Source organism: Desulfosoma profundi, from assembly GCF_055387865.1.
The window spans coordinates 3,217,215-3,332,557 of the sequence record NZ_AP042420.1 but is presented as its reverse complement, the minus strand read 5'-3'; the positions used below and the strand labels follow the sequence as shown (position 1 = coordinate 3,332,557).

Genomic DNA, 115,343 nt, shown 5'->3' with positions numbered 1-115,343 from the left:
AGGGCAAAAATGACGCCGACATTCCGACCTTCGTGATCCACAATGGGGGCGCCGCACCAAGCCACGGGCTTGAGCGCGCCCGCTGATGTCAAAAGGGCCACTTCGTTGGTGTATTCCACAGGTCCGTTTTTCTCCAGAACAAGGGATACCAGGTCCGGGAGCGGCTCATGAGACGGTTGGCGGATCAGATGCAGGAGTTCTCTCGCCTGTTTTCCCAGCGCATCTTTTTCTTCCACTCCGCACAACACGCAGGCGGCCCCGTTGAGAAGAACCACCTTTCCCGTCATGTCCGTGGCGATCACCGCTTCGGCAATGCTTTTGAGCGTCACGGCAAGACGTTCCTTTTCCTCCCTGTAGAGCGCTTGAGCCTGTCGGAGCTCCTTCATCAAGCGGCCGGCCTGAGCCAGGGCGGCGGAAAGCTTGTCGGTGAGGTCACGCGATTTTTCCACGAGCCGGATTTGGCGCACCGCGGACGACACGACGCGGCCGAGCTTTTCATAGACGGAAACCGGGCGAGCCGCCTGAGGTTCCTCCAAGAGCAGTGTTTCCTCATGGAGGATGATTTCCCCCACCACCCGATCTTCCACAAGGATAGGCACAGCAATGTAGGGCGGATGGTACTGCACACGACGGTCCATCACCGCCCCGCCAGCGGTGAAACTGTAGCGCTTTCGAAAACTGCCCATGATCTGGCGCACTTCCGAAGGCATGCCCGCGAAAACATCTTGGCCTTTTTTTTCTTCTTTTGACAACACGAAAGACCGCCCCGCATCTCCTCCTTTCCACCCACACCCGTAAACTGTGGCTCCAGCATCGTCCCATACGTAAATGACCCCATGGTCCGCGCCGAGAAAATCCGACACGCGCCCGGCCGTCTTCTCCAGCACAGTCGGGAGATCTTGAAGGCCCGGCAACACGGACTCGAGGGCATCCAAAGCCTCGACCTCCCGTTGGCTTTGGTGTGCCTTTTCCATGCGTAAACCGTGCGAAGCCATGCGGGACAGATGCTGATTGGCTCTTTGCAGGGCACTGAAATAAAAAGACAGCTCATCCTGCTCAAAATCCAGCAGGGCGGTGCGGGCACTGTAACGTTTGGCAATCCGGCTCTTGACGTGATCGCAGTCCAATGGGCTCAAACGAAAGTATTCCAAGAGCGCCGGATCTGGACTCCGGTACAGTTCCACGGCCACCGCGTCCGCCATCAATTCATGGGCCACATGATCAGAGAGATTGACCAAGACACTGAGGTCTCGGATCTCCGGGTCTGGAATGTCCATGAGCGAGAGGACATCGGGGCTGTGGTGGTGCCACCATAGCGGAAAAGTGAGAATCGGAGGCAGTTCCCATTTTTCTGCGAGCCATCGCCCAACCGTCGGATGATCGACTCCCATGATCTCCTGTTCCGCCGCCGCCATGGTTAAAGACCGTTCCCGAGCCACCTTTTCTACCGTTGAATATGTGTCGGCCGCGCATTCGAGGAAAAGCAGCTTGCCCACGTCGTGCAACAATCCGAGGACAAAGGCTTCCGACGATCGGTTCGGCATGACCTTTTCGGCGAACAACTCACAACACACCGCGCAGGCAAGAGAATGCTCCCACAAGGCCTGCTGGTCTTTTCGCGCCCGACGCCGCAGTTCCTTGATCAGTGATTCGGAAACGGTCACACTGAGGAAAATGCATCGGAGTTGTTCGGTTCCTAGCAGAGTCACGGCACGTCGCAATGTGGACACTGTTTTGCGAAGCCCGTAGTAACTGGAATTGACGACACGGAGGAGCTTCATGGCCAAACCTTGGTCAGTCTCCAAAAGCTTGACCACCCGCTCCACGTCCGGTCTCGCCTGAGTCAAGGCGTTGAGAATGTTGGTGGCGACGGCAGGGGCCGACGGCAGACATTCCAGCGTCCGCACGACTTGACGGACCTCGTCCTTGAGCGACCCGTTGGCATGCGCCATGGTGATGTCTTTATCGGTCATCGCAAAGCCTGTCTTGTCTAGGAATGATTTGCTATCGTAGCCATTATTGTGTCTCTTGTCCTTATTCGGCACTTGAGGCTTTTAAGACAAGAAAAAAATCACCCCACTAGGGTGACATTCTGATGATACGTGGATAAAGAAAATCCACAACGCTTTCTCCTGGATCAAACGGACTCAGGGGAAGTGTGGGGCAGAAATTGCCAGATGCGGAACGCCTTTGTGGAGCAATGGCACCGGATGCTGTGCTCCAATAATTCTTAAGCTGTGGGAAAATTACCCCCTAAGGCATCGGCGGGGCTTTCATGCTATCGAGAAGGCAATGCCGCCGATCCGGCAAAGCTTGGGATTTTTTGACGCTCCGGGCCGGCCTTGGCGCCGTCTCAACTTTGGCATGGGAAGGGAAGTGGGTACTGGCCTGTTTTTTGACAGTATTCGGTCGGACACATAAAGCCCAAAAAAGTCTTGGTGTTGGTGTTCGCCGCTTTGGCATCTCCTTGATTTGGGGAGTCAATGAAAGTGATGAAAAGCTTGCGACTGCCTCGATTGAAAAAAAAGCCGACCCCTTCCGAGGTTTCGCCGTGGCTGTCGCCGTGGCTCATCCTTGGATCCGCAGGACTCCTCGCGGTGATTCTGACCGTCGTCGCGTTTAGAAACGTGCAACGAGAACAGCGACTCATGGAAATGTCTCTATCCACCCAGGCGCACACGCTCATGGAGTCCCTCGAAGCCGGAAGCCGAACCGGGATGATGGGTCGCATGGGATGGGGACGCGGCCATCTGCAAATGCTCGTGGAACAAACGGCACAGGAACCTCACATCCTTTACATCCGTCTTGTGGATTCGTCAGGACGCGTCCTGGTTTCCAGCCATTCGGAAGAAGTCGGAGAAAAAATCCCTCCCAACCCTTCCGCAGAAACGGACGGACAGTCCTTTTCGGATTTTCAAGGGAAAAGGGCTTTTGAGGTCGTTCGAGCTTACGAGCCCTGGGCTCACTGTATAAGAACTTCTTCCGCCCCATGCGGAGAAGGCCGCCTCAACCGTGGCTCAGGAATGGGCCAGTGGAGCCATTGGCAAAATCCCTTCCCAGATGCGGGTCCTTTGCGGCTTGTGGTAGGTTTGGATGCTTCCCCCCTCCAAGAGGCTATACGACAAGACATCATCCATCATGCGTTCCTTTTGGCCATCCTTTTCTGCCTCGGCGCCACAGGTCTCATCGCCCTATTCTGGGCTCACGGCTACCACCTCGCCCGAAAGTCTCTGCGCAGCATGCAGGTGATGACAGACGCGATCTTTTCACGCATGCCCGTCGGCCTGATTGCAACGGACGCCCAGGGTGTCATCCTCAGAACCAATCCGGCTGCCGCACGACTTCTGGGCCCTGAGATCAGAGCCGGCGGCACGCTGGACGCCTTCCCCGCTTTGGAAGCCCTGCGAAAGCGATTGGAAAAGGGCGAAAATCCCATCGAAGACAACATGATTCACAACGCCGGGCCGAGTCAATCAAGGCCGCTTCTGATCCATGCCACCGTTGTCAAGGACGCGGACTCATCGCCCTCCGGCTTCGCCTTCTTGCTGTCGGACATGACCGCTGTCCGAACCCTGGAAGAAAAATTGCGCCGTCACGAACGCCTGGCGGCCTTGGGCAAACTCGCCTCTGGAGTGGCCCACGAAATCCGCAATCCCCTCAGCTCCATCAAAGGGTTTGCGGCCATCCTCGCTCGAAAAGTGGCCCACGATTCCACGGCTCAAGACGTCGCCCGAACCATGACCCACGAGGTCGATCGTCTGAACCGCGTCATCTCTGAACTCCTGGAATTCGCCCGACCCGCCGAATTGGACCTTAGGCCCGTGCGATTACAGGAAGTTATCGAACACACTGTAAAACTCGTGGAACGGGAGGCGCACCACGCGGGCGTTCGTCTTACCACGGAAATCGTCCCACCGGATTTGGAAGCCGTTGTGGACGCCGACCGGTTCGCCCAGGTTCTGTTGAACCTTTACTTGAATGCGATTCAGGCCATGGTGGAGGGCGGAGGACGCCTCACCGTGCGCGCTTTCATGGAGCGTGGGGTCCTTCGAGTGGACGTGGAGGATACCGGTACCGGCATTCCCGAGGACGCTTTGGGTCACATCTTTGACCCGTACTTTACCACCAAGCCCAATGGGGTAGGTCTGGGATTGGCCATTGTCCACAAGATTGTGGAGGCTCATGGGGGAGATATCCTTGTGGACAAGGCAGGAGCCGACGGCGCACGCTTCGTCATCCGGATTCCTCAAGACGTCCTGTGCGCCGATGGAGTGCATCTTTCGATCCAGGACCATCGATCCCAGGGGGAAAACCCGCACGACAGCCCAGAAAGGACGAAGACCCGCCTTCAGTGACCTGTGTGCGCTTGCCGAGAACCTCTTAGGGGTCAAAAACCGTTGAGACTTTTGGGTGCTAGGAATGGCAATGAAACCTCAGGTGTCCGCTCATGTGCTCATTGTCGATGACGACCCGGCTCATCGCCTGATGCTCACCACGCTGCTCGGCGAATGGGGATACCGGGTCCATGAGGCTGACGGGGGACTTTCGGCGGTCCATAAAGTGCAAGAGCAGCCGTTCGATGCCGTGATTATGGATGTGCGCATGCCGGATATGGACGGCATCGAGGCGACCCGCCATATTCACCGATACAATCCCGCTCTGCCGGTCATCATTTTGACAGCATTCTCGTCGGTTCCATCGGCCGTAGAAGCTCTGAAAGCCGGGGCGTACGACTACTTGACCAAGCCCTTGGATTTTGATGCGTTGCGCCTGGCCCTCAATCGTGCGCTGGAACACACCCAGCTGCGCACTGAAAACCAAGAGCTCCGTGAACAACTTGCTCGATTCCGTCTGCCGGAAATCATCGGAAAAAGCCCCGCCATGGAACGTCTTGTGGAACTGTTGGCCTTGGTGGCGCCCAGTGAAGCCACGGTGCTCATCACCGGGGAGAGCGGCACGGGGAAGGGTTTGGTGGCCCGGGCCATCCACGCCAACAGCCGACGCAGTCATGGACCCCTGGTTGAAGTCAACTGCGCTGCTCTTCCCGAAAACCTTGTGGAAACGGAACTGTTCGGGCACGACAAAGGGGCCTTTACCGGTGCGGAAAGAGCCCGCCGCGGTCGTTTCGCTCAAGCTGACGGCGGAACGATTTTCCTTGACGAGGTGGGGGAGTTGTCGTTGCCCATGCAGGCGAAACTGCTGAGAGTTCTTCAGGACGGTCAAATCCAGCGGGTCGGCAGCGACCAGCCCATTACGGTCGACGTGAGGATCATCGCCGCGACGAACAGGGACCTGGAAGGCATGGTCCGGGAAGGAACCTTTCGGGAAGACCTCTTTTACCGGCTCAACGTCGTCACCGTGGAAATGCCCCCCCTTCGCCAGCGTAAGGAGGACATCCCCGTCCTTGTGGACCATTTCCTGCGCAGTTTTTCTTCCAAGAACAAGAAAACCGTTCGGGGAATTACGCCCCGGGCCATGGACCTGATGCTCAGGTACGATTGGCCGGGGAATGTCAGGGAACTGGAAAACGTCATGGAGCGGGCCGTCATCCTGCTGCGAGGCGACTACGTCACCGAGGCTGAGCTGCCCCTGCATCTGCAACGGTTTGCCCCCCCCGAAGCTTCACGTCAGGAGGACGAGGCCGCCCTCGAAAACGGCGAACCGGGGTCGGCCATGACGCTGGCGGAAATGGAACGGCGACTTATCGAGAAAGTCTTGGAAGAAACAGGAGGAAACAAGAGCGAAGCGGCGCGCCGTCTGGGGATTACCCGCCGCACACTGAAGCTTAAGCTGAAAAAATACGCCGAAGAAACCCCTCCAGGGACCCGATAACTGAGCTCTTGCTTTCTCCATAGAAAATACGTTATGCGTAATTTGAATCTGTGCGTGCTTGCGGCCGATGCCGCCGCCTTGGATTGGACCTTATGATTTTCAGAAACATGCGGAACAAGGAGCCAGCCCCATGGTCACCCTCTCCACGCGAAGCCGTTACGGAACGCGACTTTTGATGTCTCTTGCCCGCTCTTCCACCCAAGGTCCGGTGCAAATTGCAGAGATCGCCAAAGATCAGGGGATCTCGGTCAAGTACCTGGAACAAATCGCTTTGACCTTAAAAAAGGCAGGCATCATTGAAACCGTACGCGGTCGCGGGGGTGGTCATCGGTTGGCGAAGAGTCCCCAAGAAATTACTCTTGATGAAATTATCGGCGTCCTGGAAGGAGGCCGGCAATTTGTCCGGTGCGTCTCGCAACCGGAATTGTGTTCCCGAGCACCCCGATGTGCTCCCCGACTGGTGTGGCAGGAATTGTCCCAAACCTTGTATGAGAAGCTTAGCCGTTGGACCCTGGAGGATCTTCTTCGCCTAGAGGACATGCTCGCAGGGCAGAGTCATCGTGGGCCGAGGGAGGATGAAACGACTTTGTGCTGCCCGGCTTTAGCGCCCACATTCTTTTCATGAGACGACGAACAGCTCCCCTCTCCAGAGAGGTCTAAATAGTTTCTTGCCGGGAAAGGGACGGTCCGGGGCTTATCATCGCCCGGCACCGTCTTTCGTGTTCCCGGCCTCTCGTGTCTGGTGTTTCTTCGAAGCCCTCGGCGCGCACACTAGCTTTCACTTAGTATCCGCTCAAGAACTCGTCGAGGACATCCACACTTTTTCTCTCCACCACGATGTCAAAGATTTTGTCCTTAACATTCCTGGGAAGCAGCTCAATGCTCTTGGTGGTCGCCGAATCAAATTTTGCCGTGGGAAAAACCTTAAGTATCTTATCCCGCTGGGCCGCATTGGCGTAGACGCGAATGACCTTCATGCCGGCCAGCATTTCTTCGCACATGTGGGCCAAGCCGGCTTCTTTGAGCTTTTCGTAACGTTCTTCATTGACCCAAATGTTGATGGGGAACTTTTCCTCGGCCATAACCTCACCTCCTGTCAGCCCGCCAAAGGCGGAATCGTGAAAACGGGCGTCCTCTTTGCCAGATATTCATCGGTGACGAACGGAGACCCGAAACCGTATTTCTCGGCGCATTCCATGACCAGATCGAACACTTCCGGCCGGAAAATCAGCCGAGGAGGCTTGACCCCATCTTCGACAATGCTGCGAATCAACGTCCCGCTGAATTTTTGCCACTCTTTTTTGTGATTGCACAGCCCTTCACTGGTGATTTCTCCACAGTGCGGACAGTATAGCCAGTTCATGGAATAGACCGGGGTGATGTTGAGCTCGTCTTGCACGGTCGCCAGCAAATGATGCGCGTCATACGGTCCGTAGTATGTTCCAACTCCGGCATGGTCCCGGCCGTACATGTGGTGTGTGAGCCCAAGATTGGTGCGCAAGGCCGCGTGGAAAACAGCTTCTTTGGGTCCGGCATAGCGCATATCCCAGAAAGTCAAGGAAGTCATGTGGTTATGATCCCCAAAATAGCCCGATTTGCGCAACTCGTCCTGCGTCAGGATGATCGCCTCGTCGATGTAGTCCCCTTTGCGTTTCTCCCCGATAATGGCGTTTACTAGGACGCCCACTAATGGTTTTTCAATGGGAAGTTCCGCATAGGTTTGCAACCATGCCCCCTTCATCAACCATTCATGGCCGGTGTGGGGCACGTTGCGGGTCTGATGGGCGACGATCCGCTGCCAGCCCTTTTCTCTGAAACGTTTGCGCATTTCCAGAGGGGGGATGAAGTAGGGATCAAAGGGCGGATTGATCTTGGGCGGGGTGACCAGGGTGATCTGTCCGCCCAGAAATTTATCTTTGTAGGCGTAGGTTCGGGCACATCCGGGATGCTTGGCCTCGGATGTCCCGAAGATGGATTTGCACATGGCCTCCTTGTCGTAAGAGTAGATCTCGCTGATTTCGAAAATGGCCATGGGGTTGCCATGATAGGTCAGACAAATGGTATCCCCTTCTTTGATGCCGTAGTCGGATAGTTCTTGATCGGATAGGTCAAACAAGATGGGAATGCTCCAGATGGTCCCATCCTTAAGGCGCATGCTCTTGACCACGGAATCCAGATCTTCCCTGCCCATAAAGCCGGTCAAAGGGCAGAAAAACCCGTAAGCGATGCCGATGATTTCGTTGGCAATCTGACTCCGGACCGGCACCTGTTTGAGTCCCCGCACCTTGGCGGGGGCGTCTTTGGGGTCCAGAATCCGTTCCACGATTTCTTTGCCGCCATGCCCGATTTCAGCCATGATCCACCTCTCCTGTCTCGCCGTCGTGTCTCTCGTGCCTTGCGTGGAGCAGGCAGGTCCTCCAGCCCAGTGACGAACCCGGTCTCCCACCCCCTCTCACAGAGAATTTACCGTCGCCGTCGCAGCGATCGGACCGCCTCAGCCTTCTTCTCGGCCCTTCCGCACGTGTGGCCGCAGGATGTCGCCTCTCGGTTTGAACGAAAAGGCCGCGGTCATGGGCTCAGGTCTCAGGATGAGGGCACCGTCACCGTATAAGACACTCGACAAAGAGCGCGAACATGGGCATAGGTAAAGAGGCATGGGGGAGTCACCAGGAGGTGCCCTCACACCTCCTGATTCCCGAGTTAAGGGCATTTTAGTTCTTTTTTTCTCAAATGGTCAACGGCCAAGAGCGGTTTTTCTCCACCGGCTCCCCGGGGAGGCCATGGGGAGTATGTCAACGCACAAAGGGAGGGTGACCATGTTCTTGAGAAAAGCGGAGATTTTCGAAGGAGTCAATCCTGAACTGTTGAATCGGATTCACGACATGGCCGAAGAAGACCACGTTCCGGAAGGGCATGTGTTTTTCCGAGCCGGGGATCCGGCCGCATTTCTTTACGTTCTGAAGGAAGGGCAAGTCGCCCTCACGACAGGGGGTGCCGCTCCCATCACCTTTCCCATCGGCGAACCAGGGGCCGTTTTCGGCTGGTCCGCTCTGGTGGAGCCCCGCACCTACACGGCCACCTGCGAAAGCACCATGCCGAGCTCGGTCCTCAAACTCGACGGCGGTGAACTCCTCAAGCTCTTTGAGGAAAACCCCAAGGATGGCTTGCTCGTGGTTCGGCGTTTGGCCCGCGTCATGGCCTCGCGCTTAAAAGTCAGCTACGAGCGGTTTGGACGGTGATTCAATCGCAGGCATTCACGGTGCAGCTGCCGCCCGAGTCCGTCGGGAACAAAAGATCCTGAGGGTCAGAGCCCCTCAAGGAAACATTCAGGGCGCTCAGGAGATAGCCTGGAACTTCAGGTCCAGCGACGATCCGCCCCTGATGGACAACGAGGGGAACATGGGATAATCCCCTTTCCATGCAGAATGCATTGTTGGCACGAACCACGGTCAGGGTGGACATGACGCACCGAAACTTGTCCGGCCACGAGGCACAGGTGCGGCAATGATTCTGAACCAATTTCCATACAGAACCCAGGCTCCAGGCCTCGGGACATAAACGAACCCGATCTCGGGACGCCATCTTTTCGAGCATTTCCAAAATACTGTGGCAGTATCTGCAGTTGGGTTCAAAAAAGAGGTACAAGTTTTGGTCGTCCCCGCTCACGGTGGTAAAAGGCGTATCACTGCACGTACAGACGGCCCGTGCAAGAGGGACGATGGCGAGAGCCGCGCATAAGGTCACGGCCGCCACACCCCACGCGGCTCTCTTGGCGACGGGAACAATTTCAGGACGGGCAAGGATCACCCATAGGACAAACATGAACGTGTACCCTAGGCATGCGGGGCAATAAAGGTTCAGGAGCACTTGGGTCAACACCAGGAAGCCTTCAACGGCCATGCCCACGACGACGAGAACACCTAAAGGGACTCGGCCGTAGCGGAAGGCCCATAGTAGCAGGGCTCCATACACAGCCCCGGCCCACCATAGGGCGCCTTCTTGAAGGGCCTGACAGCTAAAGGAACGACACAACAGGTTTCCTGTCCAGACCGCATTGACCACAGCATAAACGAGTAAGGCAATCCCTAGGGCGTAGAGCACGATGTGCCTTTTGCGCATCATTTCCGTCACTCCCACTCGACAATGCGAAGGTGTCAGCGGATGAAATCTTGTCATTGCACCCCGTTTATGTCAATGATGCGCTCGTTGACAGCGGGGGTACACAAAAATCATCGGGTTTGAAACCCGAGGAGATGAACCCTTTAGAAAGTCTCAGAAAAGGGAGGCCCTTATGAGCGTGACCGTCACGTGGTACAGCCATGCGTGTATTCTCATAGAAACCCGCGGGACGCATCTTTTGATCGACCCGTTCTTGACGGGAAATCCTCTGGCTCCCATAAGTCCCGACCATGTTCCCGCCGACTACATCTTCGTGTCCCACGGGCACGGGGATCACTTGGGAGACACCGTGGCCATCGCCACACGCACGGGAGCCACGGTAATTTCCAATTTTGAGATCTCCACCTGGCTTTCCAAGCAGGGGCTGACAAAGCTTCATCCTCATCACATCGGCGGTGGATCCAACCACCCATGGGGGCGCGTGAAATTGACCATCGCCCACCATGGATCGGCTCTCCCTGACGGGTCCTACGGCGGCAACCCGTGCGGATTTCTTTTCACGGTGGACGGCCTTAAGATCTACCATGCCTGTGATACCGGGCTCTTCTACGACATGGCTCTTATCGGCCAAGAGGGGATTGATCTGGCCGTTTTGCCCATCGGAGATAACTTCACCATGGGTCCGGAGGATGCCCTACGAGCCGTCAAACTGATCAAGCCGGCCAAGGTGCTGCCCATTCACTACGACACCTTTGACATCATCCATCAAGATCCGGCTGCGTGGAAAGAGCTGGTGGAAAAGGAAACCTCGACGCACGTTGTGCTTCTTAAGCCGGGAGAAAGCCTCGTGTTGTGATGGGCATCGCAATATGTTTGACAGGAGCGCGTTTCTATGCGAAGCTCGTCGCACATCCTGGCAGACCAAGACCGCCACGGAACCATTCTCGGCATGCCCTATCCACCCAAGCCCGCCATGCATGGTTCTTCGCGTTCGAGCCGGCCGTTGCCGCGTTTTCCGGGATGCGATGAAGCGTCACCGAGGGTCGGTGATGGGTCGGTCCTTCGTTCTCGTGGTTGGAATCGGCCGGCCCCTCCATTTCATGAAACCACGCGCAAAGGACACAACATGAATCTTTACGTCGGGAATCTCGCCTACAGCGTCACGGAAGACGATTTGCGGGCCGCCTTCGCCAAGTACGGTGAGGTGAGCAGCGTCAACATCATCGTTGATCGTCAGACGGGACAATCCAAGGGGTTCGGCTTTGTGGAAATGCCACTGAACGCCGACGCCGATAAGGCCATCAAGGGCCTGAACGGTGCAGACCTCAAGGGCCGCACTCTCAAAGTCAACCAGGCCAAGCCTCGGCCCAGCCGCCCTTCTCGCGGTCCACGTTATTCGTAGGCGACACGTTCCTCAGTAGCCACGAAACGCCTCGGTGCCTTGCGCCGAGGCGTTTTTGTCTCATCAAGGCGCGTTTTCTCGAAACCACCGCTCCAGACGCCCCATGGCTTCATCCAATTCGGCCTCAGGACCCCCGAATGAAAGCCGCACATGTCCCTCTCCTCCAGGGCCGAAGGCACCGCCCGGAATGGTAATGACCCGCGCTTCGTAGAGGAGTCGAAGGGCCACGTTCATGGAGTCCCCAAGGTGCGGCGGGAATTTCACCATGATGTAATAAGCTCCTTGGGGCTTAATGTAGGACACCCCGAACGCCATGGAATCCAAATGCCCGCACACCCGATCCCGCCTGCTCTGCAAGATCTCGCGAAATTCCGCGACACAACCTTGCGGCCCCTCCAACGCGGCTAAAGCCGCCACTTGCGACGGTGTCGGCGCACAAATGGCGGCGGCATCGTGAACCTTCATCACATGGTCCAAAATTTCCTGATGGGCCACGACGGCACCGACCCGCCATCCGGTCATGGCGTATTTTTTGGAAAAACTAAAAACCCCGATGAGTTGCCGCCTCAGATCGGGGATGGACAGCAGGCTGAAAAAAGGCCTTCCGTCGTAGGTCAAAAAGTCATAAGTCTCATCACAGATGATGAAAAAACCATGGGTCAAAGCCAATTCGGCCGCAACCCGAAGATCTTCCTCCGAGAAAACCGCACCTGTGGGATTGTGGGGATGACAGATGATGAGCGCTTTCGTCCGTGAGGTTACGGCTCGACGAAGAGCGTCCACATCCAACTGCCAATCCTCAATCCTCAAAGGAAAAAAGACCGGACGGCCCTCGGCGAGCAGGACCTGTTCGATGTGAGACGCGTAGTTGGGCGACGGGAGGAGAACCTCGTCATCGCGGTCCACCAGGGTGAGCACCGCAGCGCATAAACCTTCCATAGCGCCAACGGTAATACAGATTTCCGTTTCGGGATCGACACAAACCCCACGTTCTCTTCGCAGCATGTCCGCGAAGGCTCGCCGCAATTCGCGCAAGCCAGGTCCCAGGCTGTACTTTCCCGTCCAGGAGTCTTCTCGCAGGTGCCGACAGACCGCGTCAACAATGTGCTCCGGTGTAGCAAACGAAGGGATCCCCTGGCCTAAGGAGATGCAGCCGGGAACGTTCTGGGCCAAGAGGGGCATCTCTTTGATGGCCGAAACGGCGATTCCGCGAACCCTTCGGCTGATCCCTTCTTCCCGGTACCTTTTGCCTGCAGCTTTCAGAGCGGATCGTTCCAACGCCACCGTCATCCCCTCCTCGCTTCTTCTCCCCACGGAAAGATTTTTCCTGGGTTCAGGACAAAATTGGGATCGAAGACTCGCTTGATGGCCATCTGGAGCCGGATGCTTTCCGGTTCCAGCTCCATAGGGAGGTACCGTTGTTTGGCGACACCCACGCCATGTTCCCCGGAGATCGTCCCGCCACGGTGGACCACCTCGGCGAGCAAAGCCCGCACACCTTCCTCCACGCGTTCGGCACGAGATCCTTCACAGGCAGTGATGTTCAAATGAATATTGCCATCTCCCGCATGTCCGAAACAGTAGATCTTCAAGTCGAACCGTTTTTCCATTTCAGGAATGCATTGGACAAATCCCGCGATTTCACCTAGGGGCACGACCACGTCTTCGGGGATATACACGGCGGCACTGTGTTCGATGCGCAACGACACTTCCCGCCGCACCGACCACATTCGCTCCCTTTTGGCGGCATCCGGCGCCATGAGCACTTCCCAGGCCCCATGTTCCAGGCACGCGTGCCCCATTCGCTCGATTTCTTGGGAAATCACATGGGGATGCCCATCGGCCTCGACAAGCAGAAAAGACCCGGCTCCCTGAGCTTCCTGAAACGGCAATAGATCGCCCACCAGCTCCAGACACCGACGGTCCAGAAACTCCAAAGCCGACGGCACCAGACCCGCCGTGAGGATCCCGGAAACAGCGCTCATCGCGCGAGACATGTCGGGAAAGAGTGCCACCAGGGTTGTCAGCGCCGGGGGATGCGGGATCAGCTTCAAAATCAATTGGGTGATGACCCCCAATGTACCTTCGCTCCCCACGATCAACCGGGTGAGATCATAGCCGACGACGCCTTTGCGCGTCCTGACCCCTGTGCGAATCAACGCCCCTGTGGGAAGCACTACATGCATCCCGAGGACGTAGTCTCGGGTGACCCCATATTTCACGCAAGAAGGGCCGCCCGCATTAGTCGCCGCATTTCCACCAATGCTGCATGTTTCAATGCTCGCCGGATCAGGAGGGTAATACAGGCCGTGGGCTTTGGCGGCACGCTTGAGTTCGGCGGTTATTACGCCGGGTTCCACCACGGCGATGAGATTCACCGGATCAATGGTCAGAATGCGGTTCATCGCGGAGAGGTCGAGAACCACGCCGCCGTGAACAGGACTTGCCCCCCCGGCCAATCCCGTTCCCTGCCCCCGAGGCGTGACCGGAAAGCGAAATCGGTTGGCGCACTCCATGAGGCGCACGACCTGCTCTTCGTGACGCGCCCTCACCACCGCTGACGGGAACCCTCGGGTGTGTGAGGCATCTTCCGCGCATTCATTCAATTTGTCCGGATGCGTGGAGACGACCTCGTCCCCGAGCACCTCTCGAAGCACAGCAATGACTTCTGGCGTCAGTCTCTGATCGGAAAAATTTCTTTCTCGCCCCACAGCTTTTTTCTCTACCGTGTTTTTTAGAAACGAATTGATCGACGTGGCAAAAAGCAGTCTGCGGAAATCTCTTTGAAGAGCGCTCGAGCCCTCTTGGGTAAAAACCGTAGGGGCACGGCATGCCGTGCCCCTACTTCCGCCCGAAAACGGCCGGGGTGAGGCGTCGGCCTCTCAAGGCCCCACCCGCCGGCCCATATTCGGAAAAGATCTAGAGCTGATATTTCTCCCTAAGTTCTTGCCACTTGGGAGATTTCATCAATTTTTGCAAACCCTCATTGAGCATGTTTAAGAATTCGGGTTCACCCTTGCGCACGCCATAAGCGAAAGTTTCTTCCGGCATGCCGAAGGTGCCCAAGATCTTCAAAGGCTTTTCTCGAACCACTTCATGGGCCGGCGCATCGTCCATGGCCGCCGCGATAATTCTTCCGTTCAGCACATCCTCGGCAGCCAACGGCCCCGAATCATAGTAGACCAACTCAAAGTTTTTCCCCTTGTCGATGAGGTTCTCCTTCATCCACTTGGCTTCCGAGGTGCCCCGTTGCACTCCCACTTTGTGCCCACCGCCTAGGACCTGATCCAGGGTCAGGTTCGCATCCTTCTTGACCACGAGAACCTGTTTGATTTCCCAGTACGGAATGGTGAAGTCGATCTGTTTCTTGCGTTCTTCGGTGACGCTCAGCCCCGAAGCGATCACGTCAATCTTCCGTGCCGTCAGACTGGGAATGATGGCATCCCAGTCGATCGCTTTGTGTTGCACTTGGAACCCCATGGTTTGGGCAATCCAGTCGAGCGCTTCCACATCGAAACCGGCGGGTTTGCCGTCCTTATCGATGTACGCAAAAGGTGGAAAGTTGGCATCGATGCCATTGATGTACACTTTGTCGGCAGCCAGAACTCCATGACTCATGACGCCCACGACCAAAGCCACGCCAATCAACAGCCCGCACCATAAACCTCGTCGCATGCCCTCTCCTCCTTGTCTTTTCGTTCTAGATGAAAAGTTTGCCCAACGCTGCACCCCATACCTCGAAAGTCAGCGCCCTGACAAGATCATCCAAAGGCTTTCATGGCAGGTCCCCATCCTCCTCGGCACCGGCCTCCCACCATTCATGGCAGGCTTCCTCGATAGCTTCCCTCACCACGGGAGCCACCTCATGGCGGATTGACCAAGCCATGGACACCCACTCTTCCATAATCCTATGGGCCTCCGCTTCCTCACCTTCGTCGTCCAGTTGACTCACCATGTCCATCAACGCGGCCAGAGATTCCCCCACGGGACGGTGCCCTTCACTGGAAGCCAGAACAAACCCGTTGCGCACATATTCCCATCCCAGAAGCCCGCGGTCGGGCTCCCATGTCCATCGGATGCGCTTCTTTCGAGCCATGATTCTTCCTTTCGCGGCAGCCCTGCAAAAATCTTGTCATCAGCGCTCCCTCGCTGCGCCGTTGCCGTTGCCCTCCTCCAAGGTCAAGATACTCTTGGCCCGTGCCAGGGATTCTTCCACCGCATCCACAACGTCCGGATCGTCGCTGTTGAGCAGATCGCCTAAAACTTCCGGCGCTCTTTCCGGCATGACGGTGGCCACGGCCTCGATGGCGGCGAAAAGAAGGTCCTCGTCGATTTCTTCAAGGCGCAACAACCTCTCCAGCACAGGCGCGGCCTCGGGCAGTCCCCACGCCCCTGCGGCACACACGGCCTGGAAAAAAATCTCGGGGTCCTCCGATTCCAAGGATTCCAGAATTTCTTTCTCGAATCCGTCAACCCAACGCATGGCGAAGACGGCGGTAAGTTTCCAGCCGTCATCCCCGGAGGCATAGGCACTGGCCACGGCCTGTCGATGCCACTCCTGGGGCGCCCTCACCGATCCCTCCAGCACACTGCGCCGGACGTCGGTGGGTGTGCGCGGATCATGATAAAGTTCGTAGAATCTTTTTTGTATCTTCTGGAAAACTCTCTCCGAGAGAGGATCTTCCTCGGAATCGTCAAAGCCTTCCACGTCCGCATATTCCAAGGCCGACCCAAGGGCCACAGCCGCCATACTCCGAACCCCCGGATCCTCATCGTGATCGGAGGCCACATTGAGCAGCACGGAGGCAACGGCATCGTTCATCACAGAGATGTCGGACAAAAGTTCGGCCGCCATTTCGCGATCCGCCGCCGACGCTTTGGTGTCTTGCACCAATGCCAACAACCTCTCCGCGGTTCCTTCGGGCCATTCCCAAGACGGCAGATCGTACAATTGTTCCAGGTCCATCCTCGGTTTTCTCCTCTGGATATGAGTTACGGAGTCGCGTCGCCCCCCAGCGCTGAAATCACGCCGAACAGAGTGGACGCCATCATGAGTCCTACCACAAAACCCGCCGCACCGCGTTGAAAAAATGTCGCCTGCCCCAGTTCTTTTTTCCTTAAAGTCTTCCATGGACCTTTCCGAAACTTAAGATGAGCTTTTTTCGGCACTTCCCAGGACCTGCCCGGGACCAAAGGGAGACAGAAGTTTGGGCTCGGTCCAAGCACGCGGCTGCTGCTGATCCCTCGGCTGCATTTCGGCGCCTCATCGATGCCGGCGCCGCCAACGTCCTGCAGGCAAGGGAAGGCAGGCCCATTCTTTGGAAAACTCCTGGGAGCAGCGATCGAAACACGTGTGAATCATCAGACGGAGGAGTGACACAGATGCATCTCAGCCTGAAAGCGAAGCTCATCGTCCTGGCCGTCGGTCTCGTCGCCCTGCCCTTGGTGACAAACACTGCGGTCAACACCTTCCTGTCTCTCAAACAATCCAAGGACATCGGCCATTACCTGAACACGGTGCTCGAGGAAGACGCCGCACGTTATCTTACAGCGCTTCTCGAGGCGGACCATGGCGTGGTCAGCGGGGTTGTGTCCAAAGTGGAAGATGATGCCCGGCGTCTCGCGGCGTCCCCGAATCTTCGCCACTATGTGGCCATTCAAAGGGGAACCCAGGCGGAGCTGCGTTCGGCGGTGGAAGCACAGGCCATGGGTCAGCTCAAGCAAATCACATCGGTCTTTGATTCAGAACGCCAAGCCGTTTCAAGACAGCTCAAAAACGACATCAAACTGGCCGAAGCTTTGGTGCAGCGTTACGGAAAGCCGGACCTTTCCGACTCAACTTACCGATGGAACGCTGTGAATCAGTTCACCAAAGAAACCCAGACCGTCGATCTCCCGCTCATGCGTCTGGGGTCCCAGCTCCTGTATCCGGTAACCGACTTCGACACTCGAGCTTTCGTCGTGGATGAGCTCACGGAACTCACGGGGAGCACCTGCACGATCTTCCAAAAAATGAACGACTCCGGCGATATGCTCCGCGTGGCAACGACCGTGAAGAATCCCCAAGGTCAACGCGCCGTGGGCACTTTCATTCCCGCCGTGAACCCGGACGGCACGCCGAATCCCGTCGTGACCACTGTTTCCCTGGGAACAACCTATACAGGTCGGGCATTTGTGGTCGATGAGTGGTATCAAACCATCTACAAACCGCTCAGGAACCCTTTTGAAGATGTCATTGGAATGCTCTATGTCGGCCTGCCGGAAAAGAGCATAGGAACGATCCGAGATCTAGTGAGAGAAGCCCGGTTGGGCAAAACAGGCTTTGTTTTTATCGCAGACGAGGAAGGATGTCTCGTCCTGTATGCAGACCGAAGCGTGGAAGGACAGGACGCGGGGGCTGTTTTCGGCATCCCTTCTTGGCGGGACTACCTTAAAGACGCACTGAGCAAGAAAGAAACCTTCGTCTCTTTCAGAACGGCAGACGGCCGTGATCGTTTTCTTTCCCTCGTCCACTATCCCGATTGGAAATGGGTCCTCGTGGGGCTAGGGTCGTGGGACGAATTCACCGGGGATGCCGCCGAAAAGGCCTTCAGAGATTTTGCAGAAGAACTCAAAGCCCTCTGGCACGTCGGCGTCACACAAACATCTCACGGGGCCAAAGCTCTGTATGCCCAAATCCGTTACCTGGACCCTTCCGGCATGGAACGGCTCAAAGTGGTTGACGGAGTGTTCCGGGAGGATTTGGGGGCTCGAGCGGATGTCGACTGGTTTCAGCAAGCTCTCAAGACGGAAACGTTCTACAACACGGGTGTTGAAATCGCTAAAAATACTCAAAAACCGGAACTCCGCGTCGCAGTGCCCGTACGCACTGAAGGCCGCGTGGAAGGTGTCGTCGTAGTGAACCTGGACTGGTCCGTCGTGTGGGATCTGCTTAAGTCAAGGAAGCGCGGGGAAACGGGCTACGCATCCGTCATTGATCCCCGGGGGATGCTCGTTTCCCATCCCAAGTATTCGTTGGCCGACGGGGTTCGGGTCACCGAAGACAAATACGGGGACCTAGCTAGGCTGATCAAAGCCGGGCTGAGCGGCGCTTCCGGAACCGGAAAATACACTTTTGAAGGGGCCGCGAAATTTATGGCCTACAAGCCCCTTCCCATAGGATCCAAAACCTATTTGGTCGTCACCACTATGGCCGAGGACGAACTCATGACCATGGCGCATCAGGTCGCCGAAAGGCTTGATCAAGGTCGATCCCGTGCGATGAAGTGGGCCATGAGCGTTGCGGTGATTATGGTCCTCCTGGGCATCGGGGTCGCCGCCCTCTTTGGCCGCCGGATTGCCAACCCCATTGTTCGGGCTGTCCTGGGTCTGAGTGAGGGTGCCGACCAGGTGGCTGCCGCGTCGTCGCAAGTGGCAGGATCCAGTCAGCAGCTGGCAGAGGGCGCATCCGAGCAGGCGGCGTCTCTCGAGGAAACGTCATCCGCTCTGGAAGAGATGGCCTCCATGACCCGTCAGAACGCCGATAATGCTTCCCAAGCCGATGCCTTGGTCAAGAACTCGGGAAGTGATCTCAGAAAGGCCCAGGAAGCCATGGCAAGTCTTGAAAAAGCCATGGCGGAAATCGAAGCCGCCAGCGGAGAAACACAAAAGATCATCAAGACCATCGACGAGATCGCTTTTCAAACCAACCTGTTGGCCCTGAACGCGGCCGTGGAAGCGGCCCGGGCAGGCGAAGCCGGCGCGGGATTTGCCGTCGTGGCCGATGAAGTCCGCAGTCTCGCCATGAGGGCTGCCGAGGCGGCGCGCAACACTTCAAAAATCATCGATGAAACAGTGCAGAAGGTGCAAACCGGGCACGCAGCAGCGAGCCTCGTTTCCCGGTCCTTTGCAAAGGTGACTGAATCGGCGGTCAAAATCGGCGAACTCGTCGCGGAAATCGCCGCCGCCAGCGGAGAACAAGCTGAAGGGATCGATCAGGTCAACCGGGCGGTGGCCGAAATGGACAAGGTCGTTCAGCGAAACGCGGCCAATGCGGAAGAATCGGCATCGGCCAGTGAGGAACTGAGCGCTCAGGCGGCTTTGGTCCGCGAATATGTTCAACAACTGGCTCAGGTCGTCGGGATCGTGACCGACGCCGTGCGTGCCAAAACCCAGGAACTCGACCTTCAAGAATCCCAAGGCCCCTCGGAGGATTTTCAACTGGAAAAGAAAGGTCTTGGACCCGAGGCCGAGGCGCCGAAGACCTTACGCCCTCAAAAGCCCGTGGCCACAGAGGCCGCCAAAGTCAAGGCAGCAGCCCGTTCGCACCCCCCCCGCGGAATCGTTTCGCTGAACACACGGCGCATCAAACCCCTGATGGAGTGGAAGTCTGATTATTCTGTGGGAGACTTTGACATCGATCAGCAGCATCAAAAGCTCTTCAAGATGGTCAACCAACTCAACGAAGCCATGCAAGTGGGCCAGGGTCGCACCGTCTTGGAGCGGTTGCTCACCGACCTGTTGATCTACACTGAAAAACATTTCGAAGCGGAAGAAAGGCTGATGGAGAGGGCCGAATACCCAGAACTGGCAACCCATAGGGAAATCCATGTGAAATTGACCGACAAGGTCAGAGATATCGTTCAGCGGTTCCAGGGCGGCGAGACGAACCTGACCTTGGAAGTCATGCACTTTTTAGAAAACTGGCTGAGACAACATATTCTCGGAATGGATAAAAAATACGCCCCCTATTTGCACAAGAACAAAGAAGCAGTATTTTAAACGAGGTACTGTAATCTGAGAAGACCCCCCAAAACGTGATGCAGTGAAAGGCGTTGAGCACCCCTTTGGCAGGCGGCAGTCCAGAGATGGTCCGGGGAAGAATTGAGAAATGGGTCGTCTTTTGGGCGTGTATATGGCTGAGTGTTCTGGCTGTGGCTTGTGAGCGCAACCCCGTTCGGGTGGGGTTTGCCGGAACGCTCACTGGGCCGTACTCCGACCTGGGCATCCACGGCCGGAACGGCTGCCGTTTGGCCGTCGAGGACATCAACGCGGCTGGAGGTCTCCGAGGTCGACCCGTGGAGTTGATCGTCCGTAACGATGCGGGTACGCCGGACGGTGCTCGGCAGGCCTATCGGGAGCTGACGGCCAAGGGTGTGCTCGCCGTCATTGGTCACATGACAAGCGCTTTATCCTTGTCCACTCTTCCCTTGACCGAAGAAACAGGCGTCCCCCTGATTTCTCCGACAACGTCCACTCCGCTCTTGCGCGGCCGAAAAGATCTTTTTTTCAGGGTCCAGTCGGCCAGCGATGTGACTGCCCGCGCTTTGGCCCGCTGGCTCACAGGCAGACCGTCGATCCGAACCGTTTGCACGGTCCGCGACGTGAATAACGATGCCTACTCCAATCCTTGGGAAGCCGCTTTTGTGGAGGAATTTGAACGTCTCTCAGGTCATATCCTCTCTCGACTCGAATATCGTGAGCTCAATGCGGCCGATCTGGAATCCCTCACTGAGAGAATGACAGCCCTGCAGCCGGATGCCATCCTCTTCATCAGTTCCGCACGGGACGCGGCGCTCTTGGTGCGGTCTTTGGAAAACGCCGGGATCAAGAGTCTTCTGCTCAGCACCGCATGGGCACAAACGGAAGCCTTTCTCAACGATGTGGGTCCTCTCTCCGAAAGGCTTATCTTTGCGGCGGATAACGCGCCAACGGACATCACCACAACTCTACGGGAGTTTACGTGGCGGTACCGCAAACGTTTTGGTATCGCCCCCTCTTTCGCGGCCGTGCGGGCATACGAGGCGGTTCATTTCCTCGCGACCGCCTTCAATGAAGCTGAAGGCAAGAGGGAACGATTTGTCGAACGCCTTATGCAGCCGCGAATCGTTGACGGCTTGTACGGTAAGATCCGCATCGACGCTTTCGGGGACGCTTCGGGAGAGACTTACGTCGTTGGTGTCCGGAATGGTCGGTTCGTCGTGCTGGAGTGGATGTCCGGAGATCCGCTGTGAAGGAAAAGCCCCTTCTCCGAGACCTGGTGCAGCGATATTTCCGCACGCGGCTGATCGTCCCCTTAGGGGCACTCTCTGTTTTGGCCTTAATCGCGGTCACCGCGCTGCAACTTCAAAAGCTTTACAAAGATCACGCTTTCTTTGTCAAAACCATCGATCGTTATACCTCTGTGCTCTTCTCCGGTGCTCACAGCACCTTGCGCCAGATTGCCTTTTCGGCGGAAGAGTCCGGAGAAACCGTTCGGAATTTTGCCATATCCTCCCCCTTGGCTTTTCATCGGGTTTTTGTTTTTGAAGCTCCAGAAAATAAGCCATCAGACTTTCGGAAAGCCTTTACCCTGCCGCCGTCTGTGGACATCCCTCTGTCGCTTTTTCCCGATCCCCAAGAATGGCCGGCCCTTTCCAACCCCTATTTTAGCAGCCAGCTGAAAAACCTGACCGTGGCTGTCATGGTGCGCGCCCATCGTTTCTTTGCCTTTGGGGAACTGAACCTGGACTGCTTGGAACACCTGATTCGGGAATTTTCCCAAAGCGCTCCGGAAAACCTCGTGCTCGTCTTGGACCGTTTTGGGAATGTGATTTACCATCCCGATCCGAGTCTTATGCGATCCCAAGAAAACCTCGGTCACGAACCTTTAGTCAAACGCGCGCTCATCCATTGGCAGCCCCGTCGACTAATTGCTCAGTATGAAAACCAATACATGTTCGCTTATTGCTGGAGAGTTGCCCTGTGGGACTGGGTCATTATCGTCGGCACGCCGGTCGTCCAAACCTTGCTGCCCCCTCTATTGTGGGCCTTAGCAGGCGTCGTCGGTCTGTGGTCTGCCGTTTTTGCCCTATTGATCGCTTTCAAGAGGCACCTCGACCGCATCATCGTCCATCCCATCGTCCACATGAAATCCCTATTGGATGCCTTCGCGAGTCATCGAAACCTTCGCGTGCTGGAACAGGCCGCCGATACGGCCCCTTTTTTGGAACTTGACCTCTTTGCCCGTGAGCTCCACCACAGCTCGCAAGCCGTTATGGAACGAGAATCGGCCCTGGTCGCCCAAGGGCGCGAAATCCACCGCATCTTAGAATCCATCGAAGACGCTGTGATCGTCACCGATTCCGTCGGCCGGATCACGCGAATCAACGCCAAAGCGGAAGAACTCACAGGCTGGACGCGAACCCAGGCTTCCGGCCGTCCATCAAAACAGGTGGTCATGATCACTGATCCCAAATCCGGAAAACAACTGGAAGACCTCGTCCAAAAAGTGGTCGCCACCGGATCTGCCCACAAAACACCGGCCCACGGTGTGCTCCATGCAGCCGACGGCTCTCTGGTGATCGTAAGCTCCAGGGCGGCCCCCGTGCGGAATGACACCGGCGCCATTCAAGGCGTGGTCATGATTTTGAGTGATGCCACGGCGGAGTATGAGGCGAAAACGCTTATGGAGGAAAGCGAAAGAAAATACAGAGAAATTATGGAAAGCATGGAAGAAGCCTACATGGAACTGGATCCCACGGGCCGCGTCACCTTTTGCAACCCTGCCCTCTTGAAAATCTTGGGATGTTCCTGGGAAGAACTTCAAGATCGGACCTATCCAGATTTTACGGACGCCCCCACCGCGGAAAAGATGCGGGCTTTTTTTTCTGAAATTTTCGCCTCCGGAAGTTCTTTGGGGCTTCAGGACTTCGTCATCCACGACGCCCAGGGACGTCGCAAGACCGTGGAAATTTCCGCCGGGGTCCGGCGGGCGGAAGATGGGAGAAAGATCGGTTTCCGCGTGTTGGCCCGCGACATTACGGAAAAAGCGCAAGCCCAGGAACGAAGCCGCACTCTGGAAAAAATGCTCATGCACACGCAAAAAATGGAATCCCTCGGAACGCTGGCCAGCGGGATCGCTCATGAATTCAATAACCTGCTTCAAGCCATGTCGGGTTACCTGGAAATGGCCCTGAAACACACGGATCCTCAAGACCGACGCAGCCGGTGGTTGACCCGGGTTCAAGAGGCAGCCTTTAAAGCTCGAGATCTTATCCGAAGGCTCCTTTCGTTTGCTCGACAAACAGAGCCCATCCTGGAGCCGGTGGATTTCAACGCGATCGTGGAAGAGACTCTGGAATTGCTGAAAAAGAGCATCCCTCGGATGATCGAAATCCAAAAAGATTTGGGTCCCCATCTGCCGGTTCTCGTCGCGGACCGCCTCCAAATGGAACAGGTTGTGATCAACCTCACGGCCAACGCCCGAGATGCCATCGGCTCGGACAACGACGGCGTCATCCGGGTACGAACGGGCACATACAGTGACGACTACGGGCGGGCTTGGATTCGCTTGGAAGTCTCCGACACAGGGGCGGGCATCCCTAAAGAAATCCAGGAACGCATCTTCGATCCGTTCTTTACGACCAAAGAACCGGGAAAAGGCACGGGGTTGGGCCTTTCCACCGTCTACGGAATTGTGACGGCGCACGGAGGGCGCATCACGTGTGAGAGCCGATTGAATCACGGGACGACGTTTTTCGTGGACTTTCCCGTGCGACCTTGGGTAACCAAGGATGCTGCCCATGAAGCTGAGGGGGAAACGCCAGAGGAAACGGAAAAGTCAACGGGCGCGACGCTTCTTGTGGTGGATGACGAGGAGGCGCTTCTGGAATTAATTCATAACGCCTTGGAATCGGAAGGTTATACGGTCAAGACGGCTCGCTCGGGAGAAGACGCCTTGACGTGGCTCAGCGAGAACCATGGCCGGGTCGACGCTGTCGTTCTTGACCTGAGCATGCCTGGCATGGGGGGCCGTCAGTGCCTCCATATCTTAAGCCAGCAGTTCCCGCATATCCCGGTGATTGTCGCCAGCGGAGACGCGGCTCACGAAATCGTTCGGGAACCGGCAAAATTCCGGGTTCGGGGCGCCATCGTAAAACCCTATCGGCTGAAGTCTCTCTTGAAAATTCTGCATGATGTCCTTAAATCGCCGGCGCCCGCCGTCGGTGCGGAAAGGGATGGAGCATAAAATCTGCCAGAGTGAGGAGCACCATGGCCTCGCAGACGGGCACAATCCGAGGAATGGCCGAAACATCGTGACGCCCTTCAATCCGCACTGTGGTCTCACGACCGTCGCGCGTCACGGTTTTCTGGGGCACCGCCACCGACGGAATGGGTTTGACGGCAACTCTGACCACAAGATCCATTCCGGTGGATATCCCTCCCAAGATCCCACCGGCGTTGTTGGAGGCGTAGCCGTCCACGGTGAGAGGGTCGTTGTGGAGGCTGCCCAACATGGAGGCGGCTTGGAATCCCGCGCCGATTTCCACGCCTTTCACGGCACCGATGGACATCAGCGCCGCCGCCAACCGAGCATCCAGCTTGTCAAAGACGGGTTCCCCCAAGCCGGCGGGGCATCCCGTGGCCATGACGAGGACGATCCCGCCGACCGAGTCTCCGGCGGCTTTCACCTCCATGAGGTGTTCCACCATCGCTTGTGCCGCGTGACGATTGGGGCAAAAGACAGGGTTTCTCAGGGCTTCATCCCAATCCGTGGGCTCACAGCGCACCGATCCCAAAGCCACGGTCCCTGCGCGCACCTGAATCCCTTCCGAGGCGAGAAACTTTCTGGCGACGGCGCCGGCGGCGACTCGAGCCACCGTTTCACGACCGGAACTGCGCCCGCCGCCTCGCCAGTCCCTGACCCCGTATTTTTGTTCATAGGTGCGATCCGCATGTCCAGGCCGGTAAAGATCCTTTAGGGCTTCGTAATCTCGACTCCGTACATCCCTGTTTTCGATCATGAGGCTGATGGGAGTTCCCGTGGTGAGGCCTTCAAAAACCCCCGAAAGGATGCGGACCGTGTCGGGTTCTTTCCGAGCCGTCGTAATCTTTTTCCCGGGCCGACGGCGTTCCAAATCCTTTTGGATGTCGTCTTCGCACAGCGGGATGCCCGGTGGACACCCATCGATGACCGCACCCAAAGCAGGTCCATGGGATTCACCCCATGTCATGACCCGAAAGAGCCGTCCGAAGCTGTTGCCCGGCATGTCTTTCTCCTTTTTCTTCATCACCCTCTCGAGAAGTCGGCAAATCCGAGGTCTCATTCAGCCGCCGGCTTCCCCAATGCGGGAAATTTAGGGATGACCACAAGGGCTTCCCCGATCCTCTCACGCCTTGCGGGAGCGCTCGCTCCCGCCACAGCGCTTGACTCCACAGCTCAGGGCGTTATTTTTCAATAGCATGGCTCTGCAGGATAGAGAAAACACCGCCCCGTGAGAAGGAGAAATTGGGAAAGAGGCTGAGATCTATGAGTGAACACCATCCGGACATGCGGGAAAGCCTTGAAAGCCACCTCGAAGAGGAGCTGCTCGAACCCCCCATGTTCAAGGTTCTTTTGCACAATGACGATTACACCACCATGGAGTTTGTGGTGGAGATTTTGGAGAAAGTCTTCCACAAAACCACCGCGGAGGCGACGGAAATCATGCTCCACGTGCACAGAAACGGGGTGGGGGTCTGCGGGGTCTATCCCGAGGAAATTGCAGAGACCAAAGTGGAAATGGTACACCATTTGGCCAGAAAAAACGGGTTTCCTCTAAAATGCACTATGGAGCAGGCTTAAGGTAAGGAGCCCCCATGATCAGTCGGGAATTGGAAATGGCTTTTTCGGCGGCGGTGAAGGAAGCCAAAATTCGCCGTCACGAATTTTTCACTCTGGAACATATCCTCTATGCCATTCTGCAGGATGCCGGAGGGGCCGAGATCCTTTATCATTGCGGAGCGGACCTGGACCGATTGAAGCAGCAATTGGAAGACTTCTTTGATCAGCGTTTGGAAAGGTTGCCCAAATCGGTCGAGAGGGATCCCATTCAAACCTTGGCGGTCCAGAGGGTCCTCCAGAGAGCCGTCATGCACGCGCAAGGGGCCGAGAAACGGCACGTGGATGTGGGTGATATTCTGGCCGCCATGTTCCATGAAGAGAGTTCACATGCCGTGTACTTTTTGAAATCTCATGGCGTGACCCGGCTGGACGTTTTGGAATACATTTCCCACAGAATTTCCAAGGTCGCGGGCGTCGTAGAGGATCAATCGGAAAGGCCCGGCGCAGGCTTGGCCCCCCGTCCTCAGAGACAGTCGGCAAAGCCGTCGGCTTTGGAACGTTTTACGACCAACCTCACGGAGAAGGCAGCCCAAGGACTCATCGATCCGCTCATCGGACGAGAATCTGAAATTATGCGCACGCTCCAAATCCTCGGACGACGGACCAAGAACAACCCCATCCTCGTCGGGGATCCCGGTGTCGGGAAGACAGCTATTGCCGAGGGTTTGGCCTTGAAGATCCACCGCAAGGAGGTGCCCGAAAGTTTTCAAAAATCCGAGATTTATGCCCTGGATATGGGAGCACTGTTGGCAGGAACCAAGTTTCGCGGTGATTTTGAAGCCCGGTTGAAAGCCGTCATCAATGAGCTGAAGAGCAAGCCCGGGGCCATTCTGTTTATCGACGAAATCCACACGGTGGTGGGTGCCGGAGCGACCAGCGGCGGCTCCATGGACGCCTCCAACATCCTGAAGCCTGTTTTGGCCTCCGGGATTATCCGCTGCATCGGGTCCACAACCTACGAAGAATACAAGAATCACTTCGAAAAAGATCGGGCCCTCAGCCGCCGTTTCCAAAAGATTGAAATCCACGAACCCAGTGTGGACGAGACTTACCAGATCCTTCAAGGGCTCAGGAAGTCTTATGAGAAACATCACGGGGTGCGGTTTACCGCGCAAGCTTTGAAGGCCGCCGCTGAACTCTCGGCGCGACACATCAACGACAGGTATCTTCCGGACAAAGCCATCGACGTCATTGACGAGGCGGGCGCAAGCCTGCGGCTTAAAGCCGACCACAGGACCCGGCGCGTTGTGCACGTCAAGGACATCGAGGAGGTTGTGGCCAAGATGGCCAAGATTCCGCCCCGATCCGTCTCGGCGTCCGATCAGGTGCGGTTGCACAGCCTGGAAGAGGAACTCAAACGAAAGGTTTTCGGCCAGGACGAAGCCATCAAGGCGCTCGCCACCGCGATTAAGAGATCTCGAGCGGGGTTGCGTGTGCCTGATCGGCCTATCGGCTCTTTTCTTCTCATCGGGCCGACCGGTGTGGGCAAGACGGAGGTGGCCAAACAGCTGGCCGCCATCCTGGGAATTCATTTCCTGCGCTTCGATATGAGTGAATACATGGAAAAACATGCCGTCGCCCGCCTCATCGGCGCCCCTCCAGGCTACATCGGATTTGACCAGGGGGGACTCCTTACGGACGCCATCCGCAAACATCCACACTGCGTTCTGCTCATGGACGAAATCGAAAAGGCGCACCCGGATCTTTTCAGTATTCTTTTGCAAGTGATGGATTATGCGACTTTGACCGACAATAACGGCAAGAAGGCCGATTTTCGCAATGTGGTGCTTCTGATGACATCCAATGCCGGCGCCCGCGAAATGAGCAGCAGCTCCATTGGATTCGGGACGAGCAAAGACAAGGACGATCGTTCGGCCAAAGGGATGAAGGCTGTTGAACAATTATTCAGCCCGGAGTTTCGAAACCGTTTGGACGGCATTATTCCCTTTGCCGGCTTGGATCTTTCCATCATGGAAAAGATCGTGGACAAGTTCATGGAAGAGCTCAGGGGCCAGCTGGCGGAAAAGAAAATCACCATCGAACTGTCTCCCGAAGCTCGTCGCTGGCTGGCCGAAAAGGGTTATGACCCAACTTTCGGGGCTCGACCCTTGGCCAGGGTGCTGCAAGCGGAAATTAAGGACCCCTTGGCCGAAGAAATCCTTTTCGGTCGACTCCAAAAGGGCGGCCGTGTCATCGTCAGACACCGCGATGAAGGCGCCCAAGGGGCCGATGTGATGGTCACCGAATCCATGGTCTTTGAGTTTCCCGGAAATTGAACACGGGCACGGTGGAATGGTCGTCTTGAAGAGGTCATGGCCATTTTCAGTCTCAACAAAGACCTGGTGTTCCCCCCACCGGACCTCGCCGAACCTGACGGATTGTTGGCCATCGGAGGGGACTTGAGCCCGCGAAGGCTGCTTCTCGCCTATCGTCAGGGCATTTTCCCTTGGTATGCCCCGGGAACCCCCATTTTGTGGTGGTCTCCGGACCCTCGGCTCGTGTTGTTCCCCGATGAACTCAGAATCTCCCACAGTCTGCGCCGTGTCCTCAAGAAAGCCCGCTTTCGAGTGACGTTCGATGCCGCCTTCCGTGCCGTCATCGAGGCCTGTGCGCTGGTGCGGATCCGTCAAGGGGAGGAAACATGGCTGGTACCGGAGATGATTGAAGCCTACCACCGACTGCACCGAATGGGAGCGGCCCACAGTGTGGAAACCTGGCTGGATGGTCAGCTGGTGGGTGGCCTATATGGTGTGGCGGTGGGTCGCGTGTTTTTCGGAGAATCCATGTTCAGCATCGTCTCGGATGCTTCCAAGGTGGCTCTGGTCCATCTCGTGGAACGTCTCAAGGGTTCCGGGTACGATTTCATCGACTGCCAAGTCACCACGAAGCATCTGCTGCGCATGGGCGCCCGAGAAATCCCCCGAACTGAATTCCTTGAGAGATTGCAATCGGCCACCCGAGAACCGACACCCGTCTTCTGGCGCGACTCCCCAACATCCTAAACCGTTGAAGGGTGCCGTCTCCAAGATTTCCCTTGAATCACAACAAGTTTGTGCTAAAAGCGATGCGGCTTGAGGCGGCATTCCGCACGAAGGAGGATCCATCGCGATGGCCTTGGTGGTGCAAAAATATGGTGGAACATCCGTAGCCAACGTGGAGCGCATCCGCTCGGTGGCCCGACGGGTGGTGGAACGCAGAAGGTCGGGAGATGATCTGGTGGTGGTCCTGTCGGCCAGAGCGGGCGATACGGATCGCTTGATCGCCTTGGCACATGAAATGAGCCCCACACCTGATCCCCGGGAATTGGATGTGCTGTTGGCCACGGGAGAACAGGTGACCATTGCCCTTTTCAGCATGGCCGTCAAGGACATGGGCCTTGAGGCCGTCTCTATGACGGGCTACCAAGCCGGCATCATTACCGACCACCAGCACGGGCACGCTCGCATCAGCTGGATTGAGACGCTTCCAGTGGTGGAAAAACTCCGCGAAGGGAAGATTGTCGTGGTCGCCGGTTTTCAAGGCTATGACGATGAAGGCAACATCACCACACTGGGACGCGGCGGGTCGGATACGACGGCCGTCGCCTTGGCAGCAGCACTCAAAGCGGATGCGTGCGAAATCTACACTGATGTGGAAGGCGTCTACACCACCGACCCCAACGTCTACGCGAAGGCGCGCAAACTCCGGCGCATCAGTTACGAAGAAATGCTGGAAATGGCCAGCATGGGCGCTAAGGTTCTGCACATCCGATCAGTGGAATTCGGCATGAAATACAACGTGCCCATATGGGTCCGATCGTCCTTTACCGACGATCCCGGAACGCTTGTCACCCAGGAGGATGCGGATATGGAAAAGGTCGTGGTCTCAGGGATCACGTACAGCAAGAAGGAAGCTCGTGTGACTGTGACCGACGTGCCCGATGTGCCGGGCATGGCGTTCAAGCTGTTTCATCCCATCGGGGAGGCCGGTATCAATGTGGACATGATCATTCAGGGAAGCAGCGCCGTCCCTGGCCGGGCCAACATTTCCTTTACAGTCCCCAAGGCGGACTATGAGAGAACCCTGGCCTTGGCGGAAAAAATCTCCAAAGAAATCGGAGCGGGCCACGTCCACGGCAATCCCAATATCGCCAAAGTGTCTGTCATCGGGGTAGGGATGCGGAGTCATACAGGGGTGGCCAGCGTGATGTTTAACGCCCTGGCCAAGGAAAATATCAATATCCATATGATCAGCACGTCCGAAATCAAAATTTCGTGCGTTATCGACGAAAAATACACCGAATTGGCCGTGCGCGTCTTGCACGATGCCTTTGAGCTGCACAAGGATCCCAACAACGGCATCAAAGTAGGCGAAGAACGGTAACGGGCACAGAACGCTCATGGCGGCTCGCGGCCTTCTATTGGTTTTTACAGGAGACGGTAAGGGAAAAACCACGGCCGCGTTGGGCATGGCCCTGCGCGCCGCGGGCCACCACATGCGGGTGCTTGTCCTCCAATTCATCAAAGGAGCGTGGCATACCGGTGAACACAACGCGGCGCGGGCGTTGCCCAACATCGAATGGCTGACTCTCGGCAAAGGATTCACGTGGCGTCATGAGACCGCCGACGAAGACCGCGCCCTCGCCTCCTATGGTTGGGCCAAGGCCATGGAAGCCCTCACCTCGGACCGCTACGACCTCATCATTCTTGATGAACTCAATGTGGCCCTCTCCCACGGCCTACTGCCTCTCGCCACCGTGCTGGAAGGCCTGAGGCAAAAATCCCCTCGGTGCCACGTGGTGGTGACCGGTCGAAACGCACCGGCCGATCTGTGTGCCATGGCCGATTGCGTCACGGAGATGGTTCCGGTGAAACATCATTTCCGCGATCAAGGCATCAAGGCCCAAAAGGGCGTGGAATTTTAGGAAATCCATCCCAGAAGGACGCCGGGGCATAGACCATGAACACGCTTCTAAACAGCCCAGACGTCCCCCGATGCCGGGACGGAAACCTCTAAATCCCGACATTGGCCCACTACCTGTTGGATCTGCCGCCATTTTGTGCGGCGCACGTCCCTCTGAATGTGCACCAAAGCAAGCCGACGGATGGACGCCGCTCTCGCCCAGCGGATGCACCCCTCCACGGTGCCATGCCCGGGAACCGCATCGGAACCATCGAGCACAAAGGCTTCGTGAATCGCCACATCACAACCATCAGCCAGTTGTTCCGTCTCCGTCGTCGGGCGTCCGTCACCGCTGTAGAAAACGCACCATGAGCCGCCGTCGACGCGAACACTCAAGTTCTTTCGGCCATGCTCGGTCTGCGCCGCCCTCCATGTCGTCCCGTGCACATGCACCTCAGAGCCCGTCTCCAGGACCATGTCCTCAATGGGAAAAGTGAGTTTGTGGACAAAACCCGGGTAGGCGAGATCCATGGCCCGAAAGATGGTGTTCACACCACCGGTCTGAGTGACGATGGTGAGGGGCTTGCGTCTCTTCATTTCCCAAAAGCGCAGCAGCAATAAGGGAACGCCGAAGAAATGATCTCCATGAAAGTGCGACACCCACAGGACATCCAACGCCTCCGGATCAGCGCACACTTGAAAATACCGGTGGGTTGAGGAAAATCCGCAATCCAAGAGGATCTGTAGGGGCATCTGCTCATGATCCGGCCGTGCCGTCACAATGAGCAGGCTTGTGTTAGGCTGGGTTTCGTCGCACGCTTCTCCCACACCGAGAAAATGAATCGAAACTCCAGTCTGCTTGATCCCTTTTTCCATGAACCGCCACCTCCCTTCTTGACCAACCTTTCCCATGCTCTGTATGATGCGCCGGTGTTTTGAGGTCAACCGAAAAGCTCCCGCAGAGAGGACGAATATTATGGGCGCCACATTGACGGCAAGCGACCTGAGAAAAGGTCTCAAGTTGGAAATCGACGGAGAACCCTATCTCATTGTAGATTTTGAATTTTCAAAACCAGGAAAAGGTCAGGCTCTCTATCGATGCCGCTTGCGCAACATGATCACGGGCATCCAATTCGACCGCACCTATCGTTCGGGCGACAAGTTCATGGCGGCCGATTTGGAAGAGCAAGAAATGGAGTTCCTTTACAAAGAAGGCAACCGCTACCATTTCATGAACACTACCACTTATGAGCAGGTGGAATTGACGGAAGAAGCCGTCGGAGAAGCCAAGAACTTTCTCACCGAAAACCTCCATGTGGACATGCTTTTCTTTAAAGGATCTCCCATTGGCATCTCTTTGCCTAACTTTGTGGAACTCAAGGTGATCAAGTCGGACCCGGGAGTCAAGGGTGATACGGCCTCGGGAGCGACCAAGCCCGCCACCTTGCAAACCGGTTATGAGATCCAGGTTCCGCTTTTCATTGAGGAAGGAGATGTCCTCAAGCTCGATACCCGGACAGGAACTTACGTGGAAAGAGTGAAGACGTCCACCTGATGAATCCTCACGACGCTCTTGCGCTCAAACGCGGCCGACTGGAAATGCGGAGCCGCATCCTGCACGGGATGCGGCTCTTCTTTGTGGAACAGGGTTTTTTGGAAGTGCAGACCCCTGTCCGGACCCCGGCCCCTGCCCCGGAATTTCACATTGACGCCGTGCGTTCTGAAGATTGGTATCTTCAAACAAGTCCGGAGCTTTATATGAAGCGGCTCCTTGCTGCGGGTTACGAAAAGATTTTTCAAATCTGTCCTGTTTTCCGAAAAGGAGAGCGAGGACGCCGCCACCAGCCGGAGTTCACCCTTCTCGAATGGTACCGACGAGGAGCGGACAGCCATGCGCTCAAAAAAGACTGCACGGAGCTTCTCCTTTTCCTTTGTCGGTTCGTGGACCGATTCCCCCGATTCCCCTATGGGGGCCGCACGCTATCCGTTCTTCCGCCGTGGGATGACCGGAGCGTTCGCGACGTCTTCCGGCAGTGGGCCGGATGGGATCCTGTAAAGCATTACGACGAACAGCGGTTTTCAGAAGACCTGGTGGACAAAATTGAACCTCACTTGGGTTTCCCTCAGCCGGCTTTTCTTTCCAACTACCCACCCCAAGAAGCGGCCTTGGCACGGCTTCGAAAGCACGAGGACGTGTGGGTGGCCGAGCGCTTTGAGCTCTACTGGGCAGGTCTGGAGCTGGCCAACGGCTTTTCCGAACTGACCTCCCGCTCCGAGCAGGAAGCGCGTTTCCGGGAAACCCTCGCCAGGCGTCGAGCTGACGGCCGGGATGTGTATCCTTGGCCTCAACGCTTTTTGGAAAGCTTGGACCACCTTGATGAGGCGGCAGGCATCGCCCTCGGGGTCGACCGCCTAGTCATGCTCCTCACAGATGCCTCCTCCATCGACGAGGTGACCGCCTTCGAGCCCGAGCATGAACCGTGACCATCAGTCTCCAGTCAGATTCAAACCTCGGAAAGCCATAGCCGCGAAGGTCACGAAGGAACCTTGCGAATCCACCACGGCGTGATCGTGATGGAGCACCCATCCCTCGGCCCGGCCCTGCAAAACGCGGCTGAACACATAAAGCGGCGGAACCCCGCAGATCTTTCGCGCATTCCCATCGCGGACAATGGTGGTCATGAACAATTCAGGATCCGGCTTTTCCAAGGCGGCCAGCACCCTTCGGTCCGCTTCCAGGTGCTCTTGAATGGTCAGCCGACTGGGGTGAAAGTCATCACCGTATCGGGGACCGATGTGGGCCAGGTCCACACTGGCGAGAAAACCGACGGATTTTCCTGACTTTTCCACGGCCTCTCTCAAAGCGTCGCAGAACTGGTCGATCACAGGCTTTTGTGATTCCCAGTGTTCCACATCGAAAGAACACAACACAGGCACAAGTCGAGCCGTGGGCTGCACGTGGGCCAGGAAGACCGCCTGGAATTCTATGGTGTGCTCTCGGCTGTGAGCCAGTTCCCCGGCGAGAACGTCCTGAGGAGCCCGCCGAACAATCTCTTCCGCCAGCTCCCGGTCGCACGCCATGAGTCCTAAAGGAGTTTCAAAATCTTTGAGGGTGACAGAAAAAAAATTTTCAATGGGCTCGTGGCCGGTTCCCAAAACGACCCATACCTCAGGAGGCTCCATCCGGCGCAAGGTGTTGTAAGCAGCTCCGAAGGTCGCCGCACCCGCCCGAATATCAATGTGAGGTGCCACAAGGCCGACCAAACCAGGACAAGGAGTGCCCCGACCCGCGACATCCTTGGATGGGGGCAGGGCGCCCCTGCCCTGCCCCTCCGCAGCTTCCTCGGCTTTCTCATGCGGCGGGGAAGGTCCCATGGCGAGCACGGCATCCAGGAACGAGCGGAGTTCCTCAGGAGCAATCGGATAACTCTTTCCTCCATGGCGCATCCGTCTTACGGGACTCTCCCGGAATCTCCGAGTTTCCGCGTTGACATGCTCCGCGTAACGTTCATTATCGAGAAACAGATTTTCGTCCAGGACGTGGATCACCTCCTGGATCCTCTCGCTGTAGATGAGCTGGCCTGTGCGGCGCAGAAAAAACGCCTGAATGTCCCTCACGGAATGTCGGCCGTCCAAGAGTGCCAAAAAAGCGGCGAACTCCGTTTGCAGCAACACCGGTTTGTCGGTGTACCCCAAACGATCCCTTAGCAAGAGGTATGATTTCCCCTCATGTTCCACAGGTATGGCTTCTAAACCAGGTCGTAGTTTTGGATAGTCCATCAGCTCGGCCTCGACGTTGACGGTTCTCAGCAAATGTGATACGTGACAACGTCCATAGCTCCCAGAATCCGGTCATCTCTCGCGCTCGAAGGACAATGCCCCTATGCGGCACGCACAGAAGACATGGACGGCCTTTTTTCTTCTCATGCTCATGAACTCCCGCACCACCATCGGTTTGCGGTCCGGACCGTCCCTGCCGGGCGTTTCCCCGGAATTGCCCAAGTCTCCAGCGTACGCGGCCTATCTGTTAGCCCAATACCACCTTCGGGTCAACGAGCCCGAACAAGCCATTAAGGCTTACCATCAAGCTTTGGAATACGACCCCAACGATCCCACGATTCTCACGGATCTGGCGGTCCTTTACGTCCGCCAGGGCAAGGTCCATGAAGCCTTGAGGCTCGCGGAAAAAGCAGCTGAGGTTGCTCCTGCCTATGAGAACGCTTTTATCCTCCTGGGACGCCTCTATGCCGGCACGGGCAATAACGAAAAAGCCATCCAAGCCTACCAACGCGTGATTTCCCTTAATCCCTCGAACCACGATGCGTACCTCCTTTTGGGAACCTTGTACGCCCAAGAGAATCGATTTCGAGAGGCCCTGGAAGCTCTGGAACACCTGAAGACCCTGCTTCCCGACAATCCCCTGGCGTATTACTACAAGGCGCGCGTCTTTTTGGATATGAAGTTTTACGATCAAGCGGAAGCCGCTTATCAAGAAGCGCTTCAGATCAATCCGTTTTTCGACAGAGCCTTGTTGGACCTGGCCTACATTTATGAAGTCACGGAAAGGTTTCAGGAAGCCGAATCCGTTTACCAGCGGTTGTTGACCATGAACCCCGGGCATAGTCAAGCGCGCAATCGACTGAGCAACCTCTATATCCGTCAGAAGCAGTACGACAAAGCCCTTGACCAGCTGCGGATCTTGTCTCAGCAAGACGCCCAAGACCTGGAAAGCCGTCTCAAGATCGGCATCATTCACCTTCAGCAACGAAAGTACCAGGAGGCCATTTCCGATTTTCAGTCCCTCTTGAAAGATCGGCCGCAATACGATCAGGCTCTCTACTATCTCGCCACCTCCTACGAAGAGAAAGGCGAACGGGCGGATTTAGAACAGGCCGTCGTCAACTTTCGACTCATTCCGGAAAACAGCCCTTTGTGGGAGCCGGCCCAAATCCGTCTGGGCCTTCTCTTTTCTAAGCTCAATGATCATAAGTCGGGCATTCAGTGCTTGGAAAAGGCCATCAAAACCAGACCTCAGGTCATCGATTTCTACCTGTATCTCGCCTATCTCCATGAAGAGACCAAAAATTTTGCAAAAGCTTTGGAAGTCTTGAATGCCGGCATCACCGCGACCGGGGAAAACACGGCCCTGTTGTTTCGCAAAGGGATCGTGCTGGACCGAATGGACAGAAAAAACGAAGCCCTTGAGGTCATGAAAAAGATCCTCACGATGGACAAAGACCATGCCGGCGCTCTCAATTACGTGGGCTACACCTATGCGGATCAAGGAATCCACCTCGACGAAGCCTTGGAACTCATCGAGCGCGCCTTGGAAAAGGAACCCCAAGACGGCTACATCATGGATAGCTTGGCATGGGTTTACTACCGCATGGGCAATTTCATGAAAGCCCTCCAAGTCATCCGAAAGGCCCTGGAGCTTGTCCCGGACGACCCCATCATTTTGGAACACTACGGGGACATCTTGCAGGCTTTAGGACGGTTCAAAGAAGCTAGGGAAGCCTATGAAAAGGCTGTGGAGAAGGGGCATGAAAAGCCGGCCTCGATCCGTGAAAAGATCCAGCGCATTCAATGAAAGAGACTGCCCGGTTTCACGCCGTCATTATTCTTTTTCTTGTCGTCTTCGGAGTTGTGGGGTGCGCCCCTCGACGCTTTCCACCTTACGCCCCTGAAAAGCCAAGAGCTCCCTGGGATGCCGAAAAATGGCGCCTCGATATGCTGGCCCGGCTCCATCGTTGGGATAAGGTCCACATCGTTTACCAAGCCAAGTCGACGGATTCATTGGATCGGGTCTGGCGCGCCAGAGTGCTTGTCACGGCGTTGTTGCCTGATCGAGTGCGCGTCGAAATCCTGAATTCATGGGGGCAGATCCAGGGGCTGTTTCTTCTTAAGGGCACATCCGCAAGCCTGTGGCTCGTGTCGGAAAAAACCTTGTACACATCCACCCGCAGTGAGGCGCTCCTTGAAAAGCTCGTGGGTATCGGTGTGCCCGGGACCGAACTGGCACACGTCCTCCTGGGAACACCTCCCCAGTATATGCTTGAAGGATCTGTCCCCCGAAGACTTCAGGACGGGACGGTGGTCTGGGGTGGACCGGAGGAACAGCGGGAAACCTTCCGGCGCTATGGTCTTTGTCCTGATGAGGAACGCCTTTGCCGGATGGAGCTGAAGCTGTCGCAGACCCCTCTGACCATCCTCTTTCAGTACCAGGCGCTGGGTGATGACCGCGATATCCCGACGTCCGTCGTTTTTCAGAGCCCGACCGGGTCCTTAGAACTTTCCAGAACGCTCGTGATGCAGCCGGCCACTCTGCCTTCCGAAACATTCGATCTCCCGGTCCTCGGTGACGCCGTTCGAGTCGTGGAAATGCGATGAGCTCAAATCCGGCCGATCGTTCCTATGGAGCGGTTTTGGCCACACCCTGAGCGGTGCTCAAGAGCAGGAGGATCCCATGGAGCCTCGGGCACGGTTTTTTGTTGATCGTATGCTCGGAAAAGTGGCAAAATGGTTACGAATCCTCGGCTATGACGCGGTTTACGGATCCATCGAGACAGCGTCCCAGATCGAAACTTTGTGTGGCGAGGGTCGCATCATCGTCACAGGAAACACGCGGTGGCGCCATCTTCCGGGCGTCTTTTTGTGTGAATCCACTAGGTTTGAGGACCAGTGTCGCAAGCTGGCGGCAGCGGGGCTTATTCGGCGAGAACAGTTCAACCCGTTCAGCCGATGTCTTCAATGCAACCAGCTCCTGGAGGATGTGCCCAGAGAGGAGGTGTTCGGCCTGGTGCCTGAGTATGTTTATGCCACGGCCCTGTCGTTCAGTCGATGTCCGACGTGTGGAGGCGTGTACTGGCCGGGATCTCACTTGGACAAAATGACAGAGCGCTTTAGGCGGATCACAGGATGGAATCTTGAGGATATGAGCGAAAGGAGGCAAGAATGAGTGGAGTGATCCAAAGTATCATCTCCATGCTGACAAAACTGGGCTATTGGGCTTTGGAATATGCCACCATCATTTACTTATGGAAAATGAAGGTCTTGAAAACTCAACTGAAGCGGTTTTCCGTCAGCAAGTCCCAGAAGAGCTTGGCGAAAGCCTACAGTGGACTCGGCTCCGCGGTGTACGGCCTGCTGAAGGAGGGGCAGGAGTCCGTGAAATCCGACCCGGCGGTCCTGACCCAGATGCGCCTCGTGGAAGAGGCCGAAGCGAAGATGAAACGAATCGACGAAGAGATCCGAGAGATCTGCGAGGCGTTTGAAGCCAAGAAGAGGGCCGTTCAAGAAACTTATGCGGCCAAAAGGAGCGCGGTCGGAGCCGAGGAAGCATCGGAAGAAATTTAGCCACCCGTGTGGGGAACGGACGTTCCAATCATCCGGGCATGTCCAAAGAATCGCCGACAATGTGGGCCACAATGGGCGCACTTTCGGACAAGCGCAGCCTCGAGCCCTCCCCACGGGCGCTTGTCCGACAGTGAATTGTCCCACACAATCTCTCGATAGGCCGTTCCACCAAGCTTCTGTCTACTTTCACCCTCGCATCGACGATCATCATCGCCTTGGATGCATCGAAAAGTTCCGCGTCGATGTCCGTGGATGGGCACCGCCTTTATCCCCCGCATTCCTCCGGATCCCCTTGAATCTTTGCTAGAGCATGGGGTAACGCCGGCAGGAGAACCTCCAGGTTTTCCAGAGAGCCTTTGAGGCTTCCCGGAAGATTGACAATGAGACTCCCGCCCCGAATGCCCACCAGCGCACGAGAAAGCATGGCATGGGGTGTTTTTTTGAGGCTTTCTAGCCGCATGGCTTCGGCCATTCCAGGCACCAGCCGATCACAAACGGCTGCGGTCGCCTCTGGCGTCACGTCCCGGGGGGAAACCCCAGTCCCGCCGGTCGTGACCACCAAAGCCGCCTTTCGTCGATCCACCGCCTCCGCCAGAGCCTCCTGGATGGCGGGTGTTTCATCGGGGACTATGGTCCGCCACACACCGACGTATCCTTCCGCCTGGAGCCTTTCCCAGAGCTGAGCTCCGGCGGTATCCTCGCGCTCTCCTCGACTTCCTTTGTCGCTCACGGTGATGATGGCCACCGTTTTTTGAATCACCGAAAGCCTCCTCATCATTTTCAGGTCGGTCCGCGCTCCAATTGGCGCCGGGCAGCCTGCACGATGACGCTGGGCACCGACTTACTTTTGGCAAGGAGTTTCAAATCCTGAGGGATGAGGGTCGAAACCAATTTCAGCGCAATACCCACAGGGGTCTTGGGATTTTTCACCAAAGCAAGCCGCACGGAATAAAGCTTCGCCCATTCTCGATTTTCAGCGATCTTGCGTAAGGCGTCGTCGCTGATGTTTCTGGAATTGGCAAACCCCACCACTTCAGACGAGGTGATCTTCGGATTGTCCAACACGGCTATCTGGACCACGCGGTTGGGATCCTGCATCAGGAGTGTGCGGGCTTCCTTGCCGCCGGTGAGCGCCAACTTAACGCGCTCCGTCACGTTCATCTGCTGGATCTTTATCGCTAGGGGCACGCGGTCGCCGTTTTGGATTTCCTTTGTGTCCTTTTTATGTTCTCCCGTCACGGGCCCTCCTCGTCCGATTCCTGAAGAGAAGCTCTCCGACCCGATCCCCAATGTCACTATGGCTCTATGGTCATCAAAATCCAGAGGCAGCTTTTTATACCCGGATTTCGGCGGAAAAGGAAAGGTCACCCCGCGTCCGTCGAAAACAGAAAAGCGGAATCTCCGCAAGGAGTTCCGCTTTCCAGGGCGTATGCTCTTTGTCCCCTCTTCCCCCATGATCAAAACTGTCTGGGGCAATGTCACCAACGAACGCGCCTTTGACCTTCCTACGCTTTCTCGGCCTTGGCAGCTTCGATGATTTTTTCTTGAAGTTGCGCCGGCACTTCTTCGTAATGCGAGAATTTCATGGTGAACATACCCCGCCCAGCGGTCATGGATCGCAGGTCAGGAGCATATTTCAACACTTCGGCAAGAGGCACCTGGGCTCGAACGATCTGTTTGGTGCCTTGGCTGTCCATGCCCAGGACTTTGCCCCGACGGGAGTTGAGGTCGCCGATGACGTCTCCCAAGCAGTCGTCCGGGATGATCACCTCCAAGTGAACAATAGGTTCCAGCAGGGTCGGTTTGGCCTCCGCCACGGCTTTCTTGAAAGCCATGGAACCGGCGATCTTGAAAGCCATTTCCGAAGAATCCACTGCGTGGTAAGACCCGTCAACCAAGTCCACTTTGAAGTCGATCACCGGATAGCCGGCCACGACGCCTTCCTGCGCCGCTTCCACGATACCCTTTTCCACGGCGGGAATATACTGCCTGGGGATCACGCCCCCCACGATCTTGTCCACAAACTGGAACCCTTCCCCTCTCGGCAGCGGCTCCATTTCGATCCAGCAATCGCCGTACTGGCCTCGCCCACCCGTTTGCTTCTTGTATTTGCCTTGAACCCTAGCCTTCCCCTTGATGGTCTCCTTGTATGGGACTTTAGGAAGCCGAAGGTTCACTTCGACGCCGAATTTGCGCTTGAGCTTGTCGATCGTAGCCTCGATGTGGATTTCCCCCATGCCCGAAAGGATCATCTCTTTGGTTTCGTCGTTGCGCTCCAGTTTCAGCGCCAAATCCTCTTCCATGAGGCGGGCGAGGGAGCTGAAAATCTTCTCTTCATCACCTTTGCTCTTGGGCTCAATGGCCAGGGAATACACTGCAGCGGGCAGGTCCGGAAATTGGAACATAATGGGATTCTTTTCGTCGCAGAGCGTGTCGCCGGTAGTGGTTTCTTTGAGTTTGGCAACGGCCACAATGTCGCCAGGTCCGGCCTCTTGAATGCTCTCCTGACCCTTGCCTTTGATCCGGAGCAATTGTCCATACCGTTCTTTGGACTTCTTGGTGCTGTTGAAGACGGTGGCATCAGGTTTCATCGTCCCGGAAAAGATGCGCACTACGGACAGGCGGCCCGCATAGGGGTCACTGATGGTCTTAATGACCAGGCCGGAAAAGGGAGCCGCCGGATCGGGCTCACGACTCACAGTGTTTTCCCCGTCCGCAGAGAACCCTTTCTTGGGACCGCGGTCCAAAGGCGACGGGAAACAATCCACAATAATGTCCAGCACCTGGGCAGTTCCCACGTTGGCCGTACCGGAACCACAGGCGATGGGAATCAAGCGCCCGGCGATCACCGCGCCGCGCAGCCCCCCGACGATCTCTTCCTGCGTGAGCTCCTGACCTTCGAGATATTTTTCCAACAGAGCGTCGTTGGCTTCGCACACATTTTCCACAAGCATTTCTTTGTACTGAGCGGCCAGCTCGAGGGCGTCTGCTGGCGCGTCTTTCACATCATATTTCCCGGTTTCGCCATGAGCGTAAATGAAAGCTTTGCCGGTCAGTACATCCACAACGCCCTGAAAGTGCTCGGCACTGCCGATAGGCACGGTGAGGGGCACGCACCGGGTCCCGAGCTGCTGCCGGATGTTGTCCACCGTCTTGGCGAAATCCGCACGCTCCCGGTCCATCTTGCTCACAAAGATCATCCGGGGCAGAGCCAATTCCTCGGCAAATTCCCAGACTTTTTCGGTCTGCACTTTGACCCCGTCAATAGCATCGACCACCACCAGAGCCGCATCCGCCCCCTGCAGGGAACTTTTTGTTTCTGCGATGAAGTTGAAATCGCCCGGAGTATCGATCACCGTGCAGGAATGCTTCCTCCACGGGAAGGTGTTGAAGGCCGTGCTGATGGTGATCTTCCGGCTGACTTCCTCAGGCTCAAAATCCATCACGGACGTGCTTTCGTCCACCTTGCCCAAACGTGTGGTTACCCCGGCAGTAAACAACATGGCCTCTGCCAAAGAGGTTTTTCCCGCGCCTCCGTGGGAAATGATGGCGAATGTGCGGACCTTGGCTACCGATTCACTCATGAGCTGTTCCTTTCTGCGCTTGCGCCCCGTAGCTGATGGGGCGATCCTTCGATCATCCCCGAAAATCGAAAAAACGGCGATTTTTTCCCGAATCCAAAACCTTATGATGGTTGTGCAGCTATCGGTCAGTCTCGCCGCGGACTTTACGAGGAAAAGCACAAGTGACGTTCTTAGATGAAGGGGACGAGAAAAGTCAAGAACAATCCCAGGTTGGCTGGGAAGCCGGCCATTGTGCGAAGTGACCTAAAGAAAATGCTTTCTCTCCGGCTTTTTTTTTGATTGTTTATATTTTTTCAACGTCGAGTCATGTGGCAGATCATAGCAGGAGTCGCCCCATGGATGACCACGGGTCATCGACACTGGATCTCGTGTTGAACACCCTTGAAGGACCCGCCGTGAGCGCCCTTGAGGATTTTTTGGCATATCTTGCCGGTCAGCGGGCCCTGAGTCCGGCCACCGTGAAAGGCTATGGAGCCGACTTGGCGCAGTGGTTTCTCTTTCTTAAGGATGTCTTAGACCGGCCCTACCTGTCCATGGAAGATCTCTCGGAAGCACACCTGCGTCGCTTCATTTTCCACCGGCATCCGCGCCTGGCCAAGAGCAGTCAAGCGAGAGCCCTCGCCACCTACCGTTCCTTTTTCCGTTTCCTTACGGAAAGGTACGGACTCGAAGCCAATCCGGCCCGATCCTTGGGGTCCCCCAAGGTCGGCGTCAGTTTGCCCGCTTTTTTGGACGTGGACGATATGCTCGCTTTTCTCAGCGACCTGGAAGCAAAAGCCCGGAAGCCATCCGCCCCATGGACGTCGGCCCGAGATTGGGCGCTGTTTGAAACCCTCTATTCCACCGGGCTGCGCGTCGGGGAACTGGTGCACCTCAATCATAACCATATCGACATGGACGAAGGGATGGTGCGCACTGTGGGCAAAGGATCCAAGGAACGCATTGTTCCCATCGGATCCAAGGCCATAGAGGCCATCCGCTGTTACCTCAACGCCTTCCGGGAACAGTGGCACGGGCCCTGCGACCGGGAAGCCTTGTTTCTCAACGCCCGGGGAGGACGACTGACGGATCGGTCCGTGCGACGTCTGCTTGCGGCAAGACTTCGGGATGCGGGACAATGGCGCCCCCTCAGCCCCCACGGGCTGCGGCACAGCTTTGCGACGCATCTTCTCAGCTCTGGAGCGGACCTCAGGAGCATTCAGGAAATGTTGGGCCACGCAGGTCTTTCCACAACACAACGCTACACGAAAGTGGATCTGGATCGGCTGATGAGCGTCTACGATGCCGCCCATCCCCGAAGCCGCAAGAATTCCCCCTAATTCTCGGCGCACGAAAGGACACCCATGCCGACGCCTCGAACCCCAAAGACGCGATCCGCCGCTATTCATGCGACCACCGTGTTGGCCATTCATCGAGATCGAAAGGTGGTCATGGCCGGAGACGGCCAAGTGACGTTCGGCGACACGGTCATGAAGCAACATGCCCGCAAAGTGCGCAAGATGTACCACGACAGTATCCTCGCGGGCTTCGCCGGGGCCACCGCCGATGCGTTCACCCTTTTCGAAAGGCTGGAGACAAAACTGGAGCAATACAACGGCAATCTGAAACGGGCCGCTGTAGAATTGGCCAAGGACTGGCGCATGGATCGGGCCCTGCGGCGATTAGAGGCACTCCTCATCGCCGCCGATCGCACCCAATGCCTCATCCTCAGTGGAACCGGAGATGTCATCGAACCGGACGATGGGCTGGCCGCTGTGGGCTCGGGAGGACCCTATGCTCTGGCGGCGGCCCGGGCCCTTTTGGTCCATACAGATCTCCCTCTTCGCACCGTCGCCGAAGAAGCTATGAAGATCGCCGCCGAGCTATGTATTTACACCAATGAGGCTTTCACCATAGAGGAGTTGTAACGCCATGCAGCAGCCCTTGACCCCTGCGGAGATCGTGCGCGAATTGGACAAATTCATCATCGGGCAAAAAGATGCCAAACGCATGGTGGCCATCGCCCTGCGCAACCGGTGGCGGCGCCAACAGGTGCCGGAACATTTGCGCGACGAAATCGCCCCGAAAAACATCATCATGATCGGACCGACGGGCGTGGGAAAAACGGAAATCGCCCGACGGCTGGCCCGATTGGCTCAATCGCCGTTCCTTAAGGTGGAAGCCAGTAAATTCACCGAGGTGGGCTATGTGGGACGGGATGTGGAATCCATGATCCGGGACTTGACCGATCTTGCGGTCAACATGGTTCGATCGGAAGAGATGGAAGCGGTGCGGGTCAAGGCGGAAGAACTGGCGGAGGAAAAGCTCCTGGATATCCTCCTGCCGCCTTCCCGCCGGACTGCCCAGGCGCCGAGTCGTCCCCAGGAGGCGACCGATCTGAAAGCGGCTCAGGAAGAAACCCAAAAAGCCGATGCCACCCGGGAAAAACTTCGGAAACTCCTGCGCCAAGGCGCCCTGGACGACCGGTACGTAGAGCTGGAGGTGGAAGACCGGTCGATGCCTGTTTTCGATCTTTTTGCCAGTGCCGGAATGGAGGAAATGGATTACAACTTTCGGGAAATGCTCAGCTCCATGCTCCCCCGACGCACCAAGCGCCGCAAGGTCAAGATCCCCGAAGCCCGGGAAATCCTGGTCGAGGAAGAAGCCCAGCGCCTCATCGACATGGACAAGGTCATCCGGCAAGCCATCGAGCGGGTTGAGCATTGCGGGATCATTTTCATCGACGAAATCGATAAAATCGCCGGCAGAGAAGGCACCCACGGGCCGGACGTCTCCCGAGAAGGTGTCCAGCGGGACCTTTTGCCCATTGTGGAAGGCTCCACCGTGACCACCAAGTACGGCAGCATGGTGCGCACGGACCACATCCTGTTCATCGCCAGCGGAGCGTTCCACATCGCCAAACCCTCAGACCTCATTCCGGAACTTCAAGGGCGTTTTCCCATTCGCGTGGAACTGCAATCCCTCAGCAAGGAAGATTTCGTAAGAATTCTCAAAGAACCCGAAAACGCCCTGATCACCCAATACATCGCCCTTTTGGCAACGGAAGACGTGACCTTGGTTTTCGATGATGCGGCCATTGAAGAAATTGCCGAAATTGCCTACCAGGTGAACGCCCGCACGGAGAACATCGGGGCACGAAGACTGCACACGATCATGGAAAAGCTGCTTTCGGATATTTCCTTTAACGCTCCGGACCTTAAAGGCCAGACCCTTCGCATCACTCAAGACTACGTCAGGCAGACCTTGGAAGACATTGTCAAAGATGAAGACCTGAGCCGTTACATTTTGTGAAGCCGTTTTCAACAAGGAGGAATGCCATCGTGATGCGCGATACCGCCGCCCTGCTCATAGAGGCCCTGCCGTACATCCGGCAATTTTCGGGGAAAACCGTCGTCATCAAGTACGGCGGGCATGCCATGAAGGACGAAGCTTTAAAAGAGAGTTTCGCCCAGGACGTGGTGCTCATGAAATACATTGGCATTCACCCGGTGGTGGTCCATGGCGGAGGTCCACAAATCGGCCGCATGCTCGACCGTGTGGGAAAAAAGTCCGACTTTCGGGAAGGCATGCGTGTCACCGACGAGGAAACCATGGACGTCGTCGAGATGGTGCTGGCAGGCAAGGTCAACAAGGAAATCGTGGCCCTGATCAATCGGCATGGGGGACGCGCCATCGGGTTGAGCGGCAAAGATGGGATGCTCATTGAAGCCCGCAAGATGCATCTGTTCAAGTATCAAGGTGACGATCAGCCGCCCGAAATCATTGACATCGGTTTGGTGGGGGAAGTGGAACGCATCAACGTGGAAATCCTGGAAGTCCTGGAAAAAAGCCAGGTGATTCCCGTGATCGCCCCCGTGGGCGTGGGGAAATCCGGGGAGACGTACAACATCAACGCCGATCTGGTGGCCGGAAAGGTGGCGGCGGCGCTGAGTGCCGAAAAACTGGTCCTGATGACCGATGTTCAAGGCGTCCTCAACAGCGCAGGCGAATTGATCTCGAGCCTCACCGTGGCCGAAGCGGCGGAACTCATCCAAGAGGATGTCCTCAAAGGGGGGATGATTCCCAAGGTGCAGTGCGCCATGGACGCCGTCCAGGGCGGGGTGAAAAAAGTCGCTATCCTGGACGGACGAATTCCCCACGCGGTACTTCTGGAACTGTTCACCGACTCGGGGATCGGAACGGAAATTGTGCCCTCCAGACCTTTCCGGAGAACTAAAGAAAGGAAGCGATCATGACTCAGGCTGTGATGGAATTGTGCGACCGGGTCGTCTGCAGCACCTATATGCGATATCCCGTTGTGCTGGAAAAAGGACGTGGCAGCCGGCTCTGGGATGCGGACGGAAAGGAATACATTGATTTTGTGGCCGGCATCGCCGTGTGTAACCTGGGTCATTGCCACCCCGAGGTTACAGAAGTCATTTGTCATCAGGCCCAGAAGCTGGTCCACGTCTCCAATCTTTTTTACACCCGACCACAAGTGGAACTGGCCGCCGCGTTACGGCGCCTTTCCTTTGCCGACAGGGTCTTTTTTGCCAATAGCGGCGCCGAAGCCAACGAGGCCGCCATCAAGCTCGCCCGGAAATACAGTCGGGATAAATACGGACCTGGTCGTTTCCATGTCATCACCATGGAAGACTCCTTCCATGGCCGCACCTTGGCCACATTGTCGGCAACCGCTCAGGAAAAAGTTCATAAGGGTTTTGAACCTCTCGTCGAAGGATTTCACTTCGTGCCGTACAACGATGTGGAAGCCGTCCGGAAGGCTATGACGGAGCAGGTGTGCGCCGTTTTGGTCGAGCCTATCCAAGGGGAGGGGGGCGTGCGGCTGGGCGACAAGAACTACTTCCGAGCGTTGCGGCGTCTGTGCACGGAACGGGATGTGCTGCTCATCTTCGATGAAGTCCAGGTCGGCATGGGCCGCACCGGCACCCTTTTCGCCTATGAACAACTCGGGGTTGCCCCTGACGTCCTGACTCTGGCCAAAGCTTTGGGCAACGGGCTTCCCATCGGCGCGATGCTGGCCACGGAAAATGCCTCGAGGGCCTTCACGCCGGGAAGCCACGCCAGCACCTTCGGCGGGACCCCCCTCGTCACGGCTGCCGCCGGCAAGGTTCTCGAGCTCATCGCCCGGGAAGACTTTCTGGCTGATGTGCGGGACAAGGGGCGATATTTCATGGAAAGACTTCAAATGATCCACACACGCCATCCGAAAAAGGTCCGGGAGGTGCGCGGCCGAGGACTCATTCTGGGCATGGAACTGGCAGGCCCGGGGAAACCCGTCGTGGATCGATGTCTGGAACGGGGATTCCTAATTAACTGCACCCACGACACGGTGTTGCGGTTCGTACCGCCGTTGATCATCGAAAAAGACGAAATCGACCAACTCATGGCCGCCTTGGATGCGATCCTGCAGGAGTGGACTCCATGAAGAGAGACTTTCTCAGCCTATGGGATGTGACTCGGGAGGAAATCTTGCTCCTTATCGATGAGGCTCTGCGTTTGAAACACGACTGGGCCAAAGGTGTCTTAAAACCGGTGTTGCACCAAAAAACCCTCGGGCTTCTTTTTAACAAGCCTTCCACCCGGACTCGGGTTTCCTTCGAAGGGGCCATGCATCGATTGGGAGGGAATTGCACGTTCCTGAGTGTTCAGGACACCCAGCTGTCCCGAGCAGAACCCCTTTCGGACACAGCCCGGGTTCTTTCCCGCTACATCGATGCTCTGGTGGTCCGCACCTATGACCACAACGATGTGGTCACTCTGGCCCGGTATGCGTCCATTCCCGTCATTAACGGTTTGACGGATCTGTGTCATCCCTGCCAGGTCTTGAGCGACCTCATGACGGTTGTGGAAAAGAAAGAACGCCTCGAAGGCCAAGTGGTAGCCTGGATTGGGGACGGCAACAATATGGCCCATTCCTGGATCAACGCCTCGGGGCGATTAGGCTTTCGGCTGCACATTTCCTGCCCCGAAGGCTATTGGCCGTCGGCTCAGGTGCTCGAACGGGCCCGTCGCGAAGGAATCGCCGATATCGGGCTCTATGAGGACCCCGTCGAGGCCGTCAAGGAAGCCACGGTCATTAACACGGACGTGTGGGCGAGCATGGGTCACGAACACGAAGCAGAGAAGCGACGGCTCGTGTTCCAGCCGTTTCAGGTCAACGCCGCACTGTTGGCACGAGCCCCGAAGGAGGCCATCGTCCTCCATTGCCTGCCGGCGCATCGAGGTGAAGAAATTACAGAAGATGTCCTGGAAGGCCCTCAATCCGTGGTGTTCGACCAGGCAGAAAATCGTCTCCATGCCCAAGCGGCGCTGCTCCTTTGGCTCTTGGCCTCGTAGTATCTCTTGTCAAAACGCGGGCTCTTCCGTTATGAAGGACGTCTCGCGACCATTTCCGTGCACAACGATTCCTGAGGGTCTGTGCGCAACTGAGCCGATTTCGACAAGGAGTAACCAGTAATCATGGGCACAAGTAAAGTGGTTTTGGCCTATTCCGGAGGATTGGACACCTCGATCATCCTCAAGTGGCTCATCGAAACCTACAACTGTGAGGTGGTGGCCTTTGCCGCCGATTTGGGCCAAGGTGACGATCTCAAGGCTATCGAGCAAAAAGCGCTGGCTACGGGAGCCGTCAAGGCCCGGGTGGAAGATCTTCGCGAGGAGTTTGTTCGCGATTTTGTTTTCCCGGCTTTTCGAGCAAACGTCATCTACGAGGGCCAGTACCTTTTGGGCACCGCCATAGCCCGGCCGCTCATCGCCAGAAGACAGGTGGAAATCGCCCAAGAAGAAGGCGCCGATGCGGTCAGCCACGGCGCCACCGGAAAAGGCAACGACCAGGTCCGATTTGAACTCACGTACACCGCCCTTGCCCCGCACCTCAAGGTCATCGCCCCCTGGCGTGAGTGGAACCTGAAGTCCCGTCAAGCGCTCCTGGAGTTTGCTCGGAAGCATCATATACCCGTTCCGGTGACCCCGGAAAAACCTTACAGCTGCGACGCCAACCTCCTGCACATCAGTTACGAAGGCGGCATCTTGGAGGATCCTTGGAAAGAACCCGATCCGTCCATGTTTACCCTTACGGTCGATCCCCGGCATGCGCCCGACGAGCCGGAAGTGGTGGAACTGGACTTTGTTCGGGGGGATCCCGTGGCCATCAACGGCGAGGCGATGACCCCGGCCGTGCTTCTAGATACCTTGAACCGCATCGGAGGCCGCCATGGTGTGGGCCGGGCGGATGTCGTGGAGAGCCGGTTTGTGGGGATGAAATCTCGGGGGGTGTACGAAACGCCCGGCGGCACCATCCTCAGAATCGCCCACCGGGCGATGGAATCCATCACCATGGACAGGGAAGTGATGTTCCTGCGGGACTCCCTGATCCCCCAATATGCCAAGCTCATTTACAACGGCTTTTGGTTTGCGCCGGAACGGTTTGCCTTGCAGAGCCTCATCGACACCTCCCAGGAAAACGTGTCAGGAACCGTTCGGGTCAGACTCTACAAAGGCAGCTGTACGGTGATTGGCAGGAAATCCGACCGATCCCTGTATGATCCTCAATTGGCCACTTTTGAAGAAGAAGACGTGTATCGTCAGAGTGACGCCACAGGTTTCATCCGTCTGCAGGGACTGCGCCTGAGGGTCCAGAACTTGGTCAAAAAACGCGCATAAGGACACACACATGTCGGAAAAGATGTGGCAGGGCCGATTCGAACAGCCCACGGATACCCTGGTGGAAGAGTACACCGGATCCATCCATTTCGACCGGCGCCTGTATCGATACGATATCCAAGGGAGTATCGCCCACTGCCGCATGTTGGCCGAATGCGGCATCATCCCCCATGAAGAAGCCTCGCAGATCGTCCAAGGACTGGGGGAAATCCTGCGCGAAATCGAACGCGGCGAGCTATCTTTGGATGCCACGCAGGAAGATATCCACATGGCCGTCGAACAACGGCTTATGCAGAAAATCGGCGACGTGGGCGGAAAGCTCCATACCGCCCGCAGCCGTAACGATCAGATCGCTTTGGACACCAGGCTCTACATGAGGGATGTGCTCCTGGAATGTCGCCGGCTTCTCCTGGAAGCCGTGAGTTTGTTAAGTCACCTCGCTGAAGAACATCTCCATGTGATCATGCCGGGCTACACCCACATGCAGCATGCCCAACCTGTCCTGCTCGCCCATCATCTCATGGCCTACGCTGAAATGTTCCTTAGGGACGAAGAACGCATGGCGCAATGCTATGAGCGCACCAATGTGCTTCCACTGGGCAGTGCCGCTTTGGCTGGGACCACCTTTCCCATTGACATGGAAATCACGGCACGAGCGTTGGGGTTTCCCAAAATCACCCGCAACAGCATGGATGCGGTGAGCGATCGGGACTATTTGGTGGAGTTTTGCGCCGCTTCGGCCATTCTCATGATGCACGTGAGCCGCCTGGCGGAAGAGCTGGTTCTCTGGGCGACGACGGAATTCGGCTTTGTCGAGATCGGGGATGCCTTCTGCACAGGTTCGAGCATCATGCCCCAGAAAAAAAACCCCGATGTCCCGGAACTCATGCGCGGCAAAACAGCCCGAGTCTATGGGAACCTCATGACCCTGCTCACCCTTGTTAAAGGTCTGCCCCTCACCTACAATCGCGATCTGCAGGAAGACAAGGAACCCGTTTTTGATACGGCGGACACGGTGCGACAAACCCTGACCGTACTGAACAAGATGCTTCCCGAAATACGTTTCCGGGAAGATCGAATGCGGGCCGGCGCCGCCCAAGGATATGCGCTGGCAACAGAAGTGGCGGACTACTTGGTGCGTAAAGGCGTGCCTTTTCGAAAAGCCCATCACACGGTCGGTCAACTGGTTCATTACTGCGAGAAGCTGGGTAAAGAGCTCACCGACTTCACCGTAGACGAACTGAAGAAATTTCATAAAGCTTTGGACGCCGATCTTTTCCCGGCCCTGACTCTGGAAACTGCTGTGGAGAGGCGCACCTCCAAGGGAGGAACGAGCCCGCAGAGAGTGCGGGAGGCGATCGCGGCGGTGCGTGCCGAAACCCAAGGTCGGCTCGAGCGTGTGGACGCCGATACCCCGCGGCTTTCTTGACCGCGGCATCCCTGGGGCTCGATGGCGTCTCCGGCGAAGATCATAAAGGAATCCACCATGCGCGCGTGCCCTTTCAAGCTCGGGAAGTCAGGAAAAATCTGGCTTTTTCGCACTCCACTGATGCTCGCTCTGATGCTGACGGCGGGATCCTGTGGGAAAAAGGCTCCCCCCAGCCCCATGGGACTGGAGAAGCCCCCCCAAGTTTCAGCCATCCGCGCGGAAGTCGTAGACGGCTATGTGCAGCTCACCTGGCCCATCCCCGAGATTTTCCATGAAAAGAAGAAACGGGGAAATCTCCTGTTCGTCGTCCAGCGGGAGCAGACGGATTTGAAGAAAGCCGAGTGCAGCGATTGTCCCCCGGAAGCCGTGCACACCCTGGACCGCATTGACCCGGCAGCCCAAGGCCCGTGGATTACCGGGAAAGACACAATCCAATGGACGGACCGTTCCACCATACCCGGCGGAGTTTATCGCTACTGGATCGGGATCATGGATGGGCGAGAACGGATGATCTCCCTGTCGGCACCAGTCCGGGTCCATCTCGCCCCGCCCCCAAAACCTCTCAAAAAGGTGGAAACCTTGGCCGAACCCCGTGGGCTCCTTATCCGATGGGATGCCCCCCTTTCGGCAGCCAAAACACCGGACCTCCAAATGTCCTTCCTGATCGAAAGGCGCCAGAAAGGCCTCGACTGGGAACCTCTGAACCCTCAATTTTTCCAAGGGAACAGTTACCTGGACACCTCCGTCCAACCGCAATACCACTACCAGTATCGAGTCCGCCCGGTTCGACGGGTGTTGGACGCTGACATTTCTGGGCCTTGGACGGAAAGCTCGTTTACCAAGGCTCCCGAAAAGGTCCCGCCTCCCCCGCCGAGCACTGTGTGGGCCGTCCCATCAGGAGATAAAATGGAGGTCCACTGGACGGAATGCTCCCAGCCTGTGGCCGGCTATCATGTTTACCGCCGAGACGGGAAGACCATCGTGCGTCTGACCGCAGATCCCCTCAAGAGACCCCCGTACATGGACACCAAGGTGGAACCCAATAAAGTCTATGGTTATGCGGTGTCCTCAGTCAGTCCTGATGCTCCGCATAAGGAGGGGCTCCTATCCAAGTGGGTGGAAGTGCGCCATATTCGGTTCAAATAAGACACTCACTCCGGGCTGTACGAGGAGAGCTCATGCACCATTTTCAGTATCACGACGGGAAACTGTATGGAGAAGAGGTCCCAGTGGAGACCATTGCCCGAGAAGTGGGCACACCGGTGTATATCTATAGCCGGGCCACCTTGACCCATCACTTTACCGTCTTCGATGGGGCCTTTGCCCATATTCCCCATCTCACCTGTTACTCGGTGAAGGCCAATTCCAACGTGGCCATCCTTGCCTTATTCGGAAGCCTCGGCGGCGGCGTGGACATTGTCAGCGGAGGCGAACTTTTTCGGGCGCGGCGGGCGGGCATACCGCCGGAAAAAGTCGTTTATTCCGGCGTGGGGAAAACCCGCGAAGAAATCGACTACGCCCTCGCCGAAGACATCCTCATGTTCAACATCGAGTCGCGTCAGGAACTGGAAGCCATCAGCCAGAGGGCGCAGGCTTTAGGGCGTACCGCCAGGATCGCGCTTCGGGTCAATCCCGACGTGGACCCTCAAACCCATCCCTACATCACCACAGGGATGGAAAAGAACAAGTTCGGTATTCGTGTGGACGAAGCCGTGGAAAGTTATCGGCACGCCATGACCCTGCCGCACATCCAGGTGGTCGGCATCGACTGCCACATCGGCAGCCAACTCACGGATACAAAGCCCTTTGTGGACGCCCTGAAAAGGCTCCGCGCCCTCATGGAACGCCTCCACAACATGGGGATCTCAATTCAATATCTGGATTTGGGAGGCGGCCTGGGTATCACCTACGCGGATGAAGAACCTCCACACCCTACGGAGTACGCCGAGGCGATCCTCAAGGAAATGAACGGCCTTCCCTGCACACTCATCTTTGAGCCCGGGCGGGTCATTGTGGGTAATGCCGGCATCTTGGTCACCCGGGTCTTGTACACCAAGACGACCCCAACCAAACACTTCGTGATTGTGGACGCCGGAATGAACGACCTCATCCGCCCAAGCCTGTATGGGGCGTATCATCACATTCAGCCTGTGACCCCCAGGGAACAGGAAACGGAAACCGTGGACGTGGTCGGCCCCATCTGCGAAAGCGGGGATTTTCTTGCCCGCGATCGGGTTCTGCCCCGGGCCGTCCCGGGGGATTTGCTGGCGGTGATGAGCGCTGGAGCCTATGGGTTCAGCATGGCTTCCAATTATAATTCCCGGCCCCGGCCTGCCGAAGTGCTTGTGGATGGTGGGACCTATCATGTCATTCGGCGCCGCGAGACGTGGGACGATCTCGTGCGATTGGAAAACATTCCCCAGATCTGAGGCTCCTCGCATGAAACCCATTCCGTTTTTTAAGATGACCGGCTCTGGAAACGACTTCATCCTCATCGACAACCGCCGGGGTACGGTTCCTCCCGAACAATGCCAGGCGCTCGTCAAGGCCGCCTGCCGCAGAAAACTCTCCGTAGGCGCCGATGGCGTTATTTTCATCGAAAACGATCCAGAATGCGATTTCGTGTGGCGTTTCTACAACGCAGACGGCAGTGAAGCCGAAATGTGCGGCAATGGAGCCCGCTGTGCCGCCCGATTCGCACGCCTTACGGGCATCGTCTCACGGGATTCCATGACCTTTCGCACCCTTGCCGGAAAGATCCGCGCCCATGTGGACGGAGTTCGTGTGCGGGTGGAGATGACCACGCCCCATGGCTACCAGCCCGATGTGGACGTCACGGCGGCTGAACGGACCGTGCGCGTCCATTTCATCAACACTGGGGTCCCCCACGTCGTGCACTTTGTGGACACGCCCCACGCCTTGGCCCGATTCGACGTTGTCTCCCTAGGGCGAGCCCTGCGCTACCATCCTCGTTTTGCCCCTGCGGGCACGAACGCCAACTTCGTCACGGTCCTGGATTCCTCCCATTTAAAAATCCGCACCTATGAGCGGGGCGTGGAGGACGAAACCCTGGCATGCGGCACGGGTTCCATCGCTGCGGCCCTCACGGCCGCCGCGCATGACCTGGTCCGGCCTCCCGTACAGGTGGAAACCCAAAGCGGCGAGACCCTGGTCATTCACTTCACACGCATGGACGACGAATTTCGTGATGTTTTTCTGGAGGGAGACGCCAGGGTGGTCTATGAAGGGGCCTTATGGGAAGAAACACTCGGCGGAGGGTTTGGAACACAGGACCACTAGTTTTTCACTTTTGGCGAAGATGAGGAGGGAACCATGTTTCAAGGAGCCTTTGTGGCCATTGTCACGCCGTTTCAAAACGGGAAAATCGATGAACCGGCCCTGCGGGATCTCATCGAGTTTCAGATCCAAAACGGCACCCACGGCATCGTGCCCTGCGGGACCACCGGCGAATCGGCAACGCTGAGCCACGAAGAACACGAACGGGTGGTGGAAATCACCGTGGATCAGGTGAAAAAACGGGTGCCGGTCATCGCGGGCACAGGGTCCAACAACACCACCGAAGCCATCCGCCTGACCAAGCACGCTCAGGAATGCGGTGCCGACGCTGCCCTCATGATCGCCCCCTATTACAACAAACCCACCCAAGAAGGCTTGTACCAACACTTCAAACAAGTGGCGGAAACGGTGGATCTGCCCATCATCGTCTACAACATCCCGGGCCGCACGGCCGTCAACATGGAACCGGAAACCATCGCCCGGCTGGCCCAAATCCCAAACATTGTGGGCGTGAAGGAAGCGACGGGCTCCATGAAGCAGATCACCGACATCATTCGTCTGTGCGGCGATGATTTCGCGGTCCTTTCCGGAGAAGACTACATCACCTTCCCGCTCCTGTGCGTCGGCGGCAAGGGGGTCATCTCCGTGGTCTCCAACATCGCGCCCCGGGACATGGCAGACATGTGCGCCCACTTCCTGGAAGGTCGATTCCAGGAAGCTTATGAGCTGTACTATAAGCTGTTGCCCCTATGCCATGCCATGTTTGTGGAAACCAACCCCGCCCCGGTGAAAGCCGCCTTAAAGATGATGGGGAAGATCGCCAGCGACGAAGTGCGCCTCCCATTGGTAGGATTGAGTGAAGCCAGCAAGGCGAAAGTTTCCCGGGCCTTGAAGGACTACGGCCTGATATGAAGACGTGGACAACCGCGGGAGCCTGCATCAACGGCGAGGCAGAGGACTCGGCGTTCACCGGGAACCCCGCTCTCGTTCCTTGACGAGCATCTCGGGCGGAATGCCGGCAGTCGGCGCAGAGGAAACCAGGGAGGAAATCTATGGCCAAAGCAGCCTCAAAAACCACCCCGTCGGCCACGCGCCCCCGCAGGAAAAAACCGGAGAGCCCATCCACGATCAAAGCAGCGGTCGCCGGGATCGGGGGACGGATGGGATCACGCATCGCCCAGATCCTCCGAGAATCGGACGGAATCACACTCGCGGGGGGTCTCGAACGGGCGGATCATCCGATGCTCGGCTGGGATATCGGAACCCTCACCGGGGCTCAGCCCTGCGGGGTCTCCGTGGATCATAATCCACAAGCCGTTTTGCAGAGTTGCGACGTGCTGATCGACTTTACCGCACCCGAAGCCTCCCTCAAGCATCTGGAAGCGGCGGTGGCGGCGCAAAAGGCCATGGTCATCGGCACGACCGGATTTACGTCAGCGGACATGGAAAAGATCCGGCACCTTGCTCAGAAAATTCCTTGCGTCCTGGCGCCCAACATGAGCGTCGGGGTGAACGTGCTTTTTAAGATTCTTCGAGATATCACCCGTCTTCTCGGTCCGGACTACGACGTGGAGATTGTGGAAGCCCATCATCGGTTCAAGAAGGACGCCCCTAGTGGAACGGCCCTGCGTCTCGCCGAAGCGGTGGCCCAGGCTCGAGGCCGTACGCTGGAGGATGTGGGCCTCTACGCCCGCCACGGCCTCATCGGCGAAAGATCCCGCGATGTCATCGGGCTTCAAACCGTGCGTGGCGGCGATGTGGTCGGGGAACATACGGTGTATTTCCTCGGTATGGGGGAACGCATCGAGGTGACCCATCGAGCTCACAGTCGAGACAATTTCGCTCGTGGAGCCGTCACGGCGGCCAAGTGGGTGGTGGGACAATCCCCCGGCCTATACAGCATGATGGATGTGTTGGGGATTTCAGACTGAGCGGAGGCACTCATGAGTGTGGATTATGCGCATCGCGTGAAAAATCTTCCCCCGTACCTTTTCAAGGAGATCGATCGGCTCAAAGCGGAACTCTTGGCCAAAGGCGTGGATGTCATCAATCTGGGTGTCGGGGACCCCGATCTTCCCACCCCTTCACACATCATCCACCGGTTAAAGACAGCCGCCGAAGATCCAGCCAATCATCAATACCCGCTGTACTCCGGCATGAATGCCTTTCGCGATGCCGTAGCCCGCTGGTACAAGCGCCGTTTCGACGTGGATCTGGACCCGGCAACACAGGTGCTCACCCTGATCGGATCCAAGGAAGGCATCGCCCACCTGCCTTTGGCTTTCATCAATCCGGGCGATTCGGCCTTGGTCCCCAGTCCGGCCTATCCGGTGTACCAAGTTGCCGTGATGTTTGCCGGGGGCACATCGCACATCATGCCGCTGGTTAAAGAAAACGGCTTTCTTCCGGACCTGGACGCCATCCCCGAAGAGACGGCCCGGCGGGCCAAGTTGATGTTTATCAACTATCCCAACAACCCTACAGGCGCGGTGGCCGACCTCTCGTTCTTCGAAAAAGTGGTGGCTTTTGCCAAACGTTACGACATTATTGTCTGCCACGATGCAGCATATTCAGAGATGGCCTTCGACGGTTACCGGCCCATGAGCTTTCTTCAAGTGCCCGGAGCCCTCGATGTGGGCATCGAGTTTCATTCGCTGTCCAAAACCTATAACATGACCGGTTGGCGCATCGGGTTCGCCGTAGGGAACGCCCACGTCATTGGGGGACTCGCGCAGATCAAGAGCAATGTGGACTCCGGAGTTTTCAATGCCGTGCAGTTGGCGGGTGTAGAGGCTTTGGACGGCGATCAAAAGTGCGTCCAAGAAATGCAGGCCGTCTATCAAGAAAGGCGCGATATCCTAATCGAAGGGTTGCGTCGTGCCGGACTGCACGCAGAACCGCCTAAAGCGACCTTCTATGTCTGGTGCCCCACGCCTCAGGGCCTGTCATCCGCCGATTTTACCGCCATGCTCTTGAAACAGGCCGGGATTGTCACCACACCTGGGAGCGGCTTCGGCGAACCCGGCGAAGGCTATGTCCGCATGGCCCTCACCGTGGACAAGGAACGGATCCGTGAAGCCGTCCAGAGAATCCTCAAACTCCGATTTTAGCTTTCGCCGCCACGGCCATGATGCCGCGAATGGGGCCTCCGGCCACGGAGCTTCCCCTTCGGAGCGGGCGGAGAAACCGGTCCGAGTGCTCATCGGCTTCGGAGGAAACGAAGGCGACAGCGAAGCCTTCTGCCGCAGCGCCATGGCCGCTTTGTCGGAACTGGAAGGTTTGCGGGTTTTGGCCGTCTCCTCGCTCTATCGGACCGAGCCCATCGGCTACAGGGAGCAGCCGTGGTTTGTGAACGGCGTCATCCTGGGAGAAACAGTGTTAAGCCCCGAGGATCTTCTTGCAGGGCTTTTGGAAGTGGAAAAGAGCTTCGGCCGGGTCCGCACCGTTCGCTGGGGACCCCGCCCCTTGGATCTTGATATTATTTTTTTCGGGGATCGGGTCATTGAGTCCCACCAGCTGGTCATCCCGCATCCCCGAGCTCATGAACGCCGGTTTGTTTTGGAGCCGGCCGCGGAGGTGTGTCCGGAGTTCGTCCATCCCGTCTTGGGCCTCTCGGTGCAAGAGCTCCTGAGCCGACCTGAAGTGCAATCCCAAGATGTGCGCCTTTGGAAACCGTTATGATCCGACTGTTGATTCTCGCTCTCATCATTTACGCCGTCTATCGGTATCTGAAGCCTCGACTGGGCCTTGATAGGAAAACCTTCGGCGGCGAAAACGAGCCCCGAGAGGCGGAACTCATTAAAGACCCGCACTGCGGTGCGTACTTCCTCAAGAACCACGGGGTTTCCGCTTACATTGACGGCGAAACCGTGTACTTTTGCAGCACGCACTGCCGGGACAGCTACATTGCCCAACGGAGAAAGGAGCCGCATCAGACATGAAGTTCTTTATCGACACGGCCAACTTGAACGAAATACAAAAAGCCCATGCCTTAGGCATCCTGGACGGGGTGACCACGAATCCCTCCTTGATCGCCAAGGAAGGCATTGCCGATCGTGAAGGGTTCCGAGCCCATATCAAGAAAATCTGCGATATTGTCCAGGGCCCGGTGAGCGCCGAAGCCGTCAGCACCACCGCCCACAAGATGATCGAGGAGGCCCGGGAACTGGCGGCCATCGACGGCCATGTGGTCGTCAAGATCCCCATGACCGAAGAAGGACTCAAGGCGGTCAAGGTCTGTGCCGATGAAGGCATTAAGACCAATGTGACTTTGGTCTTTTCCCCGCTCCAGGCTTTGTTGGCGGCCAAAGCCGGGGCGACTTACGTGAGCCCGTTTGTGGGACGTTTGGATGATATCGCAGCTTCCGGCATGCAGGTGGTGTCTCAGATCGTGGATATTTTCTCCAACTATCTTTTTGATACCGAAATTATCGTGGCCAGCATCCGCAATCCGATCCATGTATTGGAGGCGGCGCGCATGGGCGCGGATATTGCCACCATCCCTTACGCCGTGATCGCTCAGCTCGTACAACATCCCTTGACGGACATCGGGCTGGAAAAGTTCTTGAAGGATTGGCAAAAAGTAGAGAAAACATAGCCCGGCTCGGCCCAGTGAGAAGAGGAGGACGAAGATGGATGAACGACCTGTGGCGCCATTTCGCCTCTCCCTGGCTCTCTTCGCCGTGACGCTCACCCTGGCGCTGGTGGACTGTTCACTGTTCAGTCCGGCTCTTGCGGGTGCCATCTACAAGTATGTGGACGAGAAGGGGGTGGTCCACTTCACCAACGTGCCGTCCAACCCCCGGTTTCAGAAGGTGGCCTTGCCGCCATTGCCGAAAATCACTGTGCCGCAGCGGAGCTTTCATGAGCCCTACGACATCCACATCTACAGAGCGGCGGAAGTGCACGGCATCGATCACCGATTGATTCGAGCTGTCATTAAGGCGGAGTCCAATTTCAACCCGCGGGCTGTGTCCCCCAAAGGCGCCATGGGCCTCATGCAGCTCATGCCTCAAACGGCCCGCGAGATGGGCGTGACGGATCCCTTTGATCCCATGGAAAACATCTTCGGCGGCACGAGATACCTCAAGGAGATGCTGCGCCGTTTCGACAACAGTCTTTTGCTGGCTCTGGCCGCATACAACGCCGGCCCACAGACCGTGGAGTCCTACGGTGGGATTCCCCCGATTGCCGAAACCAATGAATACTTGAGGGCGGTGCTGCGCAATTACATGCAGTACAAAAGGCAATGATTCGAGACGATTTTTCCAGAAAGAACCTGACGGCGCTGCCGAACCTGCTGACCTATCTCCGGGTTGCGGCCATTCCCGTCATCATCATGATCCTGATTCCTCCCATCAGTCCCCGAATGCAGAATACGGCATTCGCCCTCTATGTCATGGCGTCTTTGACCGATTATCTGGACGGCATTCTGGCACGGCGGCAAAATCTGGTCACCTCCGTGGGAAAGCTTCTCGACCCTTTGGCGGATAAGCTTCTGACGTGCGCCGTCCTCATCATGCTCATCGAACCGGGCAAGGTGGCCGGGTGGGTGGTTTTCCTCATTATCGGTCGGGAATTCATCATAACGGGTCTCCGCTCCATCGCTGCCAGCCAAGGGCTCATCTTGGATGCCAGCCGCATGGGTAAAAACAAGATGATCTCGCAAACCGTGGCCATCCTGTGCCTTCTTCTCCACGTAGAAGGGCTGCAGCGTCCCCTTCTTCTCACCGGAACGGGATTTCTATGGATGTCCATCGCCTTCGGGTATTGGTCCGCCGGCGCCTATTTTGTGGATTTTTACCGCAAAGCCAAAGCCCTCCATCGTCCACCCGTACCCAGCACCGCCCACGGGCCCGCGCAAACTGATTCTTGACACGAGAAACATTTTCCGTTAAGCAGAAGGCACGAATGGGCGGCATACCCAAGTGGTAAGGGAGCGGTCTGCAAAACCGTTATTCACCGGTTCGAATCCGGTTGCCGCCTCCAGAGCGAAATGACGGCCGGTCCGTAGGGCCGGCCTTTTTTTCTTGTTGTTTTAAGGCCCGTTGCCGCAAAGGTCCGAGGTTCGATGCCGATAACGAAAAGCTGCCTTGCGGCGTGAATGAGGCGCAAACCGTCAGACGGCAAGAATCCCCGCTTGCCGGTTGACGCGACGGACACCGGAGGCAAAAGGAGAAGAAAGAGATGAGTGAAGTCGCGGCGAGAATCCCTTTAATCGGCGAGAAGGCTCCGGAGTTTACAGCCAAAACCACACAGGGTGAAATTAACTTTCCTACAGATTACGAAGGCAGTTGGGTCGTGTTCTTCTCCCACCCGGCGGATTTTACCCCCGTGTGCACAACGGAATTTATGACATTCGCGTGCATGCAAGAGGAGTTTGCCAAGAGAAACTGCAAGCTGCTGGGTTTATCCATTGACAGCATTTACGCCCATATCGCGTGGCTCCGGACGATCAAGGAAAAAATAAACTACAAAGGCATGCAAGACGTTGAGATCAACTTCCCGGTCATCGAAGATCTGAAAATGGAGGTGTCTAAGGCTTTCGGCATGTTGCAGCCCGGCGCCAGCACAACACAGGCGGTAAGAGCTGTGTTTATCATCGACCCCAAAAGTATCATTCGGGCTATTCTCTACTATCCCCTGTCCAACGGACGCAATATGGATGAAATTCTCCGGCTCTTGATCGCCTTGCAGACCACTGACCAATATGGGGTCGCCACACCGGCGAATTGGCGACCTGGCGACGATGTGATCGTCCCACCTCCCGCGTCGTGTGGTGTCGCCAAGGATCGCAGTGAGAAGCCCGATCCCGATGTCACCTACCTCGATTGGTTCATGTGCTTAAAAAAGCTGCCGGACGTCAAATAGAAAAAAAACCTGTCATCCGAGAGTTCAGGTGACGCCTTACAGCGCACCTGACTCTTCCAAGCTGACCCGATAAATCGCACCTCTGAAACCTTACCCGGAAAAATCGCCAAGGCTTTATGAAGACTGAAATCCTAGAGCCGCCGATGCCCAGTTTGACCCATCGCCGAAATGATCGGCACTTCAAATCAGGATGAAATGGGCACGGTGAAGGGGGTGAACAGAACGCGACTCACCCTGCCCTGAGCTTGCGCCCTTTGGGAGAATCTGCTACAGGTCGGCCGTCTCCGGCATCAGGAGAAACTCGCCCTTCTAAAAGGGTAGTGCGTTTTTCGACCGTTTCGCAAAGGACACCACATGTCCCGGAAACCGCCGGTCCATTGGCCTCCGCCGTATCGCATTACGGAAAACCCCCGCGCCCGGAAGGTCATCCTGCGGGTTCGCCCCCCTGACGGTTTGGTCATCACCATCCCCAAAGGATTCGACAGGGGCCTTCTCCCAGGGATTCTCGAGAGACACCGTTCGTGGATCCAGACAAAGCTCCGTTGCGTCCACGAAGGCTTTTCCCAAAAGAAACCGGAAGAGATTCTTCCCAAGACCATGGATCTTGCGGCAATCGGCGAAAGCTGGGACGTCACTTACGCCCCCCACCCCGGAGCCCCCTTGGAACTCTACTGGGACGTCCATCCCCAGCCTCATATCTGCCTCCGAGGAGACGACTCCCGGCTGCCGGCAGTGTGTCGGCTCCTCAGAACGTGGCTCCAACAGTATGCCACACGCCGCTTGCCACCACTGGTGGAACAACTGAGTCAAAAAACGAAGCTTCCTTACAGAAGGCTTTCCATCCGATGTCAAAAAACGCGATGGGGAAGTTATTCGAACCTGGGAACCCTCAGCCTCAATGCCGCCGTCCTGTTCCTGCCTCCTCATTTGGCCCGGCTGGTGATCGTCCACGAATTGTGCCACAGCACACATCGACTCCACGATACGGCTTTTTGGAATCTACTCCAAAAGCACGAACCGGACTGCCGGCGCCTGGATGCAGAACTCCGGCACGATGCGCATCGGTTCCCCCGCTGGTATGTGGCATCATTTGAGTAAGGCAAGGCACCGGCGGCCATTTCGCAGGATTCAGCCTGGGAAAAAACCGGAACCGCAACCTGGCGGGTGGAAGAATCGCCGCCATCACTCATGGGTGTGCAAAGCGGGCTTCGAGAGTTCTCCCCGAACATTCAGGGACCTATAGCCGCTGGCGGTCAGCTGTATCCCCCCAGCCGATCCGGATGACGACCCGCATGGTCACCGAACAAGGCCAGACCGTCCATAGCCGCCACACTTGGGATCCAGAATCGGTTCACAATAAAAGTGCGCATGTTCTTTGGCTGGCCCGATGCCACTGAAAAAAGTGCTGAGGATCCTTGGAAAGAATGGAATTCCAGGAGATTGCGCCCCACAATGTTTGAAGAAAGTTTATTCCCTCCGGTGGGATCTCTTAGCTCTGGGCCGCTTTCTCCTGGTGTATCCAAATTTGTGGCCGATCCCAACGATTTGGCCCAAGCAAAAGCCTAGTAACAACGAACCGTTAAGTAGGGTCATACAGGTTGGGGACAAGACTCTTTAAACATCCGTTTGGAAAAAGTGTCTTGGCCTTCGTCTCCATTAGCGAATTGTAAGAGGACTGGAATAGCTTCTATTGTTGTTGTCGTTCGTACGAATTTGCACAACAAGATCAAACTGGTCGCCAAGGGTTTTCAGCTCTTCCACTACTTGGCTCGGGAGGAAAATTCCCCCCATGTGCGTGGGAACACGAAAGGATAATTCTCCGAACAAATTGCCGCTTCTATAGATGTCGATATACGCGCGGCACTGGGTGGCTACCGATGGATTCATCGTATAAAGCTCCATTGGTGTATCCCAACGCCACCATATATTCCCATCTTTCTTCTCAAACCTGAACGAGCGCTTTGAAACTATGGGCAGATCAATCTGTTGGTTGAACGTATAGGTCTTTACAAGAGTTTGTCCATCTGAGGTGGTCACCTTAAGTGTGTATTCACCTTCAAGCAATGAGCTTAGTATTTCATCATACCATCCACTCTCGGTTGAAGGATCTGGGAACACCCAATATCCGTTGTAGGCATCGTAATACCCGTATACCATATAGTCAATCGAATAAAATCCAAGTGATCCCTCGAGCGACACGGGTGTCCCTCCCGGACCTAGTAATTCAATATTCGTGACGACGTCTTTCGGGAGATTACGGTTGTTTGCCTCGTCTATTAAACCAAAAGCCACACGATTATAACTAGTTCCATCCTCATAAACCCGGTGCTGTACGTACATCCAATCGATTTGATAAGCGCCATACCCGTTGACTATGCCCATAAAACTACCCGCTACGACCGCCAACAAGAAAATGAAAAGCTTCGATTTCATGGCTTCCCCCCTTTATTCGGTGAAAGACACATGCTCCTGGTGAGAGTATTAAAAGATGGCTCATCAAGGATAGTTCGCAAAGGCCCGGTGAACATGGCGAAAACCAAAAGCTCATAAAAATGGTCTTGCAGGTAATTCTTACAAGTTTTTCAACGTCATTAGGGGGCATCGGCAACAATGCCGCCTTAGAGAGGTGCACACAATATTTAAAACGTTTTGGTGGTTAACTCTGCGTAACAGTAACTCGAGAGCCCATAGGGTGACGGAAAAATTCCTTGGTGGAAATGGCCTATAACATACAAAATGCCGCCCCGATTGTCATCGTTTTGTTTTCATGGCACTTCCCTCCTTTTTTATAGAGTCAACGGAATGTCTCAACGACAATGAGACACATCAATGATTCACAAACTTAGGTGTCCCATTGTCATGGGCACAAAGACCATCGGTAGAGCATTCCCCACAACGCACTAGATTTTCTCGGCCTAGCCGGTAGTTGACTTGAATTTTTTTTCTCCGCTCAACATGGTATCTGGATATTGCGATTGGTCTGCTCCCTCATGTGGCCAGCATCCTCTGGCCCCCAATGAAGACCAGCCAATTTATGTTCTACACCACCTGAGATTCACGGGCGTCGTCTCTGTAGAGGTCTGTCGCGTCCAAGAGTGCAAAACATGCTGGCTTTTCGCCTTAGGGGGGGCCATTAAACGGCTGTTTCCAGACGGTAATGTCCCGATTCGCCCCAGGGATAACGCACCCCTAGTTGGTCGTTACCATAGGAATGGCCCCTAGTCGTCACGTTCTCCCCCCCATCCCCCTCACATTTGTGGGCATTAACGTGCTATGGCCACTTTCATCCAGCGGCGTTCTGTTGAATGGTGGCAAAAGACAATGCATTTCTTAGGAGACCCCTTACTCCTTAAGTATGGACATGTCAATCTTTTTTTGGGGATTTTCGCCAAACTTCAGGTTTCCAGACTCTGCATACACATCCCGATCCTCCAAAACGAAACCGCTAGAATTGAATTCTGCATTTCCAGCCAAAGCTCTGGCACAAGAAAAGCTCAGCGTAAGGCCCAACGGAGGTCTCGATTTGAGGGAGGTGTCGACATCTTTAAAATAAAAACTATTCATGATAAGGGCTTAGCTATAAAATATATTATAAGGTGAAAATAAAATGAAATGCTAGTCAAATATATAAAATGAATAAACTTAAAATGTGGACTACGATAAAGAATTTATGGGAATGGGTATCCTTCGGACTCGGCGGTTCAAAAATCGTTGAGAGGCGTGGGAGGGTTGATCAGGGCCGGAGGAAAGGGGCGATGGACTCAGAGCACGACCGCCCGCGCAGGGTCTGCCTGTTTTGATTCTCGCCACGCCACATACCAGGCAAAGCGCCAAAGTTTTGCTCCCTCGGCGGCACTGAGCCCACGCAGGAAGGCGTGCGCCAGAGTCAGCCGCCAGGAGGACAAGCCGCTCCTGGGATCTACCCCGCCGCGAAATCCTTCTTTCTGTGCGCAGGCAAACAAAAAGGGCTCGGTGGGATCACCTCACCCTTGGACTTTCCTGGCGCGCCTGGGAGGATTCGAACCCCCGACCCGCGGATTAGAAGTCCGCTGCTCTGTCCTCCTGAGCTACAGGCGCACGATCATGCCCGCATGGCACGTCCGCCGAGGTCCCGATGCGACGTGCGCTTACTTTACGGAAACCCGATGCCGTGTCAATAGCGTTCCATGGAGCGTTCAGAGGACCCACTGGTATCGGTTATCCAGCGGCGGCCACCCTTTTTCTTTGCCATGTCGTTCAAAAATAGTTAAAGGTCAATGGACAGGCTGACGCTCCCCGCGTGTCGTCGGGAGAAAATTCAGGAGGTGGATTCGTGAGTCGCAACACCGCGTGGATGTGTCTCGGAGGCGGGGTAATTCTCTTTGTTCTCGGCGTTCAGCGCCTATGGCAGCACGGTGACTGGGCACTACTCCTTCTCAGCGTCCTCATCGGCGCCTTCAGCATCTCGGCCCTCTTGAAACACAAACCCCCTCAGTGATTCCTTTGCCGGGCATCCGGCACGGTCCGTGCTTGACGCCACGTTATAAATCAACTACGGTTCTCCCGCATTTTCCGGCCGCTTGTGCGGCTTTTCATCGCCCAACGGGAAAGGATATCGGCTCTTATGGAGGAACTCAGTCAGGTTCTGCGCGAGCGCCTAATCAAAGCGGAAGAGATGGAGCGGGAAGGAATTTGCCTTTACCCGAACGGATACCGGGTCGATCATGCCATCGGCGCCATAGTGAATGATTACTCCCACAAGAGCAAGGACGAACTGGAAACCGAATCTCCGTCGTTCCTCGTGGCCGGCCGGATTATGGCACTGCGCTCGTTCGGCCGTTCCGTGTTCATGCACATTCAGGACGGCTCCGGCCGGATCCAAGTCTACTGCCAACAGAACACCCTGGGGAAAGACGCCTACGGTCTGGTGAAAAAGCTCGACCTCGGCGACATCATCCGTGTGCGGGGAACACTTTTTCGCACAAAAACGGACGAGCTCACCCTGCTGGCTCAAGAAATCGTCCTTCTCACCAAGAATCTTCGCCCGCTTCCCGAGAAGTACCACGGCCTCAAGGACGTGGAAACCCGCTACCGGCAGCGCTACGTGGACCTCATTGTCAACCCTTCTGTACGGGACACTTTTATCAAAAGAACCCGGATCGTCCACGCCGTCCGGCAGTTTCTTTCCGAGCGGGGGTTTCTGGAAGTGGAGACGCCCATGATGCAGATCATCCCCGGGGGAGCCACCGCCAAACCCTTTAAGACCTTCCATAACGCTCTGGGCATCGATCTGTATCTGCGCATCGCCCCGGAACTGTACCTCAAGAGGCTATTGGTCGGCGGTTTCGAACGGGTTTTTGAGCTCAACCGCAACTTTCGCAATGAGGGGATTTCGACGCAGCACAACCCCGAATTCACGATGCTGGAGTTTTATCAAGCCTACGCCACCTACGAAGATCTTATGGCCCTCACTGAGGAGCTCTTCTGCCACGTGGCCCGACAGGTCAATGGCGGCAGTCTTCAGGTCACCTACCAGGGCACTCCTATCGATCTGACTCCTCCGTGGCGGCGTTACCGCCTTTCGCAGGCCCTCACCGAAATCGGGGGGGTCCCGGCGGAAGCCGTGGAGGAACCCGAAGCTGCGGCCGCCGTGGCCCGTTCCTTGGGACTTCCCGTGGAAAAATACGAGGGCCATGGAAAACTCCTCACCAAAATCTTCGATCTTGTGGTGGAGCCAAAACTTGTCCAACCGACCTTCATCACCCACTACCCGTTGGAGGTCTCTCCCCTGTCCAGAAAAAACGATCAGGACCCCCGGCTTACGGACCGCTTCGAGCTGTTCATTGCCGGTCGCGAAATGGCCAATGCCTTTTCGGAACTGAACGACCCAAGAGACCAGCGGGAACGGTTTCGACGCCAGGTCGAAGCACGAGAGGCCGGCGACGAAGAAGCGCATCTGATGGACGAAGACTACATTCGTGCGCTGGAATACGGGATGCCGCCGGCCGCCGGCGAGGGAATCGGCATTGACCGAATGGTCATGTTCTTCACGGACTCCCCGAGCATTCGGGACGTGATCCTTTTTCCGCACCTTCGCCCCGAAAAGAAAGTGTAGCGGAGTCGTCATGCACTTTGAGTTTTTCATCAGCCTCCGCTACTTGTTGGCCAAGAGACGACACGCCTTCATTTCCCTGATCACCCTGATTTCCGTAGCCGGCGTGGCCGTCGGTGTGATGGCGCTTATCGTGGTCTTGGCGGTGATGAACGGATTCCAGCATGACCTGAGGGACCGGATCCTGGGTGTGACGTCCCACGCCGTCGTCGGCCACTTCCAAGGCACCTTCGGGACGTATCATGAGCTGGTCCAGGAAATCCAGCAGGAAGAAGGAGTGGCCGCGGCAACCCCTTTTGTCCTGACTCAGGTGATGATGAATTCCGGCAAGTCCGTTTCAGGGGCGATCCTGCGGGGAATCGATCCAGAGAGCGCGCCCAAGGTGACGCGGCTGGAGCAAAGCCTTCTTCAAGGCACTTTGGCCTCATTGCTTGAGACACCCGCGGAGACGCCCGCCTCGGAGCGGCCCTCTCCGGGAATCATTCTTGGGGTGGAACTGGCCACACGATTGGGCGTCCGCCCTGACGAATATGTGACTCTGATTTCCCCGACGGGCCAGACCACTCCGGCAGGTCGCGTTCCCAAGAGTCAGCTTTTTCGTGTCGTCGGCCTGTTCAAATCCGGCATGTTCGAATACGACAACACCCTGGCTTATATCCACTTGAGGGACGCTCAGAGACTTTTGGGCATCGGCGATGCGGTCAACGGCATCGAGGTGAAAGTCATCGATATTTACGAGGCGGCGCAAGTGGCCGAGCGGCTCCAGAAAAAGCTGGGATATCCCTACTGGGTTCGAGACTGGATGCAGATGAATCACAACCTATTTTCGGCCCTCAAGCTGGAAAAGGTCGTCATGTTCATCATTCTCACTCTCATTATCCTGGTTGCAGCCTTCAATATCGTCAGCTCGCTCATCATGATGGTCATGGAAAAGACCAAAGACATCGCCATCCTCAAAGCCATGGGTGCCACAACCCACATGGTCCGGCGCATTTTCGTGCTCGAAGGTCTGCTCATCGGCGTCATCGGGACCGTGTTGGGGCTTGTGGGCGGGTTTGCCCTGTGTGAACTTCTCAAGCGCTATCAGTTTATTGAGCTGCCTCGAGACGTTTATTACATTTCGACGTTGCCGGTCCGAATGGAGGCGTTAGACGTGGTCATCATTGCCTGTGCGGCGGTAGCCATCTGCCTCGCGGCCACGTTCTACCCCTCAAAGCAAGCCGCCAAGCTCCACCCGGCGGAGGCCCTGCGCTATGAATGATCGATCTCAAGGCCTGCAGATCCATGCCGTAGGCATTTCCAAGGTTTTCAACAACGGACCGCAACGGGTGGAACTTTTTCGGGATCTGGAACTTCTTGTCTCCCGCGGCGAAATGGTGGCCATCGTCGGGGCATCCGGGGTCGGTAAATCCACCCTGCTGCACATCCTGGGCACCTTGGATCGGCCCACAGCCGGCAAGGTCCTTTTCGGCGGCAACGACGTGTTTCTCTGGTCCGAACCCAAACTGGCCGAATTTCGAAACCGCCATATCGGCTTCGTGTTTCAATTCCATTACCTTCTGCCGGAGTTTACGGCGCTGGAAAACGTCATGATGCCGGGACTCATCGCCGGCCTGCCCAAAAGGGACATTCGGGCTCAGGCGGAAGATCTTTTGGAAAAACTCCAGTTGAGCCACCGGCGCCACCACAGGCCGGCAGAACTTTCCGGGGGGGAACAGCAGCGGGTGGCCATCGCCCGGGCGTTAGTGTTGGGGCCGTCTCTTTTGTTGGCCGATGAACCTACAGGCAATCTGGACACCAGGACGGCCCGTCGGTTTCACGAGTTGTTGGTCGCCTTAAATGAAGATTTGGGCTTGACCATGATCGTGGTGACCCATAACCCAGAACTGGCCGCCATCATGCACCGCACCCTGCAATTGTCGGACGGACAACTCCGCCCGGCGGGGGCGTCCCTTTAAGGGCACGGAAGGGCTTTTCCGAACACACACGAGGAGACTCATGATGGTCAGAAAACTCGGCTGCGCATTGGGAGTTGTGCTGGTCTTGGCCTTAAGTGTGCAGGCGCAGGAATCCGCAGCGCCGGAACGGGTAACGGTCGCCGTCGCGCCCTTTGCCGTTTATACGGCGGAGCCCCAACCCCAGCTGGGTCTGCGTGTCCAAGAACTCCTGGCGCAAAGCCTCCTCAATCTCGGTGTGGAACTGGTGGCGCTTCCAGAGGTGAGGCGCGCCACAGGCAACCAACCGGTGGCGGACGAAAACCAAGCTCTCAATACGGCACGGCGGCTCAAGGCCCGCTATCTCATCTGGGGAAGTGTGACCCAACTGGGCGAAAAGGCCAGCATTGATGCGAGACTTGTGGATACCGAAGGCGTCGGCGCAGCCCGGGTTCTATTTGCCGAAGGCGATCTTGCCAACCTCGTGGACGTCACCCAGCAAGTGGCTCAGCAAGTGACCGTGCATGTGCTCGCCAAAGCCGTGGTGGCCGACGTGGCTGTCCAAGGCACAGAAAGGATCGAACCCGATGCGGTCCTTGTCCAGGTCAAAACCAAGAAAGGCGAACCGCTCAAAGATGATACCTTGCAGGAAGATATCCGCACCATCTATAAGATGGGGTTTTTCGAAACCGTCGCGGCAGATGTGACCGACACAGATCAAGGAAAGCGGGTCACTTTCGTCGTCCGGGAGAAGCCCTCGGTGGTGGAAGTGAAACTCGAAGGGAATAAAGAGATTAAGGAAAAGGATATCCTGGCGGCCATTTCCACCAAACCTTTTACCGTACTCCGCAAAAACGTCGTCAACGACGATGTCAACCGCATCGTCAAGCTCTACCATCAGAAAGCCTTTTTCAACGCCGAAGTCACCTCCACCATCGATTTCCCTCAGGATCCCCGAAAAGCTGTGGTTGTCTTCCGGATCAAGGAAGGCAAGAAAATTTACGTCAAGGGGATCGACTTTACGGGAAACGCACATTTTTCCGACCGAAAGCTCCGCGGTGTCATGGAAACCAAAAGCCGAGGAATCTTTTCGTGGTTTTCGGATAAAGGCGTCTTGGACCGCGAAGTGCTGGATACGGATCTGGACCGGGTGACCGCTTTCTATCACGACCACGGATTCATGGATGCCCGGGTGGGAAGCCCGACCGTGGAGAAAAGAGAAGACGGTTTTTATATCGTCCTCCCTGTGGTGGAGGGCCAACGGTACCGTGTGGCTGCCGTGGACGTGCGGGGAGATCTTTTGGAAACCACCCCGGAGGTCGCCAAGCGACTGGAGCTAAAAAAGGAGCAGTATTTCAGCCGAGAAAAGCTCCGCAAGGATTTGGACACCCTCACCAAACACCTGATGGACGCCGGTTATGCCTACGCGCAAGTCGATCCCGCGGTTTCCAAGAATCCTGAAAGCCATACCAGTGATGTGGTCTATCAATTGCGCAAGGGACCAATGGTTCACATTGAGAAGATCACCATTACGGGAAACACCCGGACTCGGGATAACGTTATCCGCCGGCAGATCCAGCTCGCCGAAGGGGATCGTTTCAGCGCATCGGCCATGGAACGCAGCCAACTCAACCTGAGACGCGTGGATTATTTCGAAGAAGTCGACATCCAATCCTCGGAAGGCTCGACACCGGAAGCCATGAACCTGAACGTCAAGGTGAAAGAAAAGCCGACGGGAGCCCTGAGTGTTGGGGGCGGCTATTCGTCCGAAGACGGGGTTTTCGTCGGTGGGAACATCCTGCAACGCAATCTCTTCGGCCGCGGCCAATACTTGGCCCTCAAAGCCTATTTAGGGGGTGAAACATCACGGTATTCTTTGAGTTTTACGGAGCCATGGCTCTTCGACACCCCTTTATCGGCCGGGTTTGATATCTATGACTGGTACCGGGAATATAACGATTTCAATAAGGACGCCATGGGCGGTAAGCTTCGGATCAGCCACCCCTTCGGGACATGGAGCCGGTGGCATCTGGCGTACGTTTTTGAAAACGCAAAGGTCTCCGATGTGGACGAGGACGCCGCTTTGATTATCAAAGACCAGGAGGGTCGCCAGATTAAGAGCAGTATTATGGCTTCCGTCGAGCGGGACAGCACGGACCACCCGTTCCTGCCCACCCGAGGTTCAATGCACACGGTTTCTTTGGAATACTCCATCCCCTACCTGGGCAGTGATTCGGATTTCGTGAGCCTTGTCGCCGGCGCGGGACGATACTTCCCGCTGTTCTGGAAGTTTGTGGGATTCGCTCACGTTAAAGGCGGCTACATCTTCGAACTGGATTCCGATAAGCCGGCACCCATTTATGAAAGGTTTTTCCTGGGAGGAATCAACTCCATCCGCGCCTTCGATTGGGGCGACGTGGGACCTAAAGATCCCGAAACAGGCGATAGCATCGGGGGGATCAAATTCGGCCAAGTCAATCTGGAATTGCTTTTTCCGCTGGCGGAAAAGATCGGCATGCGGGGCGTACTCTTTTTCGATGCCGGGAACGCCTTTGACGACGGAGAAGACTTTCGCATCGAAGACTTTCGAACGGCCGCGGGGGCGGGGGTGCGCTGGAATTCCCCCATGGGGCCCCTGCGTATCGAGTGGGGTTACAATCTGGATCGCAAGCCGGGCGAAGACTCAAGCAACTGGCAATTCTCCATGGGTGTGTTTTTCTAAGGCTCACACCCTGGACGTCGATCGCTTAACACTTTCACCTCAAGGAGGCACAGTCGCTCATGAAACACCGTCTTTTCCCACTGCTTCTCTGTATGTTGGCCCTTGGCATGTGGAGCTTCCCATCATATGCGGCCGATCTTAAGATTGGGTACTTTGATTTGCAGGCGGTCCTCGATCGATCTCAATGGGGTCAGGAAGTCAAAAAGGAATTCAACACCAAAAAGGCGCAACTGGAAGCCGAGGTCCAGGCCAAGGCCAAAGAATTCCAGGAATCGAAGCAATCCTATGAGAAGCAGCTCCAGATGATGGACGAGAAGTCCAAGAAGCAAAAGGCTCAAGAGCTCAGACAAAAGCAGGTCGAGGGCGAGAAGCTCCTGATGGAGAGCAATGCGGAGCTCAACAAATTGTCCCAACAACTGAGTAAGCCGCTCATCGACAAGGTCATGGACATCGTGCAGACCATCGGCAAAAACGACAAATATGACTACATCTTTGAAGTTCAAAAAGCCGGTCTGGTCTACGCCACAGAAAAGACGGACTTGACCCAGACCATCATTAAAGAATTGGATAAGGTTAAGCGCTGAAAATCTCGGAAAGGCGCCGTGGGGTGGAAAAAAGAACTTACAGCCTCTTCGAACTCTCCCGCCTTTTGGACGTCCCCTTGAAAGGCGATGGGAATGTGGTCATTGACGGAGTCGGGCCTTTGGAAACGGCAGGTCCGACCCATTTGACCTTCTTGGCCAATCCGAAATATCGAGGCAAGCTGGATGGTTCCCGTGCGGCGGCGGTGATCGTGGATCCGAGCCTCCAGGATGTGGGGCGGCCCGTCCTGATCTCCTCCAATCCCTATTGGACCATGGCCAAGGCGGCCCAACTTTTTTACAGTCCGCCCCGGTTGGATCCGGGTATTCACCCCACGGCCCTGGTGTCCCCGCACGCCTCGATAGCGTCCGATGCCGCCATCGGCCCGTGGGTGCATGTGGGCCCTGGGAGCACCGTGGGCACCCGTTCCCGTCTTTACGGGCATGTCTATGTGGGGGCCGACGTGACTATCGGGCAAGAATGCCTGATCTATCCCCACGTGACCATCCTTGACGGGTGTCGACTGGGCAATCGAGTGATCATCCATTCCGGCACGGTCATCGGCAGCGATGGATTCGGCTTCGCTCAAGACGCCCAAGGCCGTTCCACCAAGATCCCTCAGACCGGCATCGTCCACATCGACGACGACGTGGAAATCGGCGCCAACTGCGCCGTGGACCGGGCGACCTTCGGCAAGACATGGATTCAGGAGGGTGTCAAGATCGACAACCTTGTCCAGATCGCCCATAACGTGACCATCGGGCGATACAGCATCATTGTGGCCCAGGTGGGCATCGCGGGCAGTGTGACCCTGGGAAACCACGTGGTTCTTGGAGGCCAGGTGGGCATTGCGGGGCACCTGAAGGTGGGGGATCGAGTCCGCATCGCGGCCAAATCGGCCATTTCCCACTCTGTGGAAGCCGACCAAGATCTCATGGGCGTTCCCGCGATGCCCCACAAGCAATGGCTGCGTCACTACGCCGCATGGCTACGACTACCCCGCTGGCAGCAAGAGTTGGCGTCGCTCAAACAGCGGGTGCGCTCTTTGGAAGAGGCCTTGGCACGAACCCAGACCCCAACCGAGGACGGAAGCCATGGAAATGCACGCTGAAGAAATCCTCAGGAAGCTGCCCCATCGCTACCCTTTTCTCCTGGTGGATCGCATTCTGGAAATGGGCGAAGAGGAAGTCATCGGGCTGAAAAACGTCACTCTCAACGAGCCCTATTTCCAGGGGCATTTTCCGGGCCATCCCGTCATGCCCGGCGTGCTTATCATGGAAGCCTTGGCGCAAACCGGCGGTGTCCTGGCCTTTGCGTTGAACCAGGCGGATTCCGCAGGACCTGTCTACTTCATGGGCATGGACAAAGTGCGATTCCGCCGACCCGTGCGCCCAGGAGACCAGTTGATTTTGAAGTTGAAACTCCTGCGCCGTAAAGGGCCCGTGTTCAAGATGAAAGGGGAAGCCTACGTCGGAGATGAATTGGTCGCCGAAGGCGAACTCCTGGCCACCATTGAACCCTAGGTCCACAGCTCCCCCAGACAAGCTCAAAGCTCCCGCAGAAAGGAGGATCACACCTTCTCATGAACATTCATTCGACGGCAATTGTCGATCCTAAGGCGGAACTGGCCGACGATGTGGTCATCGGCCCCTATGCCGTCATCGGCCCGCATGTCCAGATCGACTCCGGGACGTCCATCGGCTCACACACCGTCATTGACGGCTGGACGCGGATCGGTCGGAACAACCGCATCAGTTCCTTTGTCTCCATGGGTTTCCCGCCGCAGGATCTGAAATACAAAGGAGGTCCGACACAGCTCGTTATCGGGGACGGCAACACCATCCGGGAATACGCCACCATACACCGGGGAACCGAGCACGGTGGCGGAATCACCCAGATCGGCAACCACAACCTCATCATGGCCTATGCCCATGTGGCCCACGATTGCATCCTGCAAGACCGTGTGATCATGGCCAACGCCGCCATGCTGGCCGGCCACGTGCTCATCGAGAATGATGCGGTCATCGGCGGTCTTGCGGCCATTCACCAATTCTCCAGAATCGGCACACATGCCTATGTGGGAGCCAAGGCCGGGATCAAGAAAGACATACCGCCCTATATGTTGGCCACGGGATATCCGGCCAAACTTTACGGGCCCAATACCGTGGGGTTGAAGAGGAAGGGCTTTTCCAGCGAAGCCATCCAGGCTTTGAAGAAAGCGTACAAAATCATCTTCCGAAGCGGCCTGACCCTTGGCGAAGCGCTCGAACAGGTACGGCAGGAGGTGGGGAATTTTGCCGAAGTGGGCAACCTCCTTCGGTTCATCGAAGGCACGCAGAGGGGTTTGACACGCTGACATTACCAACGACGAAATCGGCAGGACGCTGCGAAACAACCGACGAGAACCATGGCGAACGATACTCTCATCGGACTTATTGCAGGGGGCGGACAATTTCCGCTCCTTTTTGCTGAAGGGGCCAAAGAAGCTGGATACCAGGTGGTGGCGGTGGGATTTGATGGGGAGACGGATCCCAATCTGGCGGCTCATGTGGCCGCCTTCCACCTGCTCAAGCTGGGCCAGCTCAGCAAACTCATCCGAGTGTTCCAAAAAGCGGGTATCCGGCGGGTCGCCATGGCCGGCGCCATCAACAAGACCCGACTTTACACCAGGATTCGGCCGGACTGGAGGGCCTTCAAGTTGTTGGCGTCCCTGCGCAACAAGAAGGATGACCATATCTTAAGGTCTCTCGCAGGAGAGCTGGAAAAGGAGGGGATTCAAGTCGAGCCCTCGACGCTCTTTCTCCCCGGACTCTTGGCGCCCGAGGGACTGCTGACCCGCCGGCATCTCAATGCCAGGGAACAACGGGATGTGATCTTCGGTTGGGAAATGGCCAAGGCCGTCGGACATTTGGATATCGGCCAGTGTCTGGTGGTCAAGGACCAGGCGGTTTTGGCCGTGGAAGGCATGGATGGGACGGATGAAACCATCCTCCGAGGCGGTCGTCTGTGCCGGGAAGGGGCGGTGGTCATCAAGGTGAGCAAGCCCATACAGGACTTGCGCTTTGACGTGCCTGCCGTCGGCCTGCAGACCATCGAGACCATGCAGGCCGTCAAGGCCCGGGTCTTGGTGGTGGAAGCCGGCAAAACGCTGCTGTTCGATCGCGACAGAGTCGTGGAAAGGGCCGATCGGTATGGCATGACCATTGTGGCCGTTTCCGAGCCGCGGCAGACGGGCGACCTTCATTCCTCAAAGGAGGGCTCAGTTCCCCAGAGGCGCGAAGTTCTGCAGCCGTTGAAGCCCGTGGCGCTCATTCGTCCGGCGGATCCCGGGGCGTTACGCACGGCCGTCGTGGGCGTTGGATATCTCGGGACCTTTCACGCCGAAAAATATGCCCGCCTTAAGGAAGCTCAGTTGGTGGGGGTGGTGGATACGGACCCCAAGCGGGCGGAAACGGTGGCCGCCCGTTTGAACTGCACCCCCTATACCGATCATCGGCGTCTTCTCGGGAAGGTGGATGCGGTGAGCGTGGTGACGCCGACCACGTATCATTTCGCGGTCGCTCGGGATTTCCTCGAGGCCGGGGTCCACGTTCTGGTGGAAAAACCCCTGACCGAATCGATTCACGAAGCCGAAGAACTGGTAAGGCTGGCCGACACGAAGGGCGTCATTCTGCAGGTTGGACACCTGGAGCGGTTCAATCCCGCCTTTCGGGCCGTGGAACCGTATGTGTCCAATCCCATGTTTCTGGAAGCCCATCGCCTGGCTCTCTTCAACGAACGCGGCTTGGAAGTGGATGTGATCCTGGACCTGATGATTCACGACCTGGACATCGTGCTCCACTTGGTGCGCTCACCCCTGGCGACCCTTTCGGCCTCAGGGGTCCAGGTCCTGACGCGTCTTCCCGACATAGCCAATGTGCGATTGGAATTTCAAAACGGCGCCGTCGCCAACCTTACGGCCAGTCGGATATCCATGAAAAACATGAGACGGCTTCGCATTTTTCAAGAGAACCGATATTTGGTGGCCGACTACGGCAATCGGCGCGCTTTTTCCTTTCTTAAAGAGGACACTGTGAGCGAGGACGGCTATCCGGAAATCGCCACGGAAGAGCTGGAAGTGGAAAATCGAGATCCCTTGGAAGAAGAAATTCGATCGTTTCTCGAGTCCGTCCGTTCCAAGTCTCCTCCTGTGGTCGACGGTCGACAGGGCATGGAAGCGGTCCGCCTCGCCTTGGCCATCTCGCGGCAAATTCACGCTCGGATGAACTCTGCCCGCCCCAAGGACGGACGATGAAACGGCCGAAGATTTTCCTGAGCGCCGGGGAGGCTTCTGGAGATCTCCACGGGGCACGGTTGGTGACGGAGATCTTCAATTCCAGGCCGTCGGTTCGGGTGGACGCCATGGGGGGGCCTCGGTTGCGCACGGCCGGGGCAAACCTCTTGGTGGACTACCGGGATTTGTCCCTCATCGGGGTCCTGCAGGTCTTTTCGAAATCCCGCGCCATCTATCGGGCATGGAGGAGGCTTCGCCGCTACCTGGAGCGGGAACGGCCTGACGTGGTGGTTTTAGTGGACTTTCCCGATTTCAACTTCCTTCTTGGGCGCGCAGCCCGTGCACTGGGATTAAAGGTTTTTTACTACATCAGCCCTCAGGTCTGGGCGTGGAGGCCGGGCAGGGTCAGGACTCTCAAACGGTTCGTCAATGCCATGGCCGTCATCCTGCCCTTTGAAGAAGCCTTTTACCGGAAACGCGGGATGGCCGTGCGCTTCGTCGGCCATCCTTTGGTGGATGAGGTGCGCCCTGTGGAAGATCACGCCACGTGCCGGAACCTGCTCGGGCTGGGATCGGAAACCGTGATTTGTCTCCTCCCTGGAAGTCGTCCGGGGGAAATGAAAACTTTTCTGCCGATCCTCCTGGAAGCTGCCCGTCTTTTGCTCAAAGAGGTCCCTGCGGCGACCCTCTTGCTTCCGGTAGCGCCCGGTCTGGACCCCGCGGAGGTTGCCTCTATGGTCCAGGCGGCTTCGGTCCCCGTGCGTCTCGTGACAGGCGACACGTATCGGGCCATCCGGGCTTCCCAGGTGGCTTTGGCCGTCTCGGGAACCGTCACCTTGGAATCGGCCCTTCTCGGCACACCTTTGGTGGTCGTTTACAAGGTTTCGCCCGTGGAATATCATTTGGCTCGGCACCTTATCCGTGTGCCTTTCATCGCCTTGCCCAATGTGATCCTCGGACGGAGGGTATGTCCCGAACTCATTCAACAGGAAGCGCGGCCGGAACGGCTTACGGAAGAAGCGCTGCACCTGATTCGAAACCCGAAACGTGCCGCTGAGCAACGCCTGTGGTTTGAGCGCCTGGTTGCCATGTTGGGGCACCCCGGCGCGGCGCGACGCGCGGCCGCCATGGTTTTAGAACTATGCTGACAAAAGATTCTCCCGCCCTCATGGCCTTGCACCGCATGACAGGTCTACTCCGGCCTCACTGGCGCCGGCTGGCCTTGGCCGTGGTGTGCATGCTCATGGTCTCCGTTTCCACCGGGTTGACGGCCTACCTCATCAAACCGGCTATGGACGAAATCTTTATCAAAAAAGATGTGTTCATGCTGACCCTTTTGCCGGCTTTGTTTCTTGTGGTCTCCTTGGTCAAGGCGTTGAGCGATTGGGGAAGCACGTATTTTCTCCAATCCGTCGGGCTTCGTGTGGTCGCTGGTTTGCGTCAGGAACTGTTTGACCACATCCACGGCCTGTCCCTGTCCTTTTTCGACAAAGCCAGTACAGGCACGCTCATGAGCCGTATCACCAACGACATCAAAGAAATTCAGGTGGCCGTCAATCAGGCCATCTCGGGTGTGGTTCGGGATACCGTCACCATCGTGGGTCTCATTTTCGTGGTCTTCTATCAAAACTGGCGGCTGGCAACTATTGCCGTGGCCGTGCTCCCCTTGGCCTTTTTCCCTCTCGTTCACTTCGGCCAAAAACTGCGAAAACTTGCCCGTCGGGGCCAAGAAAAAGTGGCGCATCTCAGTGTGGTGCTCCACGAGTCTTTCACGGGTGTGCGGATTGTCAAAGCCTTCGGGATGGAAGAGTATGAAAAGAAGCGGTTCGCTCGGCAAAATGCCGCGGTTTTGGACAATCAGCTGAAGGCCCTGCGCATTGACGCCCTGTCGAGCCCTCTGATGGAATTCATCGGCGCCATCGGCATTTCCGCCATCATTGCCTACGGAGGCTATCAGGTGGTGCAGGGAACTTCCACCCCGGGAACGTTCTTTTCATTCCTCGGCGCCATGATCATGCTCTATAAACCCGTCAAGAGCTTGAACAAACTGAACAGCACCCTCCAGAAGGGAATCGCGTCCATCCTTCGGGTCCAGGAAGTGCTTTCCCAAAGGAGTGAGATCGTGGAGCGCCCCGGCGCCGTCGAACTCACCCGGGTTCACGGCGCCGTGGAATTCCGTAATGTTTCTTTCGCCTATGACACGACCCCCATTCTCCGCAATATCTCTTTGAAGGTGAGCCCAGGTGAAGTGGTGGCATTGGTCGGGAGCAGCGGTGGCGGCAAGACCACACTGGTCCATCTTATCCCGCGTTTCTATGACGTGACCCAAGGGGCGATCCTCATCGACGGCATAGACGTACGGGATGTGACGGTGCGGTCCCTTCGACGCCATATCGCCATGGTCACTCAGCACAGCTTTCTCTTTAACGACACGGTTCGAAACAACATCGCCTACGGCGATCCCACCAAATCGGAGGAAGATATCCTCGAGGCCGCCAAAGCGGCCTATGCTTATGACTTCATCTGCCGGCTGCCGCACGGCCTCGACACGGTGGTGGGTGAACAAGGGGTGATGCTTTCTGGGGGCCAAAGGCAGCGAATCTGCATCGCCCGCGCTTTGCTCAAGGATGCCCCGATCCTCATCCTGGATGAAGCCACCTCCGCTCTGGACAGCGAAGCGGAGCTGGAAGTGCAGCGAGCCTTAGAAAATCTGATGCGGGGCCGAACCACCTTTGTGATTGCCCATAGGCTGTCCACGGTCAAAATCGCCCACCGTATCCTGGTCATCAGCCACGGGTGCATCGTCGAAGAAGGGTCCCACCACAGCCTCATGGAACGCCGTGGCGAATACCGGCGCCTCTACGACATCCAGTTTCAGCAGCCGGATTAAGCGTCGAGGACCCTATGGACGCATGGTGGTTCCTCTACAATGCCGTTTTGAGCGTTTCCTGGCCCCTGCTCTGGTTGTATTACCGAATCCGCAAAGAGACTTCAGGGAAATACGGCACGTCATATCGATTCCGCCTGGGATTGGAATTTCCCCATGTTTTCCAGTGGGCTTCCAGCCCACTGTGGGTGCACGCCCTGTCCGTCGGTGAAGTCCTGTCCGCCATACCGCTCGTCGAAAGGATTCGACGCTCTCGGCCGGATGTGGCCGTCGTCTTTTCGGTCGCGACGGAAAAGGGATTCCGGGTTGCCCGCAAGGAACTGGAACACCTGGCGACGGCTGTCTTCTACATGCCCCACGATCACCTCTGGACTACGGTTCGACTTGTGCGCCGGATCAACCCCGCCGTCTTTGTCCTCGTGGAAACGGATCTATGGCCCAATTTGCTGAGGACTCTCAAGAAACAAAATGTGCCCGTCTTCTTGGTGAACGCTCGGCTCTCTTCCCGGTCCTTTGGACGCTACCGTCGCTTGGGAAAGATCGGCCTAGGTGTCCTTGATCACCTTGAGCGCATCTATACGCAGTCCGAGGAAGATGCGCGACGATTTGCTATGCTGGGAGTGGCTCGGGATCGGCTTTCTGTGGCCGGCAATCTGAAATACGACTTGGCCGTGTACCAAAAAGACAGGTCCGCCCGCACACTTTCCGGCTATGCCGAGTTTTTCGGGCAACGACGTCTGATATGGGTCGCCGGCAGCACCCATGAAGGAGAAGAAACCACCATGGTGCTCGCTCATCAACGAGTCCTGCAAGATCATCCCGACGCGCTGCTGGTGCTGGCTCCTCGGCACATTGAGAGAGCCCCTCGTCTCGCGGCCTTGTGTGAACGCCATGGACTCCGATGGAGGTCTAGGAGCGCACATCACCCCCTCGGCGACGCCCAGGTTTTTCTCCTGGATACCATAGGGGAACTGGCGATGTTCTATCCCCTGGCAAAAGGGGCGTTCGTGGGCGGAAGCTTAGTTCCCCGAGGCGGCCACAATCCTTTAGAAGCCGCCGTCCACGGCGTTCCCTGTTGCTGGGGTCCGTTCCTTGACAATTTTCGGGAAATCGAAAGTTTTCTTGTAGAGCATGGGTGCGGCCGTTGTGTACAAAGTGTCGAGGACTTGAGCGGCTTTGTCCTGGAGTCCATGGACGACGGGCTGTGGGACGGCCGACGCCGGTCGGCCTGTGCCCAGAGAGTGTGCTCGCGCGCTGGAACGGCCGGCGTTATTGCTCGAGACCTGATCGCTCGATGGCCTGTGGCACGGGCGTTGACTTGTGACCGACCCTATGCTAAGAAACATGCGCAATTCTTCAAGGAATGACGGGCAGCAAGCGGAGGCGATCTGGAATTCGGTGGCCGAAGTCGAGCAGGATTTCATCGTTCCCAATAAACTTGGTTTTCACGCGCGGGTTGCAGCCAAAATCGTCAAGGTGGCCACCCAATTTCAAGCCGACGTCCTGATCGCGAAGGATCATGTGACCGTCAATGGGAAGAGCATCCTGGACATTCTTAGCTTAGAATGCCCTCGAGGCACAAAGGTCAAGATCATTTCGCGAGGTGAAGACGCCGAGGCGGCGCTCAAAGCTCTGGCGCACCTGTTCCACAGTAACTTTGGGGAAACATAGGATCTGAAACGGCCCCAATTGAACGGCCCATGCGTTTGACCGAGACGAGCCCAGGCCTGGGAGTCACCCGAGAGCCATTGCGGTCCGCTCGGTTTTTTATTGTCGCGTGACATGGGTGTGGGGATTTTTCCGGGACTAGGAAAAGGCATGGAGAAAGAACCAATCCGCTTAAAAGGCTTCGGGGTTTCCCCTGGAATCGCCATCGGGAAAGCATTCCTTGCGGAAGAAAACCATATCCCTGTGCCGCATCATAGCTTGAACAGCGAGGAAGAAGTCGAGCAAGAGTGCGTTCTTTTCAAAGAGGCTGTCACGAAGGTGGAGCACGATTTGGAACGAACCAAACAATCTCTGCGGTCCGACATCAAGGATCATGCACATATTCTCGACGCCCATCAGCTCATCCTCAGGGATCCGCTTTTCTTCGATCAGACCTTGGAAGCCATCCGCACGGAACGCATGAATGCCATGCAGGCTCTCAAGAAGTCGATCCGAAGGATTTCCGAACTCTTTGCGGTCATGGACGACGATTACATTCGCGGTCGTATTGCGGATGTCAAGAGCATCGGAGAGCGGATCTTGAGCCATCTGGCGGGACAAAGCTCAAGCCGTTTTGAAGAAATCCGGGAACGGGTTGTGATCGTCGCCCGGGACATTTCCCCGGCCGACGCCGTGAAGATCCAGTTGGAAAAGACGCTTGGATTCATTACAGAAGCGGGTGGTCGAACCTCCCACACGGCCATCATCGCCCGCGCCTTGGGAATCCCGGCGATCGTGGGTGCGGAGAAAGCCTCAAAAATCATCCGGACAGGGGATCTCGTCATTCTGGACGGCGCCAGCGGCCGGATCATCGTCCATCCCACGGATGAACAAATTGCGTTCTATTACGAACTCCAGGACGCCCTGGAGACCTATATCAAAGATATCACTCGCAAGGCCCACCTTCCGGCGGTCACACTGGACGGCCGCAAGATCCGTGTCGAGGCGAATATCGAACTCATCGAGGAAGTGGTCGCCGCCAAAGATCACGGGGCAGAGGCCATCGGCCTCTACCGCACCGAATTCGCCTATTTGAATCGAGAAACCCCTCCCGACGAAGAGGAATTGTACGGCGAGTACAAAGAACTTGCCGAACTCATGGCGCCTTCTTCGGTCACCATCCGCAGCTTGGATCTCGGCGCGGAAAAGTTGGGCGGCTGGATGGTCCCCATTGAGCAGGAAAATCCGGCTCTGGGATTACGCGGCATTCGTTTGTGTCTGCAGCAGAAAGAATTTTTCAAAACCCAACTTCGGGCCATCTTAAGAGCCAGCGCGGTGGCTCGCAACCTCCGCCTCATGTTTCCTTTGGTTTCGGGAATGGGTGAGTTGCTCCAAGGCAAAGCCATTTTGGAGGAGGCCAAGACGGAACTGCGGCAACGCGGGGTTCCCTTCGATGAGCAGATGCCTTTCGGGGTGATGATCGAGATCCCATCCGCCGTGGCCGTCGCGGATATCCTCGCACGCGAGGTGGACTTTTTCAGCATCGGCACCAACGACCTCATCCAGTACGCCCTCGGCATCGACCGGGTCAATCCCCACGTGGCCCATCTCTATGATCCGCTCCATCCCGCCGTGGTGAGGCTCATTCGGCAGGTGGTCAGCACGGCCCATGAAGCCGGCATCCCCGTGACCATCTGTGGCGAGATGGCCGGAGAACCTCTTTTCGTTCCTCTTCTGCTGGGCCTCGAACTGGATTGTCTGAGCATGAACCCACAGGCTATCCCCCGGGTCAAGAACCTGATCCGTCGTTCCACTCTGGAAGAATGCCGTCGTTTCGTGCAGAAGGCTCTCTCACTGACCACAGCGGTCCATATCCGGGATGCTTTGCAGGAGTTGGTTCTGAAAATCTTTCCGGAGGAATTCAAATTCTTCGACCCTCAGGCCGTCAAACCCAATTCCCGAGCGGCCTGAGAATGTCGCACTCAAGGTTTTCCAAATGAAGAAATCGCAAAGTGCCATCAAAAACGGCATCAAAATTGTCTGCCAAAACAAGAAGGCCTTCCACGACTACGAAATCATCGAGAGCCTGGAAGCCGGCATGGTGCTCACAGGCACCGAGGTGAAATCGCTCCGGGAAGGGCGGGCGAACCTGAAGGACAGCTACGCCCGGGTCAAGGGGGGCGAAATCTGGCTGCATGATTTTCATATCAGCCCCTACCCTCATGCCTCATACAACAACCACGAACCGGAAAGGACCCGCAAGCTTCTGATGCACAAGCGGGAAATCCGCCGCCTTGCCGGAAAGACTCAGGAGAAGGGTCTTACCCTCGTGCCTTTGAAAGTCTATTTCTCAAAAGGCAAGGCCAAGGTGGAAATCGGGCTGGCACGAGGAAAGAAGGACTACGACAAGAGAGAACGGATCAAGCAGAAAGAAGAAGCTAGGGAAATGGACCGGTTGCGGAAGAAGTACAACATCTCGTCCTAGGCCGGAAAGCACCCCGAATTCGGTCCATGGACCCACGGGGTCTGGAGGCGCGGCAAACGGTGCGCCGCCATACGAGAACAGCAACTTCGGAAAGGATCGTGCATTTTTCTACGACCCAATCCATCTCGTTTTTGAAATCCGCCCTCCCACTCGTCTGCGTTGTCTATGCCTCTCGGATGCGTCCCAGAGCGGATCGCCCCCTCTCCTCCCCGTTCGTGGGCCCGTTGGGCGTGACAGCCTCTCGCAAACTGGCGCAGGGACTTTTCCTTGACAGGATCCGGCGCAATTTTTTAATATGTGCCCGCTTTGCCGGAGTGGTGAAACAGGTAGACGCGCTGGACTCAAAATCCAGTGGGCCTCGAGCCCGTGAGAGTTCGAGTCTCTCCTCCGGCACCAGACAAGAAAGGGGCTGCGGTGAGTCGCAGCCCCTTTTCATGTTCAAGATCGAAGATCCCGAGAGGTTTCCTCTTTCGGTCCCGTGATGTTTAGACTCCGCGTTTTGCGCGTCCCCTCCGACCTCCGGACATTTCTTCGTAAAGGATCAAGATCGGGCTGGCAATGAAGACGGACGAATAAGTTCCGACAATAATGCCGACCAACAGGGCGAAGGCAAAATCGTGGATGACGGTCCCCCCAAGGACGAACAAAAAGAAAACCACCAATAGGGTCGTCCCGGAAGTGAGAAGGGTGCGGCTCAAGGTTTGGTTGATGCTTCGGTTGACAAGTTCTTTCAGGTCGCCCTTGCGCGATCCCCGGAGATTTTCCCGGATACGATCGTAGACGATGATGGTGTCATTCAGGGAATACCCCACAATGGTCAGCAGCGCCGCCACGATGGTGAGATTGAATTCCTTATTCAGCAGGGCGAAAAGGCCCACGGTGATGAACACGTCATGGATCAGAGCCACAACGGCACCCAAGGCGTACGGAAGTTTCAGGATCCAACACAACACCAGCGTGATCACCAAGGCGCTCACAATCAGGTAGGACATGGACAATCCGGTCAAACCCAAAAGATAAACCCCCAAGAGTAGTGCTCCCGCCATGACACCGCTCGTTCCCCATTTGAGTTCGAACCGGCCGGAAATGTAAAGAGCGATGAAAAGCAAGGCGTAGTAAATGGCCAGCAAGGCCTTTTGCCTGAGGTCATGGCCCACTTTCGGCCCCACCATTTCGACCCGCAGGATCGTCGACTTCCCGGGACCAAAGGCTTGATTCAGGCGCCCTTGAATGTCATCGGACATCCTTTGGGCTTTTTCTTCACCGATGTCCGAACGGATGATGAACTCATTGTCCGCGTCCGCCCCCACTTGCTGGATGGCGCTTCGCCCGATGCCCAGTCCCTGAAGCGCATCGCGGATGGCGTCCGGTGTCGTCCGTTCCGTAAACTTCACCTGAATAAGGGTGCCCCCGGCAAAGTCGACGCCCATGTTCAGCCCGCCTCGCCACACAATGGCGAAGACGCCCACAAGGATCAGCAGGCATGAAAAAATGAACGCCTTGACCCTCATGCCCACGAAATTGATGTTGATGTCCGGTCTGATTAATTCCATAGGCGGTCCCGCCCTCCGCTAGATACTCAGCGTCCTCATGCGCCTTTCGATAAACAAGTAATCAAAAATCAATCGTGTCACGACAATGGCCGTAAAGAGACTGGCGACAATGCCGATGCTCAGGGTCACGGCAAATCCCTTCACTGGTCCGGTCCCGAATTGAAACATGACCAGGGCCGCAATAAGGGTGGTGATGTTGGCATCCAAGATGGTCAAGGTGGCTCGCCCATACCCCGCATCCAGCGCCGCCTTGGGCGTTTTCCCCAGGCGCATCTCTTCTCGGATGCGTTCAAAGATGAGCACATTGGCGTCCACCGCCATGCCGATGGTCAAGATGATGCCGGCAATACCGGGCAGTGTGAGTGTGGCTTGGAAGGCAGCCAACCCGGCCATGATCAAAAGGACATTTAAAATCAAGGCGATATCCGCCACCACCCCGGAAAAGCGATAATAAAGAACCATAAACGCCACGATACCGATGGCGCCGACGACCATGGAAAGGAATCCTTTGCGCATGGAGTCTGCCCCGAGGGACGGCCCGACGGTCCTTTCCTCCAGGATGACCACAGGTGCGGGAAGCGCGCCGGCCCGCAGCACGATGGCCAAATCCCTGGCCTCTTCCATGGTGAATGATCCGGTGATGCTCGCCCTACCGCCGGAAATTTTCTCTTGGATGACCGGCGCCGAATACACGACACCGTCCAGCACAATGGCCAGTTGTTTCTTGACGTTTTCTCCCGTGATCCTCTCAAAAATGCGTGCCCCCTGAGGGTCGAATTCGAGGGCCACGTAAGGAGTGTTGTACTGGCTGTCGATGCGGACATTGGCGTTGGTGATGTATTCTCCCGTGAGCAATGTCCGGTCTTTCAGGGCGATTTTGCCTTCCACGGTCCGTCCCGTTGTGGGATCGAAGCGGCGCATGGGATACACTTTCACCCCGGCAGGCAGTGCCGTCGCATCGGCCTGGGGATCAACCCCTTCGGCCACAAGCCGAAATTCCAGAACCGCGGTTTTCCCAATAAGGTCTAAGGCACGCTTTGGGTCTTTGATACCGGGCAGCTGGACCAGGATGCGGTTTTCCCCTTGAGGCCGAATGTCGGGCTCGCTGACCCCGAATTGGTCGATGCGATTCCGGATGGTTTCCAAGGCCTGGCTCACGGCGAGTTGCCGGATATGCGCGGCTTCCTTCTCCTTGACGCGGCATATCACTCGGAATCCCTCCGACGTCTCGGCGGCTTCCGCCCATTCCAAAATGGGAAATTCTTTTTCCAGAACCTCTCGCAGACGATCCCGCCGGCTCCCGTCCGCGAGCTGCAGTGCCAGGTCCCCGGTCTGTCGCCGTTCGATGGACCGAAAACCGATTTTTTCCTTGCGCAGCAACTCCTTGACCTCATCGATGAGGCGGTCCACCGTGGTCTTGACGGCTTCGTCGGCCTGAACTTCCAGAACCAGGTGCATGCCGCCTTGAAGGTCCAACCCAAGGTGGATCTTCTCATCGGGCAGCGTGCCGTGCCACCATTGGGGCAGCGACACCGGCAAAGACGGCAAGAGATACACAACGGCCGCCACAATCACCAAACATACCAAAATGGCTCGCCATTTCAGGCCCTTCAACCCGTATCCTCCCGCTTCCGATAAAACCTCTTGAAAAAGGCGGGACCAACGTGCGCGCCGATCCCGCCCTGAAAGTCTCTCGCGCTCCGCTTTTGGGCCGCGTGCTCACAACCCCGAGCGGGACTCGACTCCAGGGTACCGAGCCCGCCATGGCTCGGCACATCCAGGATCGCGACCCGGCGGGCATGTCCCACGTCGGCAGGTCCTTAGGCCTTCTCCTCGCTTTCCTCTTTGGCTTCGCCTCGGGAGATCAGACCGGCGATGTAGCCCCGCTGAACCTTCACCCGGACTTTGTCAGCGATTTCCAGGGTCACCACGGAATCGGTCAAACCGGTGACCCGACCGTGGATTCCCCCTTGAGTCATGACCACATCCCCTTTACGAAGACTCTGCAGCATCGCACGATGCTCTTTTTGGCGTTTTTGCTGTGGACGAATAAGAAGAAAGTAAAAAATCACCACCATCAAAATCAAAGGCAAAAAAGCCGCCAGACCCCCTCCTGCGGCTTGACCTCCTCCGCTTTGTTGCCCTGCCGTTCCCATCGCGTGGGCCATGGTCACCCAGTTCATGGATTCCTCCGTTTCCGTTTTCCGTGAGATGGACAAAGATTCCCTTGGAACAATCGAGCCTTTAAACGATATTTTGCTCTCGATGTCAATCGCCTATCGGTTCACCCCTTTCGCGTTGCCGGTAAAATTCGGCGCAAAACTCTTCAAAGCGGCCGTGGATAATGGATTCTCGAATACCGTTCATCAGGCTCAGGAAATAATGCAGATTATGCAGGGAGTTCAAACGATAGGCCAAAAGTTCTCTGGCCATAAAGAGGTGCCTGAGATAGGCACGGGAAAACGTACGGCACGTGTAGCACGAACAGCCCGGCTCAATGGGTTTCGGATCGTCGGCGTATCGGCTGTTTTTGATCTGAAGCGCTCCCCAGGACGTGAAAAGCATGCCGTTTCGGGCGTTTCGCGTCGGAACCACGCAATCGAACATGTCAATGCCGTGCCGCACCCCTTCGATGAGGTCCTCCGGCATCCCCACGCCCATGAGATATCTCGGCTTGTGCCGAGGGAGCTCCGGAACCACCGCCTCCAAAACCTCAAACATGATCTCCTTGGGCTCCCCTACGGCCAGACTGCCTATGGCGTACCCGGGGAAGTCCATGGCCTTGAGGGCTTCGGCGCATTCCCGACGCAGATCCGGAAAGACCCCTCCCTGCACAATGGCAAAAAGCGCTTGGTCATCTCTCATGAGAGCGTTCTGACATCTCTTGGCCCATCGCAGGGTTCTCTCCATGGACTCGCGGGCATAGTCCCGACTCACCGGATACGGCGTGCACTCATCGAAGCACATGGCAATGTCTGAACCGAGAAGCCCTTGAATTTCCATGCAGATTTCCGGCGTGATGCGGTGACGGGACCCGTCGATATGGGACTGAAAGGTCACGCCGTCCTCATCGATGGTTCGGATGGTAGCCAGACTGAAGACTTGAAAGCCCCCGCTGTCCGTCAGGATGGCGCCGGGCCATGCCATAAAGCTATGCAGGCCGCCGAGACGGGCGATTCTTTCGGCTCCAGGCCGCAACGACAAGTGATACGTGTTCCCTAGGATAATCTCCGCCCCAAGAGCATGCACTTCATCGGGGGAGAGGCTCTTAATGGTCGCCTGAGTCCCCACGGGCATAAACACGGGGGTTTCCACCGTCCCGTGCGCCGTATGGAGACGGCCCCGCCGCGCCCTGGTTTTCGTGTCTTCAACGATTAGTTCAAATCCCAACATCATGACGCCCCTAGATGATCAGCATCGCGTCCCCATAGCTGAAGAATCGGTACTGCCGGCGAACGGCCTCCCTGTAGGCGGCAAGGATCTTTTCCCGTCCGGCAAAGGCGGAAACCAATAGCAGAAGAGATGTTTTCGGAAGATGGAAATTGGTGATCAAGGCATCCACGACCCGGAAGACATAGCCGGGATAGATGTAATGATCGCACAAGCCGGAAACAGCCGTGAGCGATCCGAATCGGCAGGCCGCCCATTCCAATGTTCGAACCACCGTCGTCCCCACGGCGATCACGCGCCGACCTTCTCTTTTCGCGTCCCGGATCACGTCCGCCGTTTCGGCAGACACCCGCACATACTCCGAATGCATCACGTGATCGCGGATGTCGTCCGCCCTTACGGGAGCAAAAGTGCCAAACCCGACGTGTAAAGTGATCCATACAAGTCGGACCCCTTGGCTCTCCAGTTCTTCGAGGAGTTCCCGGGTAAAGTGCAATCCCGCCGTCGGTGCCGCCACGGCTCCGGGTTCCCGTGCATAGACCGTTTGGTAATCAGAGCGGTCCTCTTCTCTTTCCTGGGACGTATCTCGATGAATGTAGGGCGGCAAAGGCACCCGGCCCTTTTGTTCCAGAAGATCCAAGAGATTGTCCTCATCAAAACGCAGAACCACCTGACCGTCTTCACACCTTTTGGAGACGACCGCCGTCACATCCCCCTCGAGAAACAACCGGGTGCCAACCTTGGGAGGCTTGGACGATTTCAGAAGACAGCGGTACCCTTGGCGTTGTCCTTCCTCTGCGGGTTTGTACGGGTCAAGAACGAGGACTTCGGCGCGTCCCCCGGTTTCCTTGACTCCGACGAGACGGGCCGGCACCACGCGGGTGTCGTTGAGGGCGAGGACGTCACCGGCGCGCAGATAAGACAAAAGATCCCGAAACTGCCGATGTTCCACGAGCCCGGTGCGGCGATGAAGCACCATCAGGGCACATCGGTCCCGGTGGGGGCTGGGCGTCTGCGCCACCAGATGTTCCGGAAGGTCGTAGTCATAATCCTCCAAACGATAGCTCATCTATGGCCCTCCATGCCGACGGCCGAAGTAGACCATGATCAGCCCGACGATCATCAGAACAGCCCCTAAAACCCTAAGCTGCTCCGAAGGCAACCGAAGGATCTCTTGCAACCACTTTTTCATGCGGTCCGGAAAGGCCAAATAGGGCAATCCTTCGAGAAAGCACAGCAAACCAACGGCCGTCAGAAAAGATTCCATTCCGCACTCTCCCGTCAGATGAGCGGTGTTTGTACGGGAACATCTTGGCACAAAAACCCGGATCGCCTATCATGTTTGCTCCGGTTCTGTAAAGAGGTTGGGCCACGAGAAGCGTCAGCCCATCCGTTGGAAACATCCTGCCAAAAAATGCAGTTTCTCGGGTGGAAGGGAATCCCCATGGCGTTAAACTGGGTGGAAATCGATCTGGCTGCCTTGCGACATAATTTTCTTCAAGTCCAAAGCCGCGTCGGCCCACAGGCGAAGATCCTCGCCGTTGTGAAATCGGACGCCTACGGGCACGGGATGATCCCCGTCGCCGAAGAACTCGCCGGCGCAGGAGCGGATTTCTTCGGCGTGAGCAAGTGCTGGGAAGCCTTGAAGCTGCGTTCGGCCGGGATCCGTCAGCCCATTGTCATTTTGGCCGGCATCGAACCTGCCGATGCCCCGAGTGTGATCGAAAAAGATCTTCGGCCTGCCGTCTACCGGATCGATCACCTTCGTATGCTCGAGGCAGCGGCCCACGAAGCAGGCAAACGCGTCCGCATTCATGTGAAGATCGATACCGGCATGGGACGTTTGGGAATCCCCATCCACGACGTGGGGGCATTTCTCGACCAATGGGCCGCCACGCGTCACGTGGATATCGAAGGGGTCTTTTCCCATCTGGCCACATCCGACGAAGCCGATAAGACGTTCAGCGTCTCACAGCTTCGGCACTTTCGAAACACCCTCCAGCTGTTCCACGATCGGGGCATTCCGTTTCAGTATGCTCACATCGCCAACAGCGGTGCCGTTTTGGACATCCCGGAAGCCCACTACCAGCTGGTGCGGCCGGGCATCATGCTTTACGGTTCAGCCCCTTCCGACCAAATTCTCGCCCCGGCACCTCTGCAGCCGGTGATGTCCCTTAAAACCAAAATCCTCCAGGTCAAATGGGTCCCTGCGGGCCTGAGTATCGGCTACGGACGCAGCTTTGTGTGCCCGCACAAGACACGCATTGCCACCGTGGCTGTGGGCTACGACGATGGTTATCCGCGGGTGCTTTCCAATCGTGGACAAGCCCTCGTGCACGGAGTTCGCGTGCCGATCGTGGGACGGGTTTCCATGAACCTGATCACCCTCGATGTCACGAAGGTGCCGCACGCCGCCGAAGACGATGAGGTCGTCCTCCTGGGCGCCCAAGGATCGGAGAGAATCACGGCGGAAGAAATCGCCGAAAAAGCTCAGACCATCAGCTATGAAATCTATTGCGCCATTGGCAAGAATCCCCAACGTCGTTTCCTCAACCGCTCCAACCATCTTGCATGAGCTCACACAGCGCATTATAAAGGCACGCTTCAGGCACATCACGCCATGTTTTCGTTCTGAGGAGGCAAACCCTAATGAGTGTTGTTCGAACCCGGCTGTACGCCATGATCCACCGAGCGGCGCAAGCGCTTTTGGCGGATCACGGCGTGTCCCACGAAGAAGATCTTGTCCTTGAGTTGGAAATTCCCAAGGTCGCCCAACACGGGGATTACGCCACCAACGCCGCCTTGACTCTGACACGGATGCTCAAGAAAAATCCAAGAACCATCGCTCAAGATCTCGTGGAGCGGATGGAAGAACGGAACAGCCTTGTGACCAAAACGGAAATCGCCGGCCCTGGATTCATCAACTTTTTCGTGCGTCCGGACCTCTGGGCCGACATCCTCAAGACCATCCACCAAGAAAGAGAGGCCTACGGTCAACAGGATTTCGGAAAGGGCACACGGGTCCAGGTGGAGTTCGTGAGCGCCAATCCGACAGGGCCCCTCCACATCGGGCACGGTCGAGGTGCCGCCGTGGGTGACGTGGTCGCCAACATCCTCAAAATCTGCGGGTACAGGGTGGACAAGGAATACTACATCAACGACACCGGCAAGCAGATGGATACCCTGGGTCGGAGCCTCTACCTGCGCTATCTGGAAGCTTTGGGCAAGCCCGTGGACTTCCCCGACGATCATTACAAAGGCGACTACATGAAGGACCTGGCAAGGGAAGTCGTCGAGCGTTGGGGAAACCGTTATGTGGAAGTCCCCGAAGAAGAGGCCTTGCCCTTTTTCACCCAGTATGCCGGTGAGCGCATTCTCCAAGGCATCAAAGAGGATCTGGAAGCTTTCGGGGTGATCCACGACGTGTGGTTCAGTGAGCGCTCGCTTCATGAAAACGGCGCTCTCCAGAAGACCATTGAAGCCTTGGAAAAGAGCGGGATGATCTACGAACAGGACGGCGCCAAATGGTTTCGCAGCACGGCTTACGGCGACGAGAAAGACCGTGTGGTGGTGCGGGCCAACGGCATCACCACCTACTTCGCAGCTGACTTGGCCTATCACAAGAACAAATACGAAAGGCATTACGACGTGGTCATCGACGTCTGGGGAGCGGACCACCACGGTTACGTGCCTCGGATGTCCGCGGGCATTCAGGCGCTCGGCCGCCGTCCCTCGGACTTGCGGATTATTCTCGTGCAGCTCGTGAACCTGCTTCGCGGTGGAAAACCCGTTGCCATGTCCACCCGAGCCGGAGAGTTTGTCACCCTCCGGGAAGTCGTGGACGAAGTGGGCAGAGACGCCGCTCGGTTCCTTTTCCTGACGCGCCGCTCCGACAGTCCCCTGGATTTCGACCTGGAAACGGCAAAAAAACACAGCAACGATAACCCGGTCTACTACGTCCAGTATGCCCACGCGCGATTGTGCAGCGTGTTCGAGGTGGCGGAGGAAAGAGGCGTGCCCACGTCCTGGGAGGCTCCCCCGGATCTGCGTCGGCTCACGGAACCCGCAGAATGGGAACTGATGAAACAGCTGGGAGAGTTTCCTCACGTGCTGGAAACCGCGGCCCGAAATCTGGAACCGCACCGGATCCCGTATTACTTGACGGATCTCGTTTCGGCTTTTCATAGCTACTACAATCATAACCGAATTCTCGGCGAGGACCCGGAGCTGACTCAGGCTCGGCTTTACTTGGCTGACGCCTTGAGAACGGTCATCCGAAACGGGCTTGCCGTCCTGGGGGTGTCGGCACCGCAAAAGATGTGACACCCCCTGAGGGTCACGACCGTCCGGACACCGCGTCCCGAGGAGTGCCGCCATGAGCCGCCTCAAGGAACGCCTTCATCAGTACGAGGAAGAACACGAACCGCGCCGGATACGGATTCACCTGACCGGTCTGCAAGCCTTTCTATGCATCCTCGTTTTCTTCTTGTCGCTGACCTGCGTCTTTGTCGCCGGGGTCTTGACCGGACGGGGCGTTCCCAAAGAAGCTAAAGACTCCATGACGCTCACGGGGGCGGTGTATCGCCTCCTAGGGGTCCGCCCTTCCGAGGAAGAGCCGGTTCCCAACGCCTCCGAGACGTGGATCCCCGCGGAAAAGATCCTCGGATCCCTGGAATCGGAAAAGGAATTGGCCTCCGTCCAAAAGTCGGCTCCGCCCGTGACCCCTCGGGCCGCCGCTCCCCCACCCCCCGCGACGGGTCGGAATCCTGCGCTCCCTGCGATTCCGGAATCACCCAGCGTCGCCGAACAGACCGCCCCCCTGCAGCCCGCCCAAGAAGAACCCCTGGAAACGTCGCTGTCCACTCCCACAACGTCAGACTCCTATGCCCTGATGGTCGCCTCCATGCGCCGTCAGGAAAATGCCGTTGCCCTCATGGATCGTTTGAAGAAGAAAGGCCATAAGGCGGCCATGGAACGCATAGCCGTCGGGGACCAGGATGTGTGGTACCGGGTGATCCTTGAGGGATTCGATTCTCGGCAGAAAGCTTTGGAATACGCCGCCCGTCTCAACAAAGAGGAAAAGCTTCAAGCCATTGTTATTCGTCGGGAGGGCTCAGGTTCCGGGGAGAATTGACCTTGTCCCCGGCTCCCGGATCTGACTTCGTCCGAGGGGGCCGACCCTTCGGCAGCCGGAATGCTGCGGCATTTATCGGGAAAACCGCCCTTCATCTTTCGGGATTCCCCCGTATCGGCCTAAGATGGCATGGGCCGTACGGGTTTCTTCTTCCCCGTAAAACTTGATGTAGTGTTGCACCGAGGTGTTTTCAAAACCTCGGAACGTCTTATGTTCTCCGCCGAAACCGGGGTCGAAGGTCCTGATCCCCTCGGCAATGGCGTAGCGGATAGGTTCGTAATAACAGACGGCAAAATGGAGAAAAGGGACCTGGCGGAAACACCCCCAGTAGCGGCCGTAGAGATGGTCACCCTTACGGTAAAAAAGTGCCAGTGCGATGAGCTCTCGGCCTTTGTGGGCTACGGAAAAAACGAGCCTGTGCCGGAACAGACGCCCGAGCATGTGAAAGAACCGGCGATTGAGGAACGGTCGAACGTCATCGCCCATGTACTTTCTCCACGTCATGCCGTAGAGATCGTAAATGGCGTCGTAGTAATCTTCGGGAACGTTTGCTCCAGGCACCATAGCCAAACGAATCCCCTCGGTTTCAATGTCCCGGATTTCCCTTCTAATCTTGTGGCGCCTCGGGGCTCGAAAACCTGCGAGGAAATCATCGAAGGTCGTGTAACCTTTATTTTTCCAGAGGCAATATTCGCTACGAACGCCGACGAAACCCTGCTGCAACAGAGCTTCATGGAGACCCGGCGAGGGATCGGCAAAAAAATAGATTCGGCTGGTGGTAAACCCTCTGGTCTCGCACACGAAATCCATGTATTCCCCGATGAGCTCATAGACCCTCAGGGCGTGGTGCTCCGAACCGTAAAGAAACCGATAGGCGGGAACGGGGGTCAGAGGCACTGTGGCCATGAGGCCCATGTAGTAGGGGTAGCCCGTGAGCTCGCCGAGAAAGCGCAACAAGCCCCCATCGCCAAATTCCACCCATGGCCGCGTCCTTTCATACAGGGGAGCCAGGGCCATAAGCCTTCCGTCTTCGTAGGCCAGGATGTGCCGAGGCACAAAACCCCGCTCCGGACTCAGCACCCCTGAGCGTTCCAGGCAATACAGGTATTCCCACTCCATCATGGGAGCAGCCAATCGGCCCAAGTGGTTCCACACCGCCGGATCCACCCTCTCAACGCCGGATACCATTTCAAAACGCACAGCCATGGGCTGGAACCTCTCTTTTTCCGAAATGTGGTAGGGCGATCCTATTCCAGGAGATCAACCAGGTCAACGGACAGGAAGGTTCTTTGCGCAGGCGCCAAAAGATTGTATGGTGCACTACGGTCGACTACGGTGTCTGCGAACCACAGTGCCCCAAAGGAGTGATCTTCATGAACTTGACGGACGTGTTCCAAAAAATCGACAGCAATCATGACCGATACGTCAGAGAGCTGAAGGAGCTGCTCGCGATCCCCAGTGTGAGCACCTATTCCCATCATCGCAGTGATGTGCGTCGGGCCGCCGAATGGGTACTCAACCATTGTAAAAGAATCGGGCTGGATGCCCATCTCCACGATACCGGCGGACATCCCGTGGTCACCGCGTCTCGTTGCCCTCATCCGGGTCGGCCCACCTTGCTCATTTACGGTCATTACGACGTTCAACCTGCGGAACCGGAAGACGAATGGAACACGCCCCCTTTTCAGCCGACCGTTCGCGAAGGTTTTCTTTACGCCCGGGGTGCCAGCGACGATAAAGGACAATTCTTCACCTACCTCAAGGCTCTGGAAGTGATTCTCGGGATCAAAGGGGATCTGCCCATCAACGTGAAGATCCTGGTGGAAGGAGAAGAGGAAGTGGGGAGCCCTCATCTCGGGGCCTTTCTGCTCAAGAATCGGGAAGCTCTGCGAGCCGACGCCATCGCCATCTCAGATGGCTCACAGTTCTCAGACACCATCCCGGCCATCACTTACGGCCTGCGGGGACTGTCCTATCTGGAACTCAATGTCCGAGGTGCCCGAACGGACCTCCACTCCGGAAGCTTCGGTGGGATCGCCCCCAATCCCATCCATGCGCTGGTGAGCATCTTGGCCAGGCTGAAAAACCCGGACGGAACCGTGGCAATCCCCGGGTTTTACGATGCCGTCGCCCCGTTGGAACCTTGGGAGCGCGAAGCCATGCGGGCCCTGCCTTACGACGAAGATCGGCTCAAAGCCTATCTTGGTTTGGAAGTCCTCTGCGGAGAATCGGGCTATAACGCGCTGGAATCCAAGACCGCCCGTCCGACCTTGGACGTCAACGGCATCTGGGGTGGCTTTGCAGGAGAAGGGGCCAAGACGGTGATTCCGGCCAAGGCCGGCGCCAAAGTGAGCATGCGGCTTGTGCCCCATCAACAACCAAAGGAAATCGCCGAGCTTTTCACACGGTATGTCATGGAGCTGTGTCCCAGGGAAGTGAGCCTTCAAGTAAAAGCGTTGCACGGCGCCGACCCGGTCCTGGTGTCTCGAGACCTGCCCCAGGTGCAGGCGGCCGCGCGTGCCATTCATACGGGATTCGGGGTCGCTCCCGTGTTCATCCGTGAAGGAGGATCCATCCCGATCGTCAATCTCTTCAAGGAAGTGCTCGGCTTGGAGGCGATTCTTCTCATGGGTTGGGGACGCCCCGACGATGGAGCCCACGCTCCCAATGAGCGGTTTTCGCTGAGTGATTTCAAGAAAGGCATCCGCTCGGCCGCCGCCCTCCTGTTCGAACTCCAGGCGTGCGGATGTCATTGACAGCTAGTGACGATCTCCCTCGTAGAGCACCAGGGGTTTCTGATCGCCGTAGGCGGCTCGGATTTCTTCCAAAAGCTGGTTTGTCGCCTGTTCGATCCGAGTGACATCCTGCTCACTCACGTTGGCGTCGGAAACGTGTTGCAACGACTCTTTGAGCCGAAGGAATTGTTTGATGATCTCCGGGCGGATTTTCCCTTCCCCCAAGTGATTGTTCAAATCGAGGATGGTGTTCACACAGCTTTCCACCCGCGCTCGAAAATGCTTCGAGCACTGGCCGTCCCTTCCGCGACGAAACATCCGAATCCACGATTTCCCGATCAGATCTGCCCCCTTTCTTCCAAAGCCTCCTTGAAAATGCGGTAAAAGCTCCGGGCCTTTTTCATCTCGCTATGCAGCACGGGCTGCATTCTTTCCAGATCGTCTTGATGGATCACCAGATCCACCTCCTTGCGGAACGCGGCCAGAGAGTCCATGGTGCGGTCGCGAAGGGTGAGAAGACAGACGAAAAGGCTGCGGCGCTGTGCCATGGGAAGGGATCTGAGAAAGTCAACGATCACGTGACGGCGGTCCGTCTCCTGGGGAGGTTCCCCCAAAACCAGCACCTCATAGCCCCCTTGGCGCAATCTGCGCACCGTCCGATCGGGATCTTCCTCAACGTAGGTCAGGAAGCCCATATCTTTGAGCCCCTGGATCAGAACGGCCTGCTGGGAGGGGTCGGAGACGCATACCAAAGCCGCCTTGGCCTCCTGCTCGATGACGTCAAGAAAGGCATCGTCGTCCGCACTTCCTTCCGCCATGAGGACTTCATCGGTCGAAGGGCGCGCTGTGCCGGGGTCCTCTCCGGTGGGGCTGTGCACCAGTATCGACTGTCGGCATCGGGGGCATTGCACTCGAAAGGTTTTCCCCTGAGGAACCTTTTCATCAGGCAGGCTCAGCGAAGTGTGGCAGTGTCCGCACGTAATCTTCACGGGCATCGTCCTTTGATCGTCGCGCGATGAATTTCCTTCCCCACCCTCTTGCCCTGTTTTTATGCGATCGATGGCCGTGAGGTCAACCTGCTATCCACTTTCCAGTATCCTCCGGCCGCCGTCTCCCCGTGGCGATCGCGGCAAGGGGCACAGTCCAGAATATCGCGCATCTTTTGGGGACGCGTCCCTCCACGAGCGCGGCCTTGCTTCACGGTAGCGGCCCGTGTGTCCTCAGCCGCGCTTTGCGGTTGCTCCCCTGTCCCAAGCCGCCGTGCGAACTTGCACAGACCGGGCATGGGCGTCCAAACGTTCCAGTGCAGCCAGAGCGGTGACCGCAGAAGCATCCCGTTCAAACGCTTTTCGGCTATAGGCCAAGACGGTGGTCTTCTTGAGAAAGGTCTCCACCCCCAAGGCGGAGGCAAATCTTGCCGTCCCACTTGTGGGCAGCACGTGATTGGGCCCCGCAAAATAATCGCCCAAGGCTTCCGGCGTGTGGGCCCCCATGAACACTGCGCCGGCATTGCGCACTGCGGGCAACAGCGCCCACGGATCCTCCACAAGGAGCTCCAGGTGTTCCGGAGCGAGCATGTTGGCCACTTCGACAGCCTCCTCCAGAGTGGACGTCCGGATAATGGCCCCGTACGCCGACAAGGCCTGGCGGGCGATCTCCTGCCGAGGAAGCCGACCCAATTGGTCCTCCAAAGCGCTCAGAATATCCACTCCTAACTGCGCGTCATCGGTGACACAGACGGCGCTGGCCATGGGGTCGTGTTCCGCCTGGCTCAGGAGGTCCGCAGCCACATGATGAGGGTCGGCTGTCTTGTCGGCAATGACCACCACTTCGCTGGGACCGGCCAGCCCGTCGATGCCCACTCGACCGGAAACCAGTTTTTTCGCAAGCGTCACATAGATGTTCCCCGGCCCGACAAGAACGTCCACGGGGCGGATGCTTTCCGTGCCGTAGGCCAAAGCCGCTACCGCCCAGGCGCTCCCCACTCGGTGAATACGATGAACTCCTGCCTCCCGAGCCGCCACAAGCAGATAGGGATTGAGGCTCCCGTCCCGCCGAGGGGGTGACACCATGGCAATGTCGGCGACCCCGGCCACTCCGGCGGGTACGGCCGTCATGAGCACCGTGGAAACCAGGGGGGTTTCCCCTCCTTGCCCCCCGGGCACATAGAGGCCGGCGGCCGAAACAGGCTGCACGAGCTGTCCCATGTAGCAACCGTCTGCACGGGTCATAAACCATGAGGACTGCTTTTGGTTTTCGTGAAAGCAACGGATGTTGTCCCGAGCCTGCCGGATAATGTCCACAAGAGTGCGGTCTGCCGACTCGTACGCACGGTCGATCTCCTCCGGATGGACCGTAATCCGATCCGCTGTAAAATCCGGGGCATCGAACCGCCGGGTCAACCGCACCAGGGCTTCATCCCCTTCGCGGCGCACCGCATCGATGATCTCCTGAACACGCCTTTCCACCTCAGGATCCACGGCCACTTGCCGCCGAGTCACCGCGCTGAAAAACAGATCGGCGTCCGCCGATGGATACATCAAGACCGGCACCATCTCACTGCCCCTCCAAAGCGATCACGAAGGCATCACGATACCCGTGTCGCTGAAATGTTTCCATGGACTGCATGGCCTGGTCCAGGTCCGGAAAAACCCCCACCTGCACCCTGTAAAAAATGGCACCGTCGACGGCCGCCGTGCGTACGGAAGCCGATCCGTAGCGCTTGTCCATTTCCTTTTTCAGGCGATGGGCATTGGTGGCGTTCTGGAAAGAGCCGACTTGAACGGCAAAAGGACCTTGACGGTAGGCTCGAAGAGGTTCCACCTGCCAGGAGGGACCCGAACCGGCAACCATCACAGGTGTCGTCACACGGACGGCTTCCACGACGACCGGAACCACCCCGTCGTTGTGGACGCCCAAGGCGCGGGCCGCTTCGTAGGATAAATCAATGATCCGTCCCGCCACAAATGGCCCTCGATCGTTTATCCGCACGATGATTGAACGCCCTGTGCGTTTATCCGTGACTTTGACATGGGTTCCAATGGGCAGGATTTTATGAGCCGCGGTCAGGGCATACATGTCGAACGGCTCCCCACAGGCCGTCGGCCGGCCGTGAAAGTCCCGCCCGTACCAACTGGCATAGCCTTCTTCACGAAAACCCTCGGCACTGGGAATGGGATAGTACCATACCCCATTGATTTGATAAGGCTTTTGAGTGCCTAACGGCGGAGGAGTTCCCGGGCGCGGGACACTGGGCGCGGGAGGTTTCTTCGGCGCACAGCCCAATCCCACCGCCACGACGACGACCAGTGCAGCCCCTAGGGCCCGCCACATCCACCGCACCGTCAACCGCTCCACGAGCGACCGTTCTTTTCCATCTCTTCCATTTTGGCCAGATCTTCAAATCGGATGTCGATGCCCAAAATGCCCACGATTTCTTCCATTTCGTTGCGGATGGGCGCCGACACCGTGATGCACAAGGCACCGGTGTAGCGAGACGTGTAAAAATCGGTGACGTGCACTTTGCCGTCCCGCATGGGCTCAATAAACCACGGACGATCCGAAAGATCCTCGCCCACTTGGGCCGACTCGTACTTGGCCCGATCCACGATGTGGACAATGTTCCGGGTGATCTTCCGGCCTTCGGCATCCGTGACGTACACATACTGAATGAAGGGATTGAGCTCCAGGAGTGTCTGCAACACGGGTTCCTGCAAAGAAGGGTCCATGCTCTTGACGGCAGCGTTTTCCACCACCTCCGCGACCAGGTGGGCCGCCAGGGAGCGGGCCCGTTCCTTGAGGCGATCGAACTCGCTGATGAAGTATTCGGGCAGATACCGTCTGGCCCACCGCTCCAGTTCCTCATTGGATATGGATGTGGTCCGCCCGGCGGCATACTCCTCCATGACGCGCTTGTGAATCTTGATAATCCCGGGATGCCGTTTGTCCAACCGCTGTTCACCAGTCAATCGCAGTCGGTTGTTCACCCAGTAGGCAATGCCCGCCACGCCGGATTTGTCCGTGATAATGACACTCACGGGGCGTTTCAGGAGCAGTCTCGTGTCGAAGATGTTGTAGATCTCTTCGTCTTTGACCAAACCGTCGGCATGAATGCCGGCTTTCGTCGCATTGAAATCTTCACCGACGAACGGATAATTGGGAGGAATCCGGTAGCCCAATTCCTTTTCAAAGTATTCTGCGGCATCGGTAATGGCGGTGGTGTCGATCCCGTCCATGGAGCCCCGAAGCCCGATGTATTCCATGATCAGGCCTTCGATGGGGGCGTTCCCGGTGCGCTCCCCGAAGCCCAGCAAAGTCCCGTTGGCGCCGCTGCAGCCATAAAGCCACGCCGTGGCGGCGCAGACCAGCACCTTGTGGAAATCATTATGCCCGTGCCATTCCAGGAGATGTCCCGGCACCCCGGCTTCGTCAATGAACGCTCGCACCAGCTTGGGGACGCTGCGCGGCAGAGCGGCTCCTGGATAAGTCACCCCAAAACCCATCGTATCGCAAAGGCGAATCTTGATATCAATGCCGCTCTCTTCCCTGAGTTTCATGAGTTCGATGGCGAAAGGGATGCAAAAACCGTACGTGTCCGCCCGGGTCACATCTTCAAAGTGACACCGCGGCTTGATGCCCTTTTCCAAGGCGGCGTGCACAATCGCGAGATATTTTTGGAGGGCTTCCTTTCGAGTGATCTTCATCTTGAGGAAGATGTGGTAGTCGGACACCGAGGTGAGTATCCCCGTTTCTTTGAGGCCCGCATCGACCACCAGTTGTAAATCGGCAGCGACAGCCCGCACCCACCCCGTGATTTCCGGATAGGTGTACCCCTTGGCCAAGCAGGCTTCCAATGCCCGACGGTCCTTTTCCGTGTAGAGGAAAAACTCCGACTGGCGAATCACACCCTTGGGCCCGGACATGCGGTGAAGAAACTCGAAGATCCGTTCGATCTGTTCCACCGTATAGGGCGGCCGGGCCTGCTGGCCGTCCCGGAAGGTAGTGTCCGTGATGAAAATGTCCTCCGCCGGGTCGATGGGCAAGAGTTTATGATCGAAATCGATCCTCGGCACTTCCACATACGGAAACACATTGCGCATGAGGTTGGGTTCGGGGACATCGACCAAGCGATGACGCCAAAACCCGGAATGCTCATGGTCCAACACGCGCTTTTTTTCATTCCACCGGGCCATGGAGATCTATCTCCCCCCTTGTTCTATGAGATTGCATCTATACCCAAAACTGTCTTGCCGAAGATATCATTTTGAATCCACGTCTCTTCCGTGCTCTAGGGTCTCCTATCGGATGTTCACCAGACAAGGGCGTCGATCCGGACGTTTGAACATCAGCCCACGCGGTCTCGTTCCACCGCTTCAGGTCTCTCGTTGGGCCGAATCCCATGCACAGGACTGTTGCTCTCGTCGGGGCGCCCCCGTGGTCGCCCCGATACCGCGCCGCACCCTGGTCCCATGGACCGCACCATTTCAGGGCAGATTCGGGGCTCTGCCCCTACGGTATTGATGCCCCAGGCGGGCATCGATTCCATATCACGACCCCTAAACAATAGTACCTTGGCGGGGACGGCCCGGATTCAGCTCCCCCCTGTTTCCACCTTGATACACAGTTCCAGCAACTGATTCACATCCGGCTCCGACGGGGCTCCGCTCATGAGGCACGTGGCTTTCTGCGTCTTTGGAAATGCGATGACATCCCGAATGGATGGAACGCCCGTCATGAGCATCACCAGACGGTCGAAACCGAAAGCGATCCCGCCATGGGGTGGTGCGCCGTATTGCAAGGCATCCAAAAGGAAGCCGAACTTTTCCCGCGCTTCCCTATCGCCGATACCCAGCGCCGCAAAGATCCTTTTCTGGACATCCTCGCGATGAATCCGGATGCTTCCCCCACCGATTTCGGTGCCGTTCAAGACGAGATCGTAGGCGCGGCTGCGCACCTTCAACGGGTCTTTTTCGAGGAAATCCATATCCTCTTCCAGTGGGGATGTGAAGGGGTGATGAACGGCAACATAGCGCTTTTCATCCGGATCCCACTCCAGGAGAGGAAAATGGGTGACCCAACAAAACCGGTAATCCCCTTTTCGGACAAGACCAAGCTGATGGGCAAGACGTGTGCGCACATTCCCAAGAGTTTCGTGGACCACGTGTGGCTGATCCGCCATGAAAAAGAGGATGTCTCCGGGGTGCCCGTGCATCCTTTCCGTGATGGCGTCCCGGATCGATTGGCTCAAGAACTTGGCGATGGGAGACTGCCAGCCGTCGGGCTGGAGTTTGGCCCAGGCCATGCCTTTGGCGCCGAACCCTTGAGCGTAGTGGACCAGATCGTCCAGGTCTTTTCTGGACAGGCGCCCCCCGTCGGGCAGCCGAAGGCTTTTCACAAGGCCACCCCGCTCGGCGGCCTCTCGAAACACACGAAAATCGCAGCCGTGAACTATGTCCGTCAGATCGGTCAGCTCCAGGCCGAAACGCAGGTCAGGCCGGTCCGTGCCGTAACGATCCATGGCCTCTCGGTAAGCCAGCCGGGGAAAGGGTGTCGAGAGATCCATCCCCAGCAGCTCCTTAAACAAGAGGCTGATCCAGCCTTCGATCAAGGAGTAGACGTCTTCTTCTTCAATGAAACTCATCTCCAAGTCCAATTGGGTGAATTCGGGCTGCCGGTCAGCCCGCAGGTCTTCATCCCGGAAACATTTGACGATCTGCATGTAGCGTTCGAAACCGGCCACCATGAGCAACTGCTTGAAGAGCTGCGGAGACTGAGGCAGGGCGTAGAATTTCCCAGGATTGACCCGACTCGGCACCAAGTAGTCCCGGGCGCCTTCGGGTGTGCTTTTGGTGAGCACCGGGGTTTCCACCTCGATGAACCCGCGTTCGGCAAAATAGTTCCGCGTCAGAAAGGCCACCCGGTGCCTCAACCGCAGATTGGCCTGCATGGAAGGGCGCCGCAGATCCAAATACCGGTATTTCAACCGCACGCTCTCACTGGCCTCGGTCTCGTCTTCAATGAGGAACGGCGGCGTCTTGGACACGTTAAGGATTTTTAGCGAATCCACCAAGACTTCGATGTCCCCCGTCTGGAGCTTGGGGTTCGCCATGCCTTCGGGGCGTTTGCGCACCGTTCCTTTCACGGCGATGACGTACTCGCTGCGCAAACCATGGGCCGTTTCGTGGGCGAAGACGTCAGCCTGTGGGTCGAAGACGATTTGAGTTATGCCCTCTCGGTCTCTCAAGTCCACAAAGATGAGGCCTCCGTGATCGCGGCGCCTCTGGACCCACCCCATCAAAACCACCTCTTGGCCGGTATGCTCGAGCCGCAGGCTGCCGCAGTCATGGGTACGACGCCAACCGTTCAAAGAACTCAATTCCAAGCTCTGAGATTCCAGCTGTTTTGCTTCCTGATCCACTGCATGCTCCTGTCCGTTTTTGATCTCAATGGCCTTTAGGCCGTTTCGCAACGAAGCCCCCGGGTGAGGTATTCCACCACGAGCGTGCGCGGAACTTCGCGTTGTTCTTTTTCCACCATGTGCCGGACCACCACCACTCCCTTGTGCAATTCCTCTTCGCCCAGAATGACCACCACTGCAGCGCCCAGCTTATCCGCCCGGCGCATCTGGCTCTTCAGGCTCCCCCCACCGTGGGCCAGCTCCACGGCTACCCCATGGCGGCGGAGATCCTGGGCAATTTGAAATCCTGCGGTTGTGGGTTTTTCCCCGAGGATGGCAATGAAGACATCCGGTGCTTTAGGGGACAGTGTTTCCTCTTGCTGCAATAGGAGGATCAGCCGCTCCATGCCGATGGCAAATCCAATGCCCGGAAGGTCCGGTCCTCCGAGATCGCGCATCAGGCCGTCGTAGCGCCCACCGCCGCCCACGGCGTTTTGGGCCCCAAGCCGGTCCGTGATGACCTCAAAAGTGGTCCGCATGTAGTAGTCCAAACCGCGCACCATCCGCGGATCCACGTCGAAAGCCACATGGAGCTGTGACAAGTAATCCAGAACCTTGTCAAAATGCCGGGCGCAGCCGTCGCACAAATACCGCCCCAGCTCCGGAGCGCCGGTCAGGGCCTCGCGGCATCGACCCACCTTGCAATCGAAAACCCGCAGGGGATTCACATGACGACGCCGATCGCAATCCGGGCACAACTGCGATGCGCGCTCCTCGAGGAACTTTTTCAGGTCCTCGCGGAAAACGGGGCGGCACTCGGGACAGCCCAAGGAATTGACATGCAGTCCAACATCCGAAAGACCGATGCGCTCGAGAAAATCGCAAAGCATGATCATGACTTCGGCGTCCAGCAAAGGATCGTCGATCCCAAACACTTCAGCGTCGATCTGATGGAATTGACGATACCGACCCTTCTGGGGCCGCTCATGTCGAAACATGGGACCGATGGTGTAGAACTTGCGGGCCAAGGGGTCCGCCTGAAGGTTGTGTTCGATAAAGGCGCGGACCACCGAAGCTGTCGCCTCCGGCCGCAAAGCGAGCCACTGGCCCTTGCGATCCGGAAAAGCGTACATCTCCTTTTCCACAATATCCGTGCTCTCCCCGATGCTTCGAGCGAAAAGCTCCAGCTTCTCCACCACAGGGGTCCGGATTTCCCGGAACCCGTAAAGCTCCAGCACTTCCCGCGCCGTCGCCTCCACCTTCTGCCACCAATGGACGGCATCCGGCAAAATGTCGTTCATGCCGCGAACCGCTTGCACTCGCTCCACACCCTCACCCTCATGCTCCGCTCCGGGAAGCGTCCTCAGCCCGGATAGCGGGAAGATTCTCGCACAATGCCTCCGTCGGCCTTTTGCAGGTCATAAAGGGTTTCTAGTAGAAAACGACCTGGGCAAAGTCAAGGAAAACCTTGGACAAACCTCAACGAGACCGTTCGATGGAGAAAACCATGGTCTAAGACGTCAAAGTCTTGACTGAGCACCAAAATTCTTTACACTGCGGTCAGCGATCACGCGTCAACCCACGAAGGCCCTGTGAGGCGGGGGAGCGTCAGATGGATGCAGGGGCACCTTTAAGTGAGATTCTCGTCGTGGATGACACTCCGGAAACCCTTCAGACCATTGTGGAAGGGCTCCAAGAAGAGGGCTACAGCGTGGACATGGCTTCCAGCGGCATGGAGGCCGTCAAGAAAGCGTCGGAACACACCTACGATATCGTCCTGACCGATTTGGTCATGCCCGGTATCGACGGATTGCAGGTGTTGGCCCATTTCGCCGAAAACTATCCCGATACGGTGGTCATCCTCCTCACCGGGTACGCGACCATCGAGACGGCCGTGGAGGCCATGAAACGCGGCGCCTTCGACTACCTCACCAAGCCTGCAAAACTGGACGAGATTCTCGTGGTCCTGGAACGGGCGCGCGAATTTATCGCGCTGCGTTCTGAAAACGATCTTTTGAAGTCCCAGCTCCAGGCGCGATACGGTTTTGACAAGATCATCGGCCAAAGTTCGGCCATGCAGGCCATCTATCGCATTATCGAGCGGGTGGCGCGGACCGACACCACCGTGCTCATCACAGGCGAAAGCGGCACGGGCAAAGAACTTATCGCCAATGCCATCCATTATAACAGCGAGCGGCGGGACAAGCCGCTGGTGCCCATCAATTGCGGAGCCATTCCCGAAGAACTCTTGGAAAGCGAGCTCTTCGGACATGAAAAAGGAGCTTTTACGGGAGCTTTACGGGACCGTAAGGGGCGCTTCGAACTTGCCCACCAGGGTACGGTTTTCCTGGATGAAATCGGTGACATGAGTCCAAAGCTCCAGGTGAAACTCTTGCGCTTTCTTCAGGAACGAAAATTCGAACGCGTGGGCGGCTCGCGAACCATCGAAGTTGACGTGCGCATCATCGCCGCCACCAACAAGGACTTAGAAAGCGCCGTAAAAGACGGGACCTTTAGAGAAGACCTCTATTTCCGGCTCAACGTCATTCCCATTCATGTGCCGGCTCTCCGGGAACGTGAAGGGGATATCCCCCTTCTGGCCCAGCACTTCCTACGCCAGCACTGTCAGAAAAAGGGACTGTCGCCCAAGAAAATGAGCAAGGAAGCCTTGGGATGCTTGGAATCCTACGAATGGCCCGGTAATGTCCGGGAACTGGAAAACCTCATCGAGCGGCTCGTGATCCTCACCGAAGGTGACGTCATCCAAGTTCAGGATCTGCCGGACCGCATTCGAAAAGCCGCCCCCAAATCCGTAGCTCCCGCCATCGAAATCGGGGAAGAAGGCATCGACCTGAAACAGATTCTCGAAGACTTGGAAAACAAACTCATCCTGGACGCTCTGCGAAAGGCCGGTGGCGTCAAAAACCAAGCGGCCAAGCTCCTAGGGCTCAATCGCACAACCCTCATCGAAAAACTCAAGAAAAAGCAACTGGAGGTTCCACTTTAGCTTCCCTTAAAGCCGATCCGCCCGTCTGACTTATAGGTCACCCTTGACGAACGTGCCGCCGTTGCGGCGTGTCCGGATCGTCTCTCAATTCCGGAAGCTCGGCAACTCTCACCGGCCGCCTCATGGGCGAGCGCCCTCGTCTGTATCTTCTTTTGAGTCACCCCGTGCCTTTTTGGATGCTGGATTCCATCGCGTCTTCGCTTCATCCATCTTTCGGCGTCCCCGTGTCCGCGTCCAGATTATCCCTTCAGGTCCGCCCCAACGCTTCATCTTCCGTTCCTTCATCGGCCATGAGATCCCCTGCCCATCGTCATGTCGCCGTTCCCAGGTTTCGTCTGCACGTCCCTCGTTTGCCCCGTCACGAGAAGGTTATCCGGGACGGTCAAACCCGCCTTCAGCGGTAATGGTCTCTTCCTTCCACAGGCCAACGACACGGAGTCTTCACCGCAGCGAAACAAAGTTGTCATTTGAGGACGGTACATGAACCCTCACCGTTCTTTCAAAGCCCCATTAGTGAACCTTGCACTTGTTGACGATTCACCGGCGATCCCGCCCAATGCATCCAAGAAAGGAGGTGACAGGAAGTCATCAACGGGAAGCCCGCAGAAAGGGTCACACGCGAACGGCATTGGGGTCACGCACACCAAAGGGGGTTTACAAGGAGATTTCGACAAAGGAGAAGATAGGCATGAGGCTCAGAAAAGCACTTGCTCTTGGCTTCGCGCTCACCCTGGCGGCATTCGCCCTTGGTCCATCCATTTCTCTCGCGGGATCTCAGAAGGGCTTGGCGAAGTGGCTTTGCGGCGATTTCCATCAGCATAGCTTCTTCACCGACGGCAGCTGGCCCATGAACGATCTGGACGCGATGGGGCAGCCCGTCACCAGCGCCATCCCCCTGCCTTTACCCCAAGGCTATAAACAGGGGGTCATCCCCACAGGATACCGGTACGGCCTGGATTTCCAGGCCAATTCCGAACACGGCGGCAAGTTCAGCCGTGACGGATATGGGAAAAACTGGTCCACCTATAACCCCAATCCCATCATCGGCGACGGGGCGAGCCCAACCGCGACCTCCATGTGGCGTTGGCAATCTCTCATTTCCCCGCTCGACATCCCCGGGTATAACGCCGCGCCGTATTTAGGAGCTTTCGACTGGCTGACTCAAATCCGGGCAAACTATCCCGACAAGATCACAATGGCGGGATTGGAATGGAACGTTCCAGGCCATGAGCACTGCAGCACCGGTATTGTGGGGGAGGATGCGCTCCCCATTGCCGAATTCGAGTATCGATTCGACAACAACGACACCGATGGCACATGGACCTCATCGACGGCCACCCTCATGGGCTGGACGGGAAAGAAACAAAACAGTGCATACACCGTGGCCTATCCCGAACTTGGACTCAACGCCACTCACGAGAAGGCCATCGATGCCGTCAAATGGATGCAGGAAAATTATCCAACCACCGGCTGGATCATACCAGCTCACCCCGAACGCCGTGGATGCGGCGGCGTGGGGAACTCGGGCTATACCATTGCGGCTTTCCGTGACATGAACGACAACGGACCAACAGTGGCTTTCGGTTTCGAGGGGATCCCCGGGCACCAAAAGTCTTCCCAGCGGGGGGAATTCGGCAGTGCGTCCTGCGGGCAAGGCACCTACGGCGGCGCAGGCATTTACATTGCCCAAGTCGGCGGCCTCTGGGATAACCTTTTGGCAGACGGGCGCCGTTTTTTTACCTTTGCCAATTCCGATTTCCATGATGTTCGCAATGACTTCTGGCCTGGGGAATATCAAAAGACGTATGTGCTGGTCAGAGACGACACCTTAAAAAACGGCACCTTCACCCACGAAGATGTTGTCCATGGGCTTCGCTCCGGGAATTCCTTCTCGGTCAGCGGAGATTTGATCAATGCGCTCGACTTCAGGGTGTTTCCCGGAAACTCGGTAAAGAACCAGAGCGGCTCAAACAGCGCCACCATGGGACAAACGCTCGAAGTGGGGAAAGGGGAGAAGATTACGGTCCAGATCCGTTTCAAATCGCCGTCTTCCAACAACTGCCAGCCCGGGGTCAACGCATCGGCGGGCTTTAACTGCGCGGACTACCCGCCTGTTGTCCACCATGTCCAACTGATCCAGGGGCGCGTCAATCCGTCGAGGGCTTCCAAGTTCCTTGCCGATGGAGTGACCCCAAATCCCGAATACAATGTCATCGACCCGTCGGTTGCTCAGGTGGTGAAGGTTTTCGATGCGTCTTCGTGGAAAATCGATGAGGAAGGGTTCACCACCATGACCTATACGGTGCCCCACGTCCAGCACGACATGTTTTTCCGCATCCGTGGCACGAATCTGGGGTACAGTGTGGAAAAAAGGGATTCGAGTGGCAATATCCAATACGGTACGGACGCCATGGGAAGTCCGCTAAGAAACACGCCAGGCACCAACAACGCCGATATCGCCTGGCAAGATCTGTGGTTCTATTCGAACCCGATTTTCGTCACCGTCAGGTAGCCGATCCCGCGCCGTGCCGCCGGCTTACGGTGGCAGAAAAACACGCCGAAGCGTCCGGCGGCATGGCGGTATTTTTCCTTTCGGCTCACTGCCTCTTCTCGGCTCCCCCCACAAATTGTCCCGCACACGAGACTTCATGAACGGCCGCCATCATCGACCCTCAAATCGGGGCAAGAGAGCGGGAAACCTATTGGGAAAATTGGGAAAATTCCCAGAGTTCCGGGCATCGCCCCTACCAGAAAAAAAGCTCTCTGGAAACACGGGAAGGCTTGAGGCCGAAGACCGTCTGAATCTCTTTGAGGAGAGTCCGCTGCATCGCCGGAGGACCGCATAGATAAAACGCTTGGTCGGCCCGCAGGTGACGTTTCAGGACCTCGGCCGTGATGTGCCCCTGAAGGAAGGTAACCCCCGAGCCGTCCTCAGGAAACCCATTGGGGAAGGACTCCCGGCTGAGGACATGGACCACCTGAAGAGGCAGGGTTTGAGCCATGGCGGCGAGGTTTTCTCGGGCAATGATGTCCTCAAGGGTCTTGTTGGCATACAGCAAGACCGTAGGCACGGCGCGGCCTGTGGCCTGGAAATGCCTCAGGAGGCTCAAAAAGGGTGTGATGCCGACACCTCCCGCAATCAAGGCGAGGGAAGAACGAGTGGGGGCGTCGGCTAAAAACACCCCGAAAGGTCCTTCGCACAGGGTGACAGCCCCAGGAGACAGGGTGTGGATCCGCTGCGTGAATCGCCCGGCCCGTTTGATGGTGAAGCGGAGCAGCTCATCTTCGGGAGCCCCCGAGATGGTGAAAGGGTGGGGCTCACTCCATCCTCGGTGTGCGGCAACGCGCACCAGCGCAAATTGCCCTGCCCGCCGTCGGGCCAACCGGTCTGGTCCTCGCAAGGGCCGAAGAAAGATAGAGACCGTATTGTGCGTTTCACGAACGACTCGGTCCACCTGGCATAAAACTCCCCTTCCCTGAAGCACCGCCGCCAGACGTCCAATGGAGGCGATGATGAAAACCCCCGCCAGGATGACCCACACTCCAAACCGAGGTCCCTCGCCCATGCTGGTCCCTCGAAAGAGGGAATGGACAAACGCCAAGGGAACAGCTCCATACGCCAAGCCATGCACCGGCTTCCAGAGGGAAAAAGGAACACGAAGCCATTTTCCCATTACGGCTGCCATGGCGGCGAACACGAGCAAGAGAAGGGCCACGCGTCCGACGGTCATTTCCCAAACCGTGGTGGTGAGAAGCGCCGACAGGACGAGATCCTTTCCTCCCAGAGCATAAAACCGCACGGCCTGAAGCATCACATGGCACAGGAGCAGACCGAGTGTGACGAGCGCCAGGGGTCTATGGCTGCGGATCATTCGGTCCAACCCCACGAAACGTTCCACAACACGCGCCCGACTCCCCAACACGACGAGAGCCACCAGGCAAATCAAAGCGTTTTGGGCGATAATCGAACTTAACGCGGCGGCCCCTTGGGAGATTCCCAGCTCCTGCACTCGTGGCAGGTGACCCCACGCCCATGACCCGGTCAGGATCAAAGACAGAGACGCCCCTGCACCGACGAAGATTTTCGCCGCGTGTCCATGCATCGTCCGAGCTTCGGCCTAAAGTTCTTTTCCGGATTTTAGAGATGATAGGAAGTTGACGATGACTTCCTTTTCGGCATCTGTCACGCGGGCCCCGTGTTTTTGCATGCGCGAGACATAGGCGTGCCACGCATTCCTGTCGTTCTTGGTGATATGGTCCCGAACGCGTGTGAGGTTGTGGCAGACAGTGCAGCGATTTTGCACGAGCTGACGTCCTTCGGCACTCCCCTCCGCTCCGTTGGGGGTCAGAAACACCGCCGATACCAGAAACGCCGCACATCCGATGGTTGCCAAGACTGTTCTAATCATGGATTTTTCCTTTTCGAAAAGAGTCACCGCACACGATGGATCATCCAACCCGGGGCCATGATAACCCAAAATCGTTTCGCGGCTGGGTTCTTTCTCGACGGTCGGCCACAGCCCCAAGTCCGCCCGCCAGCTCGCCTTTTCACCAATGTGAAAGAGTTGACCACAATGACTCACAAGATGTCCCACGTCCCATAACACATTCCATATCCGGGGCTTGAATCCAAGGTATAGCCGTAATAGGTTTTTTGCACCACCACCGAGATGCAGCCAGGGCACACCCGCACCGGCATGTCAGACGGCAGGATAAAATTTTTCTATACGGCCCAGCGTTTCTTCCAATTCCTCGATGAGGAATCCCACGGCCCCCGCCTCCCGAAAGGCGGCGATCACGGAACGGTAGAACCATAACTGCTCTTCTTTTCCGGCTCGAAACCGCATCCACACGGCATCTCCAACCTGCCTGAGGTCTAACAGTATCCTCCGGGCATTGTCCAGTTTGTCGGCAAGCGCGACTCGCAAGGCTCCCGAAGGGGCCTTACGGACACTCTCGAGGTATGCTTCTTTGCGCTCTCGCCATGGGGGTTTGGGGCCTCCTCTGTAGTCCGGTGGTGTGTCCGTACAGGCTTCCACCATGTCCAGCACATCGGCGCCGAACCGTTCAACGATCGTCTCTCGGGTGAGCACTTCAGGGTGATCCTCCAGGGCGTCATGAAGCAGCGCCGCAATGGCTTCGGCTTCGGTACCCCCGTCATCAAGCACCAGGGCACAGACCCCGAGCACATGGGCCACGTAAGGCACACGAGTGCCCTTTCGGAAATCATCCCCGTGAAGTTTCACGGCAAGATTCAGGGCTTCCAGGAAACGATGGCTCAACTTCGATAACGAACCGCTCACTTTCGACCTCCACTTCTGGTTCCTAGTCCACACGAAAAGTCACCCGCACCTGTCGACGCCCCGGCTCCACGGCCACTCGAGGGCTGCGGGGCATCAGGTCTGTCACGTGCCCGATTTTTCCCACTGAACCCCCGTGACCTTTTCCCACCGACCGAAAGATTTCTTCAGCCTGACGGGGATTGAGCTTTTGGACCCGGAGGTCATCCGAGAATCTGCGATATGGAAAAAATATCGAGCCCATGGAAGAGCCCAGGTGCAGGACCAGGGACACCCCCCGGCCCTCTTAAACTACGGCCGGGATGACGATCCAAACAACTCCATCCGACACGCCCTGATGCACATGCCGGATCCCAACCATTATGGGAGCCTCATGGATTCAGCGGTCCACAAAATTTGCGCCCCATATCGGCAGACATCCGGGGTGACTCACGCGGCCGACATTTTCCCTTCTTGGTTCTCCATGGCATTTAGGTGTATAGAACCGCGGTTTGCGACAAGATCATCTTCTCGGCGCGGCGATTCTTTAAGGTGGAGCGTCTGGTTTGGAAACGGCCATCGTCATCTTGTTTGTCATCGCCTATATCGGCATCGCCCTTGGGCATTTTCCCGGTTTGGCTTTGGATCGAACGGGCATCGCTCTCCTCGGGGCCATGGCCATGGTGTCCATCGGCGCCGTGACCACCGACGAAGCCCTGAAATCCATTGACATCCCCACCATTCTCCTTCTTTACGGGCTCATGATCCTTTCCGCCCAGTTTCGATTGGCCGGGTTTTACACCTGGACGGCCCTCAAGATCACCCGGTGGCTGGACCATCCGTGGCGTTTCCTATTTCTCTTGATGATCACCACGGCAGTCTTTTCCGCGGTTCTCGCCAACGACATCGTGTGTTTGGCCTTCACTCCGGTGCTTACCGTCACATTGGCCCGAAAATCGCTCAATCCCACCCCATTTCTCATTGCCGTCGCCGTGGCCAGTAACCTCGGCTCCGCGGCCACCATTATCGGCAACCCGCAAAATATGCTCATCGGGCAATTGGGAAGATTGGATTTTTTGCACTTCTTTCTCTGGAATTTGCCCCCAGTGGCGGCATCTCTGCTAGCCGCCTATGGATTGATCATTCTTTTGTCCCGAAAACGCCTGTTCTTGGATACGTCTCGGGCACATACCGTCATTGAAGGGACATGGCCCTCCTTAGACGGTCATCAAGCCCGCAAAGGGCTTTTCTATACCGTCCTTCTCATCGGATTGTTTTTTTCACCGGTTCCGAGGCATGTGACGGCCCTCGCCGTGGCCGGATGCCTCCTCTGCAGCCGCAGGATGAAAACCCGATCCATTCTCGGCCTGGTGGACTGGCACCTCATCACCCTCTTCTGCGGCCTTTTCATCTTGGTGGGCGCCGTGGAAAAAGCCGGACTTCCCCGCATGATCATGGCAGGCCTCAACGGGCACGCCGTGCATATCACGGACCCGTATGTGCTCACCGTGATTTCGGTGGTGCTTTCCAACGTCACCAGCAACGTGCCCGCAGTCATGCTGCTGTCCAAGTTTCTCCCGATGGATGCACAAACGCTCTGGTACATCTTGGCGGCGTCCAGTACTTTTGCGGGCAACCTTGTCACCATCGGCAGCATCGCAAACCTCATCGTCATCGAGGAAGCGGCGGCCCACGGAGTTTCCATCTCTTTTCGTGAACATGCTCGGTATGGCCTGCCGGTCACAGTGATTTCTTTGGCAATCTTGTTCTTCTGGATCGGCCTGTCAAAAGCGCTTTAAGATCGGCAAAGCTTTTCGAAACTCCGCCGTTCCGGCCCGGTTCAGCCATTCAAAGGTTACCATTTCCGTTGAGGTAATGACCGCTCCGGCCCGATCGAGGCGCTGCAATCCGATATTCCAGTTATGCTCGCTGCGGCTCGCCACGGCGTCACTCACCACATGAACGGTGTAGCCCAAACGCACTCCGTGGGCCCCCGTATGGAAGATGCAGACATGGGTTTCGATTCCGGCCAAGATCAGGCTCTTTCTTCCGGAAGCGGCCACCGCCCGGGCCATGGCGTCGTTGTCGAAGCAGCTGAATTCCAGTTTATTCAAAATCCATGGATTGGAGACTTTGGCCGTGAGTTCCGGCAGGAACGGTCCCAACTTATCGGCATTGTGCTGGGAGAAGAGCACAGGGATGTTGAACAGGGCGGCCATATCCAATAAGGCGTCCACATTTCGGACTACGTCGTCGCGGCGGACACAGAGGTCCAGCATGACTTTCTGAATGTCGACCAAGAAAAGCAAACTGTCTTCAGGACGAACAAATTGGGCATGGGCATGTGCGCTCATGGAATCTCCTTGTCTCGCAGGCTCTGACGGCAAAAAGGAAGCCTGGAGCCGAGTCTCCAGGCTTTGTGAGGTGTGGGCCCGGCGCTGGAACGAACCAAGGGGCCGACCTTCTAAGAAGGCCGGCGCGAGGCGCCCCACAAGAGGCGCCATGCCGGCTCGTCCCTTTTCCCTCCTGCGGGGACGCCCTCCACTTTCCCGCTTCGATTTTAGGCACAACTCATGTCTTCACCCGCGGGGTGTCTAAAATTTATAGGAGAAGCTGACCCCGATGAGATGCGCGTCGCCGTTATCAAACTCGGACTGGAGAATCCCGTCCGCGAGGCGTGCATCCACCTTCCGCTCTTCGATCATGAGGTAGGTGTAAGAAAGATCCAACGCCCAGGCGTTGCGGTGGAAACCGGTGCCAACGCCGATCATGTGCCGATCGTTGGCCGGAACCAGGTAGTCCGCTGTGGAGTCCGGAATGGGGGATTCGTCGAACACATAGCTCGCCCGCAAATCGAACCAGTCCGTCACTTTGTATTCCGCCCCGACACTCATTCGCCACACATCGTTCCAGTTTTTCTCTTTTGTCACCACGGTTCGACCGGGCAGGATGGCCGTGTCATACTGGATCGTAAGCTCCCGATAACTGCTCCACCCGGTCCAGATGGCCCCAAGTTCCACGAGAAGTCGATCCGTCGCACGGATGCCCGCTCCCAAAAAGAGCATATCGGGGAGGGTCACGCTGCCCTCGGCTCCCGTGTCATTGAACCAGGTGGCGGTGGGCGCGGCGAGAGGGCCGGAGGTGAGCGCGGCGGGTTTTGTGAAGTCGGC

The 115,343-nt window shown here is 56.9% G+C and carries 100 protein-coding genes and 3 tRNA genes (2 of these 103 cut by a window edge); 66 read left to right on the top strand and 37 right to left on the bottom strand.

Going from position 1 to position 115,343, the window contains the following annotated elements; genetic code table 11:
- Window positions 1–1,973 carry the 5' portion of an HDOD domain-containing protein gene (locus tag ACZ5K9_RS14445; RefSeq protein WP_464272030.1) on the bottom strand. It extends 1,489 nt beyond the left edge of the window, so the window shows 1,973 of its 3,462 coding nt (coding positions 1–1,973); its start codon is at window positions 1,971–1,973; its stop codon lies off the left edge, out of view.
- Between the two features lie 510 nt (window positions 1,974–2,483).
- Between ACZ5K9_RS14445 and ACZ5K9_RS14440 the strand changes: the two genes are divergently transcribed.
- The 3 genes from ACZ5K9_RS14440 (at window position 2,484) to ACZ5K9_RS14430 (ending at window position 6,457) form a co-directional block, all read left to right on the top strand.
- Window positions 2,484–4,355 carry a two-component system sensor histidine kinase NtrB gene (locus ACZ5K9_RS14440; protein WP_464272029.1) on the top strand — a complete coding sequence of 624 codons (1,872 nt, stop codon included), beginning with the start codon at window positions 2,484–2,486 and terminating at the stop codon, window positions 4,353–4,355.
- Between the two features lie 70 nt (window positions 4,356–4,425).
- Window positions 4,426–5,832 carry a sigma-54-dependent transcriptional regulator gene (locus ACZ5K9_RS14435; RefSeq protein WP_464272028.1) on the top strand — a complete coding sequence of 469 codons (1,407 nt, stop codon included), beginning with the start codon at window positions 4,426–4,428 and terminating at the stop codon, window positions 5,830–5,832.
- A gap of 130 nt (window positions 5,833–5,962) precedes the next feature.
- Entirely contained in the window at window positions 5,963–6,457 is a 495-nt protein-coding gene (locus ACZ5K9_RS14430) for an RrF2 family transcriptional regulator (RefSeq protein ID WP_464272027.1), read from the top strand.
- Between the two features lie 157 nt (window positions 6,458–6,614).
- Here ACZ5K9_RS14430 and ACZ5K9_RS14425 read toward each other — a convergent pair whose 3' ends face one another.
- Together ACZ5K9_RS14425 and sat are read right to left on the bottom strand one after the other, a co-directional pair.
- A complete protein-coding gene (locus ACZ5K9_RS14425; protein WP_464272026.1) occupies window positions 6,615–6,914 on the bottom strand; it encodes a DUF6955 family protein in 300 nt (99 codons plus the stop codon).
- 14 nt (window positions 6,915–6,928) lie between these two features.
- Window positions 6,929–8,188, bottom strand: coding sequence for a sulfate adenylyltransferase (sat, locus tag ACZ5K9_RS14420; RefSeq protein ID WP_464272025.1), 1,260 nt, complete (start codon window positions 8,186–8,188; stop codon window positions 6,929–6,931).
- Window positions 8,189–8,648: 460 nt separating this feature from the next.
- Here sat and ACZ5K9_RS14415 point away from each other — a divergent pair, with 460 nt between their 5' ends.
- Window positions 8,649–9,071: a Crp/Fnr family transcriptional regulator gene (locus tag ACZ5K9_RS14415; protein WP_464272024.1), complete on the top strand. Its 423-nt coding sequence runs from the start codon at window positions 8,649–8,651 to the stop codon at window positions 9,069–9,071.
- Between the two features lies 1 nt (window position 9,072).
- Here the strand turns inward: ACZ5K9_RS14415 and ACZ5K9_RS14410 are convergent, their stop codons facing one another.
- Entirely contained in the window at window positions 9,073–9,954 is an 882-nt protein-coding gene (locus tag ACZ5K9_RS14410) for a hypothetical protein (RefSeq protein ID WP_464272023.1), read from the bottom strand.
- A gap of 169 nt (window positions 9,955–10,123) precedes the next feature.
- Between ACZ5K9_RS14410 and ACZ5K9_RS14405 the strand changes: the two genes are divergently transcribed.
- Complete coding sequence (locus tag ACZ5K9_RS14405; RefSeq protein WP_464272022.1) at window positions 10,124–10,807, top strand: metal-dependent hydrolase; 684 nt, start codon at window positions 10,124–10,126, stop codon at window positions 10,805–10,807.
- Window positions 10,808–11,077: 270 nt separating this feature from the next.
- Window positions 11,078–11,353: an RNA recognition motif domain-containing protein gene (locus ACZ5K9_RS14400; RefSeq protein WP_464272021.1), complete on the top strand. Its 276-nt coding sequence runs from the start codon at window positions 11,078–11,080 to the stop codon at window positions 11,351–11,353.
- 63 nt (window positions 11,354–11,416) lie between these two features.
- On the opposite strand, the gene ACZ5K9_RS14395 is transcribed toward ACZ5K9_RS14400, so the two are convergent.
- The 5 genes from ACZ5K9_RS14395 to ACZ5K9_RS14375 all read right to left on the bottom strand — a co-directional run bounded on the left by ACZ5K9_RS14395 (window position 11,417) and on the right by ACZ5K9_RS14375 (window position 16,319).
- A complete protein-coding gene (locus ACZ5K9_RS14395) occupies window positions 11,417–12,643 on the bottom strand; it encodes a pyridoxal phosphate-dependent aminotransferase (RefSeq protein ID WP_464272020.1) in 1,227 nt (408 codons plus the stop codon).
- Complete coding sequence (locus ACZ5K9_RS14390) at window positions 12,640–14,064, bottom strand: FAD-binding oxidoreductase (protein WP_464272019.1); 1,425 nt, start codon at window positions 14,062–14,064, stop codon at window positions 12,640–12,642. Before ACZ5K9_RS14390 ends, ACZ5K9_RS14395 begins: the two co-directional genes overlap by 4 nt.
- Window positions 14,065–14,272: 208 nt before the next feature.
- Complete coding sequence (locus tag ACZ5K9_RS14385; protein WP_464272018.1) at window positions 14,273–15,028, bottom strand: ABC transporter substrate-binding protein; 756 nt, start codon at window positions 15,026–15,028, stop codon at window positions 14,273–14,275.
- 100 nt (window positions 15,029–15,128) lie between these two features.
- Window positions 15,129–15,449, bottom strand: coding sequence for a hypothetical protein (locus ACZ5K9_RS14380; RefSeq protein ID WP_464272017.1), 321 nt, complete (start codon window positions 15,447–15,449; stop codon window positions 15,129–15,131).
- 39 nt (window positions 15,450–15,488) lie between these two features.
- A complete protein-coding gene (locus tag ACZ5K9_RS14375; RefSeq protein ID WP_464272016.1) occupies window positions 15,489–16,319 on the bottom strand; it encodes a HEAT repeat domain-containing protein in 831 nt (276 codons plus the stop codon).
- A 416-nt stretch (window positions 16,320–16,735) separates the two neighbouring features.
- Here ACZ5K9_RS14375 and ACZ5K9_RS14370 point away from each other — a divergent pair, with 416 nt between their 5' ends.
- The 3 genes from ACZ5K9_RS14370 to ACZ5K9_RS14360 all read left to right on the top strand — a co-directional run bounded on the left by ACZ5K9_RS14370 (window position 16,736) and on the right by ACZ5K9_RS14360 (window position 24,341).
- The gene (locus tag ACZ5K9_RS14370) at window positions 16,736–20,113 is read left to right on the top strand and encodes a bacteriohemerythrin (protein WP_464272015.1); all 3,378 of its coding nucleotides are present in this window, start codon (window positions 16,736–16,738) and stop codon (window positions 20,111–20,113) included.
- 86 nt (window positions 20,114–20,199) lie between these two features.
- Entirely contained in the window at window positions 20,200–21,345 is a 1,146-nt protein-coding gene (locus tag ACZ5K9_RS14365; protein ID WP_464272014.1) for an ABC transporter substrate-binding protein, read from the top strand.
- Complete coding sequence (locus tag ACZ5K9_RS14360; RefSeq protein ID WP_464272013.1) at window positions 21,342–24,341, top strand: PAS domain S-box protein; 3,000 nt, start codon at window positions 21,342–21,344, stop codon at window positions 24,339–24,341. The genes ACZ5K9_RS14365 and ACZ5K9_RS14360 overlap by 4 nt, the downstream gene beginning before the upstream one ends.
- Here the strand turns inward: ACZ5K9_RS14360 and aroC are convergent.
- Window positions 24,295–25,362: a chorismate synthase gene (gene aroC, locus ACZ5K9_RS14355; protein ID WP_464272012.1), complete on the bottom strand. Its 1,068-nt coding sequence runs from the start codon at window positions 25,360–25,362 to the stop codon at window positions 24,295–24,297. The two genes, ACZ5K9_RS14360 and aroC, sit on opposite strands and share 47 nt — an antisense overlap.
- 260 nt (window positions 25,363–25,622) lie before the next feature.
- On the opposite strand from aroC, the gene clpS reads away from it, so the two are divergent.
- The 5 genes from clpS (at window position 25,623) to cobO (ending at window position 30,879) form a co-directional block, all read left to right on the top strand.
- Window positions 25,623–25,937, top strand: a complete 315-nt coding sequence (clpS, locus tag ACZ5K9_RS14350) for an ATP-dependent Clp protease adapter ClpS (protein ID WP_464272011.1) — start codon at window positions 25,623–25,625, stop codon at window positions 25,935–25,937.
- A 14-nt stretch (window positions 25,938–25,951) separates the two neighbouring features.
- Window positions 25,952–28,252, top strand: a complete 2,301-nt coding sequence (gene clpA / locus ACZ5K9_RS14345) for an ATP-dependent Clp protease ATP-binding subunit ClpA (protein ID WP_464272010.1) — start codon at window positions 25,952–25,954, stop codon at window positions 28,250–28,252.
- 36 nt (window positions 28,253–28,288) lie between these two features.
- Window positions 28,289–28,978, top strand: coding sequence for a leucyl/phenylalanyl-tRNA--protein transferase (aat, locus tag ACZ5K9_RS14340; RefSeq protein WP_464272009.1), 690 nt, complete (start codon window positions 28,289–28,291; stop codon window positions 28,976–28,978).
- Between the two features lie 106 nt (window positions 28,979–29,084).
- Window positions 29,085–30,338 carry an aspartate kinase gene (locus ACZ5K9_RS14335; protein WP_464272008.1) on the top strand — a complete coding sequence of 418 codons (1,254 nt, stop codon included), beginning with the start codon at window positions 29,085–29,087 and terminating at the stop codon, window positions 30,336–30,338.
- A 16-nt stretch (window positions 30,339–30,354) separates the two neighbouring features.
- Window positions 30,355–30,879 (top strand): cob(I)yrinic acid a,c-diamide adenosyltransferase, encoded by a 525-nt coding sequence (gene cobO / locus ACZ5K9_RS14330; RefSeq protein ID WP_464272007.1) that lies wholly within the window; start codon window positions 30,355–30,357, stop codon window positions 30,877–30,879.
- A gap of 47 nt (window positions 30,880–30,926) precedes the next feature.
- Here the strand turns inward: cobO and ACZ5K9_RS14325 are convergent, their stop codons facing one another.
- Entirely contained in the window at window positions 30,927–31,733 is an 807-nt protein-coding gene (locus ACZ5K9_RS14325) for an MBL fold metallo-hydrolase (RefSeq protein ID WP_464272006.1), read from the bottom strand.
- 100 nt (window positions 31,734–31,833) lie between these two features.
- Between ACZ5K9_RS14325 and efp the strand changes: the two genes are divergently transcribed.
- Together efp and epmA are read left to right on the top strand one after the other, a co-directional pair.
- A complete protein-coding gene (efp, locus tag ACZ5K9_RS14320; protein WP_464272005.1) occupies window positions 31,834–32,412 on the top strand; it encodes an elongation factor P in 579 nt (192 codons plus the stop codon).
- Window positions 32,412–33,341 carry an EF-P lysine aminoacylase EpmA gene (gene epmA, locus ACZ5K9_RS14315; RefSeq protein WP_464272004.1) on the top strand — a complete coding sequence of 310 codons (930 nt, stop codon included), beginning with the start codon at window positions 32,412–32,414 and terminating at the stop codon, window positions 33,339–33,341. The genes efp and epmA overlap by 1 nt, the downstream gene beginning before the upstream one ends.
- A 3-nt stretch (window positions 33,342–33,344) precedes the next feature.
- Here epmA and amrB read toward each other — a convergent pair whose 3' ends face one another.
- The gene (gene amrB / locus ACZ5K9_RS14310; RefSeq protein WP_464272003.1) at window positions 33,345–34,637 is read right to left on the bottom strand and encodes an AmmeMemoRadiSam system protein B; all 1,293 of its coding nucleotides are present in this window, start codon (window positions 34,635–34,637) and stop codon (window positions 33,345–33,347) included.
- A 103-nt stretch (window positions 34,638–34,740) separates the two neighbouring features.
- Between amrB and ACZ5K9_RS14305 the strand changes: the two genes are divergently transcribed.
- From ACZ5K9_RS14305 to ACZ5K9_RS14290, 4 genes are all read left to right on the top strand, one after another.
- Window positions 34,741–36,447 (top strand): tetratricopeptide repeat protein, encoded by a 1,707-nt coding sequence (locus ACZ5K9_RS14305; RefSeq protein ID WP_464272002.1) that lies wholly within the window; start codon window positions 34,741–34,743, stop codon window positions 36,445–36,447.
- The gene (locus ACZ5K9_RS14300; RefSeq protein WP_464272001.1) at window positions 36,444–37,247 is read left to right on the top strand and encodes a hypothetical protein; all 804 of its coding nucleotides are present in this window, start codon (window positions 36,444–36,446) and stop codon (window positions 37,245–37,247) included. Before ACZ5K9_RS14305 ends, ACZ5K9_RS14300 begins: the two co-directional genes overlap by 4 nt.
- Window positions 37,248–37,323: 76 nt before the next feature.
- Window positions 37,324–37,815 carry a Mut7-C RNAse domain-containing protein gene (locus tag ACZ5K9_RS14295; RefSeq protein ID WP_464272000.1) on the top strand — a complete coding sequence of 164 codons (492 nt, stop codon included), beginning with the start codon at window positions 37,324–37,326 and terminating at the stop codon, window positions 37,813–37,815.
- Window positions 37,812–38,213, top strand: coding sequence for a hypothetical protein (locus ACZ5K9_RS14290; RefSeq protein WP_464271999.1), 402 nt, complete (start codon window positions 37,812–37,814; stop codon window positions 38,211–38,213). Before ACZ5K9_RS14295 ends, ACZ5K9_RS14290 begins: the two co-directional genes overlap by 4 nt.
- A 265-nt stretch (window positions 38,214–38,478) precedes the next feature.
- On the opposite strand, the gene ACZ5K9_RS14285 is transcribed toward ACZ5K9_RS14290, so the two are convergent.
- From ACZ5K9_RS14285 to fusA, 3 genes are all read right to left on the bottom strand, one after another.
- A complete protein-coding gene (locus ACZ5K9_RS14285) occupies window positions 38,479–38,991 on the bottom strand; it encodes a MogA/MoaB family molybdenum cofactor biosynthesis protein (RefSeq protein WP_464271998.1) in 513 nt (170 codons plus the stop codon).
- 2 nt (window positions 38,992–38,993) lie between these two features.
- Window positions 38,994–39,452, bottom strand: a complete 459-nt coding sequence (locus ACZ5K9_RS14280; protein WP_464271997.1) for a hypothetical protein — start codon at window positions 39,450–39,452, stop codon at window positions 38,994–38,996.
- A 266-nt stretch (window positions 39,453–39,718) separates the two neighbouring features.
- On the bottom strand, window positions 39,719–41,797 hold the full coding sequence (gene fusA / locus ACZ5K9_RS14275; RefSeq protein ID WP_464271996.1) for an elongation factor G: 2,079 nt from the start codon (window positions 41,795–41,797) through the stop codon (window positions 39,719–39,721).
- Between the two features lie 335 nt (window positions 41,798–42,132).
- Between fusA and ACZ5K9_RS14270 the strand changes: the two genes are divergently transcribed.
- The 22 genes from ACZ5K9_RS14270 to ACZ5K9_RS14165 all read left to right on the top strand — a co-directional run bounded on the left by ACZ5K9_RS14270 (window position 42,133) and on the right by ACZ5K9_RS14165 (window position 62,156).
- Complete coding sequence (locus ACZ5K9_RS14270; protein ID WP_464271995.1) at window positions 42,133–43,116, top strand: tyrosine-type recombinase/integrase; 984 nt, start codon at window positions 42,133–42,135, stop codon at window positions 43,114–43,116.
- A gap of 24 nt (window positions 43,117–43,140) precedes the next feature.
- Window positions 43,141–43,704, top strand: coding sequence for an ATP-dependent protease subunit HslV (hslV, locus tag ACZ5K9_RS14265; RefSeq protein WP_464271994.1), 564 nt, complete (start codon window positions 43,141–43,143; stop codon window positions 43,702–43,704).
- A gap of 4 nt (window positions 43,705–43,708) precedes the next feature.
- A complete protein-coding gene (gene hslU / locus ACZ5K9_RS14260) occupies window positions 43,709–45,088 on the top strand; it encodes an ATP-dependent protease ATPase subunit HslU (protein ID WP_464271993.1) in 1,380 nt (459 codons plus the stop codon).
- Between the two features lie 32 nt (window positions 45,089–45,120).
- Entirely contained in the window at window positions 45,121–46,032 is a 912-nt protein-coding gene (argB, locus tag ACZ5K9_RS14255; RefSeq protein ID WP_464273980.1) for an acetylglutamate kinase, read from the top strand.
- Window positions 46,029–47,225, top strand: a complete 1,197-nt coding sequence (locus tag ACZ5K9_RS14250) for an acetylornithine transaminase (RefSeq protein ID WP_464271992.1) — start codon at window positions 46,029–46,031, stop codon at window positions 47,223–47,225. Before argB ends, ACZ5K9_RS14250 begins: the two co-directional genes overlap by 4 nt.
- The gene (gene argF / locus ACZ5K9_RS14245) at window positions 47,222–48,136 is read left to right on the top strand and encodes an ornithine carbamoyltransferase (protein WP_464271991.1); all 915 of its coding nucleotides are present in this window, start codon (window positions 47,222–47,224) and stop codon (window positions 48,134–48,136) included. The genes ACZ5K9_RS14250 and argF overlap by 4 nt, the downstream gene beginning before the upstream one ends.
- 123 nt (window positions 48,137–48,259) lie before the next feature.
- Entirely contained in the window at window positions 48,260–49,462 is a 1,203-nt protein-coding gene (locus ACZ5K9_RS14240) for an argininosuccinate synthase (protein ID WP_464271990.1), read from the top strand.
- Between the two features lie 10 nt (window positions 49,463–49,472).
- Complete coding sequence (gene argH, locus ACZ5K9_RS14235; protein WP_464271989.1) at window positions 49,473–50,891, top strand: argininosuccinate lyase; 1,419 nt, start codon at window positions 49,473–49,475, stop codon at window positions 50,889–50,891.
- Window positions 50,892–50,948: 57 nt separating this feature from the next.
- On the top strand, window positions 50,949–52,037 hold the full coding sequence (locus ACZ5K9_RS14230; protein WP_464271988.1) for a fibronectin type III domain-containing protein: 1,089 nt from the start codon (window positions 50,949–50,951) through the stop codon (window positions 52,035–52,037).
- Between the two features lie 32 nt (window positions 52,038–52,069).
- Entirely contained in the window at window positions 52,070–53,320 is a 1,251-nt protein-coding gene (gene lysA / locus ACZ5K9_RS14225; RefSeq protein ID WP_464271987.1) for a diaminopimelate decarboxylase, read from the top strand.
- 10 nt (window positions 53,321–53,330) lie between these two features.
- Window positions 53,331–54,191 (top strand): diaminopimelate epimerase, encoded by an 861-nt coding sequence (gene dapF / locus ACZ5K9_RS14220; RefSeq protein WP_464271986.1) that lies wholly within the window; start codon window positions 53,331–53,333, stop codon window positions 54,189–54,191.
- A 33-nt stretch (window positions 54,192–54,224) separates the two neighbouring features.
- Window positions 54,225–55,100 carry a 4-hydroxy-tetrahydrodipicolinate synthase gene (gene dapA / locus ACZ5K9_RS14215; RefSeq protein WP_464271985.1) on the top strand — a complete coding sequence of 292 codons (876 nt, stop codon included), beginning with the start codon at window positions 54,225–54,227 and terminating at the stop codon, window positions 55,098–55,100.
- 140 nt (window positions 55,101–55,240) lie between these two features.
- Window positions 55,241–56,119: a 4-hydroxy-tetrahydrodipicolinate reductase gene (gene dapB, locus ACZ5K9_RS14210; protein WP_464271984.1), complete on the top strand. Its 879-nt coding sequence runs from the start codon at window positions 55,241–55,243 to the stop codon at window positions 56,117–56,119.
- Between the two features lie 12 nt (window positions 56,120–56,131).
- Window positions 56,132–57,298 (top strand): LL-diaminopimelate aminotransferase, encoded by a 1,167-nt coding sequence (locus ACZ5K9_RS14205; protein WP_464271983.1) that lies wholly within the window; start codon window positions 56,132–56,134, stop codon window positions 57,296–57,298.
- Complete coding sequence (gene folK, locus ACZ5K9_RS14200) at window positions 57,261–57,869, top strand: 2-amino-4-hydroxy-6-hydroxymethyldihydropteridine diphosphokinase (protein ID WP_464271982.1); 609 nt, start codon at window positions 57,261–57,263, stop codon at window positions 57,867–57,869. Before ACZ5K9_RS14205 ends, folK begins: the two co-directional genes overlap by 38 nt.
- On the top strand, window positions 57,866–58,129 hold the full coding sequence (locus ACZ5K9_RS14195; RefSeq protein WP_464271981.1) for a hypothetical protein: 264 nt from the start codon (window positions 57,866–57,868) through the stop codon (window positions 58,127–58,129). Before folK ends, ACZ5K9_RS14195 begins: the two co-directional genes overlap by 4 nt.
- The gene (gene fsa, locus ACZ5K9_RS14190; RefSeq protein ID WP_464271980.1) at window positions 58,126–58,785 is read left to right on the top strand and encodes a fructose-6-phosphate aldolase; all 660 of its coding nucleotides are present in this window, start codon (window positions 58,126–58,128) and stop codon (window positions 58,783–58,785) included. The genes ACZ5K9_RS14195 and fsa overlap by 4 nt, the downstream gene beginning before the upstream one ends.
- Before the next feature lie 34 nt (window positions 58,786–58,819).
- Entirely contained in the window at window positions 58,820–59,440 is a 621-nt protein-coding gene (locus ACZ5K9_RS14185; RefSeq protein WP_464271979.1) for a transglycosylase SLT domain-containing protein, read from the top strand.
- Complete coding sequence (gene pgsA / locus ACZ5K9_RS14180) at window positions 59,437–60,063, top strand: CDP-diacylglycerol--glycerol-3-phosphate 3-phosphatidyltransferase (RefSeq protein ID WP_464271978.1); 627 nt, start codon at window positions 59,437–59,439, stop codon at window positions 60,061–60,063. The genes ACZ5K9_RS14185 and pgsA overlap by 4 nt, the downstream gene beginning before the upstream one ends.
- A gap of 38 nt (window positions 60,064–60,101) precedes the next feature.
- Window positions 60,102–60,176: transfer RNA gene (locus ACZ5K9_RS14175), tRNA-Cys, on the top strand.
- Between the two features lie 198 nt (window positions 60,177–60,374).
- Window positions 60,375–61,058 (top strand): peroxiredoxin, encoded by a 684-nt coding sequence (locus ACZ5K9_RS14170; RefSeq protein WP_464271977.1) that lies wholly within the window; start codon window positions 60,375–60,377, stop codon window positions 61,056–61,058.
- Window positions 61,059–61,412: 354 nt separating this feature from the next.
- Window positions 61,413–62,156, top strand: coding sequence for a M48 family metallopeptidase (locus ACZ5K9_RS14165; RefSeq protein ID WP_464271976.1), 744 nt, complete (start codon window positions 61,413–61,415; stop codon window positions 62,154–62,156).
- A gap of 558 nt (window positions 62,157–62,714) precedes the next feature.
- Here ACZ5K9_RS14165 and ACZ5K9_RS14160 read toward each other — a convergent pair.
- Both ACZ5K9_RS14160 and ACZ5K9_RS14155 read right to left on the bottom strand, forming a co-directional pair.
- Window positions 62,715–63,491 (bottom strand): hypothetical protein, encoded by a 777-nt coding sequence (locus ACZ5K9_RS14160; RefSeq protein WP_464271975.1) that lies wholly within the window; start codon window positions 63,489–63,491, stop codon window positions 62,715–62,717.
- A gap of 1,567 nt (window positions 63,492–65,058) precedes the next feature.
- A tRNA-Arg gene (locus ACZ5K9_RS14155) sits at window positions 65,059–65,135 on the bottom strand.
- 235 nt (window positions 65,136–65,370) lie between these two features.
- Between ACZ5K9_RS14155 and ACZ5K9_RS14150 the strand changes: the two genes are divergently transcribed.
- From ACZ5K9_RS14150 to ACZ5K9_RS14070, 17 genes are all read left to right on the top strand, one after another.
- Window positions 65,371–65,535 carry a hypothetical protein gene (locus ACZ5K9_RS14150; protein WP_464271974.1) on the top strand — a complete coding sequence of 55 codons (165 nt, stop codon included), beginning with the start codon at window positions 65,371–65,373 and terminating at the stop codon, window positions 65,533–65,535.
- A gap of 126 nt (window positions 65,536–65,661) precedes the next feature.
- Entirely contained in the window at window positions 65,662–67,152 is a 1,491-nt protein-coding gene (gene lysS / locus ACZ5K9_RS14145; protein ID WP_464271973.1) for a lysine--tRNA ligase, read from the top strand.
- Between the two features lie 10 nt (window positions 67,153–67,162).
- The gene (locus ACZ5K9_RS14140; protein ID WP_464271972.1) at window positions 67,163–68,410 is read left to right on the top strand and encodes a lipoprotein-releasing ABC transporter permease subunit; all 1,248 of its coding nucleotides are present in this window, start codon (window positions 67,163–67,165) and stop codon (window positions 68,408–68,410) included.
- Window positions 68,403–69,107, top strand: coding sequence for an ABC transporter ATP-binding protein (locus ACZ5K9_RS14135; RefSeq protein ID WP_464271971.1), 705 nt, complete (start codon window positions 68,403–68,405; stop codon window positions 69,105–69,107). The genes ACZ5K9_RS14140 and ACZ5K9_RS14135 overlap by 8 nt, the downstream gene beginning before the upstream one ends.
- A 40-nt stretch (window positions 69,108–69,147) precedes the next feature.
- On the top strand, window positions 69,148–71,805 hold the full coding sequence (gene bamA / locus ACZ5K9_RS14130; RefSeq protein WP_464271970.1) for an outer membrane protein assembly factor BamA: 2,658 nt from the start codon (window positions 69,148–69,150) through the stop codon (window positions 71,803–71,805).
- Window positions 71,806–71,864: 59 nt separating this feature from the next.
- Window positions 71,865–72,389, top strand: coding sequence for an OmpH/Skp family outer membrane protein (locus tag ACZ5K9_RS14125; protein WP_464271969.1), 525 nt, complete (start codon window positions 71,865–71,867; stop codon window positions 72,387–72,389).
- A gap of 23 nt (window positions 72,390–72,412) precedes the next feature.
- Window positions 72,413–73,498: a UDP-3-O-(3-hydroxymyristoyl)glucosamine N-acyltransferase gene (lpxD, locus tag ACZ5K9_RS14120; protein ID WP_464271968.1), complete on the top strand. Its 1,086-nt coding sequence runs from the start codon at window positions 72,413–72,415 to the stop codon at window positions 73,496–73,498.
- Window positions 73,482–73,910 (top strand): 3-hydroxyacyl-ACP dehydratase FabZ, encoded by a 429-nt coding sequence (gene fabZ, locus ACZ5K9_RS14115; RefSeq protein ID WP_464271967.1) that lies wholly within the window; start codon window positions 73,482–73,484, stop codon window positions 73,908–73,910. The genes lpxD and fabZ overlap by 17 nt, the downstream gene beginning before the upstream one ends.
- 59 nt (window positions 73,911–73,969) lie before the next feature.
- Complete coding sequence (gene lpxA / locus ACZ5K9_RS14110) at window positions 73,970–74,743, top strand: acyl-ACP--UDP-N-acetylglucosamine O-acyltransferase (protein WP_464271966.1); 774 nt, start codon at window positions 73,970–73,972, stop codon at window positions 74,741–74,743.
- Window positions 74,744–74,794: 51 nt separating this feature from the next.
- Window positions 74,795–76,681, top strand: coding sequence for a UDP-2,3-diacylglucosamine diphosphatase LpxI domain-containing protein (lpxI, locus tag ACZ5K9_RS14105; RefSeq protein WP_464271965.1), 1,887 nt, complete (start codon window positions 74,795–74,797; stop codon window positions 76,679–76,681).
- Window positions 76,678–77,808: a lipid-A-disaccharide synthase gene (gene lpxB, locus ACZ5K9_RS14100; RefSeq protein WP_464271964.1), complete on the top strand. Its 1,131-nt coding sequence runs from the start codon at window positions 76,678–76,680 to the stop codon at window positions 77,806–77,808. The genes lpxI and lpxB overlap by 4 nt, the downstream gene beginning before the upstream one ends.
- Window positions 77,802–79,550, top strand: a complete 1,749-nt coding sequence (gene msbA / locus ACZ5K9_RS14095; protein WP_464271963.1) for a lipid A export permease/ATP-binding protein MsbA — start codon at window positions 77,802–77,804, stop codon at window positions 79,548–79,550. The genes lpxB and msbA overlap by 7 nt, the downstream gene beginning before the upstream one ends.
- Before the next feature lie 14 nt (window positions 79,551–79,564).
- Window positions 79,565–80,914 carry a 3-deoxy-D-manno-octulosonic acid transferase gene (locus tag ACZ5K9_RS14090; protein ID WP_464271962.1) on the top strand — a complete coding sequence of 450 codons (1,350 nt, stop codon included), beginning with the start codon at window positions 79,565–79,567 and terminating at the stop codon, window positions 80,912–80,914.
- 31 nt (window positions 80,915–80,945) lie between these two features.
- Window positions 80,946–81,218, top strand: a complete 273-nt coding sequence (locus ACZ5K9_RS14085) for an HPr family phosphocarrier protein (RefSeq protein ID WP_464271961.1) — start codon at window positions 80,946–80,948, stop codon at window positions 81,216–81,218.
- Between the two features lie 147 nt (window positions 81,219–81,365).
- Entirely contained in the window at window positions 81,366–83,165 is a 1,800-nt protein-coding gene (gene ptsP, locus ACZ5K9_RS14080) for a phosphoenolpyruvate--protein phosphotransferase (protein WP_464271960.1), read from the top strand.
- A gap of 25 nt (window positions 83,166–83,190) precedes the next feature.
- On the top strand, window positions 83,191–83,679 hold the full coding sequence (gene smpB, locus ACZ5K9_RS14075) for an SsrA-binding protein SmpB (protein ID WP_464271959.1): 489 nt from the start codon (window positions 83,191–83,193) through the stop codon (window positions 83,677–83,679).
- A gap of 308 nt (window positions 83,680–83,987) precedes the next feature.
- A tRNA-Leu gene (locus tag ACZ5K9_RS14070) sits at window positions 83,988–84,075 on the top strand.
- An 89-nt stretch (window positions 84,076–84,164) separates the two neighbouring features.
- Here ACZ5K9_RS14070 and secF read toward each other — a convergent pair.
- The 6 genes from secF to ACZ5K9_RS14040 form a co-directional block, all read right to left on the bottom strand.
- The gene (gene secF, locus ACZ5K9_RS14065; RefSeq protein ID WP_464271958.1) at window positions 84,165–85,232 is read right to left on the bottom strand and encodes a protein translocase subunit SecF; all 1,068 of its coding nucleotides are present in this window, start codon (window positions 85,230–85,232) and stop codon (window positions 84,165–84,167) included.
- Window positions 85,233–85,250: 18 nt separating this feature from the next.
- Window positions 85,251–86,846, bottom strand: a complete 1,596-nt coding sequence (secD, locus tag ACZ5K9_RS14060) for a protein translocase subunit SecD (protein ID WP_464271957.1) — start codon at window positions 86,844–86,846, stop codon at window positions 85,251–85,253.
- A 206-nt stretch (window positions 86,847–87,052) separates the two neighbouring features.
- On the bottom strand, window positions 87,053–87,415 hold the full coding sequence (gene yajC / locus ACZ5K9_RS14055) for a preprotein translocase subunit YajC (RefSeq protein ID WP_464271956.1): 363 nt from the start codon (window positions 87,413–87,415) through the stop codon (window positions 87,053–87,055).
- Window positions 87,416–87,500: 85 nt separating this feature from the next.
- Window positions 87,501–88,628 (bottom strand): tRNA guanosine(34) transglycosylase Tgt, encoded by a 1,128-nt coding sequence (gene tgt / locus ACZ5K9_RS14050; protein ID WP_464271955.1) that lies wholly within the window; start codon window positions 88,626–88,628, stop codon window positions 87,501–87,503.
- Between the two features lie 7 nt (window positions 88,629–88,635).
- Window positions 88,636–89,691, bottom strand: coding sequence for a tRNA preQ1(34) S-adenosylmethionine ribosyltransferase-isomerase QueA (gene queA / locus ACZ5K9_RS14045; RefSeq protein WP_464271954.1), 1,056 nt, complete (start codon window positions 89,689–89,691; stop codon window positions 88,636–88,638).
- Window positions 89,692–89,889, bottom strand: a complete 198-nt coding sequence (locus ACZ5K9_RS14040; protein ID WP_464271953.1) for a DUF2065 domain-containing protein — start codon at window positions 89,887–89,889, stop codon at window positions 89,692–89,694. It lies immediately after the preceding gene.
- Window positions 89,890–90,066: 177 nt separating this feature from the next.
- On the opposite strand from ACZ5K9_RS14040, the gene alr reads away from it, so the two are divergent.
- From alr to ACZ5K9_RS14025, 3 genes are all read left to right on the top strand, one after another.
- The gene (gene alr, locus ACZ5K9_RS14035; RefSeq protein ID WP_464271952.1) at window positions 90,067–91,197 is read left to right on the top strand and encodes an alanine racemase; all 1,131 of its coding nucleotides are present in this window, start codon (window positions 90,067–90,069) and stop codon (window positions 91,195–91,197) included.
- Window positions 91,198–91,271: 74 nt separating this feature from the next.
- Window positions 91,272–92,945 (top strand): arginine--tRNA ligase, encoded by a 1,674-nt coding sequence (gene argS / locus ACZ5K9_RS14030; protein WP_464271951.1) that lies wholly within the window; start codon window positions 91,272–91,274, stop codon window positions 92,943–92,945.
- A gap of 52 nt (window positions 92,946–92,997) precedes the next feature.
- A complete protein-coding gene (locus ACZ5K9_RS14025; RefSeq protein WP_464271950.1) occupies window positions 92,998–93,756 on the top strand; it encodes an SPOR domain-containing protein in 759 nt (252 codons plus the stop codon).
- A gap of 72 nt (window positions 93,757–93,828) precedes the next feature.
- Here the strand turns inward: ACZ5K9_RS14025 and ACZ5K9_RS14020 are convergent, their stop codons facing one another.
- Entirely contained in the window at window positions 93,829–94,962 is a 1,134-nt protein-coding gene (locus ACZ5K9_RS14020; RefSeq protein ID WP_464271949.1) for a GNAT family N-acetyltransferase, read from the bottom strand.
- 167 nt (window positions 94,963–95,129) lie between these two features.
- On the opposite strand from ACZ5K9_RS14020, the gene ACZ5K9_RS14015 reads away from it, so the two are divergent.
- Window positions 95,130–96,512, top strand: coding sequence for a dipeptidase (locus ACZ5K9_RS14015; protein ID WP_464271948.1), 1,383 nt, complete (start codon window positions 95,130–95,132; stop codon window positions 96,510–96,512).
- Window positions 96,513–96,515: 3 nt separating this feature from the next.
- On the opposite strand, the gene ACZ5K9_RS14010 is transcribed toward ACZ5K9_RS14015, so the two are convergent.
- From ACZ5K9_RS14010 to hisS, 8 genes are all read right to left on the bottom strand, one after another.
- Entirely contained in the window at window positions 96,516–96,746 is a 231-nt protein-coding gene (locus tag ACZ5K9_RS14010; protein ID WP_464271947.1) for a hypothetical protein, read from the bottom strand.
- Between the two features lie 83 nt (window positions 96,747–96,829).
- Window positions 96,830–97,480 (bottom strand): zinc-ribbon domain-containing protein, encoded by a 651-nt coding sequence (locus tag ACZ5K9_RS14005; RefSeq protein ID WP_464271946.1) that lies wholly within the window; start codon window positions 97,478–97,480, stop codon window positions 96,830–96,832.
- Window positions 97,481–97,711: 231 nt separating this feature from the next.
- Window positions 97,712–99,046: a histidinol dehydrogenase gene (hisD, locus tag ACZ5K9_RS14000; RefSeq protein ID WP_464271945.1), complete on the bottom strand. Its 1,335-nt coding sequence runs from the start codon at window positions 99,044–99,046 to the stop codon at window positions 97,712–97,714.
- A 1-nt stretch (window position 99,047) separates the two neighbouring features.
- Window positions 99,048–99,848, bottom strand: a complete 801-nt coding sequence (locus tag ACZ5K9_RS13995) for a septal ring lytic transglycosylase RlpA family protein (protein ID WP_464271944.1) — start codon at window positions 99,846–99,848, stop codon at window positions 99,048–99,050.
- Window positions 99,836–101,683: a triose-phosphate isomerase gene (locus tag ACZ5K9_RS13990; RefSeq protein WP_464271943.1), complete on the bottom strand. Its 1,848-nt coding sequence runs from the start codon at window positions 101,681–101,683 to the stop codon at window positions 99,836–99,838. The genes ACZ5K9_RS13995 and ACZ5K9_RS13990 overlap by 13 nt, the downstream gene beginning before the upstream one ends.
- Before the next feature lie 152 nt (window positions 101,684–101,835).
- The gene (locus tag ACZ5K9_RS13985; RefSeq protein ID WP_464271942.1) at window positions 101,836–102,036 is read right to left on the bottom strand and encodes a hypothetical protein; all 201 of its coding nucleotides are present in this window, start codon (window positions 102,034–102,036) and stop codon (window positions 101,836–101,838) included.
- Window positions 102,037–102,081: 45 nt separating this feature from the next.
- Window positions 102,082–103,908, bottom strand: a complete 1,827-nt coding sequence (gene aspS, locus ACZ5K9_RS13980; RefSeq protein ID WP_464271941.1) for an aspartate--tRNA ligase — start codon at window positions 103,906–103,908, stop codon at window positions 102,082–102,084.
- Window positions 103,909–103,943: 35 nt separating this feature from the next.
- Window positions 103,944–105,215, bottom strand: a complete 1,272-nt coding sequence (hisS, locus tag ACZ5K9_RS13975) for a histidine--tRNA ligase (protein ID WP_464271940.1) — start codon at window positions 105,213–105,215, stop codon at window positions 103,944–103,946.
- A gap of 284 nt (window positions 105,216–105,499) precedes the next feature.
- Between hisS and ACZ5K9_RS13970 the strand changes: the two genes are divergently transcribed.
- Window positions 105,500–106,894 (top strand): sigma-54-dependent transcriptional regulator, encoded by a 1,395-nt coding sequence (locus ACZ5K9_RS13970; RefSeq protein WP_464271939.1) that lies wholly within the window; start codon window positions 105,500–105,502, stop codon window positions 106,892–106,894.
- Window positions 106,895–107,582: 688 nt separating this feature from the next.
- Window positions 107,583–109,406, top strand: a complete 1,824-nt coding sequence (locus tag ACZ5K9_RS13965; protein ID WP_464271938.1) for a hypothetical protein — start codon at window positions 107,583–107,585, stop codon at window positions 109,404–109,406.
- A 232-nt stretch (window positions 109,407–109,638) separates the two neighbouring features.
- Here the strand turns inward: ACZ5K9_RS13965 and ACZ5K9_RS13960 are convergent, their stop codons facing one another.
- From ACZ5K9_RS13960 to ACZ5K9_RS13950, 3 genes are all read right to left on the bottom strand, one after another.
- Complete coding sequence (locus ACZ5K9_RS13960) at window positions 109,639–110,997, bottom strand: ferredoxin reductase family protein (RefSeq protein WP_464271937.1); 1,359 nt, start codon at window positions 110,995–110,997, stop codon at window positions 109,639–109,641.
- 15 nt (window positions 110,998–111,012) lie between these two features.
- Window positions 111,013–111,303, bottom strand: a complete 291-nt coding sequence (locus tag ACZ5K9_RS13955; protein WP_464271936.1) for a hypothetical protein — start codon at window positions 111,301–111,303, stop codon at window positions 111,013–111,015.
- A gap of 291 nt (window positions 111,304–111,594) precedes the next feature.
- On the bottom strand, window positions 111,595–112,197 hold the full coding sequence (locus ACZ5K9_RS13950; protein WP_464271935.1) for an HD domain-containing protein: 603 nt from the start codon (window positions 112,195–112,197) through the stop codon (window positions 111,595–111,597).
- A 542-nt stretch (window positions 112,198–112,739) separates the two neighbouring features.
- Here ACZ5K9_RS13950 and ACZ5K9_RS13945 point away from each other — a divergent pair.
- The gene (locus ACZ5K9_RS13945; RefSeq protein WP_464271934.1) at window positions 112,740–113,972 is read left to right on the top strand and encodes an ArsB/NhaD family transporter; all 1,233 of its coding nucleotides are present in this window, start codon (window positions 112,740–112,742) and stop codon (window positions 113,970–113,972) included.
- Here ACZ5K9_RS13945 and ACZ5K9_RS13940 read toward each other — a convergent pair.
- Complete coding sequence (locus ACZ5K9_RS13940) at window positions 113,958–114,527, bottom strand: isochorismatase family protein (protein ID WP_464271933.1); 570 nt, start codon at window positions 114,525–114,527, stop codon at window positions 113,958–113,960. The genes ACZ5K9_RS13945 and ACZ5K9_RS13940 overlap by 15 nt on opposite strands.
- A gap of 240 nt (window positions 114,528–114,767) precedes the next feature.
- Window positions 114,768–115,343: the final stretch of an OmpP1/FadL family transporter gene (locus ACZ5K9_RS13935; RefSeq protein ID WP_464271932.1), read on the bottom strand. The gene runs 783 nt beyond the window's last position; 576 of the gene's 1,359 nt are visible here — the last part of the coding sequence; the start codon falls outside the window, past its right edge — the gene reads right to left on this strand; the stop codon is at window positions 114,768–114,770.

Excerpts from the sequence above, each read along its gene's own strand:
- ACZ5K9_RS14440 (WP_464272029.1), top strand. The coding sequence starts at position 2,484 with ATGAAAGTGATGAAAAGCTTGCGACTGCCTCGATTGAAAAAAAAGCCG.
- ACZ5K9_RS14435 (WP_464272028.1), top strand. The coding sequence starts at position 4,426 with ATGAAACCTCAGGTGTCCGCTCATGTGCTCATTGTCGATGACGACCCG.
- ACZ5K9_RS14430 (WP_464272027.1), top strand. The coding sequence starts at position 5,963 with ATGGTCACCCTCTCCACGCGAAGCCGTTACGGAACGCGACTTTTGATG.
- ACZ5K9_RS14425 (WP_464272026.1), bottom strand. The coding sequence starts at position 6,914 with ATGGCCGAGGAAAAGTTCCCCATCAACATTTGGGTCAATGAAGAACGT.
- sat (WP_464272025.1), bottom strand. The coding sequence starts at position 8,188 with ATGGCTGAAATCGGGCATGGCGGCAAAGAAATCGTGGAACGGATTCTG.
- ACZ5K9_RS14415 (WP_464272024.1), top strand. The coding sequence starts at position 8,649 with ATGTTCTTGAGAAAAGCGGAGATTTTCGAAGGAGTCAATCCTGAACTG.
- ACZ5K9_RS14410 (WP_464272023.1), bottom strand. The coding sequence starts at position 9,954 with ATGATGCGCAAAAGGCACATCGTGCTCTACGCCCTAGGGATTGCCTTA.
- ACZ5K9_RS14405 (WP_464272022.1), top strand. The coding sequence starts at position 10,124 with ATGAGCGTGACCGTCACGTGGTACAGCCATGCGTGTATTCTCATAGAA.
- ACZ5K9_RS14400 (WP_464272021.1), top strand. The coding sequence starts at position 11,078 with ATGAATCTTTACGTCGGGAATCTCGCCTACAGCGTCACGGAAGACGAT.
- ACZ5K9_RS14395 (WP_464272020.1), bottom strand. The coding sequence starts at position 12,643 with ATGACGGTGGCGTTGGAACGATCCGCTCTGAAAGCTGCAGGCAAAAGG.
- ACZ5K9_RS14385 (WP_464272018.1), bottom strand. The coding sequence starts at position 15,028 with ATGCGACGAGGTTTATGGTGCGGGCTGTTGATTGGCGTGGCTTTGGTC.
- ACZ5K9_RS14380 (WP_464272017.1), bottom strand. The coding sequence starts at position 15,449 with ATGGCTCGAAAGAAGCGCATCCGATGGACATGGGAGCCCGACCGCGGG.
- ACZ5K9_RS14375 (WP_464272016.1), bottom strand. The coding sequence starts at position 16,319 with ATGGACCTGGAACAATTGTACGATCTGCCGTCTTGGGAATGGCCCGAA.
- ACZ5K9_RS14370 (WP_464272015.1), top strand. The coding sequence starts at position 16,736 with ATGCATCTCAGCCTGAAAGCGAAGCTCATCGTCCTGGCCGTCGGTCTC.
- ACZ5K9_RS14365 (WP_464272014.1), top strand. The coding sequence starts at position 20,200 with ATGGTCCGGGGAAGAATTGAGAAATGGGTCGTCTTTTGGGCGTGTATA.
- aroC (WP_464272012.1), bottom strand. The coding sequence starts at position 25,362 with ATGCCGGGCAACAGCTTCGGACGGCTCTTTCGGGTCATGACATGGGGT.
- clpS (WP_464272011.1), top strand. The coding sequence starts at position 25,623 with ATGAGTGAACACCATCCGGACATGCGGGAAAGCCTTGAAAGCCACCTC.
- clpA (WP_464272010.1), top strand. The coding sequence starts at position 25,952 with ATGATCAGTCGGGAATTGGAAATGGCTTTTTCGGCGGCGGTGAAGGAA.
- aat (WP_464272009.1), top strand. The coding sequence starts at position 28,289 with ATGGCCATTTTCAGTCTCAACAAAGACCTGGTGTTCCCCCCACCGGAC.
- ACZ5K9_RS14335 (WP_464272008.1), top strand. The coding sequence starts at position 29,085 with ATGGCCTTGGTGGTGCAAAAATATGGTGGAACATCCGTAGCCAACGTG.
- cobO (WP_464272007.1), top strand. The coding sequence starts at position 30,355 with ATGGCGGCTCGCGGCCTTCTATTGGTTTTTACAGGAGACGGTAAGGGA.
- ACZ5K9_RS14325 (WP_464272006.1), bottom strand. The coding sequence starts at position 31,733 with ATGGAAAAAGGGATCAAGCAGACTGGAGTTTCGATTCATTTTCTCGGT.
- efp (WP_464272005.1), top strand. The coding sequence starts at position 31,834 with ATGGGCGCCACATTGACGGCAAGCGACCTGAGAAAAGGTCTCAAGTTG.
- epmA (WP_464272004.1), top strand. The coding sequence starts at position 32,412 with ATGAATCCTCACGACGCTCTTGCGCTCAAACGCGGCCGACTGGAAATG.
- amrB (WP_464272003.1), bottom strand. The coding sequence starts at position 34,637 with ATGGACTATCCAAAACTACGACCTGGTTTAGAAGCCATACCTGTGGAA.
- ACZ5K9_RS14305 (WP_464272002.1), top strand. The coding sequence starts at position 34,741 with ATGCGGCACGCACAGAAGACATGGACGGCCTTTTTTCTTCTCATGCTC.
- ACZ5K9_RS14300 (WP_464272001.1), top strand. The coding sequence starts at position 36,444 with ATGAAAGAGACTGCCCGGTTTCACGCCGTCATTATTCTTTTTCTTGTC.
- ACZ5K9_RS14295 (WP_464272000.1), top strand. The coding sequence starts at position 37,324 with ATGGAGCCTCGGGCACGGTTTTTTGTTGATCGTATGCTCGGAAAAGTG.
- ACZ5K9_RS14290 (WP_464271999.1), top strand. The coding sequence starts at position 37,812 with ATGAGTGGAGTGATCCAAAGTATCATCTCCATGCTGACAAAACTGGGC.
- ACZ5K9_RS14285 (WP_464271998.1), bottom strand. The coding sequence starts at position 38,991 with ATGATGAGGAGGCTTTCGGTGATTCAAAAAACGGTGGCCATCATCACC.
- fusA (WP_464271996.1), bottom strand. The coding sequence starts at position 41,797 with ATGAGTGAATCGGTAGCCAAGGTCCGCACATTCGCCATCATTTCCCAC.
- ACZ5K9_RS14270 (WP_464271995.1), top strand. The coding sequence starts at position 42,133 with ATGGATGACCACGGGTCATCGACACTGGATCTCGTGTTGAACACCCTT.
- hslV (WP_464271994.1), top strand. The coding sequence starts at position 43,141 with ATGCCGACGCCTCGAACCCCAAAGACGCGATCCGCCGCTATTCATGCG.
- hslU (WP_464271993.1), top strand. The coding sequence starts at position 43,709 with ATGCAGCAGCCCTTGACCCCTGCGGAGATCGTGCGCGAATTGGACAAA.
- argB (WP_464273980.1), top strand. The coding sequence starts at position 45,121 with ATGCGCGATACCGCCGCCCTGCTCATAGAGGCCCTGCCGTACATCCGG.
- ACZ5K9_RS14250 (WP_464271992.1), top strand. The coding sequence starts at position 46,029 with ATGACTCAGGCTGTGATGGAATTGTGCGACCGGGTCGTCTGCAGCACC.
- argF (WP_464271991.1), top strand. The coding sequence starts at position 47,222 with ATGAAGAGAGACTTTCTCAGCCTATGGGATGTGACTCGGGAGGAAATC.
- ACZ5K9_RS14240 (WP_464271990.1), top strand. The coding sequence starts at position 48,260 with ATGGGCACAAGTAAAGTGGTTTTGGCCTATTCCGGAGGATTGGACACC.
- argH (WP_464271989.1), top strand. The coding sequence starts at position 49,473 with ATGTCGGAAAAGATGTGGCAGGGCCGATTCGAACAGCCCACGGATACC.
- ACZ5K9_RS14230 (WP_464271988.1), top strand. The coding sequence starts at position 50,949 with ATGCGCGCGTGCCCTTTCAAGCTCGGGAAGTCAGGAAAAATCTGGCTT.
- lysA (WP_464271987.1), top strand. The coding sequence starts at position 52,070 with ATGCACCATTTTCAGTATCACGACGGGAAACTGTATGGAGAAGAGGTC.
- dapF (WP_464271986.1), top strand. The coding sequence starts at position 53,331 with ATGAAACCCATTCCGTTTTTTAAGATGACCGGCTCTGGAAACGACTTC.
- dapA (WP_464271985.1), top strand. The coding sequence starts at position 54,225 with ATGTTTCAAGGAGCCTTTGTGGCCATTGTCACGCCGTTTCAAAACGGG.
- dapB (WP_464271984.1), top strand. The coding sequence starts at position 55,241 with ATGGCCAAAGCAGCCTCAAAAACCACCCCGTCGGCCACGCGCCCCCGC.
- ACZ5K9_RS14205 (WP_464271983.1), top strand. The coding sequence starts at position 56,132 with ATGAGTGTGGATTATGCGCATCGCGTGAAAAATCTTCCCCCGTACCTT.
- ACZ5K9_RS14195 (WP_464271981.1), top strand. The coding sequence starts at position 57,866 with ATGATCCGACTGTTGATTCTCGCTCTCATCATTTACGCCGTCTATCGG.
- fsa (WP_464271980.1), top strand. The coding sequence starts at position 58,126 with ATGAAGTTCTTTATCGACACGGCCAACTTGAACGAAATACAAAAAGCC.
- ACZ5K9_RS14185 (WP_464271979.1), top strand. The coding sequence starts at position 58,820 with ATGGATGAACGACCTGTGGCGCCATTTCGCCTCTCCCTGGCTCTCTTC.
- pgsA (WP_464271978.1), top strand. The coding sequence starts at position 59,437 with ATGATTCGAGACGATTTTTCCAGAAAGAACCTGACGGCGCTGCCGAAC.
- ACZ5K9_RS14170 (WP_464271977.1), top strand. The coding sequence starts at position 60,375 with ATGAGTGAAGTCGCGGCGAGAATCCCTTTAATCGGCGAGAAGGCTCCG.
- ACZ5K9_RS14165 (WP_464271976.1), top strand. The coding sequence starts at position 61,413 with ATGTCCCGGAAACCGCCGGTCCATTGGCCTCCGCCGTATCGCATTACG.
- ACZ5K9_RS14160 (WP_464271975.1), bottom strand. The coding sequence starts at position 63,491 with ATGAAATCGAAGCTTTTCATTTTCTTGTTGGCGGTCGTAGCGGGTAGT.
- lysS (WP_464271973.1), top strand. The coding sequence starts at position 65,662 with ATGGAGGAACTCAGTCAGGTTCTGCGCGAGCGCCTAATCAAAGCGGAA.
- ACZ5K9_RS14140 (WP_464271972.1), top strand. The coding sequence starts at position 67,163 with ATGCACTTTGAGTTTTTCATCAGCCTCCGCTACTTGTTGGCCAAGAGA.
- ACZ5K9_RS14135 (WP_464271971.1), top strand. The coding sequence starts at position 68,403 with ATGAATGATCGATCTCAAGGCCTGCAGATCCATGCCGTAGGCATTTCC.
- bamA (WP_464271970.1), top strand. The coding sequence starts at position 69,148 with ATGATGGTCAGAAAACTCGGCTGCGCATTGGGAGTTGTGCTGGTCTTG.
- ACZ5K9_RS14125 (WP_464271969.1), top strand. The coding sequence starts at position 71,865 with ATGAAACACCGTCTTTTCCCACTGCTTCTCTGTATGTTGGCCCTTGGC.
- fabZ (WP_464271967.1), top strand. The coding sequence starts at position 73,482 with ATGGAAATGCACGCTGAAGAAATCCTCAGGAAGCTGCCCCATCGCTAC.
- lpxA (WP_464271966.1), top strand. The coding sequence starts at position 73,970 with ATGAACATTCATTCGACGGCAATTGTCGATCCTAAGGCGGAACTGGCC.
- lpxI (WP_464271965.1), top strand. The coding sequence starts at position 74,795 with ATGGCGAACGATACTCTCATCGGACTTATTGCAGGGGGCGGACAATTT.
- lpxB (WP_464271964.1), top strand. The coding sequence starts at position 76,678 with ATGAAACGGCCGAAGATTTTCCTGAGCGCCGGGGAGGCTTCTGGAGAT.
- msbA (WP_464271963.1), top strand. The coding sequence starts at position 77,802 with ATGCTGACAAAAGATTCTCCCGCCCTCATGGCCTTGCACCGCATGACA.
- ACZ5K9_RS14090 (WP_464271962.1), top strand. The coding sequence starts at position 79,565 with ATGGACGCATGGTGGTTCCTCTACAATGCCGTTTTGAGCGTTTCCTGG.
- ptsP (WP_464271960.1), top strand. The coding sequence starts at position 81,366 with ATGGAGAAAGAACCAATCCGCTTAAAAGGCTTCGGGGTTTCCCCTGGA.
- smpB (WP_464271959.1), top strand. The coding sequence starts at position 83,191 with ATGAAGAAATCGCAAAGTGCCATCAAAAACGGCATCAAAATTGTCTGC.
- secF (WP_464271958.1), bottom strand. The coding sequence starts at position 85,232 with ATGGAATTAATCAGACCGGACATCAACATCAATTTCGTGGGCATGAGG.
- yajC (WP_464271956.1), bottom strand. The coding sequence starts at position 87,415 with ATGAACTGGGTGACCATGGCCCACGCGATGGGAACGGCAGGGCAACAA.
- tgt (WP_464271955.1), bottom strand. The coding sequence starts at position 88,628 with ATGATGTTGGGATTTGAACTAATCGTTGAAGACACGAAAACCAGGGCG.
- queA (WP_464271954.1), bottom strand. The coding sequence starts at position 89,691 with ATGAGCTATCGTTTGGAGGATTATGACTACGACCTTCCGGAACATCTG.
- ACZ5K9_RS14040 (WP_464271953.1), bottom strand. The coding sequence starts at position 89,889 with ATGGAATCTTTTCTGACGGCCGTTGGTTTGCTGTGCTTTCTCGAAGGA.
- alr (WP_464271952.1), top strand. The coding sequence starts at position 90,067 with ATGGCGTTAAACTGGGTGGAAATCGATCTGGCTGCCTTGCGACATAAT.
- argS (WP_464271951.1), top strand. The coding sequence starts at position 91,272 with ATGAGTGTTGTTCGAACCCGGCTGTACGCCATGATCCACCGAGCGGCG.
- ACZ5K9_RS14025 (WP_464271950.1), top strand. The coding sequence starts at position 92,998 with ATGAGCCGCCTCAAGGAACGCCTTCATCAGTACGAGGAAGAACACGAA.
- ACZ5K9_RS14020 (WP_464271949.1), bottom strand. The coding sequence starts at position 94,962 with ATGGCTGTGCGTTTTGAAATGGTATCCGGCGTTGAGAGGGTGGATCCG.
- ACZ5K9_RS14015 (WP_464271948.1), top strand. The coding sequence starts at position 95,130 with ATGAACTTGACGGACGTGTTCCAAAAAATCGACAGCAATCATGACCGA.
- hisD (WP_464271945.1), bottom strand. The coding sequence starts at position 99,046 with ATGGTGCCGGTCTTGATGTATCCATCGGCGGACGCCGATCTGTTTTTC.
- ACZ5K9_RS13990 (WP_464271943.1), bottom strand. The coding sequence starts at position 101,683 with ATGGCCCGGTGGAATGAAAAAAAGCGCGTGTTGGACCATGAGCATTCC.
- ACZ5K9_RS13985 (WP_464271942.1), bottom strand. The coding sequence starts at position 102,036 with ATGGAATCGATGCCCGCCTGGGGCATCAATACCGTAGGGGCAGAGCCC.
- ACZ5K9_RS13970 (WP_464271939.1), top strand. The coding sequence starts at position 105,500 with ATGGATGCAGGGGCACCTTTAAGTGAGATTCTCGTCGTGGATGACACT.
- ACZ5K9_RS13965 (WP_464271938.1), top strand. The coding sequence starts at position 107,583 with ATGAGGCTCAGAAAAGCACTTGCTCTTGGCTTCGCGCTCACCCTGGCG.
- ACZ5K9_RS13960 (WP_464271937.1), bottom strand. The coding sequence starts at position 110,997 with ATGCATGGACACGCGGCGAAAATCTTCGTCGGTGCAGGGGCGTCTCTG.
- ACZ5K9_RS13955 (WP_464271936.1), bottom strand. The coding sequence starts at position 111,303 with ATGATTAGAACAGTCTTGGCAACCATCGGATGTGCGGCGTTTCTGGTA.
- ACZ5K9_RS13940 (WP_464271933.1), bottom strand. The coding sequence starts at position 114,527 with ATGAGCGCACATGCCCATGCCCAATTTGTTCGTCCTGAAGACAGTTTG.